The sequence below is a fragment of the Streptomyces sp. NBC_01476 genome (assembly GCF_036227265.1).
In the GTDB taxonomy this organism is placed as follows: Bacteria; Actinomycetota; Actinomycetes; order Streptomycetales; family Streptomycetaceae; genus Actinacidiphila.
This window is the reverse complement of the sequence record NZ_CP109446.1, coordinates 827,703-940,367: the sequence shown is the minus strand read 5'-3', so window position 1 is coordinate 940,367 and position 112,665 is coordinate 827,703. Positions and strand designations below refer to the sequence as shown.

105 protein-coding genes and 2 pseudogenes (1 of these 107 cut by a window edge) are annotated in these 112,665 nt (G+C 72.9%); 54 read left to right on the top strand and 53 right to left on the bottom strand.

All coding sequences use genetic code 11. From position 1 onward, the window contains the following. From OG552_RS04135 to OG552_RS04125, 3 genes are all read right to left on the bottom strand, one after another. Positions 1–225: the beginning of a carbohydrate ABC transporter permease gene (locus OG552_RS04135; RefSeq protein ID WP_329129676.1), read on the bottom strand. Its footprint begins 747 nt before the window's first position; 225 of the gene's 972 nt are visible here — the first part of the coding sequence; the start codon lies at positions 223–225; its stop codon lies beyond the left edge, outside the window. Between the two features lie 4 nt (positions 226–229). After that, positions 230–1,594 carry an ABC transporter substrate-binding protein gene (locus tag OG552_RS04130; protein ID WP_329129675.1) on the bottom strand — a complete coding sequence of 455 codons (1,365 nt, stop codon included), beginning with the start codon at positions 1,592–1,594 and terminating at the stop codon, positions 230–232. Between the two features lie 136 nt (positions 1,595–1,730). Beyond that, positions 1,731–2,492 (bottom strand): DeoR/GlpR family DNA-binding transcription regulator, encoded by a 762-nt coding sequence (locus tag OG552_RS04125; RefSeq protein ID WP_329140528.1) that lies wholly within the window; start codon positions 2,490–2,492, stop codon positions 1,731–1,733. 409 nt (positions 2,493–2,901) lie between these two features. On the opposite strand from OG552_RS04125, the gene OG552_RS04120 reads away from it, so the two are divergent. After that, complete coding sequence (locus OG552_RS04120; RefSeq protein WP_329129674.1) at positions 2,902–3,777, top strand: NAD-dependent epimerase/dehydratase family protein; 876 nt, start codon at positions 2,902–2,904, stop codon at positions 3,775–3,777. Positions 3,778–3,809: 32 nt separating this feature from the next. On the opposite strand, the gene OG552_RS04115 is transcribed toward OG552_RS04120, so the two are convergent. Further along, positions 3,810–4,679: a LysR family transcriptional regulator gene (locus OG552_RS04115; protein ID WP_329129672.1), complete on the bottom strand. Its 870-nt coding sequence runs from the start codon at positions 4,677–4,679 to the stop codon at positions 3,810–3,812. A 32-nt stretch (positions 4,680–4,711) separates the two neighbouring features. Further along, a complete protein-coding gene (locus OG552_RS04110) occupies positions 4,712–4,990 on the bottom strand; it encodes a hypothetical protein (protein ID WP_329129671.1) in 279 nt (92 codons plus the stop codon). 145 nt (positions 4,991–5,135) lie between these two features. Here OG552_RS04110 and OG552_RS04105 point away from each other — a divergent pair, with 145 nt between their 5' ends. Continuing rightward, positions 5,136–5,492, top strand: coding sequence for a VOC family protein (locus tag OG552_RS04105; RefSeq protein ID WP_329129670.1), 357 nt, complete (start codon positions 5,136–5,138; stop codon positions 5,490–5,492). A 42-nt stretch (positions 5,493–5,534) separates the two neighbouring features. Here the strand turns inward: OG552_RS04105 and OG552_RS04100 are convergent, their stop codons facing one another. Next, positions 5,535–5,948, bottom strand: coding sequence for a DUF2795 domain-containing protein (locus tag OG552_RS04100; RefSeq protein WP_329129669.1), 414 nt, complete (start codon positions 5,946–5,948; stop codon positions 5,535–5,537). A 163-nt stretch (positions 5,949–6,111) separates the two neighbouring features. On the opposite strand from OG552_RS04100, the gene OG552_RS04095 reads away from it, so the two are divergent. The 3 genes from OG552_RS04095 to OG552_RS04085 all read left to right on the top strand — a co-directional run bounded on the left by OG552_RS04095 (position 6,112) and on the right by OG552_RS04085 (position 8,863). Beyond that, a complete protein-coding gene (locus tag OG552_RS04095; RefSeq protein ID WP_329129667.1) occupies positions 6,112–6,816 on the top strand; it encodes an HAD family hydrolase in 705 nt (234 codons plus the stop codon). 28 nt (positions 6,817–6,844) lie between these two features. Further along, positions 6,845–8,467, top strand: a complete 1,623-nt coding sequence (locus tag OG552_RS04090; RefSeq protein ID WP_329129666.1) for a CYTH and CHAD domain-containing protein — start codon at positions 6,845–6,847, stop codon at positions 8,465–8,467. Positions 8,468–8,545: 78 nt separating this feature from the next. Further along, positions 8,546–8,863, top strand: coding sequence for a hypothetical protein (locus OG552_RS04085; protein WP_329129664.1), 318 nt, complete (start codon positions 8,546–8,548; stop codon positions 8,861–8,863). 72 nt (positions 8,864–8,935) lie between these two features. Here OG552_RS04085 and OG552_RS04080 read toward each other — a convergent pair whose 3' ends face one another. The 3 genes from OG552_RS04080 to rfbB form a co-directional block, all read right to left on the bottom strand. Continuing rightward, on the bottom strand, positions 8,936–9,694 hold the full coding sequence (locus OG552_RS04080) for a G1 family glutamic endopeptidase (protein WP_329129662.1): 759 nt from the start codon (positions 9,692–9,694) through the stop codon (positions 8,936–8,938). A gap of 240 nt (positions 9,695–9,934) precedes the next feature. Beyond that, the gene (gene rfbD / locus OG552_RS04075; RefSeq protein ID WP_329129661.1) at positions 9,935–10,813 is read right to left on the bottom strand and encodes a dTDP-4-dehydrorhamnose reductase; all 879 of its coding nucleotides are present in this window, start codon (positions 10,811–10,813) and stop codon (positions 9,935–9,937) included. After that, on the bottom strand, positions 10,810–11,799 hold the full coding sequence (gene rfbB / locus OG552_RS04070; RefSeq protein WP_329129660.1) for a dTDP-glucose 4,6-dehydratase: 990 nt from the start codon (positions 11,797–11,799) through the stop codon (positions 10,810–10,812). The genes rfbD and rfbB overlap by 4 nt, the downstream gene beginning before the upstream one ends. Positions 11,800–11,910: 111 nt before the next feature. Between rfbB and rfbA the strand changes: the two genes are divergently transcribed. Beyond that, positions 11,911–12,825 carry a glucose-1-phosphate thymidylyltransferase RfbA gene (gene rfbA, locus OG552_RS04065; RefSeq protein ID WP_329129659.1) on the top strand — a complete coding sequence of 305 codons (915 nt, stop codon included), beginning with the start codon at positions 11,911–11,913 and terminating at the stop codon, positions 12,823–12,825. Here rfbA and rfbC read toward each other — a convergent pair. After that, entirely contained in the window at positions 12,791–13,408 is a 618-nt protein-coding gene (rfbC, locus tag OG552_RS04060) for a dTDP-4-dehydrorhamnose 3,5-epimerase (RefSeq protein WP_329129658.1), read from the bottom strand. The two genes, rfbA and rfbC, sit on opposite strands and share 35 nt — an antisense overlap. Before the next feature lie 250 nt (positions 13,409–13,658). Here rfbC and OG552_RS04055 point away from each other — a divergent pair, with 250 nt between their 5' ends. From OG552_RS04055 to OG552_RS04010, 10 genes are all read left to right on the top strand, one after another. Continuing rightward, positions 13,659–14,273, top strand: coding sequence for an acyltransferase (locus tag OG552_RS04055; protein WP_329129657.1), 615 nt, complete (start codon positions 13,659–13,661; stop codon positions 14,271–14,273). 452 nt (positions 14,274–14,725) lie between these two features. Continuing rightward, positions 14,726–15,934 carry a hypothetical protein gene (locus OG552_RS04050; protein ID WP_329129656.1) on the top strand — a complete coding sequence of 403 codons (1,209 nt, stop codon included), beginning with the start codon at positions 14,726–14,728 and terminating at the stop codon, positions 15,932–15,934. Continuing rightward, positions 15,931–16,698 (top strand): WecB/TagA/CpsF family glycosyltransferase, encoded by a 768-nt coding sequence (locus OG552_RS04045; protein ID WP_329129654.1) that lies wholly within the window; start codon positions 15,931–15,933, stop codon positions 16,696–16,698. The genes OG552_RS04050 and OG552_RS04045 overlap by 4 nt, the downstream gene beginning before the upstream one ends. Further along, entirely contained in the window at positions 16,698–17,954 is a 1,257-nt protein-coding gene (locus OG552_RS04040) for a nucleotide sugar dehydrogenase (protein WP_329129652.1), read from the top strand. The genes OG552_RS04045 and OG552_RS04040 overlap by 1 nt, the downstream gene beginning before the upstream one ends. Positions 17,955–17,958: 4 nt before the next feature. Further along, positions 17,959–19,122 carry a non-hydrolyzing UDP-N-acetylglucosamine 2-epimerase gene (gene wecB, locus OG552_RS04035; RefSeq protein WP_329129650.1) on the top strand — a complete coding sequence of 388 codons (1,164 nt, stop codon included), beginning with the start codon at positions 17,959–17,961 and terminating at the stop codon, positions 19,120–19,122. 92 nt (positions 19,123–19,214) lie between these two features. Then, on the top strand, positions 19,215–20,111 hold the full coding sequence (locus tag OG552_RS04030; RefSeq protein WP_329129649.1) for a chain length determinant protein: 897 nt from the start codon (positions 19,215–19,217) through the stop codon (positions 20,109–20,111). 45 nt (positions 20,112–20,156) lie between these two features. Further along, positions 20,157–21,821 (top strand): oligosaccharide flippase family protein, encoded by a 1,665-nt coding sequence (locus OG552_RS04025; RefSeq protein WP_329129647.1) that lies wholly within the window; start codon positions 20,157–20,159, stop codon positions 21,819–21,821. Positions 21,822–21,826: 5 nt separating this feature from the next. Then, complete coding sequence (locus OG552_RS04020) at positions 21,827–23,017, top strand: hypothetical protein (RefSeq protein ID WP_329129646.1); 1,191 nt, start codon at positions 21,827–21,829, stop codon at positions 23,015–23,017. Next, positions 23,014–23,835, top strand: a complete 822-nt coding sequence (locus OG552_RS04015) for a glycosyltransferase family 2 protein (protein WP_329129644.1) — start codon at positions 23,014–23,016, stop codon at positions 23,833–23,835. The genes OG552_RS04020 and OG552_RS04015 overlap by 4 nt, the downstream gene beginning before the upstream one ends. 108 nt (positions 23,836–23,943) lie before the next feature. After that, positions 23,944–24,636: a class I SAM-dependent methyltransferase gene (locus OG552_RS04010; protein ID WP_329129643.1), complete on the top strand. Its 693-nt coding sequence runs from the start codon at positions 23,944–23,946 to the stop codon at positions 24,634–24,636. Here the strand turns inward: OG552_RS04010 and OG552_RS04005 are convergent. Beyond that, positions 24,569–25,549, bottom strand: a complete 981-nt coding sequence (locus tag OG552_RS04005) for a glycosyltransferase family 2 protein (protein ID WP_329129642.1) — start codon at positions 25,547–25,549, stop codon at positions 24,569–24,571. The genes OG552_RS04010 and OG552_RS04005 overlap by 68 nt on opposite strands. Continuing rightward, a complete protein-coding gene (locus tag OG552_RS04000) occupies positions 25,549–27,576 on the bottom strand; it encodes an O-antigen ligase family protein (RefSeq protein ID WP_329129640.1) in 2,028 nt (675 codons plus the stop codon). Before OG552_RS04000 ends, OG552_RS04005 begins: the two co-directional genes overlap by 1 nt. 107 nt (positions 27,577–27,683) lie before the next feature. Here OG552_RS04000 and OG552_RS03995 point away from each other — a divergent pair, with 107 nt between their 5' ends. Then, positions 27,684–28,358, top strand: a complete 675-nt coding sequence (locus OG552_RS03995; protein ID WP_329129638.1) for a hypothetical protein — start codon at positions 27,684–27,686, stop codon at positions 28,356–28,358. 53 nt (positions 28,359–28,411) lie between these two features. Here the strand turns inward: OG552_RS03995 and OG552_RS03990 are convergent, their stop codons facing one another. The 7 genes from OG552_RS03990 to OG552_RS03960 all read right to left on the bottom strand — a co-directional run bounded on the left by OG552_RS03990 (position 28,412) and on the right by OG552_RS03960 (position 38,432). Beyond that, the gene (locus OG552_RS03990; protein ID WP_329129636.1) at positions 28,412–29,458 is read right to left on the bottom strand and encodes a glycosyltransferase family 2 protein; all 1,047 of its coding nucleotides are present in this window, start codon (positions 29,456–29,458) and stop codon (positions 28,412–28,414) included. Positions 29,459–29,482: 24 nt separating this feature from the next. Then, positions 29,483–32,833, bottom strand: a complete 3,351-nt coding sequence (locus OG552_RS03985) for a DUF4082 domain-containing protein (protein WP_329129634.1) — start codon at positions 32,831–32,833, stop codon at positions 29,483–29,485. A 105-nt stretch (positions 32,834–32,938) separates the two neighbouring features. After that, a complete protein-coding gene (locus OG552_RS03980; RefSeq protein ID WP_329129632.1) occupies positions 32,939–34,054 on the bottom strand; it encodes a DegT/DnrJ/EryC1/StrS family aminotransferase in 1,116 nt (371 codons plus the stop codon). Further along, positions 34,051–34,806, bottom strand: coding sequence for an acetyltransferase (locus tag OG552_RS03975; RefSeq protein WP_329129631.1), 756 nt, complete (start codon positions 34,804–34,806; stop codon positions 34,051–34,053). Before OG552_RS03975 ends, OG552_RS03980 begins: the two co-directional genes overlap by 4 nt. Further along, the gene (locus tag OG552_RS03970) at positions 34,803–35,951 is read right to left on the bottom strand and encodes a DegT/DnrJ/EryC1/StrS family aminotransferase (RefSeq protein ID WP_329129629.1); all 1,149 of its coding nucleotides are present in this window, start codon (positions 35,949–35,951) and stop codon (positions 34,803–34,805) included. The genes OG552_RS03975 and OG552_RS03970 overlap by 4 nt, the downstream gene beginning before the upstream one ends. Then, positions 35,948–37,063, bottom strand: coding sequence for an NAD-dependent epimerase/dehydratase family protein (locus tag OG552_RS03965; protein WP_329129628.1), 1,116 nt, complete (start codon positions 37,061–37,063; stop codon positions 35,948–35,950). Before OG552_RS03965 ends, OG552_RS03970 begins: the two co-directional genes overlap by 4 nt. Before the next feature lie 238 nt (positions 37,064–37,301). After that, on the bottom strand, positions 37,302–38,432 hold the full coding sequence (locus tag OG552_RS03960; protein WP_329129626.1) for a Gfo/Idh/MocA family protein: 1,131 nt from the start codon (positions 38,430–38,432) through the stop codon (positions 37,302–37,304). 389 nt (positions 38,433–38,821) lie between these two features. Here OG552_RS03960 and OG552_RS03955 point away from each other — a divergent pair, with 389 nt between their 5' ends. The 5 genes from OG552_RS03955 (at position 38,822) to OG552_RS03935 (ending at position 45,293) form a co-directional block, all read left to right on the top strand. After that, positions 38,822–39,745, top strand: a complete 924-nt coding sequence (locus OG552_RS03955) for a glycosyltransferase (RefSeq protein ID WP_329129625.1) — start codon at positions 38,822–38,824, stop codon at positions 39,743–39,745. 35 nt (positions 39,746–39,780) lie between these two features. Then, positions 39,781–41,058, top strand: a complete 1,278-nt coding sequence (locus tag OG552_RS03950) for an MFS transporter (RefSeq protein ID WP_329129623.1) — start codon at positions 39,781–39,783, stop codon at positions 41,056–41,058. A gap of 145 nt (positions 41,059–41,203) precedes the next feature. Then, positions 41,204–42,226 carry a TolB-like translocation protein gene (locus tag OG552_RS03945; protein WP_329129621.1) on the top strand — a complete coding sequence of 341 codons (1,023 nt, stop codon included), beginning with the start codon at positions 41,204–41,206 and terminating at the stop codon, positions 42,224–42,226. A 266-nt stretch (positions 42,227–42,492) separates the two neighbouring features. Further along, on the top strand, positions 42,493–44,178 hold the full coding sequence (locus tag OG552_RS03940) for a YVTN family beta-propeller repeat protein (RefSeq protein WP_329129619.1): 1,686 nt from the start codon (positions 42,493–42,495) through the stop codon (positions 44,176–44,178). 179 nt (positions 44,179–44,357) lie between these two features. Continuing rightward, positions 44,358–45,293 carry an NADP-dependent oxidoreductase gene (locus OG552_RS03935; protein ID WP_329129618.1) on the top strand — a complete coding sequence of 312 codons (936 nt, stop codon included), beginning with the start codon at positions 44,358–44,360 and terminating at the stop codon, positions 45,291–45,293. A 4-nt stretch (positions 45,294–45,297) separates the two neighbouring features. On the opposite strand, the gene OG552_RS03930 is transcribed toward OG552_RS03935, so the two are convergent. Next, positions 45,298–46,851: an MFS transporter gene (locus OG552_RS03930; RefSeq protein ID WP_329129615.1), complete on the bottom strand. Its 1,554-nt coding sequence runs from the start codon at positions 46,849–46,851 to the stop codon at positions 45,298–45,300. Between the two features lie 148 nt (positions 46,852–46,999). Here OG552_RS03930 and OG552_RS03925 point away from each other — a divergent pair, with 148 nt between their 5' ends. The 3 genes from OG552_RS03925 to OG552_RS03915 all read left to right on the top strand — a co-directional run bounded on the left by OG552_RS03925 (position 47,000) and on the right by OG552_RS03915 (position 48,852). Then, a complete protein-coding gene (locus OG552_RS03925; RefSeq protein ID WP_329129613.1) occupies positions 47,000–47,494 on the top strand; it encodes a peptidylprolyl isomerase in 495 nt (164 codons plus the stop codon). 112 nt (positions 47,495–47,606) lie between these two features. Continuing rightward, a complete protein-coding gene (locus tag OG552_RS03920; protein ID WP_329129612.1) occupies positions 47,607–48,425 on the top strand; it encodes a hypothetical protein in 819 nt (272 codons plus the stop codon). Between the two features lie 133 nt (positions 48,426–48,558). Beyond that, a complete protein-coding gene (locus OG552_RS03915) occupies positions 48,559–48,852 on the top strand; it encodes a hypothetical protein (protein ID WP_329129611.1) in 294 nt (97 codons plus the stop codon). 34 nt (positions 48,853–48,886) lie between these two features. Here OG552_RS03915 and OG552_RS03910 read toward each other — a convergent pair whose 3' ends face one another. The 4 genes from OG552_RS03910 to OG552_RS03895 form a co-directional block, all read right to left on the bottom strand. After that, a complete protein-coding gene (locus OG552_RS03910) occupies positions 48,887–50,098 on the bottom strand; it encodes an alanine--tRNA ligase-related protein (protein WP_329129609.1) in 1,212 nt (403 codons plus the stop codon). Positions 50,099–50,350: 252 nt separating this feature from the next. Continuing rightward, positions 50,351–51,394, bottom strand: a complete 1,044-nt coding sequence (locus OG552_RS03905) for an alcohol dehydrogenase catalytic domain-containing protein (RefSeq protein ID WP_329140527.1) — start codon at positions 51,392–51,394, stop codon at positions 50,351–50,353. Positions 51,395–51,492: 98 nt separating this feature from the next. After that, positions 51,493–51,792, bottom strand: a complete 300-nt coding sequence (locus tag OG552_RS03900) for a DUF427 domain-containing protein (RefSeq protein ID WP_329129608.1) — start codon at positions 51,790–51,792, stop codon at positions 51,493–51,495. Positions 51,793–51,929: 137 nt separating this feature from the next. Continuing rightward, positions 51,930–52,523 carry a helix-turn-helix domain-containing protein gene (locus OG552_RS03895; protein ID WP_329129606.1) on the bottom strand — a complete coding sequence of 198 codons (594 nt, stop codon included), beginning with the start codon at positions 52,521–52,523 and terminating at the stop codon, positions 51,930–51,932. A 98-nt stretch (positions 52,524–52,621) separates the two neighbouring features. Between OG552_RS03895 and OG552_RS03890 the strand changes: the two genes are divergently transcribed. Beyond that, the gene (locus OG552_RS03890; RefSeq protein ID WP_329129605.1) at positions 52,622–53,254 is read left to right on the top strand and encodes a class I SAM-dependent methyltransferase; all 633 of its coding nucleotides are present in this window, start codon (positions 52,622–52,624) and stop codon (positions 53,252–53,254) included. A gap of 22 nt (positions 53,255–53,276) precedes the next feature. Here OG552_RS03890 and OG552_RS03885 read toward each other — a convergent pair whose 3' ends face one another. Beyond that, positions 53,277–54,572 (bottom strand): enolase C-terminal domain-like protein, encoded by a 1,296-nt coding sequence (locus OG552_RS03885; protein ID WP_329129604.1) that lies wholly within the window; start codon positions 54,570–54,572, stop codon positions 53,277–53,279. A gap of 141 nt (positions 54,573–54,713) precedes the next feature. Here OG552_RS03885 and OG552_RS03880 point away from each other — a divergent pair, with 141 nt between their 5' ends. The 4 genes from OG552_RS03880 (at position 54,714) to OG552_RS03865 (ending at position 62,204) form a co-directional block, all read left to right on the top strand. After that, the gene (locus OG552_RS03880; RefSeq protein ID WP_329129602.1) at positions 54,714–55,580 is read left to right on the top strand and encodes an NAD-dependent epimerase/dehydratase family protein; all 867 of its coding nucleotides are present in this window, start codon (positions 54,714–54,716) and stop codon (positions 55,578–55,580) included. Between the two features lie 366 nt (positions 55,581–55,946). Then, on the top strand, positions 55,947–58,487 hold the full coding sequence (locus OG552_RS03875; RefSeq protein WP_329129601.1) for a carboxylate--amine ligase/circularly permuted type 2 ATP-grasp protein: 2,541 nt from the start codon (positions 55,947–55,949) through the stop codon (positions 58,485–58,487). A gap of 22 nt (positions 58,488–58,509) precedes the next feature. Then, the gene (locus OG552_RS03870; protein ID WP_329129599.1) at positions 58,510–60,294 is read left to right on the top strand and encodes an N-acetylglutaminylglutamine amidotransferase; all 1,785 of its coding nucleotides are present in this window, start codon (positions 58,510–58,512) and stop codon (positions 60,292–60,294) included. Then, the gene (locus OG552_RS03865) at positions 60,291–62,204 is read left to right on the top strand and encodes a S9 family peptidase (protein WP_329129597.1); all 1,914 of its coding nucleotides are present in this window, start codon (positions 60,291–60,293) and stop codon (positions 62,202–62,204) included. The genes OG552_RS03870 and OG552_RS03865 overlap by 4 nt, the downstream gene beginning before the upstream one ends. Positions 62,205–62,208: 4 nt before the next feature. Here OG552_RS03865 and OG552_RS03860 read toward each other — a convergent pair whose 3' ends face one another. Next, positions 62,209–63,060, bottom strand: a complete 852-nt coding sequence (locus OG552_RS03860) for a response regulator (RefSeq protein WP_329129596.1) — start codon at positions 63,058–63,060, stop codon at positions 62,209–62,211. A gap of 133 nt (positions 63,061–63,193) precedes the next feature. Here OG552_RS03860 and OG552_RS03855 point away from each other — a divergent pair, with 133 nt between their 5' ends. Beyond that, a complete protein-coding gene (locus tag OG552_RS03855; protein ID WP_329129594.1) occupies positions 63,194–64,825 on the top strand; it encodes a sensor histidine kinase in 1,632 nt (543 codons plus the stop codon). Beyond that, positions 64,822–66,021: a PP2C family protein-serine/threonine phosphatase gene (locus tag OG552_RS03850; protein ID WP_329129592.1), complete on the top strand. Its 1,200-nt coding sequence runs from the start codon at positions 64,822–64,824 to the stop codon at positions 66,019–66,021. The genes OG552_RS03855 and OG552_RS03850 overlap by 4 nt, the downstream gene beginning before the upstream one ends. A gap of 264 nt (positions 66,022–66,285) precedes the next feature. Here OG552_RS03850 and OG552_RS03845 read toward each other — a convergent pair whose 3' ends face one another. After that, positions 66,286–66,651 carry a hypothetical protein gene (locus tag OG552_RS03845; RefSeq protein ID WP_329129591.1) on the bottom strand — a complete coding sequence of 122 codons (366 nt, stop codon included), beginning with the start codon at positions 66,649–66,651 and terminating at the stop codon, positions 66,286–66,288. Positions 66,652–66,772: 121 nt separating this feature from the next. Between OG552_RS03845 and OG552_RS03840 the strand changes: the two genes are divergently transcribed. From OG552_RS03840 to OG552_RS03830, 3 genes are read left to right on the top strand one after another with little or no spacing between them, the layout of a single operon-like run. Continuing rightward, positions 66,773–67,156: a hypothetical protein gene (locus OG552_RS03840; protein ID WP_329129589.1), complete on the top strand. Its 384-nt coding sequence runs from the start codon at positions 66,773–66,775 to the stop codon at positions 67,154–67,156. Continuing rightward, the gene (locus tag OG552_RS03835; protein ID WP_329129588.1) at positions 67,153–68,004 is read left to right on the top strand and encodes a hypothetical protein; all 852 of its coding nucleotides are present in this window, start codon (positions 67,153–67,155) and stop codon (positions 68,002–68,004) included. The genes OG552_RS03840 and OG552_RS03835 overlap by 4 nt, the downstream gene beginning before the upstream one ends. A gap of 39 nt (positions 68,005–68,043) precedes the next feature. Beyond that, complete coding sequence (locus OG552_RS03830) at positions 68,044–68,424, top strand: roadblock/LC7 domain-containing protein (protein ID WP_329129586.1); 381 nt, start codon at positions 68,044–68,046, stop codon at positions 68,422–68,424. A gap of 167 nt (positions 68,425–68,591) precedes the next feature. Here OG552_RS03830 and msrA read toward each other — a convergent pair whose 3' ends face one another. From msrA to OG552_RS03815, 3 genes are all read right to left on the bottom strand, one after another. Then, positions 68,592–69,107, bottom strand: a complete 516-nt coding sequence (gene msrA, locus OG552_RS03825) for a peptide-methionine (S)-S-oxide reductase MsrA (RefSeq protein ID WP_329129584.1) — start codon at positions 69,105–69,107, stop codon at positions 68,592–68,594. A gap of 96 nt (positions 69,108–69,203) precedes the next feature. Further along, positions 69,204–69,518, bottom strand: coding sequence for a hypothetical protein (locus tag OG552_RS03820; protein ID WP_329129582.1), 315 nt, complete (start codon positions 69,516–69,518; stop codon positions 69,204–69,206). A 65-nt stretch (positions 69,519–69,583) separates the two neighbouring features. Beyond that, entirely contained in the window at positions 69,584–69,877 is a 294-nt protein-coding gene (locus OG552_RS03815; protein ID WP_329129581.1) for a hypothetical protein, read from the bottom strand. A gap of 271 nt (positions 69,878–70,148) precedes the next feature. Here OG552_RS03815 and OG552_RS03810 point away from each other — a divergent pair, with 271 nt between their 5' ends. Both OG552_RS03810 and glpK read left to right on the top strand, forming a co-directional pair. Continuing rightward, a complete protein-coding gene (locus OG552_RS03810; RefSeq protein WP_329129580.1) occupies positions 70,149–71,000 on the top strand; it encodes an MIP/aquaporin family protein in 852 nt (283 codons plus the stop codon). Positions 71,001–71,034: 34 nt separating this feature from the next. After that, on the top strand, positions 71,035–72,552 hold the full coding sequence (gene glpK, locus OG552_RS03805) for a glycerol kinase GlpK (RefSeq protein WP_329129578.1): 1,518 nt from the start codon (positions 71,035–71,037) through the stop codon (positions 72,550–72,552). Between the two features lie 39 nt (positions 72,553–72,591). On the opposite strand, the gene OG552_RS03800 is transcribed toward glpK, so the two are convergent. After that, on the bottom strand, positions 72,592–73,716 hold the full coding sequence (locus tag OG552_RS03800; protein WP_329129576.1) for a DNA alkylation repair protein: 1,125 nt from the start codon (positions 73,714–73,716) through the stop codon (positions 72,592–72,594). A 302-nt stretch (positions 73,717–74,018) separates the two neighbouring features. On the opposite strand from OG552_RS03800, the gene OG552_RS03795 reads away from it, so the two are divergent. The 6 genes from OG552_RS03795 (at position 74,019) to OG552_RS03770 (ending at position 80,970) form a co-directional block, all read left to right on the top strand. Continuing rightward, positions 74,019–74,291 carry a phosphopantetheine-binding protein gene (locus OG552_RS03795; protein WP_329129574.1) on the top strand — a complete coding sequence of 91 codons (273 nt, stop codon included), beginning with the start codon at positions 74,019–74,021 and terminating at the stop codon, positions 74,289–74,291. Then, positions 74,288–76,312, top strand: coding sequence for an acyl-CoA dehydrogenase family protein (locus OG552_RS03790; protein WP_329129573.1), 2,025 nt, complete (start codon positions 74,288–74,290; stop codon positions 76,310–76,312). The genes OG552_RS03795 and OG552_RS03790 overlap by 4 nt, the downstream gene beginning before the upstream one ends. Beyond that, positions 76,309–78,039, top strand: a complete 1,731-nt coding sequence (locus tag OG552_RS03785; protein WP_329129571.1) for an AMP-binding protein — start codon at positions 76,309–76,311, stop codon at positions 78,037–78,039. Before OG552_RS03790 ends, OG552_RS03785 begins: the two co-directional genes overlap by 4 nt. A 19-nt stretch (positions 78,040–78,058) precedes the next feature. Further along, positions 78,059–78,892 (top strand): hypothetical protein, encoded by an 834-nt coding sequence (locus OG552_RS03780; RefSeq protein ID WP_329129570.1) that lies wholly within the window; start codon positions 78,059–78,061, stop codon positions 78,890–78,892. Continuing rightward, complete coding sequence (locus OG552_RS03775) at positions 78,886–79,152, top strand: MoaD/ThiS family protein (RefSeq protein ID WP_329129569.1); 267 nt, start codon at positions 78,886–78,888, stop codon at positions 79,150–79,152. The genes OG552_RS03780 and OG552_RS03775 overlap by 7 nt, the downstream gene beginning before the upstream one ends. Positions 79,153–79,431: 279 nt before the next feature. Further along, positions 79,432–80,970, top strand: a complete 1,539-nt coding sequence (locus tag OG552_RS03770; protein WP_329129566.1) for a tetratricopeptide repeat protein — start codon at positions 79,432–79,434, stop codon at positions 80,968–80,970. A 70-nt stretch (positions 80,971–81,040) separates the two neighbouring features. Here OG552_RS03770 and OG552_RS03765 read toward each other — a convergent pair. Next, positions 81,041–81,202, bottom strand: a pseudogene (locus tag OG552_RS03765) (FAD-dependent monooxygenase); the annotation flags it as partial. A 149-nt stretch (positions 81,203–81,351) separates the two neighbouring features. Continuing rightward, complete coding sequence (locus tag OG552_RS03760) at positions 81,352–83,661, bottom strand: FUSC family protein (protein WP_329129565.1); 2,310 nt, start codon at positions 83,659–83,661, stop codon at positions 81,352–81,354. Positions 83,662–83,829: 168 nt separating this feature from the next. Between OG552_RS03760 and OG552_RS03755 the strand changes: the two genes are divergently transcribed. The 3 genes and pseudogenes from OG552_RS03755 (at position 83,830) to OG552_RS03750 (ending at position 85,886) form a co-directional block, all read left to right on the top strand. Next, on the top strand, positions 83,830–84,531 hold the full coding sequence (locus OG552_RS03755; protein ID WP_329129563.1) for a class I SAM-dependent methyltransferase: 702 nt from the start codon (positions 83,830–83,832) through the stop codon (positions 84,529–84,531). A 200-nt stretch (positions 84,532–84,731) separates the two neighbouring features. Beyond that, a pseudogene (locus OG552_RS36385) lies at positions 84,732–84,953 on the top strand (SCO2400 family protein); the annotation flags it as partial. 33 nt (positions 84,954–84,986) lie between these two features. Continuing rightward, positions 84,987–85,886 (top strand): hypothetical protein, encoded by a 900-nt coding sequence (locus OG552_RS03750; RefSeq protein WP_329129561.1) that lies wholly within the window; start codon positions 84,987–84,989, stop codon positions 85,884–85,886. A 6-nt stretch (positions 85,887–85,892) separates the two neighbouring features. On the opposite strand, the gene OG552_RS03745 is transcribed toward OG552_RS03750, so the two are convergent. The 12 genes from OG552_RS03745 to OG552_RS03690 form a co-directional block, all read right to left on the bottom strand. Next, a complete protein-coding gene (locus OG552_RS03745; protein ID WP_329129558.1) occupies positions 85,893–86,576 on the bottom strand; it encodes a hypothetical protein in 684 nt (227 codons plus the stop codon). A 94-nt stretch (positions 86,577–86,670) separates the two neighbouring features. Further along, positions 86,671–86,874, bottom strand: a complete 204-nt coding sequence (locus OG552_RS03740; protein WP_093737895.1) for a cold-shock protein — start codon at positions 86,872–86,874, stop codon at positions 86,671–86,673. A 126-nt stretch (positions 86,875–87,000) separates the two neighbouring features. Next, positions 87,001–89,274, bottom strand: coding sequence for an FUSC family protein (locus OG552_RS03735; RefSeq protein ID WP_329129556.1), 2,274 nt, complete (start codon positions 89,272–89,274; stop codon positions 87,001–87,003). A gap of 127 nt (positions 89,275–89,401) precedes the next feature. Beyond that, positions 89,402–89,704 (bottom strand): DUF6510 family protein, encoded by a 303-nt coding sequence (locus OG552_RS03730; protein ID WP_329129554.1) that lies wholly within the window; start codon positions 89,702–89,704, stop codon positions 89,402–89,404. Position 89,705: 1 nt separating this feature from the next. Then, a complete protein-coding gene (locus OG552_RS03725) occupies positions 89,706–90,461 on the bottom strand; it encodes a ferredoxin reductase (RefSeq protein WP_329129552.1) in 756 nt (251 codons plus the stop codon). After that, the gene (locus tag OG552_RS03720; protein WP_329129550.1) at positions 90,431–91,030 is read right to left on the bottom strand and encodes a sulfite oxidase-like oxidoreductase; all 600 of its coding nucleotides are present in this window, start codon (positions 91,028–91,030) and stop codon (positions 90,431–90,433) included. Before OG552_RS03720 ends, OG552_RS03725 begins: the two co-directional genes overlap by 31 nt. Positions 91,031–91,203: 173 nt before the next feature. Continuing rightward, positions 91,204–92,088: an SDR family NAD(P)-dependent oxidoreductase gene (locus OG552_RS03715; protein WP_329129548.1), complete on the bottom strand. Its 885-nt coding sequence runs from the start codon at positions 92,086–92,088 to the stop codon at positions 91,204–91,206. Between the two features lie 141 nt (positions 92,089–92,229). Next, a complete protein-coding gene (locus OG552_RS03710) occupies positions 92,230–92,811 on the bottom strand; it encodes a TetR/AcrR family transcriptional regulator (RefSeq protein ID WP_329129547.1) in 582 nt (193 codons plus the stop codon). Between the two features lie 149 nt (positions 92,812–92,960). After that, complete coding sequence (locus OG552_RS03705; RefSeq protein ID WP_329129546.1) at positions 92,961–94,628, bottom strand: RecQ family ATP-dependent DNA helicase; 1,668 nt, start codon at positions 94,626–94,628, stop codon at positions 92,961–92,963. Between the two features lie 521 nt (positions 94,629–95,149). Then, a complete protein-coding gene (locus tag OG552_RS03700) occupies positions 95,150–95,692 on the bottom strand; it encodes a PRC-barrel domain-containing protein (protein ID WP_329129544.1) in 543 nt (180 codons plus the stop codon). 65 nt (positions 95,693–95,757) lie between these two features. Further along, positions 95,758–96,414, bottom strand: coding sequence for a hypothetical protein (locus OG552_RS03695; RefSeq protein WP_329129543.1), 657 nt, complete (start codon positions 96,412–96,414; stop codon positions 95,758–95,760). A gap of 232 nt (positions 96,415–96,646) precedes the next feature. Continuing rightward, positions 96,647–97,516, bottom strand: a complete 870-nt coding sequence (locus tag OG552_RS03690; protein WP_329129542.1) for an LLM class F420-dependent oxidoreductase — start codon at positions 97,514–97,516, stop codon at positions 96,647–96,649. A 363-nt stretch (positions 97,517–97,879) separates the two neighbouring features. On the opposite strand from OG552_RS03690, the gene OG552_RS03685 reads away from it, so the two are divergent. Both OG552_RS03685 and OG552_RS03680 read left to right on the top strand, forming a co-directional pair. Next, positions 97,880–98,779, top strand: coding sequence for an LAETG motif-containing sortase-dependent surface protein (locus tag OG552_RS03685; RefSeq protein WP_329129540.1), 900 nt, complete (start codon positions 97,880–97,882; stop codon positions 98,777–98,779). A gap of 247 nt (positions 98,780–99,026) precedes the next feature. Beyond that, positions 99,027–99,494, top strand: a complete 468-nt coding sequence (locus tag OG552_RS03680; protein ID WP_329129538.1) for a hypothetical protein — start codon at positions 99,027–99,029, stop codon at positions 99,492–99,494. Positions 99,495–99,639: 145 nt separating this feature from the next. Here the strand turns inward: OG552_RS03680 and OG552_RS03675 are convergent, their stop codons facing one another. After that, positions 99,640–100,137 (bottom strand): GNAT family N-acetyltransferase, encoded by a 498-nt coding sequence (locus OG552_RS03675; RefSeq protein ID WP_329129537.1) that lies wholly within the window; start codon positions 100,135–100,137, stop codon positions 99,640–99,642. A gap of 283 nt (positions 100,138–100,420) precedes the next feature. Between OG552_RS03675 and OG552_RS03670 the strand changes: the two genes are divergently transcribed. Next, positions 100,421–101,272, top strand: coding sequence for a phosphatase PAP2 family protein (locus OG552_RS03670; RefSeq protein WP_329129535.1), 852 nt, complete (start codon positions 100,421–100,423; stop codon positions 101,270–101,272). 27 nt (positions 101,273–101,299) lie between these two features. Here the strand turns inward: OG552_RS03670 and OG552_RS03665 are convergent, their stop codons facing one another. Continuing rightward, positions 101,300–102,037 (bottom strand): SDR family oxidoreductase, encoded by a 738-nt coding sequence (locus tag OG552_RS03665; RefSeq protein WP_329129533.1) that lies wholly within the window; start codon positions 102,035–102,037, stop codon positions 101,300–101,302. A 136-nt stretch (positions 102,038–102,173) separates the two neighbouring features. On the opposite strand from OG552_RS03665, the gene OG552_RS03660 reads away from it, so the two are divergent. Beyond that, positions 102,174–103,016 carry a helix-turn-helix domain-containing protein gene (locus OG552_RS03660; RefSeq protein WP_329129531.1) on the top strand — a complete coding sequence of 281 codons (843 nt, stop codon included), beginning with the start codon at positions 102,174–102,176 and terminating at the stop codon, positions 103,014–103,016. 37 nt (positions 103,017–103,053) lie between these two features. On the opposite strand, the gene OG552_RS03655 is transcribed toward OG552_RS03660, so the two are convergent. Next, positions 103,054–103,944: a helix-turn-helix domain-containing protein gene (locus OG552_RS03655; RefSeq protein ID WP_329129529.1), complete on the bottom strand. Its 891-nt coding sequence runs from the start codon at positions 103,942–103,944 to the stop codon at positions 103,054–103,056. A 156-nt stretch (positions 103,945–104,100) separates the two neighbouring features. Between OG552_RS03655 and OG552_RS03650 the strand changes: the two genes are divergently transcribed. Then, positions 104,101–105,357, top strand: a complete 1,257-nt coding sequence (locus OG552_RS03650) for a lactonase family protein (protein WP_329129527.1) — start codon at positions 104,101–104,103, stop codon at positions 105,355–105,357. A gap of 243 nt (positions 105,358–105,600) precedes the next feature. Here the strand turns inward: OG552_RS03650 and OG552_RS03645 are convergent, their stop codons facing one another. After that, positions 105,601–106,065: an ATP-binding protein gene (locus OG552_RS03645; RefSeq protein WP_329129525.1), complete on the bottom strand. Its 465-nt coding sequence runs from the start codon at positions 106,063–106,065 to the stop codon at positions 105,601–105,603. A gap of 271 nt (positions 106,066–106,336) precedes the next feature. Here OG552_RS03645 and OG552_RS03640 point away from each other — a divergent pair, with 271 nt between their 5' ends. From OG552_RS03640 to OG552_RS03630, 3 genes are all read left to right on the top strand, one after another. Further along, entirely contained in the window at positions 106,337–106,651 is a 315-nt protein-coding gene (locus OG552_RS03640) for a hypothetical protein (RefSeq protein WP_329129524.1), read from the top strand. A 94-nt stretch (positions 106,652–106,745) separates the two neighbouring features. Then, a complete protein-coding gene (locus tag OG552_RS03635; RefSeq protein WP_329140525.1) occupies positions 106,746–107,549 on the top strand; it encodes an alpha/beta fold hydrolase in 804 nt (267 codons plus the stop codon). After that, a complete protein-coding gene (locus OG552_RS03630) occupies positions 107,546–108,904 on the top strand; it encodes a PP2C family protein-serine/threonine phosphatase (protein WP_329129522.1) in 1,359 nt (452 codons plus the stop codon). The genes OG552_RS03635 and OG552_RS03630 overlap by 4 nt, the downstream gene beginning before the upstream one ends. Here the strand turns inward: OG552_RS03630 and OG552_RS03625 are convergent. From OG552_RS03625 to OG552_RS03610, 4 genes are all read right to left on the bottom strand, one after another. Then, a complete protein-coding gene (locus OG552_RS03625; protein ID WP_329129520.1) occupies positions 108,864–109,367 on the bottom strand; it encodes a metallophosphoesterase family protein in 504 nt (167 codons plus the stop codon). The genes OG552_RS03630 and OG552_RS03625 overlap by 41 nt on opposite strands. 7 nt (positions 109,368–109,374) lie before the next feature. Beyond that, entirely contained in the window at positions 109,375–110,091 is a 717-nt protein-coding gene (locus OG552_RS03620; RefSeq protein WP_329129519.1) for a hypothetical protein, read from the bottom strand. 104 nt (positions 110,092–110,195) lie between these two features. Next, on the bottom strand, positions 110,196–112,070 hold the full coding sequence (locus OG552_RS03615; protein WP_329129517.1) for a glycoside hydrolase family 15 protein: 1,875 nt from the start codon (positions 112,068–112,070) through the stop codon (positions 110,196–110,198). Between the two features lie 146 nt (positions 112,071–112,216). Then, positions 112,217–112,561 (bottom strand): cupin domain-containing protein, encoded by a 345-nt coding sequence (locus tag OG552_RS03610; protein ID WP_329129515.1) that lies wholly within the window; start codon positions 112,559–112,561, stop codon positions 112,217–112,219. Positions 112,562–112,665 lie beyond the last annotated feature (104 nt).

The following is a 112,665-nucleotide window of genomic DNA, read 5'->3' as shown; positions in this document are numbered from 1 at the left end:
GAAGCCGCGGTCGCCGGGGTCGAGCGCGTTCCAGCGCATGAACGAGATCACCAGGGTCCCGACGAACGGCAGCTGGGTGACCACGATCATGAAGAGCAGCGCCGGCAGCAGCGGGGCGCGCCGGGCCCAGGCGCCGCGCGGCCGGGCGGCCGGCGGGGAGGAGGCCGCCCGCCCGACCGCAGATCGCGGGGCCCGCAGGCGCCGGGTGACCGAAGGGGTGCTCACACCGTCACTTCCCCGCGTACTTGTCGGCCACCTTCTCGGCGAGCGACTGGCTCGACTTCAGGGCGCTGTCGACACTGGTCCGCCCGGCGATGGCCGCGTTGATCTGCTGGGAGACCTGGGTGCCCAGATCGGTGAACTCCGGTATGCCGACGAACTGGATGCCCGGCGCCGGCCGCGGCTGCACGCCGGGGTCGGCCGGGTCGGCGGCGTCCAGCGCGGTCAAGGTCGGCTTGGCGAAGGCCGAGGAGGCCGCCACATAGCTGGGGTTGGAGTACGTCGAGGTGCGCTTGCCGGCCGGCACCCGGGACCAGCCGAGCTGCTTGCCGACCAGGTTCTCGTATCCCTTGCCGGACGCCCAGGAGATGAACTTCCAGGCGTCGTCCTGGTGTTTGCTCGCCTTCTGCAGGCCCCAGGCCCAGGTGTACAGCCAGCCCGAACTCTTGGTCTGCTCGACCGGTGCGGGCACGTATCCGATCTTCCCGGCGACCGGGGACTCCTTGGCCTCCAGCGAGCCGGCCGCCGACGTGGCGTCGTACCACATGGCGACCTTGCCCTGCTCCAAGTCGTTCAGGCACTCGGTGAAGCCGGACTGCGGGGCGCCGGCCTCGCCGTGCGCGCGGACCAGGTCGACGTAGAACTTGGTGGCCTTGGTGAACGCCGGGCTGGTCAGCTGGGCCTGCCAGTCCTTGTCGAACCAGGTGCCGCCCATGGTGTTCACCACGGTGGTCAGCGGTGCGATCATCTCGCCCCAGCCGGGCTGGCCGCGCAGGCAGATGCCCTTCATGCCGGACTGGGCGCCGTCGGCCTTCGCCGCGAGATCGGCGACCTGGGTCCAGGTCGGATTGGCGGGCATCGTCAGGTTCTTCGCGGCGAACACGTCCTTGCGGTACATCAGGAACGAGGACTCGCCGTAGAAGGGCTCCGCGTAGATCTGGCCGTTGTAGGTGAGCGATTCGCGCATCGCGGGCAGGATGTCGTTCTGGTCGAAGGAGGTGTCGGCGGTGGCCTTCGCGGTCAGCGGCGACAGCCAGCCGTTCTTGGCGTAGATCGGCGCCTCGTAGTTGCTGATGGTCGCCACGTCGTACTGTCCGGCCTGGCTGGAGAAGTCCTGGGTGATCTTGTCGCGGACGTCGTCCTCGGGGAGCACGGTGAAGTTCACCTTGATCCCGGTGGACTTGGTGAAGTTGGCAGCGGTGAGCTTCTGCAAGTCCTCCATCTGCGGGTTGTTGACCATCAGCACGTTGATCGCGTGCGATCCGCCGCCGCCGGAGCCGCCGGCTCCCGAGCAGCCCGCGGCGAGCAGGGTGCCGCACAGGGCCAGGGCGAGCGGGGGCAGTACGCGGCGGGAGGTTCTCGTGATATGCGTCATGATGTGTCCCTTTCATGACCAGGGGTGAGGGTGAGGGGGTTCCGGGCACGGCTCAGCCCGGACCGGCGTGGCCGCCGGGGGAGTTCGGATACGGGGAGCGGGGGGTGGGGGGCGGTGCGGGCGCGGAGCCCGCGGGTCAGACCCTGAAGACGCGAGGGCCGAGCAGTGCGTAGCGGTGCGCCTCGGCGCTGGACAGACCGGTGTCGGTGACGATCGCCTCGAAGTCGGCGACATCGGCGAAGCGGCAGAAGCTGCTCGCGCCGAACTTGCTGTGGTGGCCCATGAACACCCTCCGGCGGGAGACCTCCACCGCCTTGGCCTTGACGTCGGCGACGACCGGATCGGGTGTGGTCAGGCCCAGTTCGCGGGAGATGCCGTTCGAGCCCATGAACGCCAGGTCGATCACGAAGCCGGACAGCATCGCGCAGGCCCAGGAGCCGACGGTGGCCAGGGTCCGGGCCCGGACCCGGCCGCCGAGCAGCAGCACGGTGGTGTTCGGGGAGTCCGCGACGGCCGCCGCCGTGGTCAGCGAGGCGGTCACCACGGTCAGCGGCCGGTCGCCCGGCAGCAGTGCGGCGAGGATCTGCGGGGTGTAGCCCTCGTCGACGAACACGGTCTCCGCCTCGCCGAGCAGCTTGACCGCCTCGGCGGCGATCCGGCGCTTGTCGGGCACGTGCAGGGTGACCCGCTGGGCCAGGTCCGTCTCGAAACCGGCGCCTTCGACCGGATAGGCGCCGCCGTAGGTGCGGCGCACCAGGCCCCGGCGCTCCAGCACCCCGAGGTCGCGCCGGATGGTTTCCGGCGCCACCGCGAGATCGGTCGCCATGGTGGAGACGTCGACCTGTCCCTGGTGGCGGGCGAGCGCGAGGATACGGTGCTGGCGTTCCTGGGCCCGCATGACCGCCACCTCGCTTCCTCGCTCGTCCGCGCGGACCGGGCACGGCCTGCCCGGTATCGCCCGCAGAAGAGTTATACCGCCGTGCCTGTGCCCGTCCAGGGTCCGTAACGGGTGACAAAGAGCCCGGTTCGGCCCGGGTCGCCGTGGCGTTCGCGCAGCTCAACCGGGTCGCCGGTGCGGGCGCGTGACACCCGTCACCCAGTGGGGCGCTGAGCCTGCCCGGTTCGGGCCCTGCCCGTTACCGGGCACCTGCACCTATCCGGGCGGTCGGGCGGGGCTGATGCCCGACGGGTATCACAGGCGGCGGAACAGGTCTTGGACGTGGCGCCCGGATCGGCCGAGGCTGGAGGAGCCGCCGCCCGCGAGAGCGGCGGCCGATCCTGCGAACGACTGGCGAAAGGGCTCTGTCATGCGTGTCTTCCTCACCGGCGGCTCCGGTTACATCGGGCGCTCCGTCGTACCGGCCCTGCTGCGCCACGGTCACGACGTCACCGCGCTGGCCCGCAGCGCGGCGTCGGCCGCCGCGGTCACCGCGCTCGGCGCCACCCCCGTGGCCGGCGACCTGACCGACACCGCCGCTCTGCGCAGCGCCGCCGCCGCGGCGGACGGCGTGCTCCACCTCGGGTCGCACGCCGGCGCCGACACCGCGGCCGTCGACCTGGCCGCGGCCCGGGCGATGCAGGAGGGGCTGGGCGACCGGGGCACGTACGTCCACACCGGCGGGGCATGGGTGTACGGCGACACCGACGGCGTGGTGGACGAGAGCGCGGAGCAGCGGCCACCGCGGATCACCGCCTGGCGGGCGGCGAACGAACGGCAGGTCCTCGCGGCCGCCGACCGGGGCGGCCGTCCGGTGCTGGTGATGCCGGGCGTGGTCTACGGCAACGGCGGCAGCCTGACCCGGTTCTTCTTCACCGACCCGGGCCGCAAGAACGGCGCGGTCCCGCAGATCGGCGACGGCGCCAACCACTGGGCGCTGGTCCATGTGGACGATGTCGCCGAGCTGTACGTACGGGCCCTGGACGCCGCCCCGGGCACGTCCTACCTGGGGGTGAGCGACCAGAACGTGGCGCAGGCCGACATCGTCCAGGCCCTGTCCCGGGCGGCGGGCCACCCGGGCAGCGTCGAGCGGATCACCCTGGAGCAGGCGTTGGAGCGGATGGGGCCGATCGCCGAGGCGTTCGCCCTTGACCAGCAGATCACCGGCGCGCGCGCCCGCCGCGAACTCGGCTGGACTCCGCGGCACCTCGACGCGCTGGACGACCTGGCGGGCGAGAGCGTCTGAGCGGGCTCACCCGCGAGAGCGCCTGAGCCGGCTCACCGCCCGTCCTCGAAGTGGGTTCGCGCCAGCGCGGCGAACTCGGTGATCAGCGGTGTCTCGTGGGCCGCGTCCCACGCCAGGCAGACCTGGTTCGGCGGGATGTCGTCAATCGGCACATGGCACACATCGGGGCGGGTGTAGTACGCGGCGGCCGACAGCGGGAGCACGATCACCCCGTGCAGCGCCGCCACGTACTCCAGCTTCTCCTCGACGGTACGGAACCGGGGCTCGGGGGCGGAGCCGGTGGCGCTGCGCTGCGGCAGGTCACGCCACTCCGGGACCGCGTCCGGGGCCTGCAGCAGCGGGTCGCCGGCCAGGTCCGCGATGCCGAGCGCGGCCTTGCCGGCCAGGCGGTGGCTGCGGGGGAGCACCGCGACCCGGGGTTCGGTGAAGAGCGGCAGCAGCCGCAGCCCCTGGTGGTCCACCGGCAGCCGGACGAAACTGACGTCGGCCCGGCCGTCCAGCACCACCTGGGCCTGGTCGCCCCAGCTCGTCCGCACCACCTGCACGTCAAGGCCCGGGTGCCGGGCCAGCAGGGTCTGTACGGGGCCGGTGGGCGTGATGCCCGGCATGAAGGCGACGCCGAAGACGGGTGCGGTCGCGGCCGCCTGCCGGACCCGGCGGCTCAGGGCCGCGGCGGCGGAGAGCAGCCCGGGCGCGTCCTGGAGCAGCTGGGTGCCGGCCGGGGTGAGCGCGGTGGCCCGCCGGTCCCGGTCGAAGAGCCGGACGCCCAGCTCGTCCTCCAGCGCGCGGATCTGCCGGGAGAGCACGGGCTGGGCGATGTGCAGCCGGGCCGCCGCCCGGCCGAAGTGCAGCTCTTCGGCGACCGCGACGAAGTAGCGCAGCTTCCTCAGGTCCACGTCCATGCCGGTGCCTGTCTCCTCAGCGGCCTGCGGTGTCAGACGCCGGCCGGGGCGCGGATCTCCTCGACGGCCTCGACGCCCTCGACGGCCTTGACCAGCGGGGTCAGTCCGGGGTCGCGGGCGGCCTGGTCGAGCGCCTCGCGCAGCGCGGCGCTGCTGGTGGGCCTGGCGGCGGCCGGCGCGTACTCCCGTACGCTCAGCTCGTGGCCGGACTGCAGCGCGCGTTCCATATGTGCCTCGATCCGGCCGTGCGGCACCGACAGGGCGGACCAGCGGTCGGCCGGGGCGGTCAGCGCCGGGTCCCTAGCGGTCATGGGTCCCTCCAGGAGCGGGTGCGGTCGGGTCGACCCGTTCAACCGTAGCGGTTCACACCTGACCAGCGCGTACAAGCAACAGCGCGCGGGCCGGCCGGCCGCGTCCCGGCCCCGGGCCGTGACCGGCGCCGCTAGCCTGGCGGTCATGGCCTTCGTATGGGAGCAACTCGTGGTGGACGCGGCGGACCCGGCGGCCCTGGGGAGCTGGTGGGCGCACGCGCTGGACTGGGTAGTGGTCAACGCGGACCCCGACGAGTACGAGATCCGCGCGACCCCCGACACCCTGCCCGGTCTCGTCTTCGTGCCCGTCCCCGACCACAAGACCGTCAAGAACCGCCTCCACCTCGACTTCCGCCCCGACGACCAGGACGCCGAAGTCACCCGCTTCCTCACCCTCGGCGCCCACCACACCGACATCGGCCAGCGCGACACCGACCCCTGGATCGTCCTGTCCGACCCCGAGGGCAACGAATTCTGCATCCTCGCCCCCCACACGACCTGAGCCCCGGCCTGCCGGCGGCCGGGGCCCGTGGCGCGGGGTGGGTCAGTCGCGGTGGTCTTCTACGCCGAAGCCGAGGGCTCGTACGACGGCCTGGACGTTCGGGTAGGGCTCGTCGGAGGGGAGTTCCGCTACCCGGGCGACCAGTTCGTCCGGTGCCTGGTGGCGGTGGAGGGCGCCGAGCAGTGCGGACCGCTTGGCCGGGTAGATGCTGCGCTCCAGGTGCCTGGCCAGCTCGCTGCGGACCGTGACGCCCTCCGGGGTCATCCCGGCGGGCGCCGGGGCGCCCGGGCCGGTGGAACCGCCGAACTGCGCGAGCGGCTGGTCCTCTCCCGACGGCTGCGGCTCGTACGCCTCTTCGACGCCGACCGCACGGTTCGCCTTGAGCTCGCCCTGCATTTCCTTCTTGAGCTCGTCGTCCCGGGCGAAGCCGGTCTTGTTGGTTCCCTGGTCCGTCATGGGCTTGGGTCCTCCCTTGTCGTCCGTTCCCGGCGACTACCCGCCCGTTTCGTCCCGAAACGAAGACGCGCCGGACGACACGCCCGGACCGGCCGCCGCCGCGTAGCGGACCGCGGACCGGGTACCCGCCGGGAACAGTGGGAAGAACGGCCTGGAGGTGGCGGTGGCGGACGACGGAACGCAGCGGGCGGCGGCACTCTTCGATGTGGACGGCACCTTGATGGACACTGTCTACCTGCACACCGTGGCCTGGTGGGAGGCGCTGCGGCAGGCCGGCCGGCAGGTCCCGATGAGTGTGACGCACCGCTCCATCGGGATGGGCAGCGACCATCTGCTCGACCGGCTGCTCGGTGAGGACCGCGACAAGGACGGCGACAGCCGGCTCACCGCGTCGCACGACGCGCTCTACGCCCAGTACTGGACCCGGCTCGCCCCGCTGGAGGGCGCCGCCGACCTGCTGCGGGCCTGCGCGGACCGCGGCTGGCAGGTGGTGCTGGCCAGCTCGGCGTCCTCGGCGGAGCTGCGGGTGATGCGGGACGCGCTCGGCGCGGACGAGGTGATCACCGCGGTGACCACCGCGGACGACGTGGCGTCCAGCAAACCGGCGCCCGATCTCGTCCACCAGGCGCTGGAGCGGGCCGGGGTACCGGCCGGCCGGGCGGTGTTCGTCGGCGACGCGGTGTGGGACGCGCTGGCCGCGCGCCGCGCCGGGGTGCGCTGCGTCGGGCTGCTCTCCGGCGGGATGTCCCGGGCGGAACTGACCGAGGGCGGCGCCGAGGAGGTCTGGGAGGGCCCGGCGCAGTTGCTCGCCCGGCTCGACGAGAGTTTGCTGGCCGCTCCCGGCCGCCTGGCCGGGGCCGCCGAATGACACCCCGTGGTCCGGGCACGCGAGGTGTATGACCACCACCCACAACGAGCGGGAAACGAAGTTCGAAGGACCCGGCGTCTTCGACCCCGAGGCCCTGCGGCGGCTGCCGGCCGTCTCGCAGGTGCACGAGGAGGACCCCGAGGAACTGGACGCCCTCTACTACGACACCGCCGATCTGCGGCTGCTCGCCCACGGCATCACCCTGCGCCGCCGCACCGGCGGCCACGACGAGGGCTGGCACGTGAAACTGCCCGCCGACACCGGCGACAGCCAGGAGAGCGGCGGCCCCGCCGGCCGGCGCGAGATCCACGCGCCGCTGCAGGCCGGCCGGGCCGGTGACGTGCCCGGTGAGCTGAACCGGCACCTGAAGGCGTACGCCCGCGGTGCGGACCTGGTGCCGGTGGTGCACCTGCGCACCCACCGCCGGCGGCACCTGCTGCTGGACGCCCAGGGCCGCTGCCTGGCCGAGGTCGCCCAGGACCGGGTGGCCGCGCAGGTCCTCGGCACCGAGCGGCTGCACCCCGGCGAATCGGCCGCCGAAGCCGCCGCCGAGCACCCCGCGACGCCCGGCTCCAGCACCAGGCTCACCCACTGGTCGGAGATCGAGGTGGAGCAGGAGGAGGGCGACGCCAAGCTGATGCGGGCCGCCGCCAAGCTGCTCAGGGACGGCGGCTGGCACCCCTCACCCAGCGCCCACAAGCTCGACCACGCCCTCGCGGGCGGCCTGCCCGAGCAGTTCGGCAACCCCGAGCCGGGCCGCCGGCCCGCGGCCGGCTCGGCCGGTGAGGCGGTGATGAACCGGCTCGCCGGGCAGTTGGAGCTGCTGCTGAGCCACGACGCGGCGGTACGCGCCGACGAGCCGGACGCGGTGCACCAGATGCGGTCCACCAGCCGCCGGCTGCGCGGCCTGCTGCGGAGCAACCGCCGCATCCTGGACCGCGAGCGCACCGACCCGGTCGCCGAAGAACTGCGCTGGCTCACCCGCGTGCTCGGCGACACCCGTGACCACGAGGTGCTCGCCGCACGGCTGCACGACCAGGCCCGCGCCCTCACCGCCCCCGCCGACAAGGCGCTGGTGCGGCGGATCGCCGCCCAGGAGGCGCGGCGGCACGCGGAGGCACACCGTGCGGCCGTGGCCGAACTGGACTCACCGCGCTACCACGCCCTGCTCGACGCCCTGGAGAAGCTGCGGGCCGTACCGCCACTGCGCCACCGCCGGGCCGCCGTGCCCGCCGCCGAGCACCTGAGCCGGGCCGCCGCACACGACCAGCGCCGGCTCGCCGCGCGGATGGCCGCCGTCCGGAAGGCGCCCCACGGGACGGAGCGCGACCAGGCGCTGCACAACGCCCGCAAGGCCGCCCGCCGCGCCCGCCACACCGCCGAGACCGCGCTCCCTTACGGCGGTAGGCGCGCGGCCCGCTTCCGCAAGCGCACCAAAGCGCTCCAGCAGATCCTGGGCGACCACCAGGACGCCGTGATGGCCCGCGCCGCGCTGCCCGGGCTGTCCGCCGAGGCCCGCGCGGAGGGCGCCGACACCTTCGGGTACGGCCGGCTCCACGCCCGTCAGGAGACCCTGGCCCACGCCGCCCGCACCCGGCTGCCCGCCGCCTGGCGCCGCGCCGCCGCCGGCAAGCTGACCCGCTTCACGTAACGGACCCTGCGGGAGGGCCCTGCGGCCGTCCGGTCGAAAGTACGGGTTCGACCGCGCCGAGTGGGCAGGTGTTGTCGTATGACCACTTACGTCGTCACGGTTCCCGGAACGTTCCTCGAGGCTCCGCCCGAGGGTGCGCGGGAGGAGTTGGTACGTGCGCTGCGGCCGGTGGATCCGCAGGGCACCGAGTTCGGGGAGGCGGAGGAGCTGGACATCCTGACGGTTTACGAGGGGACACCCGCGTTCAGTCTGCGGCTGGAGGTGGCCGCCGACACCAAGAAGGCCGCCGAAGTGACGGCCAGGGAGCTGTCGGCGGCGGCGCTGCGGACCGCCGGCATCCCCGAGACGTCCACCTCGCTGGGCGAACCCGTGATCACCGGCATCGCCTCGGACTGACCCCGGGCCGCCATGACGAGGTGCCGGCCGCCCCGGAAGGGCGGCCGGCACCTCGTGCCTGCGGCGTACCGCTCAGCTGTGGTTCCAGGTGACGGTGAAGTTCCCGCCGCCGGACAGTGCGGAGGTCGTCGCCTTGGTGGTGCTGCCCGACGCCATGTTGATCTTGTCCGGGCCGAAGTTACCGATCGGCTGGCCGTTCGCGGACGCGTTGGAGAAGGACGCGGTGCTGAAGTGGGCCAGCGGCAGCACACCGGTGCTGCTGGACGGCGCCTCGGCGATGATCTCGGCGGACGCGTTGGACAGACCGCTCTGCGTCTTGGTGGTCGTCTTGGTCCAGCCCTTGGTGGTGTCCGAGAGGGTGAGCGTGTAGGTGTGGCCGCTCACGCTGACCGTCGAGGTGAAGTGGTCGCCAGCGCTCACCGCGTTGCTGTAGTTCACCGGGTAGGCCGGGTACATCTCGTACCACGAGTAGTACTGGGCGCGGCCGCCGGAGCAGTCCGCCTCGCTGCCGGTCTGCTCCACGGAGCTGCTGCCGTCACCGTCGAGCCCGATCCAGAACGACGAGTACGCGGTGCCGCTGCCGCAGCTCACCGACGGCTGCACCCAGCTGGCCGAGACGCTGGTGAAGGTGGTGCCGGTGGCCGCGTAACCGGCCCAGTTGGAGCTGGTGCTGTGGGTGACGCGTCCGTCCGGGCTGATGATCCGGTGGCCGGCGAGCGGTGTCAGCCGGAGCTGGCCGGCCGTGCCGGCGGCGCCGGGTACGGCCGCCAGGGATGAGAGAACTGCCGCCGCCACGGCGGACATTGCGGTGACGCGGATGGTTGCCGACATGCTGCTCCTTCTCGCGTGACTGGCGAGGACTGGTGGGGTTTCCGGGGCGCCAGTGCATGACAGTGTGCAGTCAATTCGGTACGCGACGATCCCTGTGCATGCCAACGATCGGCAAAGCTGTGCCCAAGTCACCCGCCGCGCAGGGCGAATTGGCCGCCGGTGCACCCAATGCCGGGAAACCGGGCCGCAACCTCCGCGGCCCGGTGGTGCGACCTCAGTGCCCGGTGCGGGCGGGGCCGTTCAGGAGACGCGGGCGGCCCGCAGCGCCGGCAGCGCCACCGCCAGGTCCTCACGCCACCGCGGCAGCGGCCCCAGCCCCGCCTTCGCCCAGCCCTCGTGGCCGAGCACGCTGTACGCCGGGCGCCGGGCCGGCCGCGGGAAACGGCCGGAGGTGGTCGGCCGGACCCGCTCCGGGTCGAGCCCGGACAGTTCGAAGACCGCCCGGGCCAGCCCGAACCAGGTCACGTGCCCGCTCGCCGTGCCGTGGTAGATCCCCGGGGCGGCCCGCCCGCTCAGGGCCGCGTCCCCGAGCGCGGCCAGCCGGAGTGCCAGGGTGCGGCTCCATGTGGGCTGCCCCACCTGGTCGTTCACCACCTCCAGCGTCTCCCGCCGCTCGGCGAGCCCCAGCACGGTGGTGACGAAGTTCCGGCCGTGCTCGCCGTAGAGCCACGCGGTGCGCACCACGAAGCCGCGCTCCGGGAGCAGTTCGCGCACCGCCAGTTCGCCTGCCAGCTTGCCGCGGCCGTACGCGCCGAGCGGCCCGGTGGGTGAGTCCTCGCGGTACGGGCGGTCCGCGTCGCCGGCGAAGACGTAGTCGGTGGAGAGCTGGAGCAGCGGTACGCCGTGCCGGGCGCACGCCCCGGCCAGCCGCCGTACGCCCTCGCCGTTGACCCGGGTGGCCGCCGCCTCGTCGCTCTCGGCGCCGTCCACATCCGTCCAGGCCGCGGTGTTGACCACGATGTCGTGCCCGGCGACCGCGGCGTCCACCGCCGGTCCGTCGGTGATGTCGAGACCGGCCCGGGTCAGGGCCGTCACCGTCGCTCCGGGGACCGCGTCCAGCACCGCGGTGAGGTCACGGCCGAGCATCCCGCCCGCCCCGGTCACCAGCCAGCGTGTCATTCCGGCAGCTCCGCCTTCTGCTGGAGCGGCTCCCACCAGGCGCGGTTCTCCCGGTACCAGGCCACCGTGTCGGCCAGTCCCTCGTCGAATGCGGTCAGCGGCCGGTAGCCGAGTTCGGTGGCGATCTTCTCGATGCTCAGCGAGTACCGCAGGTCGTGGCCCTTGCGGTCGGGGACGTACTCCACGCTGTCCCAGCCGGCGCCGCAGGCCCGCAGCAGGTGCCCGGTCAGCTCCCGGTTGGAGATCTCGGTGCCGCCACCGATGTGGTAGACCTCGCCGGCCCGGCCGCCGTGCAGCACCAGGTCGATGCCGCGGCAGTGGTCGGAGACATGCAGCCAGTCCCGGACATTGCCGCCGTCGCCGTAGAGCGGCACCTTGCGCCCGTCCAGCAGACGGGTGATGAAGAGCGGGATCATCTTCTCCGGGAAGTGGTAGCGCCCGTAGTTGTTGGAGCAGCGGGTGACCGTGACGTCCATCCCGTGGGTGCGGTGGTAGGCGAGCACCATCAGGTCGGAGGCCGCCTTCGAGGCGGAATACGGCGAGTTGGGCGCCAGCGGCGACTCCTCGGTCCAGCTGCCCTCGGCGATCGAGCCGTACACCTCGTCGGTCGACACATGCGCGAACCGGCCCACCCGGTGCCGCAGCGCCGCGTCCAGCAGCACCTGCGTACCGAGCACATTGGTGGTCACGAAGGGCGAGGCGTCCACGATGGAGCGGTCCACGTGCGACTCGGCGGCGAAGTGCACCACCGCGTCCTGGCCGGCCATCACCGCGTCCACCACCTCCCGGTCACGGATGTCGCCGTGCACGAAGGTGTAACCGTCCAGCCGGGCCACCTCGGCGAGGTTCGCCTCGTTGCCCGAGTAGGCCAGATTGTCCAGCACCGTGATCCGGGCGCCCGGTCCTGACGGCAGCTCACCGCGCAGCGCCGCCCGGACGAACTGTGACCCGATGAAGCCGGCGCCGCCGGTGACGAGTGTCCGCATGAGACCGTCATGCTAGGACACCGAAACGGCCAGGACGGGGCCGTTCAGGGAACTTCAGGGAACTTCGCGGTCCAACGATGGGAAACCGGGCCGGTGGCTATCATCACCGGCATGCGTGGGATTGTGCTCGCGGGCGGCACCGGGTCTCGACTGTGGCCGATCACCAAGGCCGTGTCCAAGCAGCTGATGCCGGTCTTCGACAAACCGATGGTGTACTACCCGCTGACGACCCTTGTCATGGCGGGTGTCCAGGACATCCTGATCATCACCACCCCGGACGACCGGCCGCAGTTCGAGCGGCTGCTCGGTGACGGCTCGCAGTGGGGACTCCGCTTCACCTTCGCCGCACAGGAGCGCCCGGGGGGCATCGCCGAGGCGTTCGTCATCGGCGAGCGCTTCATCGGCGACCAGCCGGTCGCCCTCATCCTCGGCGACAACATCTTCCACGGCGCCGGCCTCGGACCGCAGTTGCGCGGCTACCGGGACCCGGACGGCGGGGTGATCTTCGCGCACGCGGTCGCCAACCCGGCCGACTACGGCGTGGTCGAGTTCGACGCGCACGGCACCGCGCTGTCCATCGAGGAGAAGCCGGCCAGGCCCCGCTCCCGGTACGCGGTGCCCGGCCTGTACTTCTACGACAGCGAAGTGATCGCCATAGCCCGCAAGCTGACCCCCAGTGCCCGCGGCGAGCTGGAGATATCCCACGTCAACCAGGAGTACCTGGAACGCGGCCGGCTCACCGTCTCGGTCCTCGACCGCGGCACCGTATGGCTGGACACCGGCACCTTCCAGTCCCTGGTGCAGGCGTCGGAGTACGTCCGGGTGGTCGAGGAGCGGCAGGGCTTCAAGATCGGCTGCGTCGAGGAGGCCGCCTGGCTGGCCGGCTTCATCGACGACCGGCAACTGCTGGCGCTGGCCGAGCCGCTGCGCAAGAGCGGCTACGGCGAGTACCTGGTGGAGATCCTCGCCCAGCGCGCCGCCGACACCGGTTTCAACCACCGGACCGGGCAGTGGAGTCCGGCCTGAGCCCGGCGTAGAACGCCAGGCAGCCGGCGTACGAGGGCAGCAGTCCGCGCTCCCGCGCCTGCGCGAGCGTAGGCGCGTCGGCGTCCTTGGCGGACAGCACTGGTTCGATGCCGGCCGGCCAGGTGATGCCGAGCGCCGGGTCCAGCGGATGCACACCGTGCTCGCGGGCCGGGGCGTAGCCCTCGGAGCACAGATAGACCACCGTCGCGTTGTCGGTCAGCGCCATGAAGGCGTGGCCGAGCCCCTCGGAGAGGAAGACCGAGGCGTGGTCGGTGTCGTCCAGCCGGACCGCTTCCCAGCGCCCGAAGTCCGGCGACCCGACCCGTAGGTCGACCACCACGTCCAGCACCGCGCCACGCACGCACTTGACGTACTTCGCCTGGCCCGGAGGTACGTCGGCGAAGTGGACACCGCGCAGCGTTCCGCGTACCGACACCGAACAGTTCGCCTGGGCAGGCCGCAGTTCCCGGCCGGTCGCGGTGGCGAAATCCGCTGCCTGGAACCACTCGTGGAAGCCACCGCGGGCATCCCCGAAGATCTTCGGTTCGTGCACCCAGGCCCCGGGGATGCCGAGCTGCCTCATGCGTCGTCACGTCCTCGCGTCATCGGTGTCGCCTCTGCGGGGCGCCGCGGCGTGCGCGGACCCCGGCCGGCCCCCTGCGGCGGCGTCCCATTGTGACCACGGCCGGCGCCCGGAACCGAACAGTCCGGCCGGAAGACCGCGCACCGGGCCGCCGGGCGCCTATGCTCGCCCCACGGACACCGCGATCTGAGGGTGTCCGCTGGGGAAAGGCTCTTGGGGAAGAGCCGGCAGGGGGAAGGTCGGGCCATTGGTGGTCGGGACAGACAGCACCGTGCGGACCCGGCCGACCGCGCAGGTCGACGAGACCGCGCAGGTCGGCGAGGGCAGCACCATCTGGGAACTGGCGCAGATCCGGGAGCGGGCAGTGCTCGGCACCGGCTGCATCGTGGGCCGCGGCGCCTACGTGGGCCCGGGAGTGCGGATCGGCGACAACGTCAAACTCCAGAACTACGCGCTGGTGTACGAGCCCGCGGAGCTCGCCGACGGTGTCTTCGTCGGTCCGGCCGCGGTACTCACCAACGACCACTTCCCGCGCTCGGTCGACCCGTCGGGGAAGCTCAAGCGCGGCGAGGACTGGGAGGCCGTCGCGGTACGCGTCGCCGAAGGGGCCTCGCTGGGCGCCCGTTCGGTCTGCGTGGCCCCGGTCGCGGTGGGCCGCTGGGCTCTGGTCGCGGCGGGCGCCGTGGTCACCCGGGACGTACCGGACTTCGCGCTGGTCGCGGGGGTCCCGGCCCGCCGGATCGGCTGGGTCGGCCGGGCCGGCGTACGGCTGGTCGAGCGGGCCGGCGAACCGGGGCTGTGGGAGTGTCCGGAAACCGGCGTCCTGCACGACGAGAAGGACGGCGTGCTCACCGAACGGTGCTGAACCCGCCGCGCCGGAACGGTATGTGAACGGATGGCGGCAGGTTTCCGCAAAACGTCAATCACCGCACATCCACCGGCATATCGTGTTCCACGTTGCAGGCCGGCGCGACCGGGGGACCGGCATGGTTCGCGCTCAGCGGGGGGTTGGAGCGATCGGTGACGGCAGCGGCGGCCGGGGCCCGCGAGGGGGTTCCCGAGACCGGCGGGGTCCGCGCCTGCGTCCGGCCGTCATGCCGTAGTGCCGGAATCCCGGGGCGGTGAGGGACCACCGCGGGGCCGGTCGACAAAGCGACCAGGGGGGCTGGTGTGCCAGACCGAAACGGTCCTGGCGGGTGCCGCGCACACCGCCGGGCCGGTGGTCCGTGCCGCGCACGGACGCTCCTTCTCCGGTGTACGCGTGCGAGTTGAGTACACCCGCGGGCAGGGCATGCCCATGATCATTGTGAGGGGACGATGACCACGACACGTTTGCTCGCCCTGAACGGCGAGGACCCACCGCTGCACGCACTGGCCGGGCGGCTGCTCGCACTCGCGGAGGCCGGACTGCCCGCGATGTACCTGCCCGACCAGGACACCTTCGTCTTCACCCGGGCCGCCAGGCCCGCACCCGGTGGCGGCTGGACGCTCGACAGCCGCGGCCACAGCACCCGCTATGCGGCCATCACGGTGCTGGGCGCCCGGCTGCTGCCCGAGGACCGGCAGCGCGCGGTGTTCGGCGGCCACAGCGCCGAGGAGTTCACCGGCCTGCTGATCCGGCGGCTGCCGCAGGTGACCAACCTCGGCGACGCCGCCCTGATCGCCTGGGCCGCTGCCGAGACCGGCCACCCCGGGCTCGACCACGCCCTCGGCCGGATGGCCGCGCTGGACGCCGACGGCGGCCCCCGGTACACCGTGGAAGCCGCCTGGGTGCTCTCCGCGCTCGCCGCCGCCCGGAACACCGTCGACGTCGAGCAGCCGCTCGCCGCCGCCCGCGACCGCCTGCTGGCGGCCAGGACCGGCGGCAGTCCGCTCTTCCCGCACGCCACCGCGCCCGGCCTGGTGCCCTGGTACCGCGCCCACGTCAGCTGCTTCGCCGACCAGACCTACCCGCTCCAGGCCCTGGCCCGTGCCCACGCCGGCGCCGACGACCCGCGGGCGCTGGCCGCCGCCGACGCCTGCGCCGCCCGCATCTGCCGGCTCCAGGGCGACGCGGGCCAGTGGTGGTGGCACTACGACGCCCGCACCGGCGGCGTCGTCGAGGGCTACCCCGTCTACAGCGTCCACCAGCACGCGATGGCGCCCACCGCGCTCTTCGACCTCGCCGACGCCGGCGGCACCGACTTCCGGTCCGCGATCCGGCGGGGCCTGAGCTGGATGGCCGGACCCGCCGAACTCGCCGCCGAGGCCGACCCCGAGCCCATCGTCCGGGACGAACTCGCCGTCACCTGGCGCAAGGTCTACCGCGGCGACCCCAAGAAGGCGGTCCGCGCCGCCCGCGGCCTGACCACCCGGGCGGTGCGCACCTCGCGGATCGCCCCGCTCGACCGGATCTTCCGGCCCACCGCGATCGACCGCGAGTGCCGGCCGTACGAGTTCGGCTGGCTGCTCCACGCCTGGCTGGCACCGGACCGGGCCGGGAAACAGGCCGGACGTCCGCAGCAGTTCGCGGGGGAGCAGGGATGACCCGGCGGACCCTCTTCGGCGTCGAACTCGACGCGCTGACCATGGACCAGACCGTCCAGCACTGCCTGGCCGCCGTCCACGAGGACCGCCGGCTGGAGATCGGCGTGGTCAACGCCGCCAAGCTGGTCAACATGCGGCGCGACCCGCGGCTGGCCGCGGCCGTCGCCGGCTGCGACATCGTGGTGGCCGACGGCCAGGCGGTGGTCTGGGCGAGCCGGGTGCTGCGCGCCCCGCTGCCCGAACGGGTCACCGGCATCGACCTGTTCACGCGGCTGCTGGCCGAGGCCGGCCCTCTGGACCTCGGGGTCTACTTCCTCGGCGCCCGCAAGGACGTCCTCGACCGGATGATCGGCGAGGTCCGCGAGCGCTTTCCCCGCTTGCGTATCGCCGGCTACCGCGACGGCTACTTCGAGGACGCAGAACAGGAGGCGATCGCCGACGCCATCGCGGCCAGCGGCGCGCAACTGCTCTTCCTCGGCATGACCTCGCCCAAGAAGGAGATCTTCACCGCCGCCTACGGCAAGCGCACCGGCGTCCACGTCGTGCACGGCGTCGGCGGCTCCTTCGACATCCTCGCCGGCGTCACCAAGCGGGCCCCCGGGGCCTGGCAGCGGCTCGGCGTCGAGTGGCTCTACCGCCTGCTCCAGGAACCGCGCCGCCTCGCCCGGCGCTACCTCACCACCAACGCGGCCTTCGTGCTGATGACGGCCCGGGAACTCATTCGCCGCACGCCCGCGGCCGGTTCTGCGAACAGGAGTCTTTGATGCGCGTCGTCGTCGTCGGACAGGGATACGTAGGACTGCCGCTCGCCATCCGCGCCGCGGAGGTCGGGCACGAGGTCATCGGCTACGACGTGGACGCCGGCCGGGTCAAGAGCCTGACCGCCGGGGTGTCCTTCGTGGAGGACGTCGCCTCCGAGCGGATCACCGCCGCCCTGGACAAGGGCACGTACCGGGCCAGTGACGCGGCCCGGGACTGCGGCGGCTTCGACATCGCCGTGGTGACCGTACCGACGCCGCTCACCGACGGCATACCGGACCTGCGGTACATCGAGGAGTCGGCCCGCACCCTGGCCCGCTACCTGCGGCCCGGCGCCACCGTGATCCTGGAGTCGACCACCTACCCCGGCACCACCCAGGAACTGTTCGCACCGCTGCTGGAGGACGGCTCCGGCCTCACCGCGGGCACCGACTTCCACCTCGGCTACAGCCCCGAGCGGATCGACCCGGGCAACCCGGTGTGGGGTTTCAAGGAGACCCCGAAGGTCGTCTCCGGCGTGGACGCGGCCTCGCTGAAGGCCGTCCAGACCTTTTACGACGGCCTGGTCGACACCACCGTGCCGGTCGGCTCGCCCAAGGAGGCGGAGCTGGCCAAGCTGCTGGAGAATACCTTCCGGCACGTCAACATCGCGCTGGTCAACGAGATCGCGATGTTCGCCCGGCACCTGGACATCGACGTCTGGCAGGCCATCGACGCCGCCTCCAGCAAGCCGTTCGGCTTCATGAAGTTCACCCCGGGACCCGGTGTCGGCGGCCACTGCCTGCCGATCGACCCCTCGTACCTGTCCTGGCGGGTACAGCGCGAACTCGGCCAGAGCTTCCGCTTCGTGGAGCTGGCCAACGACATCAACGGCCACATGCCCGACTACGTGACCCGCCGGATCATGGACGCCTTCAACCGGCGCCGCCGCTCGGTCAACGGCTCCCGGGTGCTGCTGCTGGGCCTGGCCTACAAGAAGAACACCGGCGACGCCCGCGAATCGCCGTCGCTGCGCATCTCCCAGCTGCTGCTGGACATGGGCGCCAAGGTCAGAGCCGCCGACCCGCACGTGGTGGAGACCGCCGCGGTCGACCCGCGGCTGGTCCGGGTGGAGCTGACCAAGAAGGAACTCGCCAACGCCGACGTGGTGGTGCTGCTCACCGACCACGACGCCTTCGACTACGACCTGGTGACGGAGCACGCCTCCCTCGTCCTCGACTGCCGCCGGCGGCTGTCCGGACCGGCGATCGAGGTGCTGTGAACCGATGGATCCCACCGACCGCACCCGACCAGAGGACCCTGCGAACTCCGTGATGAAGATCGTCTGCGTGGCCGGGGCCCGCCCCAACTACATGAAGATCAAACCGGTGATGGACGCCCTGGAGGGCCGCGGCGCCGACGTCGTCCTGGTGCACACCGGACAGCACTACGACGACGCCATGAACGACGTCTTCTTCCGCGACCTCGGCATCCGCCCGCCCGACCGCTTCCTCGGCGTCGGCTCCGGCAGCCACGCCGAGCAGACCGGACGGGTGATGACCGCCTTCGAGCCGCTGCTCGACGAGGTCGCCCCGGACGCCGTGGTGGTCGTCGGCGACATCAACTCCACGCTGGCCTGCGCCCTGGTGACCGCCAAGGCCGGCCCGCTGCTGGCCCATGTCGAAGCCGGCCTGCGCAGCCGCGACTGGACCATGCCCGAGGAGATCAACCGGGTCGCCACCGACCGGGTCAGCGACTATCTGCTCGCCTCCTCCCCGGACGCGGCCGGCAACCTGCGGGCCGAGGGCTACCGCGACGACCAGATCCACCTGGTGGGCAACGTCATGATCGACACGCTGCTCAGCAACCTCGAACGGGCCCGCCGCTCCGACGTCCTGGCCCGCCACGGACTGCGCCCCAAGCAGTACGGCCTGGTCACCCTCCACCGGCCGGCCAACGTCGACGACCCCGCGGTCCTCGGCGGCCTGCTCAAGGCGCTCGGCGAGATCGCCGCCGACTGCCCGCTGCTGCTCCCGGTGCATCCGCGGGCGGCCGGCCGGCTCGCCGAACTCGGCGTACCCGACGGCATCCACCTGGTGCCGCCGGCCGGCTATCTGGACTTCATCGCCCTGCAGGACGCCGCGCGGGTGGTGCTCACCGACTCCGGGGGAGTGCAGGAGGAGACCACCGCGCTCGGCGTGCCCTGTGTGACCCTGCGGGACAACACCGAACGCCCCATCACTGTCGAGCAGGGCACCAACGTCCTGGCCGGCCGGGACCCGGACCGGATCGTGGACACCACCGCCCGGGTGCTCGCCGCCCCGCCGGCCCCCCGCCGGCCCGCCCTGTGGGACGGCCGGGCGGCCGAGCGGATCGCCGATGTGCTGCTGGCGGGAGGCACCGCGGCCGGCCGCCCCAGACCCACCGACCAGCCGGTGCGGACGGGATGAGCCGCCGGGCTTCCAGCGGCCGAAACGGCTCTCGTCCGGCAATCGCACACCATATGCTGATCACGCAACACGGGGCTGTGAGGGGGATGTCCATGGATCTCGCAGAGATCTACCGGGTCATGCGCAGACGTTGGTACGTCCTGCTGCCCGGGCTAGTGCTCACCGCGGCACTGACGATCGGCGCGTACGTCAAAGTGCCGGTCACCTATCAGTCGCAGAGCACGGTGGTGCTCCTGAACTCCCAGAAGGCCACGGTCGCCTTCAACGGCAATCCGTTCCTGAGCACCCAGCTCTCGCTCAACGGCATGGCCGACAGCCTGGCCCGCAACCTCAACTCCGACGCCGCGCTGGCCCACTTGAAGTCGCAGGGCGCGCACAGCACCACCGTCGCCAAGATCGCGGACAACGCGCTCGGCCCGCTGATGTGGCTCACCGCCACCGGCAACGACAAGCGGGATGTGCTGGCCTCCGACCGGCTGCTGACCTCCTATGCCGCCGAGCGGCTGGAGGAGTTCCAGACCGATCAGTCGGTGCCGGACGACGCGATGATCCGGATGGCCACCATCGTGCCGCCGCAGAACCCGGTCGCGCAGACCAAGACGCGCTACGAATACCTGGTCGCGGCCGGGTTGCTGGGCATCGTGGTCAGCATGGTCGCCACCTTCTACGCGGAGGCCCGCAGCCGCACCGGCGCGCGCTCCCGGCCACCGGAGGGACGGCACGCCGCCGACCCGGCGGACGAGGCCGGGGGCGGCGCGAGCACGCCGGGCAGCGGACCGGACAGTGCTTCCGTCGACGGCACCGCCGCTGCGGCCGGCACCGGGAAACCGCCGGCCGCCCGCCACACCCCCCGGTGGTCGATGTCCGGGGCCCGGGACACCGACCTCCCCTCGGACCCGTCCCCTTCCGGCCCGGCCGGCCGCGTCACGGCGGACACCCTGCCGGCCGGCACCGAAGCGACCGACACCGAAGCGCACCGGTTCGTCTGACCGTGCACCACGCTTCCCACGAGCCGCTCGGCAAGGAGCCGTCTCATGCACAGGGCGCGCGCCACAGACACCACGGCGGGCGGGACCGCCGACCGGCCCGGCACCGCACCGCGCCCGGTGCGCCGGGTCCCCTCCTGGGCTGTCCAGGGTGGTCCGGACGACGACGAGCCGTTCGCCGCCGCACCGGTGATCTCCGACAGTTCGCCGCCACCGGTCCGTGACCCCGCGAGCCCCGCCACCGCACCCGCCGCCGTACCCGCCGCACCGCCGGCCGTACCGTCACTCGGCCGCAAGGTCCGCTCCGCCGCCCGCTGGAGCCTGATCAACACCGTCGTCATGCGGCTGGGCAACTTCGTCACCGGCATCCTGCTGGCCCGGTTCGCGCTCGGCCCCTCCGCCTGGGGCGTCTACGGCATCGCCCAGACCGTGCTGCTGGTCCTGCTGGCCGCCAACGAACTCGGCGTCGGCCTTGCCATCATCCGCTGGGACGGCGACGCCCGGCGCTTCTCGCCCACCGTGCTGACGCTCAGCGCGGCCTCCAGCACCGCGCTGTACGCCGTGCTGTACGCGGCGGCCCCCGCGGTGGCGAGCGCCGTCGGCTCGCCGGACGCCGCCGGTGTCCTGCGGGTGATGTGCCTGTGCGTGATCCTCGACGGCATCGCCCAGGTGCCGGCCGGCTTCCTCACCCGTGAGTTCGCCCAGGGCCGCCGGATGGTCATCGACGCGGTCAACTTCGTCATCAGCACCGGGATCACCCTGCTGCTGGCCTTCGACGGCATGGGCGCGATGAGCTTCGCCTGGGGCTCGGTGGCCGGCAACGTCGCCGCGCTGATCGGCTTCTGCCTCGCGGCGCCCGGCACGCTGAGGTTCGGCTGGGACCCCCGGCAGGCCAGAGCGCTGCTGCGGTTCGGAGTGCCGCTGGCCGGCGCCAGCCTGCTGGCGCTGTGCGTGGTCAACCTGGACACCCTGGTGGTCGGCTCCACCCTCGGCAGCGTCTCCCTGGGCTTCTACGTCCTGGCGTTCAACATCTCCGGCTGGCCGGTCCGGATCATCTCCGAGGCCGCCCGCCGGGTCTCCTTCGCCGGTTTCTCCCGGCTGGCCGACTCCCCGCAGGCGCTCGCCCGGGGGTTCAGCCGGGCCCTGGGGGTCCTGGTCACCGGGACCGTCCCGCTGTGCGTCCTGCTCGGCGGGCTCGCCACCCCGGTGGTACAGCTCATCTACGGCAGCAGATGGGTGCCCGCGGCCAGGGCACTGCCCTGGCTGATGGCCCTGGGCCTGATCCGGATCGGCTGCGAACTCGCCTACGACTGCCTGGTCGCGGTCGGCCGGCGCCGGTCACTGGTCGGGGTGCAGGCGCTGTGGCTGCTCGCACTCCTGCCCGTCCTCGTCCTCGCCGCCCGTACCCATGGCATCGTCGGGGTCTCCCAGGGCCATGTCCTGGTGGCCGGCGGCATCGTTGTACCGGTGTTCCTGCTCGCGCTGAGCCGGGCCGGCATCAGCGTCCGCTGGATCGCCAGAGCCTGCGCCTGGCCCTTCCTCGGCGGCGCCGTCATGGCCGTCACCATCCTCGGCCTCGAGTGGCAGTTCGGCGACAGCCGGCCGGCCCTCGTGGCCACCGGCTCGGCCGCCCTGGCGCTGTACGCGCTGTGCGTGCTGCCGAGCCGCCACTTCCTGCGCGGTACCGCGCTCACCGACCACACCACGAGGTAACCGCCATGCCCGCAGCACCGGACCGGACCAAGAGCCGCGGTCCCACCGAGCACAGACCCCGCCTCGGCAGGGGGAGACTGATCGCGCTGATCGCGGTCGGCGCGGTACTCGCCACCGTGCTCTCGGTGGCCCTGGCCACCCGCTCGGGCGAGCACGACGCCACCGGCGGGCGCTGCCCGCTCGAAGCGCTGACCTGTGCCCCCGGCCAGTCCGAATCGGTCGTCTCCGCCTCGCCGCCGGCCGGTCCCGCCACCGACGCGGGCGGCGGCGCGCAGACCTCGGGCCTCGCCCGCCCGACCCCCAGCCCCCGCGGCACCCCCAAGGCCCGGGAGACGGCCGCCAAGGACAGCACCGACGGGAAAGCCAGCGGCGGGCCCTGCACCACCTTCGCGGCCTGCGGCTTTCCCGCCGCGGACACCACCGGTCCGCGGCTGTCGATGAAGCCGCACACGACCGGCGCGATGTCGGTGAGGACCGACGGCATGGTCATCAGCCGCTGGGACATCACCGGTTCCCTCGACATCTACGCCAACAACGTCACCGTCATCGACAGCAGGATCACCTCCGACAACTGGTGGGGCATCAATCTGCGCTCCGGCTACAGCGGTCTGCGCGTCCTGCACACCACCATCACCGCGGTGCCCGGCAAAGGGCCCGACAACGGCGGAGTGGACTACGCGGTGTCGAACATGGGGACCAGCAGGATCGAGGTCGGCTGGTGCGACGTGTCGGTCTTCGGCGACGCCCTGTCCATGGGCCAGGGCGATCTGCACGACAACTACGTGCACGACGTCACCCCGTTCACGAACCTCGGCGGCGAATGGCAGCACACCAACGCCGTGATCAGCAACGGCGGCGGCACCGGCGGTCTGACCATCCGGCACAACACCCTGCTCAACCCGACCCCGGTCGACCGCGGCGCCTCCGGCAGCGTGGGCCTCTTCTCGGACACCGGCCCGGTCGTCAATGTCACCGTGCAGGACAACTGGCTGGCCGGCGGCGCCTACGCGCTCTACGCCGGCGGTGCCGGCGCCAACGGCATCAAGGTCACCGGCAACATCTTCTCCACCCAGTACCACCCGGGCTCCGGCGGCTACGGCCCGGTCGCCGCCTGGAACGCGGGTGGCGCGGGCAACGTCTGGAGCGACAACCACATGTCGGACGGAAGACCGGTCGAGCCGGGGGAGACCTCATGACCGCGCACGGCATACGGACGACCAGCCGGCTGCGCCCGGTCGTCCGCGCACCCTGGACGGTGCTCAAGCGGGCGTTCGGCTGGATCGTGCTCTTCGAACTCCGCAACAAGGTGCTGCTCGCGCCCTCCGGGGTGCGGCTGCGCCGGCTGGCCAACGCCGAGATCGCCCGCCTGGCCGCCACCCTCCCGGACCTCCCCGAACCGCTGGTCGTCACGGCGATCCCCACCTACCGCCGCCCCGAGCAACTGCTGGTCGCCGTACGGTCCGCGCTCGCGCAGACCTTCCAGGACCAGCTGATCGTCGTGGTCGACGACGGCGCGGGGATCCTGCCGGAACTCCCCGCCGACCCGCGGCTGATCGCCGTCTCCATGGGCAGGAACTCCGGTGACTGCGGGGTCGTGCGCAATGTGGCGATGCGGCTGACCCGGTCGAAGTACGTGGCGTTCCTGGACGACGACAACGTCTGGGCGCCCGACCATCTGGCCACGGCGCTGGAGGTGCTCGAAGCGCCCGGTGGCCCCGACGCCGTCTACACCGCGGTGCGCCGGGTGCTGCCCGACGGCACCGAGCACGACGTGCTGTCGGTGCCGTGGGACCGCCGCCGCAACGCCGACGAGGCGTTCGTCGACATCAACGCCTTCGTCGCCCGGCGCACCCCCTCCCTCCGGTTCAGCTGGCTCTACCGGGCCAAGGGCGTGATGCCGCGCGAGGACTGGGAGTTCGTCCGCCGCTACTCCCGGGGCCGGCGGATCCAGCACATCCCGCACGTCACCGTCCAGTACCTCGTGAACCCGACGAGCTTCTACACGCAGTGGTAGGTCCGGCAGCCGCCGCCCCTTCTGCCCATGTCCGCCCACGTCCGTCAACGTCCGCCCACATCCGCTCACGCCCGAAGCCGGGCGCTCTCACCTCAGGTGGTTGACCCGATGCCAGACGCCCGCGCTCTCCGCAACCGTTTCGTCGATGCCCCGGGCTCGCTCGGGGAACGCCTCCGGGTGGCCCGCTGGGAACGCTTCCGCCGGCTCTACCCGGACATCGGGGACATGACGGTGGTGGACCTCGGCGGTACGGCCGACATGTGGCTGCGGGCGCCGCTGCGGGCCCGGCACGTCCATCTGATCAACCTCGAACCGCACCCCGCCGGCCTGCCCGACTGGATCACCGCGGAGAACGCCGACGTCACCGATCCCGCGGTCGCCGCCGGGCTCGGCAGCTACGACCTGGTCTTCTCCAACTCCACCATCGAGCACGTCGGCGGCCACAGCCAGCGCCGCAAGTTCGTCGCGGCCGTCGAGCAACTGGCGCCGCTGCACTGGATCCAGACGCCCTACCGCTACTTCCCGGTCGAGCCGCACTTCGTCGCGCCCGGCTTCCAGTTCCTGCCGCTGGCCGCCCGCGCCCGGCTGGTGCGCCGCTGGCCGCTCACCCACAGCCGGCCCGGCAGCCCGCAGGAAGGCATGGACGCGGTGATCAACATCGAACTGCTCACCCGCGCCGAGATGCGCTACCTCTTCCCGAACTCCCTGCTGCTCAGCGAGCGGCTGGTGGGCGTCACGAAGTCGCTGATCGCGGTGCGGTCGGAGCAGGGCCCGGAGGCCGGCGCAGCCGCGAAGGACTGAGCAGCGCCCCGGCCGCCGCCCGGCTCGGCGCCTTGCCGATCACCGCGCGCGAGGTCTCCCGCACCAGCACCGCCGCCCAGAACGCCGCCGCCGCGACCGCTCCGTGCCGGCGGCGGTGCAGATGCACCCGGTTGAGCACCAGCAGCGTCCACAGCCAGGGGGAGACCCGCGACTGGCCGCCCTCGTGCACCGCCGACGCGGACGGCTCCAGCCGGGTGGCGAAGCCGCGGTCCCTGGCCCGCAGGCAGAACTCCGTCTCCTCCGAGTACAGGAAGTAGAACTCGTCCCACGGCCCGCAGGCGGCCATGACCTCGGCAGACAGCGCCATCAGGGCCCCGGTCGCCCAGTCCGCCCGGGTGCGGGAGGTGTACGCGGCCGGGTCGGTGACCAGTTCGCCGAGTGCCGGGAAGCGGCCCGCCCGGCGGTTGCCGATCAGCGCCTCGCCGAAGGCCCGCACGACGGTCGGCTCACGGCGCAGTGTGCGCGACACCGTGGTGCCGTCCGCCTCGTAGAGCACGGGGACGCTGATGCCGACCTTCGTCCCGTCCGGCAGTTCCTCGCCGAGCGCCCCCAGCAGGGCCTCGGCGCAGCCCGGCCGCATCCGGGTGTCGGGGTTGCAGACCAGCGCGGCCCGGACGCCGGCCGGCCAGGAGGCGGTCGTCTCAAGGGCGGCGTTGATGCCGGCGGCGTAGCCGGCGTTCCGGCCGGTCTGCACCACGGTGGCGTCCGGGGCGAGTCGCCGCAGCACGGCCACCGTGTCGTCCGCCGAGTCGTTGTCGGCGACGACCAGCCGGTACTCCACGCCCGCCATGCCCTGCGGCAGGGCGGCCAGGAAGCCCGGCAGCAGGGCCGCGCTGTTCCAGGTGACGACGAGCACGGCGACCGGCCCTGCGGCCGGGGACGGGAGGGTCATCAGGACTCCACGAGTTGGGGTTGGAGGGCCGCCGCGGCGGTGGCACCGGGACCGTCCTTGCCACCGCTGCCCCCGGCGCCGGCGGCTGCGTCACGCCGGATGAAGCCGAGGTAGCTGCCGCCGGCGCCGAGGGTCACGAAGAACATCCCCGCGAACATCGGGAACATCAGCGCGTCGAAGGTGGCGCTGATGACGAGGGCGACCATCGCCGAGGCGAAGAACGCCTGCCCCAGCTCCCGGTCCGACTCGCTGCGGGCGAGCCGGCGGATCGCCCCGCCGTGATGGATGCCGGACAGGAACAGGGCCAGCAGGGCGATCAGCCCGAGCGCGCCCATCTCGGCCAGCGTCAGCATGTACTGGTTGTCGGTGAAGAAGTACAGGTCCGGCGTGAACGTCCCGAACCCCCGCCCGAACAGCGGGTGTTCGCGCACGTAGGGCACGATCGCCGAGTACTTGACGGTACGCGCCTGGGTGCTGCTGTCGGAGTTCGACAGGAAGGTGGAGAAGAGCGTGGTGATCGTGCCGATCAGACCGGGAACGAGCACCTTCAGCACGCCGACCGAGGCGATCAGCACGCCGATCGCCGCCCAGCGCCGCTGCGGCTTCCACCGCGGCAGCATCACCAGGATCACGATCGCCGCGCCGATGATGGAGGTCCTCGACACGGTCAGCGGCAGCGCGCCGCCCATCAGGACCACCGGCCCCCAGCGGCGCAGCGCGCCGGCGTGCCGGCGGACCGGGTCGAACGCCTGCTGCACGGCGAAGGGCACCAGGATCGCCAGCATCCCGGCGAACTCCAGCGACTGCGCGGTGGTCGAGCGCGGCCGGACGAAGGAGCCCCGGTCCAGCGTCCGGACGCCGGCCACGCTCGACTGCAGACCGGGGATGTGCAGGGAGTCCGCGATGTTCGTCGCGGTGAAGAAGTCGTAGTAGCCGATCGCGGCGACCACACTGCCCATGATCACCAGCCGCCGCATCAAGGTGTCCAGCCGCTCCCGCTCGTGGATACCGGCCGAGGTGAGGACCACCAGCGACACCCACACCAGCAGTCCGATCAGCCCCCGGTCGGCGGCCAGCACCTCCTCGTGCGAACTGCCGCGGGACCCGTCGGCGATGTACGCCATCAGCACGGCCGCGGCGAGTACGCACATCACCACCCGCGGCCCCCTGGTGCCCGGCGCGGGCGTGACCCGGCCGGTGAGCCAGCACGCCACGTACCAGAGCAGGCCGAGCAGCGCGAAGACGTTCGCGGGGGTGCCGACCCCGCCGAGCGCCGGCAGGTCGAGGTTCGAGGGGATGAAGAAGGCCAGCGCCAGATAGCCGGTGAGGAGGGTGGTGGAGTCCAGCGGGCGGCGCAGCAGGCCCCGGCGGAACCGCCGGCGGCCCTTGGGCACGATCGGGCCGAGCCCCCGGCGCCGGCGCCTGGCCAGCGCGTAGCTCTCGACCGCGAAGGAGCCGAAGAAGCCGCCCGACATGCCGGCGATGACGACCGCCGCCACGACCTGGTAGCGGCTCTTGAGCTGCGAGACCGGGGTCTGCGGGGTGACGATCGGCGTGGCGTTCACGTAGTACTGCGGCGCGATCTTGGCGGTGGCCTGCAGCGCCTCCAGCTGCTCGGCCGCGAACTTCGTCAGCGTCTCGGTCTCGCGGAGCACCTTGACCTGGTCGGTGCCGGTGACGGCCAGCGACATCAGCGGACCCGAGGCGTTCGGCGCGAAGCCGACCGTGTACGTGTCGGTGACACCGCGGCTGTGCAGGTCGCGCGCCGCGTCGCTGGACTGCAGGGTCCTGATCAGCACATCGGCGGTGACGACCAGCGAACCCCCGGCGTTGGCGATGGGGTTGCCGTACAGGGGTGCCGGTCTGGCCGCCGCCGCCGAGTCCAGCAGCGACACCGAACTCTGCGACTCGTACGAGACCGGGACCGCGGTGTACAGGTACACGCCCGTCAGCAGGCCGAGCAGCGCGGCCGGCAGCATCACGTACCAGCGGCGGCGGAGCACATCGAGGATCTCGCCCAGGTTCACGCGGTCCTCCCGCGACCGGATGTCCGTATGTGTCGTACCGAGGTGGCAGATGTGGTGGCAGCGCGGCTTCCGTGCTGCCAGTATCGGTGCTGACGGGAGGAGGCCCCGTGTCCCCGGAGGAAGTGGTCCGCGCTCTGCTGCGCCGCTGGTACGTCCTGCTGCTCGCCGTGGTGCTGACCGCGGCGGGTGCCTACCACGAACTGCATCCCGCCCCGGTGTACCGCAGTTCCGCGGTGATCGTGCTCAAGCCGCCGGTGACCGGCAACCAGCCGAACCAGTACGCGAATCTGCAGCCGCCGGTGGCGTTCGTCTCGCACGCGGTGGTCCAGCAGCTCCAGTCGCCGGCCGGCAAGGCCGAACTGAGGGCGGCCGGTGTGCGTGGCACCTACCAGCTGCTGCCCCGCAACAGCGGCACCAGCGTGACCCCCGCCTATCTGATCCCCTCCCTGCAGGTGCAGGCGGACCAGTCCGGCCCGGCCCTGGCCAACGCCATGGTGCAGCGGATCGTCGGCGTCTACACCGACCACGTGAACCTCCTTCAGGACGCGCAGCACGTGGCGCCGGCGTCGCGGATGAGCGCCTCGCTGCTGGTGCCGCCCAACTCGGTGTGGGTAACGGGCGTCAAGAGCCGGGCGCTGGCCGGGGTGGCGCTGGCCGGGCTCTTCGGGGGCACCCTCTGCGCCCTGTGGACCGACCGGTACCTCGGGCGCAGGGCCGCCCGCCGGACGGGCCGTCGGCCCGCCGCGGTGAACCCCGTCCACCCGGTGCCCGCCGCCCGCTGACCCGCGGGGCCGGGTCCCGGTCCGGGACCCGGCAGGTGTGCCGGCGGTCGGCATCAGATCCCCCGGCGCTTCCAGGACTGCCACCACAGCCACTCCCGGCCGCGCTCGGCCACCGCCGAGAGCACCAGCGGCTGCAGATACGGCATCGCCTTCGCACCGACCCGTTGCCGCAGCCGCAGCCACCGGTACTCCGGCAGCGCGGCCACCGTCGGCAGGCACTCCCGCGCGAAGGCCACCAGCTCGTCCACGGGCACCACATCGGTGCGCCCGCGGTCGTACGCCCGGCAGGCCCGGCGCAGCGCGAACCGGGCCAGCCGGGTGTGCACCACCTCGGAGAGCCGGTGCGCGTCGGTCAGTTGCCCGGCGCACTTGGCCAGCACCGACTCGTAGGCGGCCCTGCGCTGCCGCAGGTCGTCCAGCTGTCCGCCGAAGTCGGTGGTGGACATGTTGTTTCCGTGCACCCGGTAGTACGCCTGGTCGGCGCCGCGTATGTAGCCGACGTCGGCGTGCGCCGCCAGCCGCATCCACATCTCGATGTCGCCGGCGTGCGGCAGGCCGGGGTCGTAGCCCCCGACCTTCCGCTGGAGGGAGGTGCGGACCACGACCTCCGGGGAGGTGATGCACCCGGTGCCTTCGCGGAAGCGCCGGTCCAGCCACCACCTGCCGGGGTAGACGGTCTGGCCGGTGCCCGAGGTCCGGGCCTTCGGCAGCGGGCCGCCGTGCTGGAAGCGCAGCGGCCTGCCGTATGCGAACCCCGCCTCGGGGTGGGCGTCCAGCAGGGCCGCGGCCCTGACCAGGGCGCCCGGCACCAGCCGGTCGTCGGCGGAGAGCAGCGCCACGTAGTCACCGTCGGCCCACTCCAGCAGGCCCTCGTTGTACGTGGCGATGTGCCCCTTGTTCCGCTCATGGACGCGGACTTCGATCCTCGGGTCGGAGGCCGCCAGCTTGCGGGCGGCCTCCGCCGAGTCATCGGGTGACGCGTCGTCGATGATCAGCACCCGGACGTCGAGATCCTCCTGTTCGTCCAGCACACTGCTGACGCAGTCGGCCAGGAAGTGGCCGTACTTGTAGCAGGGGATCACGACGCTGACACTGCTCATCGACCGGTTGCCAATCTCGGAGGGCTACTGGATCTCGGTGGTGGTGCCGTCCGCCGGTGGCGGCGGCAGGGTGGTGCTGAAGATCGGCGCCACCCAGTAGTTGGCGGACCCGTAACTGCCGTCAGGGAACGCCGTGTCGGAGCCGTAGTGGAACAGGCCGTTCGGACTGGCCGCGGTGTCGGCGGTGGCCGTCAGCGGATAGGACTGGTGCGCCCCGGCGAAGTAGCCGCCGTCCACCGCGTAATGGCCGTTCGGCGCGTGGTAGGAGACCACGTACGAGGTGCCCGCGGTGATCGCCACCGGATGCGCGAAGCTGAGCAGCTGCCAGCCGGAGTCGGTCTCACTGGAGAACGTCCCGGTGGCCAGCTGCGCACCGCCGGCGGACCAGAGACTGCCGGTGTGGGTGCCGGTGTTGCCGGCGCCCTTGTAGAAGGTGACGCCGGTGACGTAGCCGCTGACCGCCGACTTGAACCGGGCGCCCAGCTCGACGGAGTTGCTGTCGCTCATGTCGGTGGTGGCCGGTGTGGTCGTCGGATTCCACAAGGTGCACGGGCAGGTGACCGCCGGTGGGGTGGCGCTGGTGGTGAACGACCAGGTGGTGGGCGCCGCCATGTGGTTGCCCCACAGGTCGTCCACCTGGACCGAGGCCGTGTAGGTGGTGTTCAGCGCCAGCTCGGTGGAGGGCGTGAAGGTGAGGTTGTTCGCCGAGCTGAAGGTCTTCGCGCCCGGCACGCTGTCGCCGTCGGAGTCCTTCAGGCTGAACACCAGGGTGTCGGTGTCGATCGGCTCACTGAAGTTCACCGTCACCGGGGCGGTGATCGACACATTGACCGAGTTGGACGTCGGCGTGGTGGTGGTCACCGCGGGCGGCACCGTACTGGCCGTGGCGGTGTCCAGCACCGCGTCCACCCAGTAGTTGCTGCCGCTCGACTCCGAGGTGGGGAAGCCGCCGGACGAACCGTAGTGGTAGACGCCGTTGGCGCCGTCCGTACCGGATTTCAGCGCGGTCAGCGGGGCCAGGCCGGCCGCGCTGTCGGTGAAGTAGTCCGCGTCGTAGGAGTAACCGCCGCCCGGTGCGAAGTACGAGGCGATGTAGGTGGTGTTGGCCTTCACCGGGACCGGGCTGGAGAAGTTCATCTGCTGCCAGCCGGAGGCCGTCTCGTTGGTGAAGGTGCCGGTGGCCAGCCGGGTGCCGGAGGCGGTCCACAGGCTGCCGGTGTGCGTGCCGGTGTTGAACGGTGCCTTGTAGAACCGGATGCCGGTGACCGAACCCAGGACGGTGGTGCGGATCTTCACCCCCAGCTCGACCGCGCCGCCGTCACCGCTGTTGAGCACGGTCGGCACCGCGGTGCCGGGGAAGACGGTGCAGGGGCACTGCTGCGGGCCGACGGTGAGGGGTACGGTCGCCACCGCGCCGATGTTGACGCTGTCGTCGACCGCCCGCACCTTGATCTGCGGCGTACCGGTGGTGGTCGGCGTCCAGGAGTAACTCCACGACGTCAGCCCCGTGGTGGCGTTCCAGGTGGTGCCGCCGTCGGTGGAGACCTCCACCCGGGCGACCACACCGCTGGCGTCGGCGGCGGTTCCGGTGATGGTGACCGGCTTCAGGGCGGGCACGGTGCTGCCCAGCGCCGGGCTGGTCACGGTGACCACCGGACCGGTGTGGTCGGCGGACGCGGTCGCGGCGACCAGATCGCTCTGCAGCGTCTTGGGCTGGATGCCCATGTCCGCGAAGAGGTTCACCGTAGCCTGCTGCATCCGCTTGTCCACCGTCACCACGGCGTCGTCCGGGTTGCCGGTCGGCACGTTGGTCAGGCCCCACGACCACTGCACGGTTCCGGCGCCGAAGACCAGCGCGCCGGAGACCTGGTCGCGGAACTCCACAAGATTGTGGGTCGCCAGGCCGTTGCCGTAGGTGTTGCCGTAGTCGAGCCGGTACTTGCCGTCGGCGATGTCGACGGTGGTCGACGACAGGTCGATCTGCCCGGCCGGCCGGGTGCTGTTGCTGAGATCGCTGTCCCACTCGTAGCCGAGGGTGCCGGTGGGGAAGGTCGCGGTCTGCGTCGGTGTCAGGCTCGCGACCGTGGTGTTCCGCCACAGCCGCAGTTTCGCGTACGCGCCCGGCACGGTGATCGCGTCACTGCGGTAGCCGTTGACCGTGAAGAGCGAGCCGGTCAGGATGTTCTGCGGCTGGAACGGTTCGCCCTTCGCGGAGCTCCCCGGGTCAAGGAACGCGCCCGTCCACACGCTGGGGTCCGGGTCCGGGATGCCGTCGGGAGCGGCCAGTTCGAGCTTGGTCTCCTTGTAGCAGATCAGCGTCCGGTTCGCGGTGCCGGTGCCGTCGATACTCGGCTCGAACCGGGTCTTCCAGGAGACCTCGTTGCCGCTGAAGTAGGTCTGGGCGACGCCCGCGTGCCGGGCGTTGAGCGCGTTGGTGAACTGTGCCTGCGTCCAGTACTCGTCGTGCCCGGACGACATGAACATCTTGTGGTTGGTCAGCAGGGTGTCGCCGTGCGCCGACATGTCGACGCCGGAGATGTAGCTGACGTCGTAGCCGTTGCGCTCCAGCCAGTAGAGCATCTCGAACTCGGAGCCGTAGACGCCGTTGTCGCCGCCGATGTCCAGCGGGCGGTTGTAACTCACCGCGTACCCACGGCCGTCGGGCGCCGGCCCGTCACCGTCGTAGAGGTTCCGGCCGCCCCATTTGTTGTACGCCTGCCAGGTCTCGTCGTCGGTCTGCACCACGATGTCGGAGTGGCTGGCGTCGTTGCGCACCACGAACGGGTACGGCATCAGGCCGTTGCCGTCGGTCTGGTCGAAGTTGGCGATGTAGAGACCGGAGACGGCGTCGGCGGGGATCGTCCAGTTGGCCGTCACCGGCCAGCTCCCGCAGTCGATCAGACCGCTGGTGGTGTTGGTGGCGCAGTTGAGCGGCTTGCCGTCGGGTTCGCCGTCGACCACCGTGTTGTCCGGGGGACTGCCCGGGGTGCCGTCCCGGGTGAAGTTGGCCGGGTAGGTCGCCGACGCCTGCGCCGCGGTGGACATCTGCCGGGCACCGTCACCGCCGTAGTAGCCGAGGCGGTAGACCTCCACGTGGTAGGAGACGGGCGACTGCACCTTGAACTGCACGGTGTCGCCGGCCTGGTAGCTGACCTGGTTGGTGAACCCCTGCACATTGCCGTAGGCGTTGGGGGCGAACCAGTCCTCCATCGGCGTGCCCGCCTTGGAGTTCTCGCAGGTGATCGGGTTGGATCCGGTCCCGCAGGGATCGGCGGCCGACGCCCCGGAACTCAGCCCCAGCGGGAGGATCGCCGCGATCACCGCCGCGACCAGGGCGCAGAGAAGGCCCCGGATGAGTCTGCTCTTTCTGTACATCTGTACCTCTGTGCTTCTCAAGTGCGAGGGTCCAGCCAGGTGAGGCCGGAGGAGCGGAGCGGTGGCCGAGCACCCGGGGCCGCGGCGGGCAGCCGCGGCCGGGTGTCAGCGCAGGGCGGCGGCGAGCGTGTCCACGACTCGCTGCTGCTGGTCGGCGGTGATCTGCGGATAGAGCGGCAGCGACAGGATGCGGTCGGCTGCCTCCTCGGCGTGCGGGAAGTCCCCCCGGCGGTGGCCGAGGTGGGCGAAGGCCGGCGTCAGGTGGACCGGCGCCGGGTAGTGCACACCCGCGCCGATGCCTTCGGCGTTGAGCCTGCTCACCACGGCGTCGCGGTCGGCGCCGGTGACCCGCACGACGTACAGGTGCCACACATGCTCGTTGCCGGCCACGGTGACCGGCCGGACCACCCGGCCGGCCGCCACCAGGCCGGCCAGAGCCGCGTCGTAGCGCTCGGCGGCGGCCCGGCGGGCCCGGTTGCCGTCGGCGAGCCGGGCCAGCTTCGCCCGCAGCACCACGGCCTGCAGGCCGTCCAGCCGGCTGTTGAAACCGGCCACGTCATGGCGGTACTTGGCGACGCCGCCGTGGTTGGCCAGCGACCGCACCAGGCCGGCCAGCTCCTCGTCGTCGGTGAGCACCGCGCCCGCGTCGCCGTACGCCCCGAGGTTCTTGCCCGGGTAGAAACTGGTGGCCGCGATGCCGCCACTGCCCGGGGTGCGCCCCTCGCGGGTCGCGCCCTGGCACTGCGCGGCGTCCTCCACCACCCGCACCCGCGCGGGCAGCGCGGCGGCGAGCTTCGCCACCTCGGCGCACTGCCCGTACAGGTGCACCGGCACCACCGCGCGGGTCTTCGGCCCGACCGCGGCCAGCGCCGCCTCCGGGTCCAGCAGGTACGAGTCCGGTGCGCAGTCCACCGGCACCGGGCGGGCACCGGCGCGGGCCACCGCGCCGGCCGTGGCGATGAAGGTGTTCGCCGGGATGACCACCTCGTCGCCGGCCTGGACGCCGCTCGCCCGCAGCGCCAGCTCCAGCGCGTCGGTGCCGTTGGCGACGCCCACGCAGTGCGCGACGCCGGCGAACCGGGCGTACTCCTCCTCGAAGGCGCGGACCTCGTCGCCGCCGATGAAGGCGGTACGGGCCAGCACCCGCTCGAATCCGGCCCGCACCTCGTCGGCCACCTCGGCGTGCGCCGCCTTCAGATCGACCAGCGGTATCTGGTTCATATGACGGGAGTCCCCCTCCGAATGGCCGGCTGCCGGCCGGTACCGGTCACTGCGTCCTGGCCGGCCGCGTCCGTGGCGCCGCCCGCCAGCTCGTCCAGCGCGGGCCGGTCCGCCGCGCGCAGGCGGCGGGCCGGGGTGCCGGCCCAGACCTCGCCCGGCGGCACGTCGGCGAGCACCGCGCTGCCCATGCCGACCAGCGACCAGGCGCCGACCATGGTGTATTCGCGGACCAGCGCGCCCGCCCCGATGTACGCGCCGCGTTCCAGCCGGGCGCCGCCGCCCAGCCGGACCCCCGAGGCGATGGTGGCGAAGTCCCCGACCACGTCGTCATGGGTCAGTACGGCCTGCGGCATCACCGCCACATGCGCGCCGACCTGTACCGCGGCGGTCAGTACGCACTGTGCGAGCAGCACCGCGCCCGGTCCGACGGCCGAGGAGGCGGAGACCACCGCGCTGGGATGGACCACGGTGGCGTACCGCTCCGGCGGCAGCGCGAGCCGCCGCACCAGCCGGGCCCGTACCGCGTAGTCCCGGGGGCTGCCCGCACACACCACGAACCGGGTCCGCTCGGGGAACCCGGGCACCGCGTCGCATCCGCCGAGCACCGGTACGCCGTCCACCTCGGTGCCGTGCAGCGCGGGGTTGTCGTCGAGATGGCCCATCAGCCGCCACTGCCCGGCGAGGTCCCCCACCGCCTGCGCGACCTCCCGGGCGAACCCTCCCGCCCCGACGATCACCAGGGGCGTACTCATGGCGCCGCCTGTTCGCGCAGCACGGCGACCACGCGGTCCTGCTGCTCCTCGGTCATCGTGTGGAAGACCGGCAGGATCAGCGAGTCGCGGCTGATGCGCTCGGTGACGGGGAGCGGGATGTGCGGGTGGCCGGCGTAGGCCGGTTCCAGGTGGGCGGCCATGATGCCGCGGCGGGCGGAGACACCGGCCGCGGAGAGTGCCGCCAGCACCTCGTCCCGGCCGACCGGGAAGTCCTCGGCGAGCAGCACCCAGTAGGACTGGAAGTTGCTCCGCCCGTGTGCCGGGTCGCGGACCGGCCGCAGGCCGGGGACGTCCCGCAGCAACGCGTCGTAGCGGGCGGCCAGCGCCCGGCGCCGGGCGACCATCTCGTCCAGCTTGCCCAGCTGCACCAGGCCGACCGCGGCCTGGATGTCGGTCATCCGGTAGTTGAAGCCGACTTCCAGGTAGCTCTCCAGCACCGGGGTGGTGGCGGCGTGCCGCTGCGCCGCCGACGCGTTCATCCCGTGCTCGCGCAGCCGCCGCAGCCGCTGCGCCCACTGCGCGTCGTCGGTGGTGATCATGCCGCCCTCGCCGGTGGTGACCACCTTGCGCGGGTGGAAGGACCAGGCGGCCAGGAGCGCGCCCCGGCCGACCGAGGAGCCGCCGACGGTGGAGCCGATCGCGCAGGCCGCGTCCTCCACCAGCGCCAGGCCCCACCCGGCGCAGCGGTCCCGCAGGCTGTGCACATCGGCGGGCACCCCGCCCTGATGGACGGCGATCACCGCCCTGGTCCGCTCGGTACGCACCGCGTCCACCGTCGCCGCGGTCACATTCCCCGTGGTCAGGTCCACCTCGGCGAACACCGGCTCGGCGCCCACGTAACGGACCGCGTTGGCGGTGGCGATGAACGACAGCGAGGGGACGATCACCTCGTCCCCCGGGCCCAGGTCGAGCGCCACCAGTGCCAGATGGAGCGCCGTGGTGCAGGAGCTGACCGCGATCCCGTGCCCGGCGCCCACCCGCTCGGCGAACGCGGCCTCGAACGCGGCGACCCGCGGGCCCTGGGCGACCCACCCGGACAGCACCGCGTCGGCCGCCGCCTGGGCCTCCTCCGCGCCGAGCCAGGGGATCATCACGGGGATACGGGCCAGCGCGGGGGCGCTCATCGGGCCGCTCCGGCGGCGGCCGGGTCCGCCACCGCGCTGTCTGTGCCGTCCGGGCCGGCCGCGGTGACCGGGCCGGCCGCGGTGACCGGGCCGGCCGTGGTGTCCGGGCCGGCCGAACTGTCAGGCCCCTTCGTGCCCGCGGCGGCGTCGGCCGCCCGCTCGGCCCGCCACCAGTCCACCAGGTCCCGCAGCCCCGACCGGAGATCGATCCGCGCGGTGAAGCCGAGCCGCTCGGCGGCCTGTGAGGTGTCGGCGAGCCGCCTGGTCACCCCGTTGACCGCGCGGGCCGGGCCGTGCTCCGGCTCCAGGTCCGCACCCATCGCCTCCAGCAGCCCTGCCGCCAGTTCGCTGAGGCTGGTCTCGGTGCCGCTGGCCACGTTGAACACCTCGTCGGTCAGCTCGGACTCGGCGGCCAGCACATTGGCCCGCGCGATGTCCCGCACGTGCACGAAGTCCATCGTCTGCGCGCCGTCGCCGAGGATCAGCGGCGGCTGCCCGGCCTCGATCCGCTCCATCCAGCGGATCAGCACCTCGGTGTAGAGACCGTGGATGTCCATCCGCGGCCCGTACACGTTGAAGTACCGCAAGGCCACGTAGTCCAGGCCGTACATGGCGTGGAAGCTGCGCAGCATGCCCTCGTTGAACGCCTTCGCCGCGCCGTAGAACGTGTCGTTGTTGTACGGGTGGTGGCGCTCGTCGGTGGGGAAGGACTCGGCCAGGCCGTAGACCGAGGCGGACGACGAGGCGACCACCTTCGCCACGCCGGCCGCGGCGGCGGCCTCCAGCACGTTGAAGGTGCCGTCGACCATCACCTCGTTGGCCAGCCGGGGCTCCTCGGCACACTGGGTGATCCGGATCGCGGCCAGATGGAACACCAGGTCGGCGCCCTCGGTGACCTTGCGGACGGCGGCCGCGTCGCGGATGTCGCCCTCGACCACCTCGACGACGCCGCTGCCCGCCGACCGGGCGAGGTTGGCCATCCGGCCGCGGACGAAGTTGTCGAGCACCACGACGTGCCGGGCGCCGCCGTCGACCAGCTGGTCCACCAGATGGGAGCCGATCGTGCCGGCTCCTCCGGTGACCAGGATCTTCTTGTCTCGTACCGTGCTCAACCCGCGTCCCCCCACTGATTCGGTCATGTCGGTCCGCTCGCTCGCGTCCGCGGCGCCGGGCCGCGGCTGTCTTCTGGATGGTTGGAGATCGTCCGAGCCGGCTCGGGCGGTGCTGGTCGGCGCCGGGCGGTGCTGGTTGGCGCTGGTTGGCGCTGGTCGGTGCCGGTCGCTGCTGCCCGGGGCTGCGGTGCGCCGCTTCGTGCTGCTCCGGGCCGCGGCCGGCCGCGCCGGTCCGGCCTCAGTGACCGGCGCGCAGACCGACCACCGCGCCGCGAAACTCCAGGCTCCGTGACGCCGCTTCGAGGATGTCCAGCACCCGCAGGCCGGCCCGGCCGTCGGTGAGCGGCGCCCGGCCTTCGGTGATCGCCCCGGCGAACTCGTCGACCATGCTGCGCAGCGCTTCCTTCTCCTTCAGCGCCGGCGCGACCATGTCACCGGAGCGGTAGGAGATCAGCATCTCCCGCCGCTCGCTGGCCCCGATCTCCTGCGGCGCCGCCAGGTCCACCCCGCGGTCGAAGACCGCCAGGCGCTGCGCCGGATTGAGGTCGTCCCAGACCAGGGTGCGCTTCGAGCCGCCGACCATGGTGGTGCGGACCTTCGTCGGGGAGAGCCAGTTCACGTGCACATGGGCGATCGCCCCGGTGTTGAGCTGCAGCGTCAGATACGCCACGCAGGCCCGGCCGGCCCCTATCGGGTCGGCGCCGTGCGCCGCGACCGCGACCGGCTCCACGTTCTCCGGCAGGATGAAGTCCAGGATCGACAGATCGTGGGGCGCCAGGTCCCACAGCACGTCGATGTCCTTCTGCACCAGGCCCAGGTTGATCCGCACCGAGTCCACGAAGTGGATCTCGCCCAGCTCGCCGGAGCGGACCAGCTCCCTGATGCCCGCCACCGCGGGGGTGTAGCAGTAGGTGTGATCGCACATCAGGGTCAGCCCGCGGTCCGCCGCTTCGGCGACCAGCCGGGCACCGTCGGCGTACGTGGCCGCCAGCGGCTTCTCCACCAGCACGTGTTTGCCGGCCCTGACCGCGGCCAGCGCCACGTCGAGATGGGTGCCTGCCGGGGTGGCGACCGCCACCGCGTGCACCGTCGGGTCGGCCAGCACGGCCGCGTAGTCGGAGGTGGCCTGGACCGTGGAGTAACCGCCCAGCACCCGCCGGGCCCGGTCCACGTCGAGGTCGCAGAGCCAGCGCAGCCGGAAGTCCGGGCTGGACTGGAAGTTGCGGACCAGATTGGGGCCCCAGTAGCCCGCCCCGACCACGGCGACCCCGAGGGCCTCGCCGTCCCCGCCCGAGGGCTGCCCGGTCTTCGTCGCCAGGTTGCTGTCCGTCACGGTGTGCGTCTCCCCTTCGTACACGTCGGCTGGCATACCCGCCCTGTCCGCACAGCGCGGAAGGCGGCGGCAGCAGCCGTATGGTGCACAGGAGTGACCCGGTCCACGGTCATGCGTCTTTCCCCCCACCCCGGTGTGCTGCATCGCCCCGCAGGCACATCCGGCGTCCCCACGCCTGTGCCGGTACGGAGTGAATGGCTCGTGGAACTGAACTCACCCGGCCGCATCCCCTGCGTCCGGGCTCACGCGTACTGCGGTGCCCGCTTGCTCTCGCATTCCCCAGTGATCGCGGCCGTTCCGGCGGGGCTGCACGCTCCGCGCAAACCGGCTGCGCGACGCCCAATCTAGACCACGGGCACCGGCACTGGGGGAGACTTGGACGAAACACACGGCGACGGCACCGTTTCCGGCTGCATACTCACCCCGTGACGAGCATCGTGATACCGGCCCACAACGAGGAGCGGGTCATCGGCCGGCTGCTGGACGCCCTGCTGACCGGGGACCCGGGTGCGTCCGGCGCTCGCGGTGAAGTCCGCGGCGGGGCACGGCCGGACATCGTGGTGGTCTGCAACGGCTGCACCGACGGCACCGCGCGGGTGGCCGCGAGCCGCCCCGGCGTCCGGGTGGTCGACATCCCGACACCGTCCAAGCACGCGGCGCTGCGTGCCGGCGACGAACACGCCGTGGGCTTCCCCCGGTTGTACGTGGACGCCGACGTCGTCCTGCGCGCCGCCGATGTGACCGCGCTGACCGAGGCGCTCGCGGGCGCGCCGGAACTCCGGGCGGTGGCGCCGGAACGCGAGCTGCCGCTGGCCGGCTGCGGACGGCGGGTGCGGGCGTACTACCGGGTGTGGACCCGGCTGCCCGCGGTGCGCGAGGGGCTCTTCGGGCGCGGGGTGATCGCGGTGACCGAGGAGGGCCACGGCCGGCTCGCCGCCCTGCCCCCGCTGATGGCCGACGACCTCGCCGCGTCCCTGGCCTTCGGCCCCGGGGAGCGGCAGGTGGTCGGCGCGGCCCGGGTAGTGGTCCACCCGCCGCGCACCTGGGCGGACTTGATGAGGCGACGGGTCAGAGCGACGGTGTCCACCGCGCAACTGGAATCCCAGCAGGCTCAGTTGGCGGCAAGAGAACCACAGGTGAACGGCGTCTCGCAGGGGAAAGCGGAATCGCCGTCGGCGCGGACGAGCACGGCGGACCTGCGTACGCTGCTGCGGGGGGAGCCGAAGCTGCTGCCGTCGGTCGTGGTCTTCCTGGCCGCGGCGCTCCTCGCTCGCCGCAGAGCAGCCAAAGCCATCCGCGACCAGGATTTCGGGACCTGGCTGCGGGACGAGAGCAGCCGCGAGGGCTGAACTCGGCAGGGGGAAACAGCAAGGGGGGAACGACCATGTATCTTGCCGATCGCGCCGCCCCCGCGCGCGCGAACACCGGCCAGGACGGGCAGCGCCGTCCGGCCCGGCGGGTCTCACAGGTGGTACTGGCGCTCGGCGCCGTCAGCCTGATCACCGACATCTCCTCGGAGATGGTCACCGCCGTACTGCCGCTCTATCTGGTGGTGAGCCTGGGACTGAGTCCCCTGGGCTTCGGCACCCTGGACGGCGTCTACAACGGGGTCAGCGCACTGGTGCAGCTGACCGGCGGGCACCTCGCCGACCGGGTGCGCAACCACAAGCTCATCGCCGGGCTCGGCTACGGGCTCTCGGCGGTGTGCAAGCCGCTGCTGATCCTCGTGCAGAGCCTCGGCCCGCTCGGCGTGGTGCTCGCGCTGGAACGGACCGGCAAGGGCCTGCGCACCTCACCGCGGGACGCGCTGATCTCGCTCTCCACCCCGCCGGAGTCCCGCGGCCGGGCCTTCGGCGTGCACCGCGCGATGGACACCACCGGCGCGGTGCTCGGACCGGTCACCGCCTTCCTGATCCTGCGCGCGGCGGCAGACGGCTACCACGCGGTCTTCGGCGTCAGCGCCTGCGTCGCGGTGCTGGGCGTACTGGTGCTGGTGCTCTTCGTGCCGGGGAAGCGGCAGTTGACGGCCGAGGGCATGGCCGGTGTGACCGACGGGCCGGGCCGCGGACCGGTCGATCTGCGCCAGGCCGCCTCGCTGCTGCGGCTGCCCCGGCTGCGGGCGCTGACCGGCTGCGCGGTACTGCTCGGCCTGACCACGGTCAGCGACGCCTTCGTCTATCTGCTGCTCCAGCACCGCGCGCACATCGGCGAGGAGTGGTTCCCGCTGATGCCGCTCGGCACCTCGGCGGTCTTCCTGCTGCTGGCGGTCCCGGCCGGTGTGCTCGCCGACCGGATCGGCCGGCGCGTCGTCTTCCTGGCCGGACACGCCGGACTGCTCGCCGCGTACGCGCTCCTGCTGTGGGCGCCCTCGGTGGGCGCGCTGCCGTACCTGGTGCTGGCGCTGCACGGCACCTTCTACGCCGCCACCGACGGGGTGCTGCCGGCCGCGGTCTCCGATGTCGTACCCGACGAACTGCGCGGCAGCGGACTGGCGTTGGTGGGCACCGGCCAGGCGCTCGCCCGGTTCTGCTGCTCGCTCGCCTTCGGCGCCGCGTGGACCTTGTGGGGCGACACCCGGGCGCTGTTCGGCTCGGCGGTCGGCCTGCTGCTCTGCGCGGTGGTGGCCGGCCTGGTGCTGCGGCCGGCCGGCGGCCGGCGATGAGCGCGCGATGAGCCGACCGCCCCGACCGCCCCGACCGCCCCAACCGCCCCAACCGCCGCCCGCCGCCGGACAGTCGAGCGGCCCCGCGACGGGCGCCACGCCCGCCGAGCCCCTTCCGTACGACGCGACACGCCCGAGGAACTCCATGACGCCCAAGCGCCGCCTGCTCATCCTGGTACTCGCGGTGGTGCTGCTGGCCGGTCTCGGCACCGGCTTCGTGCTGCACGCCGCCTCGCAGGCCGACGAGAAGAACAAGCCGCGAGCCGGCGGCCCCGCCGTCGCGGCCGGAAAGGTCACGCTCACCGCGCAGAAGCAGCTGGCCTTCATCAACTCCGCGCCCGGCCCGCACCGCGGCGAGGTGGCCACCGTCCAGGCGGGGCAGCCGGGCGGCCCGCGGACCACCGCCGGCCTTGCCTGCGCCCGGTTCTACGCGGCCCGGGGCACCGGCGTCTGTCTGCAGTCCGGGCTCGGCGTGGTCGCGCAGACCAACCGCGCGGTGATCCTCGACAGCGCGCTGCGCACCGTGCACACCTTCCCGCTGGCCGGCACGCCCAGCCGGGCCCGGGTCTCGCCCAGCGGCCGTCTCGCCGCCTGGACGGTGTTCGTCGGCGGTGAGTCGTACGGCGCCGCGTTCTTCTCCACTCGCACCTCGATCGTGGACACCCGCACCTGGAAGCTGCTGCCCAACATGGAGGACTTCGCCATCACGCTGAACGGCCGGAAGTACCGCAATGTGGACGACAACTTCTGGGGCGTCACCTTCGCGGCCGACGACGACACCTTCTACGCCACGCTCGGTACCGGCGGGAAGACGTATCTGATGAAGGGGTCCGTCTCCCGCCGTAGCGTCGCCTCCGTCGGGGTGCAGAACCTGGAGTGTCCGTCCCTCTCCCCGGACGGGACCCGGATCGCCTTCAAGAAGCGCATCCTGTCCGGTGCCTCGCTCTGGCACGAGTACGTACTCGACCTGCGCACCCTGAAGCAGACGCCGCTCGCCGAACACCGCAGCGTGGACGATCAGGCGGCCTGGCTCGACAACGACACGGTCGCGTACGCGCTTCCCAAGGAGGGCGACACCAAGAGCACCGACCTGTGGAGTGTCCCCGCCGACGGCTCCGGCAGCGCGCATCTGGTGATCCCCGACGCCTCCTCCCCGGCGCCGCTGTAGGGCCGCGGCTCCGCGGGGCACGGCAGCCCCCGCTACGGGCTGCGGTAATTCATACAATCCGACCGGTATGGCGGCGTTCGCCGTCCTTCGTCAGGGATGACCCCCTTGCGGCCCCCGCCCCGGCCCAACACCCTGACTGCTGCCTGATCCACAACCACTCCGGCGACGAGGCGGCCCGACCGCCCGCCGCCGGAGCAGCGCCGCGGTGGCTTCCAGGGCCCCTTCCGGTGCCCGCCCGCCGCGGGGCACCACGAGGGGGGAACACCTTGACGTATCCGACGACCCGCGGCCGGCGCCGTACCGCGCGGACCCGGCCGGCCGCGCTGGCCGCCGCCGTGCTGGCCGCCGCCGGCCTGGTCACCCTGGCCGCGCCCGCCGCCCAGGCGGCGGCCGGCCGGACCCTGGTCTACATCGCCAACGGCAGCGACAACACCGTCACCGTGCTCGACCGCGCCACCGGCACGGTGACCGCCACCGTTCCGGTCGGCGCCAACCCGCAGGGCGCCGCGGCCGCCCCCGACGGCAGCCGGGTCTACGTACCCGACAGCGGCTCCAACGCGGTGTCGGTGATCGACACCGCGAGCAATACGGTGACCGCCACCGTCCCCGTCGCCGCCAGCCCGATCGCCGCCGCGGTCTCGCCGGACGGCAGCCGGGTCTACGTCGCCGGCCTCGGCGCCAACAGCGTCAGCGTCATCGACACCGCCACCGACACGGTGGTCGCCGGCCTGGCCGTCGGCTCGGGACCCGACTCGCTGGCGGTCTCCCCTGACGGCGGCACGCTCTACGTCGCCAACAGCGGCGGCGGCGTGTCCGTGGTGGACACCGCCACCACCACCGTCACCGGCACCATCGCGGTCGGCTCGTTCCCGATCGCGGTGGCCCTCTCACCCGACGGCGACCGCGCCTATGTCGCCAACCTCGGCAGCAGCAGCGTCAGCGCGATCGACACCGCCGCCGGCACCGTGGTCTCGACGGTCGCCACCGACGCCGCGCCCTACGCGCTCGCGGTCTCCCCGGACGGCGCCCGCGTCTACCTCGCCGACGGCGCGGCCGGCGCGGTGTCCGTCTACGCCACCGCCACCGAGGCCGTCACCGCCACCGTCCCGGTCGGCAGCAGCCCGCAAGGGGTGGCCGTCACCCCCGACGGCTCCGCGGTCTACGCCACCAACCTCGGCTCCGACACCGTGACGGCCATCGACAGCGCCACGGACACCGTCTCCGGTGACGTCGCGGTGGGCCGCAACCCGACCGGCCTCGCCATCGCCTTCCTCCCGGCCCCCGCGGCGCCCGCGCCCGTCGTGACCGCGCTCACCCCCGCCACCGGACCGGTCACCGGAGGCACCACGGTCACCATCGCCGGCAGCCACCTCGCCGGCGCCACCGCGGTGTCCTTCGGCGACCACCCGGCGACCGACGTCAGCTGCTCCGACGGCAGTTGCACCGCCACCGCGCCTCCCGGTGCGGCCGGCGCGGTCGACGTCACGGTCACCACCCCGTCCGGCACCAGCGGCACCGGGGCCGCCGACCGCTTCACGTACACGCCCGTGGTCACCCCGCCGCAGACCGCCGACCTGGCGGTGGCGCTGACGGCCAGTCCGGTGCCCGGGCTGCTCGGGGCGCACATCGACTACACCGTGACCATCGTGAACCACGGCCCCGCCCCGGCCGCCGCCGCGACCGTCACCGTCGATCTCCCGACCCCGGTCAGGGCCACCTCGGGCGACTGCACCGCCACCGCCGGCAAGGTCACCTGCGGCATGGGACCGCTGGCGGACGGCGCCAGGACCACCCGTCACTTCACCCTCCCGGTCGGCCTGTTGAGCCTCAACCTCCCCTACGCCGTCACCGCCGCCCGCACCGCGAGCACCCCGGCGGACCCCGGCCCGGGCAACGACCGGGCGACCCGCACCTGCACGGTCCTCACCTCGCTGCTCATCAGCTGCTCCTGACCGGCGGCCTGACCGGCAGCCGGCCCCCCACCCGGCCCCACTGAGCCGCCGGTCCCGCAGGCCGCCGCCCGATCGGTCCTGACGTGCAACCGGTGGCGGCCCTCGCGGCGGGTTCGCCACCGGTCCCGGTCCCGGACCGTGTTTGATGCCCTGACAGGCCCGGCCCACCGGAGGTAGCGATGGACACCATGCACGCGGTACGCGGTCACCAGCGCGGCGGCCCCGAGCAGCTGACCTATGAGGAGGCGCCGGTGCCGGTGCCCGGCGAGGGGGAGGTGCTGGTCCGGGTGCGTTCGGCGGCGATCACACCGGGCGAGCTGGACTGGGACGCCACCTGGACCGACGCCCTGGACGGCAGTGGCACGCCGCGGCTGCCGATCGTGCCGTCCAAGGAGTTCTCCGGCATGGTGGCCGGTGCCGGTGCGGGCGGTCTGTCCCCGGGCGACGAGGTCTACGGACTGATCCCGTTCACCTCCGACGGCGCCGCGGCCGAGTACGTCGCCGTGCCCGCCGCGGTCCTGGCTCCCCGGCCGCCGCTGCTCGACCACGACCAGGCCGCCGCCCTCCCGCTGGCCGGCCTCACCGCGCTGCAGGGCCTGACGGTCCACGGCGGCCTGCGGTCCGGGCAGCGGGTCCTGGTGCACGGCGGAGCCGGCGGCGTCGGCGCCTTCGCGGTGCAGGTCGCCGCGGCCCTCGGCGCCCGGGTGACCGCCACCGCGGCCGGCCTGGACACCGACTTCGTGACCCGGCTCGGCGCGGAACGCGTCATCGACTACGACTCCGGCCGGTTCGAGGAGCAACTCGACGGCATCGACCTGGTCTTCGACACCGTCGGCGGTGACACCCTGACCCGCTCCTGGAAGGTGCTGAAACCCGGCGGCGTCCTGGTGAGCATCGTCAGCCCGCCCGAGCCCACCGGCCCCAACGGCGCCCGGGGGGTCTTCTTCGTGGTCGAGCCGGACCGGGCGGGCCTGGCGGAGCTGAACAGGCTGGTGGCCGAGGGCCGGCTGCTCCCGCCGGTGGCCAGGGTCTTCCCGCTGACCCAGGCCGCCGAGGCGTACACCCAGCTCGCCCTGCCGCACCGCAGGGGAAAGGTCGTGCTGAGGGTCTCCTGACGGCTCACAGCTGCGGATCGGTCCCGGCCGGCGCGCCCTGGGTCTCCTCCTCAACCTGCAGCCCGCGCCGCAGACCGAACTGGGCCACGACCGCGGCGACCGCCATGATCCCGGCCATCACGGAGAAGACCGTCCGGGTGGCGTCCGCGAAGTCCAGCCGGATGAAGTGCGGGATGCCGCTCGCACCGGACGAGGTCTGGTGCGACTGGGCGATGTCGTGGGCCTGGGAGGACGCCTTTCCCGCCGGGACGCCCCGGGAGATCAGCGAGGACTCGGCCTCGGACTGGAAGCGGGCCACCGAGATGGTGCCCAGGACGGCTAGCCCCAGGCTGGCGGCGTAGTTGCGGACCGTCTGGGTGATGCCGGTGGCCTCGCCGTACGACAGCCGCGACGCCCGGTTCACCGCGTCGGTACTGGCCGGGGTGAGCATCATGCCCAGACCGGCGCCGGAGAGCACGATGTACCAGAACTGGCCGCCGAAATCGAGGTCGGTGACCTGCCCGGCGAGCAGGTAGAAGCCCACCGCGCCCAGCACGCAGCCGAGCACCACCGGGCGCTTGGCGCCGCCGCGGTCCAGCATCCGGCCGCCGATCTGCGAGGCGATCACGAAGCCGATGAAGAAGTCCAGCAGGTACAGGCCGGCGCCGGAGGCGGACTTGTCCAGGCCGATCTGCGCGTACTCGCTGGCGAAGAAGAAGAACGGGACGAAGACCAGCATGGTGATGCCGAGCACCAGGTTCTCCACCAGGAACGCCCGGTCGCGGAAGATCCGGACCTGGATCAGCGGCGAGGCGGTCCGGGTCTCCACCCGGTGGAAGACGAGCAGCAGGACGACACCGGCGGCGATGCAGATCGCGATGGCCGGGTTCGACCAGTGCCAGATCTGCGCCTGCTGGAAGCCGAAGACGCTCAGCGCCACTCCGGCGACGATCAGCGCGAGCCCCCGGTAGTCCATCGGCGCCGGGCGGTGCTCGGTGACCGGCCTGGAGGCCGCGATCAGGATCAGCGCGATCACCGCCACCGGGATGTTCACCCAGAAGATCGCCCGCCAGGTCCACTCGGTGAGGTAACCGCCGAGGATCGGGCCGACCGCGGTCAGCCCGCCGGCCACTCCGAAGAAGAGCGCCAGCGCCTTGCCGCGCTCCCGCAGCGCGAACGTCTGCACCACGATGCCCAGCGCGGCCGGGAACATGATGGCGCCGCCCACGCCCTGCACGGCCCGGAAGACCACGATCCAGGTCTGCGCCACACCGCCCTTCGGGGTGAGCCCGCACAGCAGGGACGCCGCCGCGAAGATCAGCACCCCGGCCACCACGACCTTGCGGTGCCCGACGGTGTCGGCGAGCCGGCCCCCGTACGCGAAGAAGGCGGCCAGCGTCAGCAGATACGCGTTGACCGCCCACTGCACGCCGGTACTGGAAAGGCTCAGCTCGTCCTGGATCTGCGGGACGGCGATGGACACGATGGTCTGGTCGATGAACGTCATGGCGACCGCGAAGATCATCGCCGCCAGCACCAGATTCCGCGATCGTCCGCCGCCCTGCGCCGTAGCCGCCATGCGCTCTCCTTACCCCGCGGGCGCACGCCTCAGCCCGCTGCTTCCGCTTCCACGATCACGTACCTGACGTGCTCCCGCCAGCGAGAAGCGGCCGGTCGGGGTGGGGCGGTGGTCGGTTCCGCGCCAGGGGGATGTCAGGATGGAGCCCATGGACAACGTGTATTTCGACATCTCCATCGACGGTGCGCCCGCTGGGCGGATCGTCTTCCGCCTGTTCGACGACGTGGTGCCCAAGACCGCCCAGAACTTCCGTGAGCTGGCCACCGGCCAGCACGGCTTCGGTTACGCCGGCTCCGCCTTCCACCGGGTCATCCCCGACTTCATGCTCCAGGGCGGCGACTTCACCAGCGGCGACGGCCGCGGCGGCAAGAGCATCTACGGCGAGAAGTTCGCCGACGAGAACTTCCAGCTCAAGCACGACCGCCCGTTCCTGCTGTCGATGGCGAACGCCGGGCCGAACACCAACGGTTCGCAGTTCTTCATCACCACCGTGGTCACCTCCTGGCTGGACGGCAAGCACGTGGTCTTCGGCGAGGTCGTCGAGGGCTCGGACCTGGTCAAGGCGATCGAGGCCAAGGGCACCCGCAGCGGCAACCCGCAGTCCAAGGTCGTCATCACCGAGTCGGGCACGGTCGCGGCCTGACCCCACTCCCGGGCCGATCACCCGGAATGCCCCCGGCCGCCTTCCGCGCCGGGGGCTTCGCCGTGCCCGGTGAGCGGGTTCGCCGCCGTGGACCCGGGGCAGACGCCACCGCATGAACACCGCCGAGCCCACAGGGCGTTCGCCAAGGCATCCGGTCCGGCCGTCCGTGCTCGTCGCGGTGCTGCTGGTCGCGTCGGCCGTGATCGTGACCCTGGTCCTGACCGGCAACGGCAGCCACCACGGCGGCGACGGACCCGGTCACGGCAGCCTCGGCCGGGCCGCCCCGGGAGAGCCCGCGGGCGACGCCGACAGCTCCACCGACTTCCACGCCGGGGACGCCGGCCTGGTCGTCCTCGACGGCGTCTCCGGCCGGATCCAGGTCTCCGCCGACCCCGGCGCCCGTACGGTGCGGGGCAGCTTCCACCGCGCCGACGGCGCGCCCGCCCGGGTCCGTACCGCCATCGCCCCGGCCGGCGCGGACGGATCCGGAACGCTCACCGTCTCCTGCCAGGACGCCGGCGGCGCCGGCACGCCCTGCGCCGGGGAGTTGACCCTCACGGTGCCGGAACACACCGGACTGCGGCTTCGGCAGACCTCGGGGGAGACCGTACTGAGCGGCCTCGGCGGCGCACTGACGGTCACAGCCGCCTCCGACCGTTTCACCGCGCAGGACCTGCACCCCTCCAGGGCCGAGCTGACGCTCACCTCCGGCAGCGCCGATCTGGGCTTCGCCGACCCGCCGGACACCCTCGCGGTACGGGCCACCTCCGCGGCTATGACGCTGCGGCTGCCGGCGGCCGGCGGCGGATACGCCGTCACCACCGCCGCGACCTCGGCCGATGTCCAGGTCCAGGTGCCGCGCCGGGCCGATTCGCCGCACCGGGTCTCGCTCCAGGTGCTCTCCGGCTCGCTCGCCGTACTGCCCTCCTGACCGGCTCGCGCGGGCCTCGGCCGCGGGCTCCGGAGCGGAGCCGGCACCGGAGCCCGGCGGCTCCGTGCGGCCGTCCGACGGCACTGCGCCGAATACCGCACACGACGGCACCGCGCGACGTAGGCTCGACTACGTGAGTATTGGTGTTGGTGAGGGTCAGGAGTGCGGGCGCTGCGCGGAGTTGGAAGCACGGTTCAGAGATCCCGCGACGCCCAACCCGGGTGCCTTCCTCTACGGCTGGGCCACGCATCACCTCGATGACCACGGTGCTGACCCCAAGCCCCGAGCGGGCTGCGAGCAGTGCGCGAAGTACGCGGGGTCGTCCGGCGCCGTTCACACCAAGGTCTGGCAGCGCTGGGCCCTGACGCACTACATGTCCTGCGCCCTCGCCCCGGGCTGGAGCCCGTCCCCGAACGGCTCCGCGTAGCCGCTGCGGTACCGGGGACGGGCCCGCCGCCCCCTCACTTCCCGGCCACGGACTCCTGCCGCAGCATGTCGATCAGCTCGCGCGGGAGTCCGTGCGTGTCGTGCAGACAGCCGTAGTCCTCCTCGCTCAGCGGACCGGAGAAACGCGGGCGGGAGAGCACCTGCCGCCCGCGCCGCAGCATCCCGGCGAACCGGTGCTGCTCGGACAGCAGCACCTCACGTACCTCTTCCACCGGACACTGCTGCCCGAAGTGGCCGAGCGTCCCCTCGATCAGCTCCACCGGCAGGTCGGCCAGGGTGTGGTCCGGATCGTGCCGCCACAGCGTGGTCAGCACCCGCCGCAGCAGCCGGCGCAGGACGTAGCCGTGGGCGTTGGCGGCCGGCCGGACCCCGTCGGCGATCATCACCACGGCCGAGCGCAGATGGTCGGTGACGATCCGCCACTCGGCGCCGTCGAGCTGCCAGAGCAGGGCCTGCCGCCAGGGGTCGAAGAGGTCGATGCCGAAGACCGAGGGCCGGCCCTGCAGGACCATCACCAGCCGTTCCAGACCCATCCCGGTGTCGACACCGGGCCGGGCGAGCGGCTGCAGACTTTGGTCGTCGAGCCGGCGGTACCGCATCATCACGTGGTTCCACACCTCCACCCAGCGGTCGTCGCCGGTCGGCGTGCCCTGCGGCGGGGTGTCACCGGTCCAGACGAAGATCTCCGAGTCGGGGCCGCACGGCCCGGTGGGGCCGTTGGACCACCAGTTGTCCTGGCCGGTCAGCTCCACCGGCACCCCCAGGTCGCGCCAGGTTTGGAGCGACCGCGTGTCGGGCCCGAGCTGGTCGTCCCCGCCGAACACGGTGGCGTGCAGCCGCTCCGGGCCGATGCCGAAGCCGTCCACCAGCAGTTCGTACCCCCAGCGCAGGCTCTGCTCGGTGCCGTAGTCGCCCAGCGACCAGGAACCCAGCATCTGGAAGACGGTCAGATGGGTGGGGTCGCCGACCTCGTCCAGGTCGGTGGTGCGCAGAACGCGCTGGCTGTTGACCAGGCGGCGGCCGAGCGGATGGGGGCGGCCCTCCAGATACGGCGTCAGCGGGTGCATCCCCGAGGTGGTGAAGAGCACCGGGTCGCCGGGTGGCCGGACAAGGGGGACGGAGGGTACGAACCGGTGGCCGCGGTCGTGGAAGAAGCCGGTGAAGGTCTCCACGATCTGCCCGGTGGTGAGCGGTGGCTTCCGCGGGGGTGTCGGTCGAGTGTCCACGACGGTGAACCTTTCGGATCAAGGCACCGGAAAGGCCGCGGGCGGACACCGCCGTCACAACAGGGAAGGACAGGGAAGAAGGTGTCCGGCGAACCGTTTCCGGTCGCCGGATTCTGCTTCGGGAGAAGGTCAGGCGGCGGCAACCGGCGAGCTGGTCGCTCGCGCGGTCGCGGGGGTGTGACAGGTGACCTTCATGGCATCAACGGTAACAGCGGGGCGGGGGCGGCGCCGCTGAATAACCCGGGGCGCGGCTCAGGGCCGCCCGGGTTCGATCACGGTGATGCCGGCCGGGGAACCCCCGCTCAGCGCGGCCAGCGCGGCCGGTGCGGCGTCCAGGCCGATCACGGCGCCGACCAGCAGGTCCGGGCGGAGCGTGCCCGCGGCGACCTGCCGCATCAGCTCGGGATAGGCGTGTGCTGCCATGCCGTGGCTGCCGAGCAGTTCCAGCTCCAGGGCCACCACCCGGTCCATCGGCACCGCGACGCCGCCCGGGGGCAGCAGCCCGACCTGGACGTGGCGGCCCCGGGAGCGCAGCCCGGCCACCGACGCGGCGCAGGTCGCGGGCGACCCCAGCGCGTCCAGCGACAGGTGCGCGCCGCCGCCGGTCGCGGCGCGGACCGCGCCCGCGGTGTCGCCGTCCACCGCGGCCGGGTCCACGCACACCGCGGCACCGAAACGGCCGGCCAGTTCCCGCGCGCCCGGTGCGGTGTCGACCGCCACCACCCGCGCCCCGGCGGCCACCGCGACCATCACCGCGGAGAGCCCGGCACCGCCGCAGCCGTGCACGGCCACCCACTCGCCCGGCCGCACCCGTCCCTGGGCGACGACCGCGCGGAACGCGGTGGCGAACCGGCAGCCGAGAGCGGCGGCGGACGCGTACGGCATCTCCTCCGGCACGGACACCAGGTTGGTGTCGGCGTGGTGCAGGGCCACGTACTGGGCGAAGGACCCCCAGTGGGTGAAGCCGGGCTGCTGCTGGCGCTCGCACACCTGCTGGTCGCCGCGCGCGCAGGCGGGGCAGCTGCCGCAGGCGCAGACGAACGGCGCGGTGACCCGGGCGCCGACCCGCCAGCCGGTGACCGCCGCGTCGACCGCGACCACCTCGCCGGCCAGTTCGTGGCCGGGCACATGCGGCAGGGTGATGCCGTCGTCGTGGCCCATCCAGCCGTGCCAGTCGCTGCGGCACAGCCCGGTCGCCTCCACCCGTACGACCACCCCGCCGGGCGGCGGAGCGGGATCGGCCACCTGCCGTACCTCCGCCGGCCGCCCGAACTCCTCGACCACCACAGCCCGCACGTCCGCCACCACCTGATCCTCGCCCGGTACGCCACCCTAAGCGGGGCACCGGGCGGCGCCGGCCGCGGCCCCGGCGCCGCGGCCGGCGCCCACGCGGGTCACCCGACCGTGACGACCTTGTCGAAGGCCACGAAGCCGCTGAAGTCCCGTCCGACCCGCCCGATCGCGGACGCCGGCGGCTCCGGGTACGCCCAGGCCGCGTCCGGGTGGGACCCCTCGGCCGTCTGCACGTTGTAGTACTGGGCCCGCCCCTTCCACGGGCAGGTGTACGGGGTGTCGCTGGTGCTGAGCGCCGACGCGGTCACCGCGTCCGGCGGGAAGTACCAGTTGCCCTCGATCGTGATCACATCGCCGTCCGGCGCGTCCGCGAGAACCGTTCCGTCGAGTACCGCCTGCATGACTCTTCCTTCCACCGCTCCGACCACTCGCCTGACGTCTACCCGGCCGCCGTCGTCGTACCGCCGGGGGCGCGCCCGCCGTAGCCCGTCCGGCCGATCCGCGGCCGGTCTGCCGCCCACCGGGTCCTGCCGAGGGGTCACGCCCCGGCCGGGCGGGCCCTGACGTGCATGCGCTCGCCCTGGGTCCCGAAGAGGCTGAGGAACTCCACCGCCTGCGGACCGGGGTTGGCGAAGCCGTGCGGGGTGCGGGTGTCGAACTCCACGACCTCGCCCGCGGTGAGCACCAGATCGTGCTCACCGAGCGCCAGCCGGAGCCGGCCGGACAGGACGTAGAGCCACTCGTAGCCCTCGTGGGTGGCCTGTTCCGGGCGCGCGCCGGGGTCCTTGGCGGGCGGCATGATCTGTTTGTACGCGCGCATGCCGCCCAGGTGCCGGGTGAGCGGAATGAAGGTCTGGCCGTGCCGGGTGAACGGGCGCGGGTGGATCCGCGGATCGCCGGTCGGGGGCGCGCCGACGAGTTCGTCGAGCTGCACCCGGTACGCCCTGGCCAGCGGCAGCATCAGCTCCAGGGTGGGCTTGCGCAGGCCGGACTCCAGCCGGGACAGGGTGCTCAGCGAGATCCCGGTGGTCTCGCTGAGATCGGCGAGGGTGATGCCCCGCGCCTGCCGCAGGGAGCGCAGCCGCGGACCCACGGCCGCCAGCACGCCGGAGAAGTCCTCGTCATCGGTCACCCGCAGTATTTGCCGACATGGCAACAGGACTTGTCAAGCGTTCCCGGGCCGTCCGAAGCTGGCGCCGCAACCACCGGCACCACCGAAGGAGACCCCTGATGGCCCCGACCGTCGGCGACCAGCAGTTCTGGGACGAGCGCTACCGCGAGAGCGAGCGGATCTGGAGCGGGCGGCCGAACGCCGCACTGGTCCGCGAGGTGACCGGCCTGCCGCCGGGCCGGGCGCTCGACCTCGGCTGCGGCGAGGGCGGGGACGCGGTCTGGCTCGCCGCCCGCGGCTGGCAGGTGACCGCGACGGACATCTCCCCGGTCGCCCTCGGCCGCGCCGCCGCCCACGCCGGGCAGGAGGGCGTCGCGGACCGGATCGACTTCCAGCAGCACATCCTCGGCGAGAGCTTCCCGGCCGGAACCTTCGACCTGGTCACCGCGAGCTACCTGCACTCGCTCGGCGACATGCCCCGCGAGGAGATCCTGCGCACCGCGGCCGCCGCTGTCGCCCCGGGCGGCACCCTGCTGATCATCGGCCACGCCGGCTTTCCCGACTGGCAGCAGGCCGGCCACCACCCGGACGTACGGCTGCAGAACGCCCGCGAGGTGCTCGCCGTACTCGAACTGCCCGACGGCGGCTGGGAGATACAGCGCTGCGAGGACCACGACACGCGGATGGTCCGCCCGGACGGCGTGCCGGACACCCGCCCCGACTGCACGGTGAAGGTCCGCCGGGCGGTCTGAGGCCGGTCCGGCACGCCGGCGGTCAGGGCGCGTCGAGACCGCCGTCGGGCCGGCGGACCCCCGTCGCCCACCGCTCGTGCAGGAACTTGGTCGGCGGATACTTCGCCGCCGCCTTCTCGTCCAGGTCCACGCCCCAGCCGGGGGACTGCGAAGGTGTCAGGTGTCCCTCGCGCACCACCGGCGTGCCCGGGAAGACCTCGCTGGTCGCGTCGTTGTACGTGTGCGACTCCTGGTAGCCGAAGGCAGGCGTCGAGATGTCCACCGCCAGGTTCGCCGCCACGCCGACCGGTGAGATGTCGCCGGGGGAGTGGAACGCGGTGCGGACACCGACCAGTTCGGCGAGCGCCACCAGCTTGCGGGTCGGGGTGAGACCGCCGACCGCCGAGGTGTGCAGCCGCAGCAGGTCGATGCCGCCGTCCCGGATCAGCCGTACCGCATCGGTGACCGAGCCGATCTGCTCGCCGACCGCGATCGGCACCGGGGAGGCGGAGCGCACCTCCGGCAGCCGGTCGTAGTGCTCCGGCGGGATCACGTCCTCCAGGAAGGAGAGCCGGTACGGCTCCAGGGCCCGCGCCAGCACGATCGCCTGCTTGGGCGTCAGCCGGCTGTGCACGTCGTGCATCAGGCTGACCTCCTCACCCAGCCGCTCGCGGGCCGCCTCGAACAGGCGCGGGACGGCGCGCAGATACTGGTTGACGTCCCAGCCGTCCGGGTGCGGCGAGCGCGGGTAGCCGCCGCGGGTGCCCGGAGCGCCGTACGTACCGAGCCCCGGGCCGCCGACCTGGAGCCGGATGTGCCGGTAGCCCTGCGCCAGCAGGGTCTCCGCCTCCTCCAGCGTCTCGTCCACGCTGCCGCCTGCCGCGTGCGAGTACACCTCGACGGCGGACCGGCTGCGGCCGCCCAGCAGTTCGTACACCGGCATCCCGGCGCGCTTGCCCGCGATGTCCCACAGCGCCTGGTCCACCCCGGACAGCGCGTTGTTGAGCACCGGGCCGCCGCGCCAGTACGACGAGTAGTGCACGGACCGGGTGATGTCCTCGATGTCCGCGGGGTGCCGCCCGACCACCAGCGGGCCCACATGCTCGTCGACCGCGGCCACCACCGCGGCGTACCGCTGGGTGAAGGTGGCACAGCCCAGCCCGTACAGACCCGGCTCCGAGGTGTCGACGCGGACCACCACCAGCGGCATGCCCTCCGGCGCGGTGACGATCGCGCGCACCGCGGTGACCCGCAGGCCGTCCCGGGCCGGCCAGGGGGGCATCGCCTGCGGCAGGGAACCGGACGCGTCGAGCAGCCGGTCGGGGTCGGTTCCGGTCATCGCACAACTCCGCTTCGCTCAGGGGCCGTCAGGCCGATCACACCGAGTCGATGCTAGGGGCATGTTAAATTTCCGGCACCCATGCCGGAGCGCGCGAGGGGTTCAGCGCGGCCGGCCGCACGCGCGCCGAGAGGGAGTCCCGTGAAGGTTCTGGTCACCGGCGCGGGCGGCGCGCTCGGCCGCGAAGTGGTCGCCCACCTGCGCGGCGAGGGCCGGAGCGTACGGGCCCTCGACCGGATTCCGGTCGATCCGGCCGCCGCCGACGAGGTGGTCACCGGTGAACTCCTCGACCCCGGACTCCTCGACGCGGCCATGGAGTCGGTGGACGCGGTCGTACACACCGCCGCCCTTCCGTCGCCCGACGCCGGCCCGCACGACGAGGTGTTCGGCAACAACGTGGGGGCGACGTACCGCGTACTGAACCGTGCGGGGCGGCACGGCGTCGGCCGGGTGGTCAGTATCTCCAGCCTCTCCGCGCTGGGCATCGCCTTCTCCGAGCGCGGCGCCGCGCCGGTCAGCGTGCCGATCACCGAGGAGCACCCCTTCGTCGGCGACGACGTGTACGGCCTGTCGAAGTACCTCGGCGAGATCATCGCGGACGCCGCGACCCGCCGCTGGGACACCACGATCGTCAGCCTCAGATTCCCCTTCCTCGGCGTCGGCGGCCGGCTGCGCGACCACATCTCCCGCGTCCACCAGGACCCCGGCTACGACCGCGGCTCGCTGTGGGGCTGGCTCGACACCCGCGACGCGGCCCGCGCGATCGGCGCCGCACTGACCGCTCCCCTGCGCGGCCACACCGTCATCAATGTCGCCGCCCCCGACACCACCGCACTGGAGCCGACCGCGGAACTCGTCCGCCGCTACTACCCGCAGACCCGTTTCGACCAGCCGCTGGACGGCTTCGCGGTGCCCTTCGCCACCCGCCGCAGCCGCGAACTGCTCGGCTTCACCCCGCGGTACACCTGGCGGGACAGCCGACAGGACGGCCGGTCGGAGAGCCGGTAGGACGGCGGGTCGGAGAGCCGGTAGGACGGCCGGCGGACACAGACCGGCACTGAGCGAAACCACCGCGTTCCCCCCGCTTTCGTCCACCCGGAAAGCCCACGCGGCCTGATCCGGGGCCGGACGCTCTTGTGCCGCCGGGCCGTCGGACCGACACTTTCCGGCAAGCGGCAGCGCATCGGCGCCCGCGTCCCCGGGCACTCCGGTAGTCCACCGCAATGAAGCGGCGACCACAGGCGGTTGGTCACCGCTCGGTACCGGGTGCGGTCAACGACCCCCGTGCACATCCAGGCCGGCGGGGCAGACGCCATTCCAACGTCCCGGCGCCGGCGACCCCTGCGTGAGGATCTGACGTCGAAAGGAGACGCCGTGGCCGTCGCGGTCGGAGTCGAAGAGGAATTCCATGTGGTCGACCTGAAGTCGGGCACGCTCGTACCCAGGGCCCGGTCGGTGCTCGACCGGCTGCCCGAGCGCGGCTTCACCACCGAACTGCAGCAGTCGATCGTCGAGGCCAACAGCAGGCCGCACCGCTCGCTGCACGAACTGCTCAAGGACATCAAGGCGTCCCGCAAGGCGCTGGCCGCCGCAGCCGGACCGCTGGGCCTCGGCGTGGTCGCCGCCGGCACCGCCCCGATGGCCCGGCTCGGCACCATCGACACCACCGCCGACCCCCGCTACCGGCGGATGACCGAGAACTACCGGGTGGTCGCCGAGGAGCAGCTGATCTGCGGCCTCCAGGTGCATGTGGACGTACCCGACCGGGACACCGGCATCATGGCGATGAGCCTGCTCGCGCCCTGGCTGCCCGCACTGCTCGCGCTCTCCGCCAGCTCGCCGTTCTGGCTCGGCTCCGACTCCGGCTACGCCAGCTGGCGCACCCTGCTCTGGCAACGCTGGCCCACCACCGGACCCGCCGGGCACTTCCGTTCCGCCGAGCACTACGACGAGGTGATCGCCGGCCTGGTCAGATCCGGCGTCATCAGCGACGCGGGGATGGTCTATTACGACGTCCGCCCCTCCGCCCACCTGCAGACCCTCGAACTGCGCATCTGCGACGCCTGTCCGCGCGCCGAGACCGCGGTGATGATCGCCGGGCTCTTCCGGGCGCTGGTGCTTGACGCCTGCGAGGCGGTGGCGGACGGCAGACGCGGCGACGACGAGCGGCTCGAATGGCTGCGCGCCGCGACCTGGCGGGCGGCCCGCTCCGGCCTGGAGGGCGACCTGGTGCACCCGGCGGACGGGCGGCCCCGCCCGGCGCCCCGGGTGATCCGCTCGATGGTCACCCGGCTGCGGCCGGCGCTGGAACGCATCGGCGACTGGACCGATGTGGTGGCGCTCACCGAGGAGGCGCTCGGCCTGGGCAGCGCCGCGCACCGGGTGCGCCGGGTCGCCGAGACCGACGGCCTGCCGGCGGCGGTCGCCCTGCTCGTCGCCCAGACCCGCGGCGACCGCGGGACCGACCACCCTCCGCACCACGGCGGCCTGCTGCGCGGCTACCGCGCCGACCACGACGAGATGGTGGACCTGGCCGGCGAGGTCCGCCCCCTGTACCGGGCGGTGCTCACCGAACTGGACCGGGCCGGCGTGGAGGGCCTGCAGCACGCGGTGCGCGCCCGGCAGAAACAGCAGCTGGCCCAGGACGTGGTCTTCCGGGTCGAAGGAGAGGACACCCCCCGGCTCTTCCCCTTCGACGTGGTGCCCCGGCTGGTCCCGGCCGACCAGTGGACGATGCTGGAGCGCGGCCTGAGTCAGCGGGTCCGCGCCCTGGAGGCGTTCCTGCACGACGCGTACGGCGAGCAGAGCGCCCGCCGCGACGGCGTGGTCCCGGCCCGCTTCCTGCCCGAGCCGCAGGCCGCCGCGGAAGGGGCGCTGCTGACCCGGCCGGGGCTGGTCAGGATCGCGGTGGCCGGTATCGACCTGGTGCAGGACGCGGTGCACGGCTGGCTGGTGCTGGAGGACAACCTCCGGGTGCCGTCCGGTCTCGCCTACGCGCTGGCCGCCCGGCGGCTCAGCCCGATCGAGCCATGGCCGCAGGTCGCGGGCGTCGAGGACGCCGTCGCCACCCTGGCCCGTACGCTGCGCGCCGCCGCGCCCGGCGCCGACCCCCGGGTGACGGTGCTCAGCGACGGCCCCGGCAACTCCGCCTGGTACGAACACCGCACCCTGGCGGCCGAGATGGGCGTCGCCCTGCACACCGCGGACCAGCTGGTCGTACGCGACGGGCGGGTGTACGCGGCCGGGGCGCCGGACGACCGTCCCTTCGACGTGGTCTACCGCCGGATGGACGAGGACGACCTGGCCAAGGCGGCCGGCGCCGACGGCAGACCGCTGTGGCCCGGGCTCACCGCGGCGGCCCGGGCCGGAAACGTGACCTTCGCCAACGCCTGGGGCAACGGCGTGGCCGACGACAAGGCGCTGTACGCACTGGTGCCCCGGCTGATCCGCTACTACCTCGGTGAGGAACCCCTGATCGGCCAGGTCCCGACCCTGCTGCCGGGCGACCCCGGCGTCCTGGACGAGGTGCTCGACCGGCTGGCGGAACTCGTCGTCAAACCGGTCGACGGCCAGGGCGGGGTCGGCGTGGTCATCGGTCCGCACGCCTCTCCCGAGGAACTCGCCCGGCTGCGGGCCGAGTTGCTGGTCTCCCCGCAGAACTGGGTGGCGCAGGACGTGGTCCAGCTGACCAGTCACCCGACCTTCGACGGCGAACGCCTGGAACCGCGGGTGGTGGACCTGCGGGTGTTCGTCTGCGCCGAGCGGGAAGGCGATGGTTTCGGCGCCGTCGGCCTCACCCCCACGGTGCTGCCCACGGCGATGACCCGCGTCGCGGCCGGCGGCAGCCTCATCGTCAACTCCTCGCGGGGCGGCGGCGCGAAGGACACCTGGATACTGCGCGGCGGTTCACGGTGAACCGCCCCCACCGGAGGTGCACATGTGCGGCCTGACCGGCGAGATCAGATTCGACGGCACCCGCCCGGACCTGGCCGCCGTGGAGCGGATGACCGACCGGCTCGCGGCCCGCGGGCCGGACGGGCGCGGCCTGTGGTCGCAGGGACCCATCGCCTTCGGCCACCGGCGGCTGAAGATCATCGACCTGTCGGAGCGCGGTGCCCAGCCGATGACCGACCCCGGCAGCGGCCTCACCGTCGTCTTCAACGGCTGCCTCTACAACCACCGCGAACTGCGTGCCGAGCTGGAGCGGTCGGGCCACCGCTTCCACTCCACCTCCGACACCGAGGTGCTGCTGCGCGCCTACCGGCACTGGGGCGTGGACTGTGTCGAGCACTTCGCCGGCATGTTCGCCTTCGCCGTCGCCGAGCACCGCACCGGCCGGGTGGTCCTCGGCCGCGACCGGCTCGGCATCAAACCCCTCTACACCGCCCGCCGGCCCGGCCGGCTGCGCTTCGCCTCCTCGCTGCCCGCGCTGCTCGCGGCCGGCGACGTCGACACCGCGCTCGATCCGGTCGCCCTCCACCACTACCTCAGCTTCCACTCGGTGGTGCCCGCGCCCCGGACCATCCTGGCGGGGGTGCGGAAGCTGCCGCCGGCCACCGTCCGCGTCGTCGAACCCGACGGCAGCGAGCACGACCACTGCTACTGGGACCCGGCCTTCACCCGCCGGGACGCGGACGCCGGCATGGACGCCGGCGACTGGCGCGACGCGGTGCTCGATGCACTGCGCACCGCGGTACGCCGCCGGACCGTCGCGGACGTCCCGGTGGGCGTACTGCTCTCCGGCGGCCTCGACTCCAGCCTCATCGTGGCGCTGCTCGCCGAGGCCGGCGCGCACGGCCTTGCCACCTTCAGCATCGGCTTCGACAGCGAAGGCGGCGAGGCGGGCGACGAGTTCCACTGGTCCGACCTGGTGGCCCGCCGCTACGCCACCGACCACCACCGGATCGTGGTGCCCTCGGCGCAGCTCCCGGAGGCGCTCGACGACGCGGTGGCGGCGATGAGCGAACCGATGGTCAGCCATGACGTGGTCGCCTTCCACCTGCTGAGCCGGGAGGTCGCCCGCCACGTCAAGGTGGTCCAGAGCGGACAGGGCGCCGACGAGGTCTTCGCCGGCTACGACTGGTACCCGCCGATGGCCGGCCTGCCGCGCGAGGAGGCGGCCGCGATGTACGCCAAGGTCTTCGTGGACCGCCCGCACAGCGAACTGGAGCGGATGCTGGCGCCCGGGGTACGGACCGCGCGGGACGTCTCGGGCGAGTTCCTCGCCGAACACCTCGGCCGGCCCGGCGCCGACACCGCGCTCGACGCGGTACTCCGGCTGGACAGCGAGATCATGCTGGTCGACGACCCCGTCAAGCGGGTCGACAACATGACCATGGGATGGGGGCTGGAAGCACGGGTGCCGTTCCTCGACCACGAACTGGTGGAACTCGCCGCCGCCTGCCCGCCGGAACTGAAACTCGCCGAGGGCGGGAAGGGCGTCCTCAAGGCGGCCGGCCGTACCCTGCTGCCGGTGGAGATCACCGACCGGCCGAAGGGCTACTTCCCCGTCCCGGCGATCCGTCACATGGCCGGACCCGTCCTGGAGCGGGTCCAGGAGGCACTGGCGGCGCCGGCCGCCCGGTCCCGGGGGATCTTCCGCGACGACTACCTCCGCGAGCTGCTGGCGGCGCCCGAGAAGCACCGCACCACGCTGGGCGCCAACGCCCTGTGGCAGGCAGCCCTGCTGGAGATCTGGCTGCAGACCCACGGAGTCGCATGAGCACCACGTCCACCTCGCACCCCGCCACGACCGCGCCGCCGCACGGCCCCGACGGCCTGCCCGACCACGCCTGCCGGGAAGCCGCCGCCGACCCCACCGGGCCCGCGACCGTCTTCGTCTGCGACCGTCACGGCACCCCCCAGCTCTGGCTCGCCGCACCGCAGGACCCCGAGCCGCGGCTGCTCGACCCCGCCCCCGACCCGGTGGTCACGGCCGGCTGGTCACCCGACGGGCGGTGGATCGCCTACACCGCGGCCCCCGGCGGCGGCGAGCACACCGTGGTGCGGGTGATCCGGCCGGACGGCACCGGCCGCCACGACATCGCGGGCGCCGGCACCCTGGCCGCCGCCCACTTCGGCTGCTGGACCCCGGACGGCAGCGCGCTCGCGGTCACCGAGGCGGTCGCCGCCGAGGCGTTCCCCCCGCCGGCCACCCCGGCCGACCTCGGCGGGGTGCCGGCCGGCGCCGAGACCGTACCCGCCGCCCGGCAGGGGGTGCTGGTCGCCTCGCTGGTGGACCCCGACGGGCTGCGGCCGGCCCGCCGGGTGGCCGTGGAGGCGGGCTCGGCCACGCTGCGGGTGTGCGACATCAGCGCCGACGGGCGGTGGATGCTGCTGCGGCGGGGACCGCGCGGCTACCGGGAGGCGGTCGTGGTGGACCTGCGGGACGGGCGCGAGACCTGCCTGCTGCCCGCCGCCGACGGGGACCCCTGGATCGGCAGATTCTCGCCGGACTCCCGGACGCTGTGGCTGCGCAGCGACGAGGACCGGGAGTACGCCGCCCTGCTCGCGGTCAGGCTGCGGGCGGACGGCAGCCACGGCGAACTCCGCTCGGTCACCGCCCGGGACGGCGCCGACCTGGAACTCCTCGCCGTGGACCGCTCGGCGTCGCGCGCCGTGCTGGCCTGGAACGACCGCGGCCGTACGGTCCTGCAGACCGCCGCACTCGGCGCCGGCGGAACGCTCGGCCCGCTCCGCTCCGTACCCCTGCCGCACGAGGTGGTGACCCGCGCCGACCCCGACGCGGCCGGGGGATGGCTGCTGTCGGTCTCCGGCTCGGTACGGCAGCCCGGGGTGTGGACCGTGCCCGCCGGCGGCGCGCCGGCCCGTACCGCGTGGACGTCACCCGCGCCGCGCGGCCCCGTACCGCCGGTGCTGCTGGAACTCCAGGCGCGCGACGGCACCCCGCTGGCCGGCTGGTTCCACCGGGCGCCCGGCCGGTCCGGGCCGGGGCCCTGCGTGGTGCATCTGCACGGCGGGCCGGAGAGCCAGGAACGCCCGGTGCTCGAACCGCTCTACCAGGCGCTGCTCGCCCGTGGCCTGCAGGTCTTCGCCCCCGATGTGCGCGGCTCTTCGGGCCACGGCCGGACCTTCCTGGGCGCCGACCGGGGCGCGGCCCGCCTCGCCGCGGTGGACGACGTCGCCGACTGCGCGGCGCACCTGGTGGACGCGGGGCTGGCCGACCCGGGCCGGCTGACCGTGATGGGCCGCTCCTACGGCGGCTACCTCGTGATGTCCGCGCTGGTCCGGCACCCCGACCTCTTCCGGGCCGGGGTCGCCGTCTGCGGCATGTCGGACTTCGCCACCTTCTTCGCCGGCACCGAGCCGTGGATCGCCGAGTCGGCGGCCGTCAAGTACGGCCACCCCGTGCACGACCACGACCTGCTCGCGCTGCTGTCGCCGATGACCCACATCGACGCGCTGCGCACCCCGGTACTGGCGGTGCACGGGGCACTGGACACCAATGTGCCGCCCGGGGAGTCCGAGCAGTTCGTCCGGGCGGCCCGGCAGCGCGGGGTGCCGGCCGAGCTGCTGCTCTTCCCCGACGAGGGCCACGACCTGGCCCGGCGGGCCAGCCGGGAGCACCTGTACCGCGCGGCCGGCGACTGGCTGACCCGCTGGGCCGGGTGAGCGGTCAGTCCTGGAGCGGGACCGTCGCCGTCTCGAAGAAGAAGTCGTCGATGCCGCGGACCGCCTCCAGGAAGTCGTCGAGGTTGACCGGCTTGGTGACGTACGCATTGGCGTGCTGGCTGTAGGCCGCCGAGATGTCGTCGGGGGTGGAGGAGGTGGTGAGCACCACCACCGGGATCATGCACAGCTCCGGATCCTCCTTGAGCACCGCCAGCAGCTCGCGGCCGTTCATCCGCGGCATGTTGAGGTCCAGCACGATCAGGTCGGGCCGTTCGTTGGCCGGCGAGCGCAGGTGCTCCAGGGCGTCGATGCCGTCGTTGGCCCGCCGGATCGAGCGGGTGGCCACACCGCGGTCGGTGAGGGCCTCCTCGACCAGCAGGGCGTCGGCGGGGTCGTCCTCGACGAGCAGCACGCTGAAAGTGCGGGTGGGGAGCAGAGCGTTCACGGGGGCACTCCTGCGGATCTGGGCGGGGACGGGGCGGGACGGCGGCCGGGCGGTGAAGACCAGCCCCGGCCAGCGCCGGCGGGCGCCCTGGCGGGTGATGCCCCAGGCGCGTCCGAGGTCGGGGTAGCCGGCTCCCTGGCGGGCGGCGGCCGACGCCTCGTACGCCGCGCGGCTGTCCACCGCCCGGAGGATGTACGAAAGCACCCGCAGCCGGGTCAGCGGATCGTGGGCGCCGGGCTCCGGTGCCCGGTCCGCACCGTCCGCCCCGGTGACGCCGCCGGCGCCGTTCCCGAAGGGCCCGGTGCGGAACACCTCGGAGGCGAGCCTGCGGGTGAGGTCCTCGACAGCCTGCTCGGCCAGGGCGGTCAGCGCGCCATGGTCGAGTTGCGGTATGGACTGCTCACGTGGCACGCGCTCAGCTTACGAGTCCGCGCACACGGGTGACAACCAACGTTGTCCCGCTGGGTAACATGGCGCGGCCGGGGTCTGTCCAACGGCGTCACGACCTGCCGCCACGCGGTGGGCGCGCATTGAGGAGTCGGAAGTGGCGGGAGCGATAGCGACGGACGGGGCCGGGAAGCCGCCCGGCCGTCCGGTGGGCTGGACCACCCGCAGGTGGCTGGCGGTGGGCGCGTGCGTTTCGCTCGTCATCCTGGCCGCCCTGGCCGTCACCGGCGCCTGGGTGTTCGCCCGGTCCACCCAGATCTCCAACCGGCTGGTCGACGAGAGCACTCCGGCCCTGGTCTCCGCGGTGCAGCTGGAGAAGTCCCTCACCGACCAGGAGACCGGCGTCCGCGGCTACGGCCTCACCGGGCAGCCGTCGTTCCTCGACCCGTACGCCTCGGGTCTGACCCTGCAGCGGACCAGTACCGGGCAGCTGCGCGCACTGCTGGTGCACGACAAGGACGCGCTGGCGGACCTGCGGCAGCTGCTGGACCGGGCGGAGACCTGGCAGCAGCGGTTCGCCCGGCCCGTGGCGGCGGCCCCCGGCGGCGCCCCGATCGCGCTGGCCACGGCCCGTGCGGACGAGGGCAAGCAGGAGTTCGACGCGGTGCGGGCCGCCTCCACGCATCTCCAGCAGAGCCTGCAGAGCGCCCGCGTCCAGGCCAGGTCCGACCTGCAGGGGGCCCGGGAGCTGCGCAACTGGATCTTCTCGCTGATCGCCCTGGTGATCGCCGCCCTCACCGGCCTGATCTTCATGGGCCTGAACCGGGGCGTGACGCTTCCGCTCGGCCGGCTCTCCCGTGATGTGCGGGAGGTGGCCGAAGGCCACTTCGACCACCAGGTGGCGACCGCGGGACCGGCGGACCTGCGCAGCCTGGCGCAGGACGTGGAGTCGATGCGCGAACGGCTCGTCGCCGAACTGGCCTTCAGCGACGCCACCCGCGCCCGGCTGGACGAGCAGGCCACCGACCTGCGCCGGTCCAACGCCGAACTGGAGCAGTTCGCCTACGTCGCCTCGCACGACCTGCAGGAACCGCTGCGGAAGGTGGCGAGCTTCTGCCAGCTCCTCCAGCGCCGCTACGCCGACCAGCTGGACGACCGCGCGGGGCAGTACATCGAGTACGCGGTCGACGGCGCCAACCGGATGCAGACCCTCATCAACGACCTGCTGGCCTTCTCCCGGGTCGGCCGGCTGCACTCCGATACCTCCACCGTCGACCTCGAACAGCTCTTCGCCCGTACCGTCGACGCGCTGAGCCTGACCATGGAGGAGACCGGCGCCGAGGTCACCCATGACCCGCTGCCGGTGGTCACCGGCGACTCCACCCAGCTCGGCATGCTGCTGCAGAATCTGATCTCCAACGCGATCAAGTTCCGCGCCCCTGACCGTCCGCCCCGGGTCCACCTGTCCGCGCAGCGGGACGGCGACCTGTGGGCGTTCGCGGTCACCGACAACGGCATCGGGATCGCGCCGGAGTTCGCCGAGAAGGTGTTCGTGATCTTTCAGCGGCTGCACACCCGGGACGCGTACCCGGGCAACGGCATCGGGCTGGCCCTGTGCAAGAAGATCGTGGAGTTCCACGGCGGCAGCATCGGCATCGACCTGGAGCACAGCCCCGGCACCCGCTTCACCTTCACCCTGGCGGCTCCCGCCGGTACGCCGGCCGGCGACAGCCAGGAGAGCGGGGAGAGCGGGGAGGCCGAGGGCGCGGCAGAGGTCGTGGCCCGGTGACCTCCCACGACACCGCGGCCGACACCCCGGCGCTCACCGCGGTGAGCTACCGGATCCTGCTGATCGAGGACGACCCAGGTGACGCGCTGCTCGTCGAGGAGTACCTCTCCGACACCTCGCTCAGCGTCGATCTGGAGTGGGCCCAGACGCTCGCCGACGGCATGACCTGCGTCGGGCGGCGCGCCCCCGACTGCGTCCTGCTCGACCTGCATCTGCCCGACGCCGCCGGCACCGGCGCCGTCACCCGGCTGCAGAACGCCTGCCCGGCGGCCGCGATCATCGTCCTGACCGGACTGGCCGAGGGCCGGGCCGGCATCGAGGCGGTCGCCGCCGGCGCCCAGGACTACCTGGTCAAGGGCACGGTCAGCGGCGAGCTGCTGGACCGGGCGGTGCGGTACGCGGTGCACCGCAAGCACGCCGAGCGCACCGCGGCCGAACTGCGGGTCAACCAGCACCGCGCCCAGGAGAACAGCCGGCTCGAACGCAGCCTGCTGCCGGTGCCGATGCTCAGCGGCACCGCGGTCACCCCCACTTCCTGCTACCTCCCGGGCCGCGAAGGCGCCCTGCTGGCAGGGGACTTCCTCGATGTGGTGGAGACCCCCGACGGCATCGTGCACGCGGTCATCGGCGACGTCAGCGGCCACGGCCCCGACGAGGCGGGTGTCGGGGTGTGCCTGCGGATCGCCTGGCGGACGCTGATCCTCGGCGGACACCGCGGCACCGGCCTGCTCTCCTTGATGGAGCAGATACTGGTCGCCGAACGCACCTACTCGGCGATGTTCGCCACCGTCGCGACGCTCTCGCTCGACCCGGCCGGCAACCGGTTGGACGTCACCCTCGCGGGGCACGAGACACCTCTGCTCGTCGAGGGCGCCGTCGCCCGCCCGCTGCCGGCCCCCGCCGGGATCGCGCTCGGCCTGATGCCAGGCGCCGCCGAGTGGCACACCGCCCGGCTGGAGCTGCCGCCGGCCGCGACGCTGCTGCTCTACACCGACGGCCTCACCGAGGGCCACACCGGCCCGGGCCGGGAGCGGCTCGGCACCGAGGGCCTGATCTCCATCATCGGGAAGGCACCCGACCCGACCGGCCAGGCACTCATCGACCACCTGACCACGGTGACCCGCGAACTGGACGCCGGCCGCCACCTGGACGACGTGGCGATCCTGCTGCTCACCCGGAACGGCGCGCACGCCTGAAGGACGGCCCGCCCGTCGAATGCGGGCGGCGCCCGGAATTCCCCGGTCGCGAATTCGGACGCCGCCGTTATTCCGGCCGGTGATGAATGTGTTGCTGCGTGTCACAGGGGAATGGTGCGCTCGCGAACGGTGTGACGTACGAGAATAGTGTTTCTCCGGTCGGCCGGTGCTTCTCCTGTTATCGGATGCGGGCCCGGTGGCGTTTCCGGGTTTTGTCATATTCCCGTGACACGTGGTGGCGCATCGGGCCGGGCGCCGCCGGGGTCAGACCTCCAGGACGCCCTCGATGCGCTTGAGGGCGTGCCGGGCCAGCGCCAGGTTGGAGCGGCTGCGGTCCAGCGCCAGATACAGGAAGAGCGAACCCCGGCTGCTGCTCAGCGGCCGGATGAGGTGGTACTGCGTGCCCAGGGTGATGAGGATGTCCTCGATGGTGTCGTCGATCGCCAGCATCGCCAGGGTGCGGGCCTTGGCCCGCACCACCTCGGTGTTGCCGGCCGCCGCGATCTCCAGGTCCAGTTCCGTCCCGCCGCCCAGGGTGCCGAGCGTCATGCCGCTCTCGTAGTCGACGAGTGCCACCCCGAGCGTGCCGTCGACGGCCATCGCCTCTTTGAGTGCGGACTCAATGTTCACGGTGATTTCCCTAGCTGTGGACTGGACCACTCCGGGCGGAACCGGAGGGATACCTGGTGGATGCAGAAAACGTCATCTTCGATCTCTGTTGTGCAACTTGCGAATTAACGTACTCTGCCTGATGTCAGAAAGTGAAGGGGTGTCCGTGCACGCGCTGGAGTCGGTTCTGGACCACGTCCTTTCCACACCGGGGGTGCTGGGCGCGGCCGTTGTGGACGCGGTGACGGGTCTGACCTATGCGGAAGCGGGGGAGTGCGGTCCGGCCGGACCGGGGACGGACATCTCCGAGCTGGCGGCCCTGATCGGCGACGGACTGCACGACGCCGGTGCCTGGGGGGAGTTGGAGAACGTGGTCGTCACCAGCCGGCGGGTGCACCACATCGTGGAGGTCGTGCCCCGGCACGGCGACCCGGTGCTGCTGTCCGTGGTGCTCGACCGTGAGGGCACCAACCTCGCGCTGGCGGTCCGTCAGCTCTCCGAGCACGTGAGGATGTTGCTGGCATGAGCGATGCCCCGCGCAGGCGACCGCCGCGCAACATCCCCGCACTGCTGGCCGAGTTGCGGCAGGAACGTTTCTCTGGCGCGGTCGTGGTGGTGGGCGGCCCCGGCGGGGCGCTCCATCTCCACGGCGGCCTGATCGTCGCGGTCGAGACACCCGCCGCCCCGACCGCCGAGTCGGTCCTGCTGAAGTCCGGCCGGATCACCGAGGCCGACTGGGCCGGTGCCCGGGCGGCCACGCCGCCCGGCGGTCCGCTCCGGGCGGCGCTGATCGGCGGCGGCCTGGTCGGCGCCGCGGAACTGGACATGGTCTGCACCGCGGCCCTCTTCGACGGGGCGTTCGCGATGGCGCTGAACCCCGCGACCGGCTGGCGGGTGGATCCGGCCGTCCCGGCCCCGGAGCTGGCCGCTTCGCCCGGCGAGGAACCGGCCAGGATCGCCGCCGAGACCGCGCGCCGCCTGGCCGTCCTGCGCCGGCACTGGACACCGCTGGGCGAGTTCGTCCGGGCACCGGTCCGGCCGGCGCCCTCCGCACGCGACGGCGTCCGCCCGCTCGACGCCCGCCGCAGCCGGCTGCTGCTCGGTGTCGACGGCCGCCGTACCCCCCGTGACATCGCCTTCGCGACGGGCCGCGGAGTCTTCCCTGTCCTGCTCGACCTGGCCCGGCTGGAGGCGAAACGGTTCATCGGACGTGAGCCGCAGGAGGCGCGTGCGGCGCCCCTGGTTGCGGTGCGGGCCCCCACCGGCCCGGCGGCCTCCCCGCCGGGCGGCGGCCAGGAAACGGCGGGGCCCCTGCCGCGCCGCACCCCCCGGCGCCGGCCGGACACCGGCCCGGCCTCCCCGCAGCGCGACTGAGCGGGCGATATCAGCAGCAACCCTCAAGGAGAGCGCACCATGACCACCCCGGCACCGTACGAAGCACTCGTTTCCGTTCTGAAGGCGCTGCGCGAGCGGGTCATGGGGATCAACGAGGCCGTGATCGCCACCGCCGACGGACTACTGGTGGCGGCGGACACCGCCACCGCGCAGCCGGAGTCGGTCTCCGCCCTCGCCGCCGCGAGCCTCGGGCTCGGCCGGCGCACCGCCGCCGAGGTCGGTCTCGGCGGTCTGCGGGACGTGGTCGCGCGGTGCGCCGGCGGCTACGTGGTGGTGCTCGCCATCGGCGACCACGCGCTGCTGGCGATCCTCGCCGACGAGGGCCTGGACCTGGCCGGCCTCAACCGGGAGTCCCCGGCGACCGTGGAACACCTCGCCACACTGCTCACCGCCGCCTGACCCCTGCCTCTGGCCCGGCCCCGCGGAGGCCCCGGGAACGCGAACGCCGGCCGCCGCCGCGGGTCGCCCGCACCTTTGCGGGTGCGGGCGGCTGTGCGCGGCGGCGGCCGGCGTGGTGTGCCGGTGTGTCCCGGGCCTCGGTCCCCGGTCCCCGGTCTTCCGGAGCCTCAGCCCTGCTGCTGCCGGACCGGGAGCTTCCAGCCCGGGCGGGGGAAGTGGCAGGTGTAGCCGTCGGGGTAACGCTCCAGGTAGTCCTGGTGCTCCGGCTCGGCCTCCCAGAACGGGCCCAGCGGCTCCACCTCGGTGACGACCTTGCCCGGCCACAGGCCGGAGGCGTCCACATCCGCGATGGTGTCCTCGGCGATCCGCTTCTGCTCGTCGTCCACGTAGTAGATCGCCGAGCGGTAGCTGGCACCGATGTCGTTGCCCTGGCGGTTCTTCGTGCTCGGGTCGTGAATCTGGAAGAAGAACTCCAGCAGGGCGCGGTAGTCCGTCTTCTCCGGGTCGAAGATGATCTCGATCGACTCCGCGTGGGTGCCATGGCGGCGGTAGGTCGCGTTCGGCACGTCACCGCCCGTGTAGCCGACCCGGGTCTCGATCACTCCTGGCTGCCGGCGGATCAGGTCCTGCATGCCCCAGAAGCACCCGCCCGCAAGCACGGCCTTCTGCGTCTGCGCGGCCATCTCGGTCCTCCAGTCCTCGTGGGTCTACTCGCCTTTACGGAACGGGACGGGGACGGCAGGTATTCCTGGCCGCGCACCCCGCGCGACCGGGGATGATCACTGTGCGTCAAAGGGTGCCAGACCCCGTCCCGTGACCGGGATGATCCCGGTCCCCACGGTGACCGCGCCCGGTACGAAGGTGCCTTCCCGGCCGTCGGGCAGCCGCAGAGTGCATGGGCCCATTCCGACCGCGAAGAGGTTCACATTGGTGGCGGCCTCCAGATGGCCCGACCACGTCTTGAGCACGGTCGCCCCGCTCGGGTCGTTCCTTATGAAGAGCTCGGCCTCCACCGGAATGGCATGTCCGCTGGTCAGCACGGTTGCGGGGCCGATGTACGCCTCCGCCGGCAGGTTGTCCTCCATGTCGTCCATGTCACGCGCCTGCCCAGGATGCGGCCGGAGATCACCTGACTCGGAGCAGGCGACCTCCGGCAGCCTCACTTCCCGCCGCGCGAGACGGCCCGTGCCAGGGTGCCGGCCGCCTTCGACTTCTCCGCCTTGGTGGCCTTCTTGTCGCCCAGCACCTTCGCCGCGGCGGTCAGTGCCTTCTTGCCGGGCTTCTTCTCCGCCTTGCCCGGGGTCTGGGACAGGGCGCTGGCCGCGGCGCTCTTCGCGTCCTTGGACGCCTTGGAGCTCGTCACGGTCCGGCCGGCCGCCGAGGCGGGCTTGGCCTTGGTGACCTTGGTGTTCGCCTTGGTCTGGGTTTTCCCGCCGGTCTTGGCTTTGGTCATGATGCGTGTCTCCGATCTTCCCGGCCCGTCGGTTGGGTGTTAGACCAGGTATGGCAGGCGTCTACCCGAACTCCCGTACCGGGAACGGGAAATGACGGATACAGCGCCGTGTCCGGATCCGCCGGGCACCTGCGTGGGCCATGTGGCCCGGGTACTTCGGGCGGCCCAACCCCAGGTGCCGAGTCCGTCGGCGCGTGCTCCAGTGTGAAGGGAAATCCGGGGGTAACACGAGCCACAGCCGGCTCCGTACGACCGGCGGAAAGTAGGCATCATGGCGGCACGAGCGCGCGGATCAGGACTGATCGGCGAGCTGTCGGCGGAATTCGCCGGCACGATGATCCTTATTCTGTTCGGCACCGGTGTGGTGGCCCAGGTGGTCGCCGGCGGTGGCCTGACCACCCCTCCGGGAGGGCTGGGCAACCACGACAGCATCTCCTGGGCGTGGGGACTGGGCGTCACGCTCGGTGTCTACCTCGCCGCCCGACTGAGCGGTGCGCATCTGAACCCGGCGGTGACCATCACCCTGGCGGCCTTCAGGGGCTTCCCCTGGCAGAAGGTCGCCCCGTACGCCGTGGCGCAGACCCTCGGCGCCTTCGCGGCCGCCCTGCTGGTGCGGTGGAACTACACCGAGGTGCTGGCCAAATTCGACCCCGGCCACACCATCAAGACGCAGACGGTCTTCTCCACCCTGCCGGGCAACGGCTCGACCACCGCGGGGGTGCACGAATGGGGCGCCTTCCGTGACCAGGTCATCGGCACCGCCATCCTGCTGATCCTGATCCTCGCGATCACCGACGTGCTGAGCACCCCGCCGGGTGCCAACCTGGGCCCGTTCATCATCGGCCTGGTCGTCGTCGCCATCGGTATGGCCTGGGGCACCGACGCCGGATACGCCATCAACCCGGCCCGTGACTTCGGCCCCCGACTGGCCAGCTACATCACCGGCTACGACACGGCCTGGCGAGATCAATGGGGCAACCTCTACTTCTGGGTGCCGATCGCCGGCCCGATCGTGGGCGGTCTGATCGGCGGGGTGTTCTACAAGCTCTTCGTCGGACACTTCCTGCCGACCGCCGAACCCGAGCCGCCCGGCCGCGCGCCCACCTCCCAGCCCGCCGCCTGACCCCGAACGCCAACCCATCGAGAGGCAGTACACCATGGCGGACTTCGTCGGCGCGGTGGACCAGGGAACCACCAGCAGCCGCTTCATGATCTTCGACCACGACGGCAACGAAGTGGCGAAGCACCAACTGGAGCACACCCAGTACCTGCCGCGCCCCGGCTGGGTCGAGCACGACCCGATCGAGATCTGGGAGCGCACCAACGTCGCGATCCAGAACGCCGTGAAGTCGGCGGGCATCGCGCCCACCGATCTGGCGGCGATCGGCATCACCAACCAGCGTGAGACGACCGTCGTGTGGGACCCGCGCAACGGCCGGCCGTACTGCAACGCGATCGTCTGGCAGGACACCCGTACCGACTCCATCGCCAAGGCGCTGGAGCGGGACGGCCACGGTGACCTGATCAGGTCTCGGGCCGGTCTGCCGCCGGCCACGTACTTCTCCGGCGGCAAGATCAAGTGGATCCTGGAGAACGTCGACGGGGTCCGCGAGGCGGCCGAGCAGGGCAACGCGGTCTTCGGCACCACCGACTCCTGGGTGCTGTGGAACCTCACCGGCGGCCCCAACGGCGGCATCCACGCCACCGACGTCACCAACGCCAGCCGCACCATGCTGATGGACCTGGAGACGCTCGACTGGGACGAGGAACTGCTGGGCATCTTCGGCATCCCGCGGGCGATGCTGCCGAAGATCAACCCCTCCTCCGACCGTGAGGCGTACGGCACCACCCGCACCTCCCGGCCGCTGAACGCCGCGATCCCCATCACCGGCGTCCTCGGTGACCAGCAGGCGGCCACCGTCGGCCAGGTCTGCTTCGCCCCCGGCGAGGCCAAGAACACCTACGGCACCGGTAACTTCCTGCTGCTCAACACCGGTACCGAGGCGGTGCACTCCGAGCACGGCCTGATCACCACGGTCGCCTACAAGTTCGGCGACCAGCCGGCCGTCTACGCGCTGGAGGGCTCGATCGCCGTCACCGGTTCCGCGGTGCAGTGGCTGCGCGACCAGATGCACATCATCTCCAACGCCGCGGAGAGCGAGCGGCTGGCCAAGACGGTCGAGAGCAGCGACGGCATCTACTTCGTGCCGGCCTTCTCCGGACTGTTCGCGCCGTACTGGCGCTCCGACGCCCGTGGCGCGATCGTCGGCCTGGCCCGCTTCCACACCAACGGCCACCTGGCCAGGGCCACGCTGGAATCCATGTGCTACCAGAGCCGCGACGTGGTCGAGGCGATGGAGCAGGACTCCGGGGTGCACCTGGACGTGCTCAAGGTCGACGGCGGTGTCACCGCCAACGACCTGTGCATGCAGACCCAGGCCGACGTGCTCGGTGTGCCGGTCAGCCGGCCGGTCGTCGCCGAGACCACCGCGCTCGGCGCCGCCTACGCGGCGGGTCTGGCCACCGGCTTCTGGCGGGACACCGACGAGCTGCGCGAGCACTGGCACGAGTCGCGCCGCTGGGAGCCGAACTGGACCGACAAGCAGCGCGCGGACGGCGTCGCGGGCTGGAAGAAGGCGGTGCAGCGGACGCTCGACTGGGTGGACGTCGAGTAGGGGCGCGAACCCCCTCATGGACCGGGCGGCCGGCTGATGTCAGCCGGCCGCCCGGTCCGTGGTGTGCAGGACGAAGCCGGCCCGGCCGAAGCGGTGGCCGTTGACCTGGAGCTCCAGCGCGTGCGGCCCCGGGTGGTAGACCCGGGTGGTGATCGGGCGGAAGGAGTGCCGCCGCACCAGTTCGACGCTCTCGCCCGGCGCCAGGGTCCGCTTGGCCAGCTTGAAGACCTTGGGCGCGAGGCTGCCGTTGGCCTTCTGGTAGTGGATGACGTAGTCCACCGCGAGCACCACCGGCTCCGCCGAGGTGTTGCGGATCGCCGCGGTGAAGACCAGCTCGTCGCCCACCGTGATCTCCCGGGCGGCCGGCTCCGGCCCGGTCACCGCCAGCGCGTCCCGCTCGCCGCGGAAGCCGACCAGGCCGAGCGCCGCCGGGTCGCCCTTCTTCACCAGGGTGCGCATGGCGTGCCGCACCAGCCCCCGGGTGGCGCCGTCCGGGTCCTTGAGCCAGCGTTCCGCGGTGGCGACGGCCAGCTCGGGGGCGAGCCGGGAGAGGTCGTTGAGGTGGTTGGCGACCGAGCGGCGTACGGCCTCGTCCGCGTCCTTGTGGAGCAGGTCCAGGATCGGCACGGTCCGTCCCGGCTCGCGGTTGAGACCGGGCACCTGCTTGGCCCAGGGCAGCTTGGGGCGGGTGCCCTCGGTGGCCAGCCGCCGCACCGCCGGGTCCGGGTCGCCGGTCCACTCCCGTACGATCCCCAGCGTCCGGCCGAGGTCCGCGTTCAGGAAGGTCCGCAGCGCGAACTCGCCGGTCAGCCGTGGGGTGAGTGCCGCCAGCAGAGCGAGGCCGTCGGCGAAGTCCGCGGGCTGCTCCGAGGCGGTCGCGGCGGTGGCGACCGCTTCCGTCACCGGCCAGATCATCCACCCGGTCAGCTCCGGCTCGCCGAGCGCGGACCGTACGACGGCGGCCAGCGGGCGGTACCCGCCGGGCAGGTCCGCGAGGATCGCGGCGGCCACCGTGCGGGCCCGCTCGCCCAGCGCCAGCGGCCCCAGCCGGCGGCTGCTCGCGGTAACCGTCCGCCAGTCGCTTTCCTGCGGCGCCACCGCCCGGAGGATCTCCCCGAGCCGGCGGATGGACGCCGCACTGATCAGTTCTTCTGCGGTCGGCACGGTTCCTCCACGACGGCTCCCCGCGCGGTTCCCACTCTCCGCCACGGAGCCCCAGTATCGCCCGGTGCGCGCCGGGCGCCGCGGCCGGGCCCGCCGCCCAGGACGGCCGCGGCCGGGCCGCCACCGGATTCGCGCCGCCGGCACATGCCGGAAGCACAATCCCCGGCCCGGTTCACGGGACGTTTCCGGCCTCCCGCAGTTGACCATGGACACGCTGTGCGCGTTCAACTACAAAAGAAGACGCGGCAGGTCACCTACGGTGAAGAGTTCCCCAAGGTTCCCGCCGCTGGGAGTGTGATGCTGTGGAAGCCCTGTCCGTCGGCGCACTCGAAGAACTGATGCAGGAATGCCTGCCCCACACCCGGCGTCTTCCGGCCCGCGGTGAGGATCTGCTCGACTCCTCCTTCCGTGAACTCGGCTTCGACTCGCTCGCGATGGTGCAGTTCGCCGAAGCCCTGCAAGAGAAGCTGAACGTCCCGATCAGCAACCCGGAGCTGGACCGCATCGCGACCCCGAGGGACGTTCTCGATTACGTTCAGGCACATCCGGTACAGGCCGGGGAACCGGAACGGTGACGGGCGCCGGGGAGACACCGGACACCGCCCGTGCCGCGACCGCGGCAGAACTCACCGCCCTGCTCACCGACGGCCGGCAGTCCTTGCACGCCGGCCTCGCCGCCCACTTCGCCAACGCCGCGTACGACGACGCCGGCCCGGACGGGACGCACGCGGCGCCCACGACACCGGCCGGGGTCACCGCCCGTGCGTACGCCCGGCTGGCGCGGCTCAACGAGACCGTCCGGCCGGCTCGTGAACTCCTCGCCGACGTCCACCGGTTGACGGCCCTGCACGAATGGGCGGCGATCACCGACAGCACCCTCTTCGCGGTGATGACCTCCCACTACAACCTGGTCCTCGGCGGGCTGCTCAGGCTGGTCGGCGAACGCCCCGACCTCGCCCCGCTGGTGGCGGAACTGGAGGACCTGCGCGTGGCTGGCGTCTTCCTGGCCAGTGAACTCGCCTACGGCAACAACCTCGTGGCGCTGGAGACCGAGGCCCGCTTCGACCCGGCGGCCCGGGAGTTCGTGCTGAACACCCCGCGCCCGGCGGCGAGCAAGTTCATGCCGAACACCACCCTCAACGGTGTCCCCAAGCTCGGCGTCGTGCTGGCCAGGACCTTCGTCGGGGACCGGGAGTGCGGCATCCTGCCCTTCCTGGTGCGGCTGTCCGACGGAGTGCGCCCGGCGCCGGGCGTACGGATCGTGCCGCTGCCGCCCAAGCCGGTCCTCGCCCTGGACAACGCGGTCACCTCCTTCGACCGGGTGCGCCTCGGGCTCGACGCCCTGCTCGCCACCGACGAGCGCGCCCAACTGGCCGCGGACGGCACGCTCGACGGCCTGCTGCGCAACAAGATCGCCCGTTTCCTCGGCTCGATCGAGAACATCGAGGGCAGCAAGATCTGCCTGACCGCGGGTTCACTGGCGATGTCCCGGGCCGGGCTGGCCATCGCGGTGCGGTTCGCCGGGCAGCGCCGGACCTTCGCACCCGGCCGCGGCCAGGTCACCCTCGCCGACTACCGCACCCACTTCACGGCACTGACCGACTGCCTGGCCGCCACGTACGCGATGACCTTCCTGCTCAACGACACCAAGAACGCGGTGGCGGCGGTGCGTTCGGCCGGCCGCCCGATGGACGAGGCCACCATCCGGCAGGTCGCCCTCACCAAGGCGCTGACCACCTGGAACACACAGCGGGTGCTCGGGGTGTGCCGCGAACGCTGCGGCGCCCAGGGGCTGTTCTCGACCAACCGGATCATGGACTACCTGGTCGTCAACCACGGTGTGACCACCGCCGAGGGCGACAACGAGGTCATCATGATCAAGGCCGGCCGGCAACTCCTGGACGAACCCGACGCGGTCCTGGCCGGGCAGGCGGACAGCGGTGCGCAGGCGGGTACGGGCTTTGACGGCAGCGGGGAAGCCGGCACCGGCACCGAGGCGGGTACTGAGACCGGTCTTGAGACAGGCACCGACCCCGGCACCGAGGACGGCACCGACCCCGGCGCCGCAGCCGCCGGCCACGAGCCGCCCGCCGGGTCCGGCCGCTGGTGGCTGTGGCTGCTCGGCCGGCGGGCGGTCGGCCTGCGCCAGGACATCGTGGAAGGGCTGCGCGCCGGGGAGAAGGCCCGCGGTTCGGTCTTCGGCACCTGGAACGAGCAGGTGGAGCAGGTCCGGCTGCTCGCCGAGACCTGCGGGCGCCGCTCGGCCGCGGCGGCGCTCTTCGCCGCCGCCGACCGGGCCGCAGGCCCCGCCACCCGCGCCCTGCTGGCGGACCTCGCCGAGGTGTACACGCTGAGCTGCGTCGAGGAGACCGCCGGCTGGTATGTCGGCCACGGTCTGCTCGGCCCGAAGGAGACCGCCGCCCTGGAAGCACGACGGCACCAGCTGCACGGCGACCTCGCCGTCCAACTGCCCCTGCTCACCGAGGCGTTCGCGATACCCGACGCGGTACTGCGCAGTCCGCTCGCCTCGGACGACTACCTGTTGGCGTACGAGGAGTGGATCAGCACCGCGAGCCCCGCCGGGAGCGGCCGATGAGCACCGGGCCCGGGACACCACCCGATTCCGCACCCGATTCCCCGGCCGGTTCCCTGACCGGTTCCCCGGCCGGTACGGTTCCCGGCACCCTGCCCGCCGCTCTCGACGAGGCCGCCCGGCAGCACGGCGGGAGACAACTGGTCTTCCCCGAGGCCGGGGAGCGCTGTACGGTCGCCGAACTCGCCCACCGTTCCGCGCTCTTCGCCGATGTGCTGCACACCCACCAGGTGGGCGGCGACGAAGTGGTGGGCCTGCTGGCGGAGCCGGGCACGGCGTTCTTCACCGCGTTCTTCGGCGTGCTCCGGCACGGCGCCGCCGCCACCGCGATGCCCGCGCTCTCCGGCCTCGGCAGCCCGCAGACCCAGGCGGAGCGGCTCGCCCCCTTGGTGGACACCACCAGAATGCGCCATCTGATCGTGGCGCCGGAACTCGCCCCCTGCGCCGAACTCCTGCGACGCCTGCGGCCGGCGCTGCGGTTGATCCCGATGGACGCCCAGGGCGCCGTGGTCCGTACCGGCGACCCCGACCCGTACGCGCTGGCCATCGTGCAGTTCACCTCGGGCAGCACCAGCGCGCCCCGCGGGGTCACCTTGACCCACACCGCGGCCGTGCACGGGGTCGAAGCGCTCGCCCGCGCCTGCCGGGTCACCCGCGAGGACACCTGGGTCAACTGGCTCCCGCACTACCACGACTTCGGGCTGGTCACCGATCTCGTCCAGCTCTTCCACGGCGGCGACCTGCACATCGTCAGCCCGCTCACCCTGATCCGCCGGCCCCGCGCCTTCCTCGAGTACGTGGCGGCCTGCGGCGGCACCTGCCTGGCCGGCCCCAACTTCGCTTACGAACGGATGGCCTCGGCCGCCGACCCCGCCTGGATCTCCACCCTCGACCTCTCCCGGCTCCGGCTCTGCCTCAACGGCGCGGAACCGGTCGTCCCCGGGACACTGGAGCGCTTCGCCCGGGCCGTCGAGGCGGCCGGCGCCCCGCCGAACGTGCTCTGCCCCGGATACGGCCTCGCCGAAGCCACCCTGGTCGCCGCCCTCTGCGAACCCGGCACCCCACCGCGGATCGAGTACCTGCACCGCGAACTGCTCGCGGCCGGCCGCATCGAACGTGTCCCGGCGGGCGACCGCAACGCCAAGGCGGTGGTGTCCGCCGGCCGGCCGGTGGACAGCGTACGGACCCGGATCACCGACGCCGCCGGCAAGCCCTGCCCGGAAGGAGCCCTGGGCGAGATCCAGTTGCGCGGCCGCTCCCTGACCACCGCCTACCTGCACGAGGAGGAGATCACCGCGGCCTCTTTCGACGGGCCGTGGCTGCGCACCGGCGACCTGGGATTCCTGCTCGACGGGCACCTCTTCATCGCCGGCCGCTCCAAGGAGATGATCATCGTCCGGGGCGTCAACTACTTCCCCGAGGACGCCGAAGCGGTCGCCCGCGCCGTCCCCGGGGTGCACCGCGAGCGGTGTGTCGCCTTCGCGATGAACCCCACCGACCCCGACGAACACCTGATGCTCGTCGCCGAGTCGGAGGCGGCCGACCCGGCCGAACACGCCCGGCTGGCACGGGAGATCGCCGGCCGGATCTCCGAACACCTGGGCCTGGCGGCCGTCGAGGTGCGGATCGTGCCGCCCCGCTGGCTGCCGAAGACCACCAGCGGCAAGTGGCGCCGCGGCGCCGCCCGCAGCCGGCTGCTCACCGAGCGGCCGCCGGCCCGGGAGCGGTGAACCGGCCGTGGTCCGTACCGTGTCCGAACGGGTCAGGAGCAACCCCACCCAGTTCGGCGAAGTGGAGATCCACCCCCGCACCCTGCTCTCCCTCGCCGTCGACGGCTGGTCCTGCTGGCTGGAGGAACACCTGCGGCCGGTGGCGGAGCTGATGAGCCGTTACGGCGTCGGCTTCCCGCTGGCCACCGCCGAACTCCGCTTCCCGCGGCCGTTCACCTTCCTCACCGCCACCTCCTTCCACCGCGAGACGGACGTCGTCTTCCGCCGCCCCCGCAACGTCACCGTCAGCTGCGACACCGTCTTCCGCGACGCCGCAGGGGACTTCGCCGAGGTGCGGCTGACCGCCACCGTCTCCCGCTTCACCCCCGGCACCCTGTGCGGCGCCACCCTCGGCAGTCTCCCGGACGAACTCCTCGCCCGGCTCGGCCCCGACGAGCAGGGCGCGCGGCGCCGGCACTCCACCCTCGCCGACCGCGTCACCCACCTCGAAGCCACCGCCAAACGTCTCACCCCCGACCACCACCGCGCCGTCACCGCCCACCGGCACCTGTGCGAGCCGGGCGACCAGTGGACCTTCGTCCCCCTCCCCGACCTGCTCGCCGAGGGCCGCGAAGCACTGCTGCTCGCCGAGGAGACCACCGCCGCGCACCTGTTCGCGACCCTGGCACTGCGCCACCGCGAGCTGGCCTTCGACCTCCACCAGCCGCTCGGCCTGCTGGAGACCGCCCGGCTGACCACCACCGCCTACCAGGACGACACCGGGCCCGCCTTCGTCCACCGCATCACCTCTGCCCGCGGCGAGCCGCACGCCCTCGCCCTGGAGACCTTCACCCCGGGAGGACCACCATGGTGATCGTCTGCGCCGGCTCGCTGCTGCGCTATGTCGACTACCGGCGCCGGCTCCAGTACCCGGCCGCCACCGTCCGCGAAGCCCTCACCGCACTCACCGAACAGCACCCCGTACTGGCGCCGCTGCTGCTCACCCCGGAGGGCGAGCTCCGCGCCTCGCACCGACTGATCCTGCGCGACGCGCTGCTCGGGCCGGCCGAGCTCGACACCCCGGTGGGCCCCGACGACCGCCTCGAAATCCTCACCTCGATCTCCGGCGGCTGAACACGCCGCGCACCCGCGGCCGTTGGCCGGGCGCCTCCGGTGCGGGACACGGGAACCACCGGACCGTCCGCGCACGTCCAACCCCCTATCGGTGAGCTGTGCGGCCCTGCCGGTAAGCTCCCCGGACACAGTGAGCGTGCGCCTGTCAAAGGTGCCGTGGTCAAGGGCATGACGGGGGGAGTCACGGTGGCTTGGGACCAGTACGGGGGAAGCGGCGGAACCGGCGGTACGGGGGGCTTCCCACCGCCCCCACCGCCCCCGCCGGCCTACCCGCCGAACATGCCGGCCTACCCGCCGCCGGCCCCGCCCGGACCGCCGGACGCGCTGCGCGCGGTCGCCGTCGGCCTGCTCAACCTCAGCGGGCTGGGCCTGGGTTACGCGCTGATGCGGCGCTGGTTCGCGATGGTCGTCTGCTGGCTGGTGACCGGCATCCTGCTCGTCACAGCCCTGCCCGCCACCCCGGACGGCATCTCCCACGGACCCGTCATCGCCTATCTGGTCTTCCTGGTCCTCGCCGCCCTGCACGGCGCCGCCCGGGGTCTGCGCACCCCGCTGGTCTGGCCGCCACAGTCACCGATCGCCGCGCTGCTCGGCCTGGTGCTGCTCGCCGTCCCGGTCGGCGGGTCCGTCCTCTACGGCAACGCCCGCGACGAGGCCACCCAGAAGATGCTGCTCGAACGGCTCGCCACCGCCGACCAGTTGGTGCGGACCGCCAAGGCCGCCTCCTTCTCGGCCGGCGAGAGCGACTACCGCAAGGCGCTGGCGACGTACAAGGAACTGCACGACGACCACCCGGACTCCCGGGCCGGCCGGAGCGTTCCCAGCCGGCTGACCACGTACTACACGACGGTGGCCGCGCCGTACGACCAGAAGAAGTACTGCGACGCGATAGCGCCGCTGACGTACCTGCGCACCGTGCCCGCGACCTTCGGCAAGGACGGCCTCGGCCAACTGGCCTCATGGCCCGACGACCGGCTGGCGACCTCGCTGTACGAGTGCGGGGCGAGCGGCCTCGACCAGGCGGAGTCCGCCACCCCCGGCAGGGACGACGAGGACGCCTTCGCCGACCTGCTGACCACCTTCCCGAAGTCCCCGCAGGCCGCGAAGGTCGAACCGGCCGTCAAGGCCACCATCGACAAGGCCGCCAAGGGCCTCACGGGCAGCGATCCCTGCACCGCCACCGACCGGCTCCGCGACCTCGGGCTGCGCGCCACCAGCCTCGGTGACAAGGGCGGCAAGGACGCCGGTTTCGGTGACGCGCTGGGTGCGGACTCGCGCAAGGCGGCGGGCTATGTGCAGTCCGGTACGTACTCCTGCGGTGTCCACCAGTACAGAACCGGCGACTTCGAGGAAGCCGTCGACACCCTGAACGGCTTCGTCAAGGCGTATCCGCACAACCGGAACCGGACGCTGGCCGGCAAGATCACCATCGCCGCCGAGATAGCCCAGGAGGAACCGGACGCCGGAAAGCGGATGCCGACCACCTCGACCGCCGGCGGCATCAGCATGACGGTCAGCAACGACAGCCCCGACGCGGTGGAGGTCCTCTACACCGGCCCGGTCACCGGCCGCTTCACCCTCAAGGGCTGCGGCTCCTGCCACCGTTACGCCACGCAGGCCGAAGCCTCGGGCGCCGCCTGCAAGTCGGGCAAGAGCTACCCGAAGAAGACCATCAGCCTGCCGCCCGGCACCACGTACTTCCTCCACAAGCCCGCCGACGACTCCGACGACACCCCGGGCACGGACACGGTGAAGCTCCGCAACGGCTACATCTACACCGAGTGCGCCTACACCGTGCAGAGCCTGCTCGGCTACTAGCCGTCCGGCGGGATCACCGGCTGAGCCGTGGTCGTGCGGCTGCGGGTCACGATGCCTGTGCGGCGCCGTTCGTCCCGACGGACGTGACGCCCACGTACTGCGGGGTGGCGTCGGCCAGCAGCGGACGGATCCGCGACCACGCCCCGTCCGCCCCGACCAGCACGCCGGCGGTGACGGTGGCGCCGTCGCTGAAGCGCAACTCGTGGCGTCCGTCGCCAAGAGCCCGCACGCGAGCAGTTCCTCGCCGGTATCGATCTCATCCTGGCCGGCATCGAGACCGTGAACGGTGCGGGCAAGGACAGTTCTGACGGGTAGCGGCCCAGGTCTCACCGGGGCCGCGCCCACTCCTCACCGGCCGGAGCTTTCCGCCGGGGGTGGTGCTCAGCCGCCGGCCGCGGCGCGCGCGAAGCGGCTCAGGAGGCGGGGCCGGCGGGCGAGGCGCTGCGACGCGGCAGCGGCCCTGGCCGGCGCCACGATCGCGCTCTGGAAGCGCCGGGCGACATCGAGATGGTCGGCGGTCCAGATCAGCTTGATCGCGGTCCCGGTGCCCCGGCCGTCACCACCGGTGAGATCACGGCGGACCGCGTCCGTCAGGCGGTCCTCGGCGGCCGGGTCGCGCGGCATCAGATCCGGCACCTCACCGCCGGTGGAGAGGGCCCTGGCCGCCTGCCGGTACCAGTCGCCGAGCCGCACTCCGCCGCGCAGGATCTCCGCCCGGGCCGCGGCCCGTTCGCCCGCCGCCGAACCGTCGTCGTGCGACCACAGCCCGAGGATCGCGTCCGCGGTCAGCCGGAGCACCGCGACCCCGGTGAGCAGGACGGTGACGTCCGCCAGCGGCAGCCGCTTGGTGCCGTGCTCGGCCAGGAACTCCCGGAACGCGTCGTCCAGCCGCCGGGCCGCCGCTGCCGCCTCCCGCCGCTCCTCGCCGGGCTCGGCGGCGGTCGGCACCACGCTGTCGCACCGGGTCACCGCGTAGGTGACCGCCGACAGCAGATACCGGCCGCTCTCCGCGAACGCGTCACCCATCGCCCGGCCCAGCGCCGCCCCCGCGCCCCGGGGCCAGAACAGCACCCCGACGCCGAAGCTCACCGCGCAGCCGATCGCCACGTCCTCGATCCGCACCAGCCCGATCGACCAGCCCGCCGGATCGATGATGTTGAAGAGGATGAGCAGCGTGGCGGTGAAACCCGCCTGCCCGGCCGCGAACGAGATCGCCGCGGGCGCCAGCCCGGTGAAGGCGATGGCGAGCGGCAACAGCAGCCAGAACACCGTGGTGTTCGAGCCGACGACGTAGATCAGCCCGCCGCCGACGATGATGCCGCCGACCGTGCCCAGCAGTGCGCGCAGCGCGTTCTGCCCGATCAGCAGCGCGTTGGAGCGCAGCACCGCCATGGTGCCGAAGACCACCCAGAACGAGTGCTGCACACCGGTGAGTTCGGCGACCAGTACGGCGAGTCCCAGCGCGATGCCGCCGCGGACGCTGTTGTGCAGCCACACCGAGTGCGGGTCCACATGCGCCCCCGCCCGCTCCCGCACCGACGACACGACGGTGGGCACCCCTTCCGGCCGCGGACCCAGCAGGCGCTGCCACCAGACCCGGTCCCTGGCGGTCACCGTCAGCTCGATGTTCCGCACGATGGCGGCCACCGCGAAGCTCAACTCCTGTGCGCGGAAGCTCGGTTCGAGTGAGCCGATGAACCCCTCGACATCGGTGTCGGCGGCGGCCCCCCGGGGCAGCGCGGAGGTCACCGCCTGTTCCATGGCGGCCCGGGCGTCGCGCAGCCGCCGGAGGCCGAGCCGGAGGCCGTCCGGGTCGGCGACCGCCGACTCCAGCCGGTCGGCACCGCGTTCGAGCAGATCGGCCGCGGCGAGCTTCACCTCGCACACCTCGGCGTCCGACACCACGGCCGGCCCGTCCTGCGGGGTCTGGCGCAGGATCTCCGCCAGCCACACCACCTCGTCGACCAGCCGGACCAGGGTCCGGGCCGCCGCGGTCAGCCCGGTGGGGCGGTAAGGCGTACCGAAGAACGAGGTACGCAAGGCCGCCACGGCCGCGTCCGACTCCGCGATCAGCTCGTCCCGGGCCGCGCGGCGCCCCGGCGCGACATCGGTCCGTATGCAGTCCACCTCGGCCCGCAGCCGGCGGGCGAGCAGCGCGCAGGATCTCGCGGTCGCCGCCCGCAGTGGCTCACGCACCGGCAGCGGCCACAGCAGGCCGACCGCGATCAGGGACGCGGCGCCCGCCAGGAACCAGCCGCCGAGCCGCTCGGGGATGCTGCCGGCCGGCGCCGGCACGGCGACCGCGATGATGAAACCGACCAGCAGCGAAGTGGCCGACCCGGCCAGCACCGAGCTCACCACCCCGGAGAACAGGACCGCGAAGCCGACCACGCACATCGCCGGCGTCGCCGCCCACACCTCCTGTGAGGCGAGCGTCCCCAGGCAGATCAGCACCGCCCCGGTGAGAATCAGCGAGAACTGCGCGGCCAGCCGTTCCCGCATCGTGCCGCCGAAATCCACGAAGAGGAGCAGCGCGATCGAGCCGACCGAGGTGAAGATCGCCATCGCCGGATTACCGATCACCTTCTCGGAGACCGCGAAGAGCCCGGGGGCGAGGATGCCGGCCCGGCCTGCCCGGCGCAGAGCCGCGAACCCCGGGTCGCGCGTGCGCAGCGTCTGGAGGAGCTTCACGGGGATTCCCTTGCTGCTCGGGGCGGTCGGGGCAGCAGAGTAGCGCGGGAGATCCGCACCGCAGGGCAGCCACCCGGCGCCGCTCCGGACCGGTCACCGGAGCGCGCCCGGCGGCCGGACCGGAACCACGGGCGGGAACCCCGGATTCCGACGGCCCGTTGCACGGACATGACTCCCAAGACGCGGGCAGGGTACGCAGGGACGGGTCCGGGGCCGATCACGCCGGACGGCTGCGCGGTGGAGCTCTACACCCGGCTGTCCATCGGCGCGGAACCCGGCATCATCGCGGGCGCCGTGCCGGCCGGCGCGAGCATCCTCGAACTGGGCGCCGGTGCCGGCCGGATGACACATCCGCTGCTGGACCTCGGGTTCACCGTGACCGCGGTGGACGAGTCGGCTGAGATGCTCGCCCACGTCCGCGGGGCCCGCACCGTGTGCGGTCCGATCGAAGACCTCGGCCTGGACGAGAAGTTCGACGTTGTCATGCTGGCCTCCTTCCTCGTCCACGCCGCCCGGACCGGCCTGCGCGACGCGCTGCTGGCCGCATGCCGCCGGCATGTCGCCGACGACGGCTGCGTCCTCATCCAGCGCGAGGGGGAGGACTACCACGCCGACGTCCCGCGTGAAATCGTCCATCCGGCCGGCTATACGGTCCGCATCCTCTCCGTCGAGCCGGTCGGCGACGGCGTCAACTCCGTCCACTCCGAGTATGTCTTCCCCGACGCCGTCTGGACCCAGACCTTCCTGGCCCGCCCCCTGACCAAGGACGCCTTCGAGTCCGCGCTCGCCGCCGCGGATTTGCGGGTGGACCGCTATCTCACCGAGGACCGCGTCTGGGTGCGGGCCGTGCCGCTCGGCTCGGCGTCCTGAGGGGCGGCGGTCCGGTTACGGTCAACTGCCGCCGCGGAAGCGGCGGTTGACTCGTGGTGGCGATCTTTTCAAGAGCATCACACGGCGTGCGCAACCCCTTCAGAAGCGGCTGTTAGCGTTGCGCGCTGCCCGGTCGCGGGCGAACGTGAGCACGGCACCGGCGTCTTCCGGTGGCGGCAGCCGGCACAGAAAGACCGCGAATGGACCACTGCTCCACCTGCCGTCGTCCCCTCGACGGCGCCCTCGTCTGTCCTGGATGCGGCGCGTACGCCCCCGACATAGACCCGCGGGGAGCCGTCGCGAGGGCCCGGGCGGCACGGCAGGCGGACCCGGCGGCCGAGCGCGCCACGGCCGGGCCGACCGGGGAGGAGGCCGGAGGGGCCGAGCGCGCCGCGGACCGGCCCCGGCGGCAGGACGGTGGCGAGGCGCGGCCCAGGCCGGCAGCCGGGGAGAGCGTGACCCCCGAGGCGGAAGCCACTCCGGGCCCGGCCACCGCGGGCCTCGCGGCCCCGGACGATCCCATGGACTCCGAGGACTCCGCGGATTCCGTGAACCCGGAGCGCCCAGCGGATGCTGCGGACCCGCAGGGCACCGCGGGCTCCACGGACCCGGAGAAGACCGCGGACTCCGAGCGTCCTGTGGGCCCTGCGGACCCGGAGCACCCCATGGGCTCCACGGACTCGGAGCGCCCGGCAGATGCTGCGGACCCGCAGGGCACCGCCGGCTCCACGGATTCCGAGCGCCCCGCGGATTCCGCGGACCCGGAGAGCACCGCGGACCCGGAGCGTCCCGTGGGCTCTGCGGACCCGCAGCGCCCAGCGGGCTCAGAGGGCCCCGAGGACCCGACGCACCCGCGGGACCCTGACGCCCCAGCCCTGCGTGACGGCCGCGCGGGCCGGCGGCTGCAGGCCGGCCGCTGGCGGGTGAACCGCCGCCGTGCCGCGGTCGCCGCCGCTGTCGCCTTCCTCGGCGGCGGCCTCACCCTCGCCGCCGTCGCCGCCGCCTCGAAGGGCCCCGCCCCGGTCTCCGCCCCGGACCGGACGGCTTCGCCGTCGCCCGGCGCGACCACCGCGGCTCCGGCCCCGTCGGGCGGGGACATCGACGTGGTGACCTCGTCGCGCGATGCCACGACGCCCGACCCGACCAGGCCCGGCGCCGGCGCCGGTGCGTCCCCGTCCCCGGCGGCCACGACGCCCGCTGTGACCACCGGGGGCCGCCGTCCGGTCACCTCGGCTGCCACCGGCGCGAGCGCGACCGGTTCCCCCGCCCCGACGGCGAGCACCCGGCCGCCCACCTCTCCGGCCTCCGCGACGCCGACCCGGCAGGTGTGCGTGCTCCACCTCTGCCTGCCCTGACCCGCGTCAGCCCCGCGGGTAGCCGATCTCGGTGATGTCCTCGGCCAGTTCGGCCAGGGCGACATGAGGGTTGACCGCGGCGACCACCTCGTCGGTCAGGGGGCCGAGGGCGAGGATGTGCCGGATCGCCGCCAGATCCACCGGCACCTCGTAGTAGTCCTCGGCGAACTGCTGGAACGCCTCCGCCGAGCGGTCCGTGAGCAGTTGGAAGAGGTACCCCGAGCCGTCCGGGTCGCCGCTGCTGACCTCGGGGAAGTCGATCGTCCCGGCGCGCCAGGCGTCGTCCTTGGCCTCGCGCCACAGGCACGCGGTGACCACCGGCATGCCGTCCTCGTCGGTGAAGGCCGGCTCCTCGACGTAACCGCGGAAGACCTCGGGCACCTCGTCGAGCACCCCGGGCCACGGACCGTCCTCGGCATAAGGGCTCATCGCCGACTCGTGGTCGAAACCGCGGATGTAGGCACCCGCCGAGGAGAAGACGATGGAGTACTCGGCACCCGAGCCGTTGCGCATCGAGGCCATCTCCTCCGACTCCGACCAGCGTGCGGCGAAGGAGTGGTAGCGGCTCTCCCAGTCGGGGCTGAGGATCGCCTCCAGCATCGCCAGCGAGCGGCAGTGGTCGCGGAGTTCGGCGATCTCGGGCAGCTGCCGAGTTATGTCATGTACGGTCACGCTCTTATCCAAGCGCATACCGCGGGTGAGCCGAAAAACGTGGTGCTCACCGAACGGGTGGCGGGCCGGCCGGGCGTGGCCGGCGGCCCGCCACCGAAGCGTTGGGCAGCGGTCAGTGCGCCCGGACGATGTTCTCCGCCTGGGGTCCCTTCTGGCCCTGGGCCACGTCGAAGGTCACGGCCTCGCCCTCCAGGAGTTCCCGGTAGCCCGAACCCGATATCTGGGAGTAGTGCGCGAAAACGTCGGGGCCACCTTCCTGTGCGATGAACCCGTAACCCTTCTCGGAGTTGAACCACTTCACCGTGCCACTGGCCACTGTCTGTCCTTCTGGTCCGCTGTCAGGGACCGCTGTTCTGCGGCCCCGGGGCCGCCCCCGACGGGACTCCCCACGGCTACGTACCCCACCGCGACGCCGGTCATGCAAGCGCCGGGCCGGCGCGGTTCAGACCCGGTGGGAGGTCAGCTTGCGGTCCTCGCCCTCGACCGGCGCACCGAGCGGGCGGGCCAGGCCCACCACGCCTTCGTCCAGCCGCTGGAGGTGCCGCAGCACCCGGAAGGTGACCGTGCCGGAGCGCACCGCCGCCGACCCGGTGCCCTCCAGCATCGACGCGATGCTGGGGCCCGCCCGCAGGCCCTCCTGCGGTGTCTCGTCGTGGACCCGGGCGAGCAGCACGTCGATGTTGTGCGCGATCCGCCGGCCCACCGCCGCCAGCCGCGGATCGGCGGCGACGCTCTTGCTGTACGGCACCAGTTCGGCGGTCGCGGCCAGCGCACGGGCGTGATAGGCGCACGTCTCCAGCAGGGCCACCAGATACCGCACGGTCCGCCGCCGTACCCGCAGCGGTGTGATCGCGTACGTCAGCGGGCTGGTGGAGCGGCGCAGGTCGTCCACCGCGGTGTCCAGCTCCCGGGCCATGTCCAGCAGATCGGCCGCCGGCCCGCCGCTGAGCTGCTCCACCGCCGCGGTCACCACGTCCCGCAGCCGGGTCAGCGCGGTGCTCAACTGCTCGTCGGTGTGCTGATCGGTGTGCACCGGCAGGATGAACAGCGCGGCGATGACACCGCAGGCCGCACCGAGCGCGGTCTCCTCGATGCGCAGCAGGAGCACCGACAGGCTGTAGGTGTGCAGCAGGGTGTAGAGCAGCCCGAGCATCGCGGTGACGAAGAACGACATCAGCGCGTACGACAGCGGCGCGGTGAAGAACATCGCGAAGATCAGCAGCAGGACCAGGGCGAACGCGGTCCAGGTGTGCCGGCCGACCAGGCCGGCGAGCAGCACACCGGCGACCACGCCGAACATGGTGCCGATCAGCCGCCGGTAGCCCTTGACCAGGATCTCGCCGCTGGAGGAGGTGTTGAGGAACACCACCCAGCAGGTCAGCACCGCCCAGTACCAGCGCTGGGAGGAGAGGAACTCGCCGCCCACGATGGCGAGCGCGGACCCCGCCGCGACCTGCGCCGCGGTGCGGGTGGTCCGGCGGTCGAGGCCGGTCTTGTCCGCCTTCGGCTCGGTGGCGAGCGCCACGTCCTCGGCCTCGAACTCCTCGCGTGAACGGGCCGTTTCGGCTGTCTCGTCGGTCTCGTCCACCGGCCCGTCGAGTGCCAGGCGCAGCCCGAGCACCGCGCGGGCGGCCTCGCCGATGCCCCGGAACGCCTCCTGGACGGCCGGCGGGGCCGGCGGCAGGTTCTCCTCGTCGCGGTAGGAGAGCAGCCGGTTGCGCAGCTGGGCGATGCCGGTGCCGCGGTCGTCGGAGCCCAGCCGGGTCACCAGCAGGTGGAGGGCGCGCAGTTCGGTGCGGAGCAGGCGCAGCGCGTCCTGGGTCTCATCGCTGGGGCGGGCCGGCGCGGGCAGCGGGGCCTGCGGCAGGTGCAGGGTGAGGGTGTCGGCGCGCTCGGCGCTGCGGGCGCTCAGCAGCAGCACCCCGAGCCGCTCGGTGGCGATCTCGGCGTCGGCCACCCGCCGCTGGAGCAGTGACGCGGTCGCCTCGTCCCGGGTGCCGTCGTCGAGCCTGGCCTGGATCATCAGCGCGGTCTCGTGCAGCCGCGCGGTGTCCTTGCGCAGGTCCGCGACCACCCCCTCCAGTTGGTCCGCGGTCGCCTCCACCACGTCCAGCTGGGTGGCGATCAGCTCCGCGACGCGCGCCCGGAACGCCTGGCGCAGCCGTAGCAGGGTGCGCTCCGGGGTCTCCGGGACCAGCGCGAAGCGGACCACCGTGCTGCAGACGAAGGCGATGACGATTGTGAGGTAGAGCCTGGGCAGCACGGAGGACGTGGCGTGCACGAAGAGCGACAGGAAGTAGACCTGGAAGCTGATCAGTCCCAGCGCGCTGCCGCGGTCGCCGAACCGCCGGATGTAGGCGGCGCCGAAGATCAGCAGGATGAAGAAGATGTCACCGGCGATGACATGCGGGTTGAGCAGCGCGCCCAGACTCACCGACACCAGTGCGGCGGGCAGGCAGAGCGCCAGCGTCATCGCCTGGTCGCGTACCCGCTTGTCGCGGATGGCGAAGGTGGACACCATCGACGCCATCGCGCCGGCCACCATCTGGGTAACGCTGCTGCCCATCAACTCCAGCACCAGGAGCGTCAGACCGATCGAGCCGACGGTGCGCAGCCCTGCCATGAGCCGCAGCAGTCCCGGGTCGGACGCCGCATAGCGGTCCCAGATGCGGGTGCGTGCCCTCCGTGTCCTCGGTGTCCTCGGTGCTTTTGTCATCGTGCTGTCGCGTTCCCCTGCCAAGATCGGAGCACGCCAAGCATCGCATGGTCCCGCCGGTGACCGGAGGGGGCCGCGCAGGTGACCGCGGCGGGGGAGGGCTCTTCAACGGTCCCGCCGCCGGGCGCTAGTCGGTGTCGAGGGGGACTGCCAGGGCGACCGTGCCGCGCATGTCCAGCCAGGCGTTGCCGGGCGCGCGCACGATGCGCAGCACCACCTCGCCGCAGTGCGGGCAGCGGGCGACCAGGGACGGCGCGTGGCCGTACACCCGCAGTGCCGCGACCGGTCCTGTGCTGCCGCAGTGCGCGCAGCGGGACACCGCGGCGGTCAGGTCGACCGCGAAGATCTCGGAGAGCGGCCCGGCCAGGACGTTCCCGTCCTGGTAGGCGTCCTGAACGGCCTTTCCCGCTGTCGCGCCGGTGGGGTCCATGTCATCCTCCGCTGGGGCCGAAGCGTTCGGTACGGATACGGGCCGGGTGGTGGCCGAGCGCCACCAGCATCCCGGCCGCGGCCTCCACGAAACCGGTGGGCCCGCACACGTAACAGGTCGGCTGGAAGTCGGCCGGCCACCCCCACCGCGCCAGGTCCTCAGGCGCCAGCCGTCCCGGGGGCCGGGTCCAGCCGTCGGGCACCGCACGGGTGTAGACGTACGTGGTGTCGAGGCCGGCCGAGCCCCGGTCCAGTTCGGGCCCGTAGAGCCGGTCGGCGGGTTCGCGGACCGAGTACAGCAGCCGGAACGGCACCCGGCTGCCGATCATGCCGCGCACCCGGACCATCGACATCAGCGGCACCACCCCGGAACCGCCCGCGACCAGCAGCACCGGCTCCATCTGGTCGGGACGCCAGACGAACCAGCCGCCGACCGGCCCGCGGATCTCCACCGCGTCCCCGACCGCCAGCTCGTCCGCGAGGTACGGCGAGACCTCACCGTCCGGGACCCGCTGCACCGTCAGCTCGACACGGTCCGCGTCCGGCGCGGAGGCGATCGAGTAACTGCGCTGGGTGCTGTAGCCGTCCTCCGCGGTGAGCCGTACATCGACATGCTGCCCCGGCAGGTGGCCCGCCCAGCCGGGCACGTCAAAGACGAGGGTCTGCGCCGTCGGCGACTCCTCCCGCCGCTCGACCAGTGCCGCCGCCTGCCAGCGCAGCCGCGCCGTCAGTCGCCCTGATACCGCTGCTCGCGCCATGGGTCTCCGTAGTCGTGATAGCCGGCACTCTCCCAGAACCCCGGCTCGTCCTGGAGCAGCAACTGGATGCCGCGCACCCACTTCGCCGACTTCCACAGATACAGGTGCGGGACCAGCAGCCGGGCCGGGCCGCCGTGCTCGGCCCCCAGATCCTCGCCGTCGTAGCGGTGCGCGATCCATGCCTTGCCGTCGAGCAGGTCCTCCAGCGGCAGGTTGGTGGTGTACCCGCCGTAGGAGTGGACCAGCGCGAACTCGGCCTCGGTCTCGACGTCTTCCAGGAGCACATCGAGTGAGACGCCCTCCCACCGTGTGCCGAACTTCGACCACTTGGTGACGCAGTGCAGGTCGACGGTCGGCCGCTCGGTCGGCAGCGCCATCAGCCGGGCCCAGTCCCACCGGTGCTGCGTCCCGTCCTCGGTGGTGACCGTGAACTCCCAGTCGTCGTGCGTCACTCTGGGTGTGGGGCCCGCCGACAGCACCGGGAAGTCGAAGGTCTCGTACTGCCCGGGCGGCAGCTTGTGACCCGATTCGGGCCTCCTGCCGTGGAACCCGCGCGAAATGATGGGCATGACGCGCCGCCCTTCCCTCGCCGTGTCTGGATCTCGCCGTCCACCGGCGCTGTTCTCCAGCATGCCCGCAGGCCGGGCCCGGGTCCACCGGACGAGATTCCCGCAGAAGCCGCATCGCGGCCGAACCGGTGCGACCGGCGCCGTGCCTCCTTCGGTGCGGCCCGGCCGGTCCGTCAGCGGGCCTGTGCCAGCAGGTCCTCCAGCGAGGTCCGTCCGAGGTCGACGTCGCTGGCGAAGTCGGCGGCCCGGCCGACCGGCGCCCACGCGACGGCCTCGTCCTGCCGGGTGCGGCCCGCGGCGAGCGACAGGTCCACCGCGTCGGAGCCCAGCAGCAGCCGGCGCGGCGGATCGGCCAGGCCGGCGACCTTGACCAGGATCCGGGCGGCGCGTGCCGGGTCGCCGGGCTGCTTGCCGTCGCTCTGTGCCCGGTAGGTGTGCATCCAGCCCACGGTGGCGGCGTAGTCCTCGCTGGTCTCGGCGATGGCCATCGACGAGCCGGCCCAGTCGGTGCGGAAGCCGCCAGGCTCCACGATGACGACCTTGATGCCCAGCGGCTCGGTCTCGGCCGCCAGCACCTCGGAGAAGCCCTCCAGGCCGAACTTCGCGGTCTGGTACGGCCCCAGGCCCGGGGTGGCGCCGACCCGGCCACCCACCGAGGAGAACTGCAGGAAGAGGCCGGAGCGCTGCTTGCGGAAGACCGGCAGCGCGGCCTTGCTGACATTGATGACGCCGAAGAGATTGGTCTCGATCTGGGCCCGGAACTCTGCCGGTGAAGTGTCCTCGATCGCCCCGCTGTTGGCGTAGCCGGCGTTGTTGGCCACCACGTCAAGGCCGCCGAACTCGGCCACGGCGGTACGCACCGCCGCCTCGGCCGCTTCCGCGTCGGTGACGTCGAGCGCCACCGTGCGCACCTGGTCGCCGTAGCGCTCGGCGAACTCCGACAGCTGCTCGGGGCGGCGGGCGGTCGCCAGCAGGCGGTCGCCGTTCTCCAGTACGGCGCGGCTCAGCTCGCGGCCCAGGCCGCGCGAGGCGCCGGTGATCAGCCAGGTCCTGGCCATGACGGTGTCCTTCCGTTCGTGTGTTCCCGCTCCGGTCGAGGGCGCCGGGCCCGGCGACCGGAGGAGACCCTCCGCCGAACCGGAGGGGTGTCTCCACTGTACCGGAGGGATGCCTCCGGTGGGTGGAGGCGGGGCGGCGCGTCAGGGCCGGCCGAGGGCGGGCGGGTACCGCAGGCCGTCGAGGGCCACGCCCGCGACCGCGTCGATCTGGGGCCCGCCGCCGGGGAAGTCCAGCAGCGCGATACCGGTCAGCAGTCGCAGTACGTCGTCGATCCCGACGTCCGAGCGGACCGCCCCCGCCCGCTGGGCCCGGTCCAGCAGGGGGCCGCCCGCGGCGTAGATGGCCTTGCGGCACTCCAGCACCACCGGCGATTCGCGGGCCATCTCCTCGGTGAAGGCCCGCTTGTTGCCGATGAAGGTCACGAAGTCGCGCAGCCACCGCTCCAGGGACTCCCACGGGCCGAGGTCCCGCACCTGCTCGGCCGAGTCGCACAGCACCTCGACCTCGTGCACGTAGACCGCGTCGAAGAGCACCTGCCGGGTCGGGAAGTTCCGGTAGAGCGTGCCGATGCCGACCCCGGCCCGCCGGGCGATCTCCTCCAGCGGGGCCTTCGCGCCGAGCTCGGCGAACGCCTCGCGGGCCGCCGCCAGCAGTGCGTCGAAATTGCGGCGCGCGTCGGCGCGCAGCGGCCGGTCCGGCGGAACGGGAAGCGAGTACGTCACGGCGGTCAATCCTCCGGTCCTGCCGGTGTGCGTTCACCCCGGCGGCCGGGGGTGGCCTGCGCCAAGCCGGAGTGGTGCCTCCACTTTACCGGGGAGCCGGGGCCCGGCCCGCCCCCCGACGAGCCCTCGACACCGGCTGTCGGTGGGGGTCAGCCGGTCGGCGTGAGGAGGTCGTTCTCCGTCACCACCGCCAGGGATAGGGTGCGGTAGCCCACGGAGAAGAGCACCGTGAGCTTGCCGTCGTCCTCGCTCATCACCTCGCCCTCGCCCCACTGGCTGTGCCGGACCCGCACACCGGGCCGGAACGGGCTCGTCACGGGGGTGGCCGCCGCCGCAGGGGCTTCCGCGCCGGAGGGGGACGCCGCGCAGGTGTCGCAGGCCCCGCACGGCGCCGCCGTCTCCTCCCCGAAGTAGCCGATCAGGAACCGGCGACGGCACCCCGTGGTCTCGGCGTAGCCGCGCATCATGTCGACCCGGGACTGTTCGAGCAGCCGGTGGGTGCCCGCGATCCGCACCGCCTCCTCGACGGCCTCCTCGACCGCCACCTCGACCGCTCCCGCTTCCTCCCGCCCCGGCCCCGCCCACACGCTGCCGTCCGGCCCGGTGCGTACCGCCCCCGTCTGCTCCAGCAGGTTCAGCGCGGCGGACAGCCGGGTCGCGGACAGCTCGCACGCCGTGCGCAGTTCCGCGGCCGGCACCGGCGCCGACCGTTCCCGTACCTCCCGTGCCACCGTCGAGAGCGTGTCCGCGTCGGGTGCGCCCGCGGCGAAGAACCGCTGCATGCCCAGATCCTGCGAACGGTAGGCCAGCACCGCCCGGGCCGGGGCGCCGTCGCGCCCCGCGCGCCCGATCTCCTGGTAGTACGCGTCCAGCGAGCCCGGCACCGAGGCGTGCAGCACGAACCGTACGTCCGCCTTGTCGATGCCCATCCCGAACGCCGAGGTCGCCACCACCACATCGAGCTCGCCCGCCAGGAAACGGTCGTGCACATCACCGCGTTCCGCCGCCCGCAGCCCGGCGTGATACGGCGCGGCGGCCAGCTTCAGCTCTGCCAGCTCCTCGGCGTACGCCTCCGCGTCCCGCCGGGTCGCCGCGTAGACGATGCCCGGCTTCGGTTCGGCCACGGCCCGCTCCACGACGAACCGCCGCTTCTCCGCGTCCTCCTGGAAACCGGCCACTTCCAGCCGGATGTTCGGCCGGTCGAAACCGGCCACGATTTCCCGGGTGTCCCGCATCCCCAGCCGTTCGGCGATGTCCTTGCGCACCGGGGCCGCCGCGTTCGCGGTCAGCGCCAGCACCGGCGGCCGGCCCAGCCGCTCCACGGCATGCCGCAACCGCAGGTACTCCGGCCGGAAGTCGTGCCCCCAGGACGACACACAGTGCGCCTCGTCCACCACGAACAAGCCGGGCCTGAGGACGGCCAGTTGGTCCACCACGTCGTCCTTCGCCAGCTGTTCGGGAGCCAGGAAGACGAAGTCGATCTCGCCGGCGCTGATCCGCTCCCAGGCCAGATCCTTGTCCGCCTGCCGCTGCACCGAGTTGACCACCGTGGCCCGGCCGCCGCCGCGCTCCACCAGCCCCCGCACCTGGTCCCGCTGGAGTGCGATCAGCGGCGACACCACCACCGTGGGGCCCTTCAGCAGCACCCCGGGCACCTGGTAGATCGCCGACTTGCCGGCACCCGTCGGCATCACCGCGATCACGTCGTGCCCCTTCAACACCGCCTTCATCGCCGTCAGTTGCGCCGGCCGCAGCCGTTGCCACCCGAACACCCGCCGAGCGGTGCGGCGCAGCCGGTGTGACGTGAATACGAACATGGGTCTCCTCAAAGGGCGGCGATCCGTCGGGCTGCGGATACCCGTCCTGGCGGCGGGTACCGCCCCGTGAACCCCCGTTGTCGTACGGGTCCGGGCCCCGCGGGCGGCGTCCGCACCGGACGGTTGCCGGTCACGGGGGAGAGTGCGGGTCTTTTCGTCGCGGGGGGTGATCCAGGCCGATCCGCCCGACGGCTGCCGCGTTTCGCCGCGACCGGCAGTCTCGTGCTGATCCCGGGCGCCGTCCGGACGGTGGACGCGCGGGACATCACGTGCCGTTGCCGGTTTTCTTCGACCCGCCGCCGCGCCGGGAGCCGGCGAAGGGCCGGGACCCGGTGTTCGTGACCCACGAGGACGACCGGCGGCAGAGCGAGTGGGTGTCCCGCCCCGTTCCCCGGCCGGGCGGAGGCCGGACCTCCTGGTGATGGCAGATCCACCGGCGGCACGCGCGGGCACTCGCCGTACGGCCGGCCCGGTGTGCTGTCCGGGCACCCCGGCCCCGCCTGAGCCCGGCCGCGGTGGTGTCAGCCCTTCTCGCCGGGTCCGTCGGGCGCCACCGTCGCTCCGCCGGCCTCGGGAGCGTACAGCCGCAGCCGCGGCAGGTCGCCGGGCTCCCCGGAGACCAGCTGCGGGGCCGGTCCTGGCGAGAGCTCGGCCACGCCGGAGACCTCGCCCGCCGCACCGGTGAGCGGCAGCGGCGGGCGGGTGTCGCCGACCCCCGGCGCGGCGGACTCCTCGGTGGCCGGCAGGGTCAGCCCGTAGTACGCGTAGAGCTCCTGCTCCTGGTCGAGGGCGAGATGCTGGTCGGCGTTGATCCGGGGCGCCGCGGACACGGTGTCCCGGGCGTAGGCGACGCGCAGGCCGCCGTCCGCCGCGGCGAAGGCGTCCTGGAGCGGGACGAACGTGTGCTCGGTGCCCTCCGGGTCGCTGTGCAGGGTGATCCATTCCGGCAGGCGGCTGCGGTAGTCCAGATACACCTCGGCCACCACGCCGATCGGCTTGCCGTCACGGTCGTAGGCGGTCCGGTGCTTGAGGGCTTCCGGGTCCTGCAGGAGGTCTTCGGCCATGGGACGGCTCCTTAGTGGAAGGTGCAGGTCCGGCGCCTACCCTCGTCAGCCGGTGGCACTCCCGATCAGCCGGCCAGGAGTCCGAACCGGGCCGCCAGCTCCCGCGCCAGCTCCTGCGGAGACCGCGTACCGTCCACCGTGCGGATCGCCGCCGGGTCGGCCTGGGCCCGTACCTCCGCGTCCCACAGCGCGTCGCGGTCGAGCCGCCGCTCCAGCACCTCGGCGGGATCCAGGCCGCCCCAGTTGGCCCGGGCCCTGGCCGGGTCCGCGTAACGGGCCGAGAGCACGCGGCGCCGGAAGGCCGGGGTGGGCAGGAGGTGCACGGCCTGCTCGGGCCGGGCCAGCAGCGGGGCGAGGTCACGGGGGAGGATGCCGAAATAGTCGACGACGACCGGCTGCTCCGGCGGGTACGAGAGCAGGTCGGCCACCAGGAAACCGGCAGTCTCGCCGTGCAGCCCCGGCATCGCCTCGAACACCTCCCGGGCCGAGCGCCCGGCCCACATCTCACCGGGCCGCAGCCGGGCCAGCGCGGCCAGCCGGGGATGTGCGTCGGGGTCGGCGCGGACCGCCCAGCCGTGGTCCGCCCGGTCACCGTCGAGCACGGTCACGCCGTAGCGCGCCGCGAGCAGCCCGGCCACCGTCGATTTGCCCGCCCCCGTGCCGCCGGCGATCCAGCGCACCCGCGCCAGCCGCTCGGCGAGGGCCCCCTGTGTGGAAAACACCCCGTGCACCTCGCTCGCGATCCCGCACCGGGCCGGCCGCGGCCGGACCCGAGTCCTCCCGGCCCGGCGGTGCCTGAGCGCACCCCATCGGCCGTGTGGGGGACACCGTAGCCCCGCGCGGATGGGAACGCCCGTACGACACGGCCGCTCCTCGGCCGGCGCGCAGCCCACCCGGGCGCAAAAGCCGCTTCCCCGGGCCGAGTTGACCCGGCCCGGGGAAACAGCGCCCGGGTCAGAGCGGAAGCGCCGCGGCCAGCTCCCGCCACTGCGCGCGCGGCAGCGAACCGTCCGCGCTCAGCGCCTGCACCGCCACATGGTCGGCGCCCGCCGCGTGGAAGGCGTCCACCCGGGCCCGGATCGCGTCCAGATCACCGAGTACGTACAGCGCGTCCACCAGGCGGTCGCTGCCGCCGTCGGCCAGATCGGCCTCCTCGAAGCCCCGCCGCAGCCAGTTGTTGGTGTAGTTGGGCATCTTCAGGTACGGGGCGAGCGCACCGCGTGCGGTCGCCCGGGCCCGGCCGAGATCGGTGTCCAGCACCGCGCCCAGCTCCGGTGCCAGCAGCGCGTCCGGGCCCAACTCCGCCCGGGCCTGGGCGACATGCTCGACGGTGACCAGATACGGGTGCGCGCCCAGGGCGCGTGTCGCGGACAGCTTCAGCATCTTCGGCCCGAGTGCGGCCAGCACCCGCCGGCCGGCCGGCACCGGGACCGGCGCCGCGTCCAGCTCGTCCAGATACGACACCATCTTCGAGTAGGGGCGGGTGTATCCGGGCGTCATGGCCTCGTGGCTGGTGCCGAGCCCGAGCACGAACCGGTCGGCGGCGGGGGCGTCCACCTTCGCCAGTCCGGCGGCCACCGAGGCGGCGTCCTGCCGCCAGATGCTCAGGATCCCGGTCGCCACCGTTATCCGGCTGGTGGCGTCGAGGACCGGCAACACCTGGTCGAGCAGCGGCGAACCGCCCAGCCAGACCGTGCCGTACCCCAGCTCTTCCAGCTCGGCGACGGCCTCCCGGTTCTCCTCCGGTGCGGGTGCGTCCGCCCTGCTCAGCGCGCCGGACCAGATACCGACCCGGCCGAAGCGGCTGTATGTCTGATCAGTCATGTACGACGCAACCGGCCTGGTGCGAGGGTCTATTCCGCGCATGGGGCCGGATGGGTGCAAGTCGGTGCTGAATCGCTCGGACGGCTCCTTTGGGCGATCAGTCGTACAAACTTTGGCAATTGGACCAGGGTTAGCTGTACAGATGTACCGGACACCCGGCATACTCAGCGCCCTGGCCATCTGGCCGTAGATCTTCCATTTCGGCGGCGAGGCTCTCGCAGGCCAGGGGTCCGGGTCTCGCATATCGCGTGCGTCTTCACCCGCTCTGCCTGCTCCCGGCTGCTCCGCCCAGGGATCAGGGAGCAACTCTCAGTGCACGGTTCAATAACCAGACGCGCCATAGCCGTTGCCGGCACCGCTGCCATGACGGTGGCTCTTTCGGTGGCCGGCGTGGGTGCCGCGCAGGCGCACAACGGCGGTTCGTCCGACAAGTGCGGCCAGGTCTCGGTGAAGTTCTCCCTCGACGGGGGCAAGCACTGGACCACCAACGGGCGCATCGACGGTGGCAAGCCGCCGACCACGATCACCGTGAAGTTCACCGGCAACTCCAAGCAGGGCTGCGAGTACCCCGTCTCGCTGGCGTCCTACAGCGCCGAGGGCCCGGACTGGGCGCACTCCGGCACCCAGGCCTTCCTCGGCTGGGACACCGCGACGCTGTCCAGCAAGAACAAGCAGGCCACGCTCGACATCAGTGATGTCGCCCCGACCTGCTTCGGTCAGGTCGACCTGTACGGCAACGGCACGAAGTACGACGGCACCGAGGGGAAGCTGCCGCACTACCCGGACTCGGCCACGCCGACCCAGCTGATCACCGCGTGGAACGGCGGCCAGAAGTGCGACACGCCGCCGACCACCCCGCCGGCGTCGCCGACCGACTCCGCCACCCCGACCCCGAGCGACTCCACGTCGGCCACCCCGACCCCGAGTGACTCGACGTCGGCCACGCCGACGCCGTCGGACTCCACGTCCGCCTCGCCCAGCACGTCGCCCAGCGACAGCGGCTCCCCGTCGCCGAGCGTGTCGGACACCGCTTCCCCGTCTCCCTCGGCGACCACCCCGGCGGCCGGCGGCGGCAGCGTCACCCCGCCGACCGGTACCCCGGTCGTCTCGCCGGTCTCCAGCACCCCGACCGGCAACCTCGCCGAGACCGGTGGCAACGGCTCGCAGACCGTGGCCTTCGCCGGCGGCGGCGCGGCACTCCTGGTGATCGGCGGCGGCGCCGTCTACTTCACCCGGCGTCGCAACCGCACGGCGGGCAACTGACGTCACCACGCTCCGGCGTGAACAGGGACGCCCCCCGGACCCACGGTCCGGGGGGCGTCCCTGTCCGCTGTGCGGGCAGGGACGCGCCGCGGCGGCGCCGCGGATCCCGCTGCCAGGGCCGACCGAGTGCTTGGCCCCGCCGTACCGTTATCGCCGCCGGCCGGCGGGCATCAGCAGTCATGTCCGGATCATGGATGCCGGGGCGGCCGGGTGCGGCGGTCGCGGCGACAAGGAGAGCGGGGAAGCCGTGAAGGCACTGGCGGGCGCGGCGATCATCGGAGTGGTCTCGGGGCTGCGCAGCCAACTCGGGGTGGCCGCGGTCGCGCTGACCACCGGCCCGCGGACGACGTCCCGCCCCGCCGCACTGCTGGCCGGCCGGAAGGCCACCGCGGCGACGGTGACCGGAGCACTCGGCGAACTCGCCGCGGACAAGCTCCCGACCACACCCAGCAGGCTGAGCCCGGCCGGCCTCGTGCCGCGGATCGCACTGGGCGCCTTCGCCGCGGCGGCGCTGACCCGGCGGAGCCGTTCCGGGCTGCCGCTGCCCGCGGCCCTGGCCACCGGCGCGGCTGCCGCCTTCGCCGGCTCCCACGCGGGCGCCTGCTGGCGGCGGGCGACGGCCGGCCGCGGCCTGCCGGACTGGCCGGCCGCCCTCGCCGAGGACGCCACCGCGGTGGCCCTCGCCTGGGCCGCCTGCTCCCTGCTGCCGGCCTGACGGCGTGGCCTGCCCCGGCGCCCTCCGCGGGCCCGTCCCCGGCGTCTGCTTCCGCCAGTGCCCCGTCCCCGGCCTCCGCCCCCGCCTGCGCCCCGGCCCCCGCCTCTGCTCCCGCTCCCGCCCCCGCCCCTTCCGGGACCGGACCTCAGTCCGCGTCCGGCAGCGCCAGCCACTCCTGCCAGGACAGGTCGCGTCCCACGTACCGGGGCCGCCGGAACGGCCACTGCTCGGCGATCCAGCGCGGCACGAAGGCGTCCAGGGCCGCCTGCAGGCCGGTGCCGGCCAGTTCGTCCACCAGCCACCAGGAGATCTCGGCGTCGGCGCCGGCCTTCTCCGGCGGATCGATGTACACGCAGCCGGCCAGCGCCGTACCGGCCGCGTCGAAGAGCGCGTAGTTGAAGGACTCGTGCGCTTCCGTCTCGCGGGCGTGGCGTTCGAGGTCGGCCAGGTCCTGCTCGTACGTCATGGTGGCCGGCGGCCATCCCCACGCCTCGCCGTAAATGGCCCACAGCCGTTCGCGCGAGCCCATCACCGCGGGGTAGTCGAGATCCGTGTCGGAGCCGGCGATCGGGCGCAGGTGGTGGGCCCCGCCGGGCAGCGGTACGCGCAGCGGGTGGACGAAGTCCTCGGGCAGCCAGGGCATGACGGGACGCTAACGGCACACCGCCGGGCACCGCACCCGGATAACCGTTTCCGCACCCGGTCCGGAACCGGCCGGGAGCGATGCCGCGGGGGCCTCGGGGCAGGCGTAGTCGCGGCAGATGAACGTGAACGGGGCACTGACGGGAAGCTTGGGTGACCGATGTATTGTCTTGCGGGTCGTCGGGGCGCCTTCCGCTGGAGCGTCACACCTCGCGCGCGACGCCTGCCGGCGTCGGCGCCGCAGGAGCCGAGAGCCATCAGAAGTGCCAGGAGGGGGAGCGCTTGTGACCGCGACGCGCCCGGTCGAGACCGCCCAGGAGACCTCCGCGCGACGGGAAGGCCGGCCGAGGTTCGGCCCCCTGCTGCCGGACCGGCTGCGGCGGACCGGCCGGCCACATCTGCTGGTGGAGCTGGCCTTCACGGTCGGACTGTATCTGGCCTACAGCCGGACCCGGCGTTACGTGCCCTCGCACCGGACGGCGGCGCTGCACCGGGCCCGGGAGATCCTGTCCGCCGAACGGTGGCTGCACGTCGACATCGAGCTGACCTTGAACCACGCCGTCGACAAGGTGTCGTGGCTGGTGGTCGGCATGAACTACTACTACGCCACGCTGCACTTCATAGTGACGCCGCTGACCTTGATCTGGCTCTACGCCTTCCGCCCCGAGCGCTACCGGGCCGGCCGCACCGCCCTGTTCAGCGCGACCCTGCTGGCCCTGTTCGGTTTCGCCTTCTTCGCGCTGGCGCCCCCGCGCTTCCTGCCCGACGAGGGGTTCATCGACACCGTGGTCACCCACCACACCTGGGGCTCATGGGGGTCGGGACACGTCTCCACGGTGTCGAACCTGTACGCGGCGATGCCGTCGGTGCACATCGTCTGGGCCGCCTGGAGCGGCCTGACCATCGCCTTCCTGGCCAAGCACACCTGGGTGCGGATACTCGGCGCCCTCTACCCGCTGGCCACCCTCACAGTGATCCTCTCCACCGGCAACCACTTCATCGCCGACGCGGCGGGCGGCGCCCTCACCCTGACCCTCGGCTTCCTGATCCAGCGGCTGCTCAGCGGCAAGCCGGCGTACCGCACCCGGACCGTGGGCGTCACGGCGGACGGCTGGCTCAGCCGGCCGGTCGTCTGACCGGCCGGCCCGGGGCCCCCGGGCCGCTCAGCCCTGCGCGGTGGGCCGGACGACGATCTCATTCACGTCGACCTCCGCCGGCTGGCTGACGGCGTAGTCGATCGCGGCGCCGATCGCCGCCGCCGGGATCGCGATGGCCATCTGGCCGCGCACCGCGTCCCGCACGTCACCGTCGCTGATACCGTCGGTCAGTTCGCTGCTGGTCAGACCCGGGCTCACCACGGTGACCCGCAGCTCGCGGCTCTCCTGCCGGAGCCCTTCTGACAGCGGGCGGACCGCGAACTTGGTGGCGCTGTAGACGGCCGCCGTCGGGTCGACCCGCAGCCCCGAGACGGAGGCGATGTTCACCACGTGCCCCGAACCCTGGGCGTGCATCAGCGGGAGCACCGCCGCGATGCCGTGCAGCACCCCGCGGAGATTGACGTCGATCATGCGGTTCCACTCGTCGACCTTCAGAGCGTCCAGCGGCGACAGCGGCATGACGCCCGCGTTGTTCACCAGCACGTCGACCCGTCCGTAGCGGGCCTGTGCCGCCCGGACGAAGGCGTGCACGCTCTCCGGGCGGGTCACGTCCAGTTCGTGGGGGAGGGCGTCCGCGCCCCCGGCCGTGAGTTCCTTGGCGAGCGCGGTGATCCGGTCGGCCCGGCGGGCGCCGAGGACCACCCGGTGGCCCGACCCGGCCAGCCGCCGGGCGGTGGCTTCGCCGATGCCGCTGCTCGCGCCGGTGATGAGGACGACCTTGCCGGTGGTGGGGGTGACGGTCATGGCGGAGCCTTTCGGAGATGCGGTGCGGTGGACTCCTGCGAGCATGCGCCGCCGTACCCGGCGGGGGCAGGGCGAGGCTTCCTGGGTGCGGCACACCCAGGACCGCCGGGCCCGCGATGCGACGTACGATGCCAAGATGAGCGGCAATGACCTGGGGGACTTCCTGCGGGCCAGGCGCTCCCGGCTGGACCCCGCCGAGATGGGCTTCCCCGGGACCGGCGCCCGGCGCGTCGCCGGGCTGCGGCGCGAGGAGGTCGCGGTGCTCGCCGGGGTGAGCGTGGACTACTACGCCCGCCTGGAGCAGGGCCGCGAGCGCCACCCCTCAGGGCCGGTGCTCGACGCCATCGCGGGGGCCCTGCGGCTGGACAACGACGGACGCGGGCACGCCTACCGGCTGGCCGGGCTGGCGCCGAAACCGGCCGCGGCGCAGGAGGAGGCGGTGTCGCCTGCCCTGCTGCGGCTGATGGACGGCTTCCCGATGGCGGTCGCGTACGTGATCAACCGCCGGCTCGAAGTCCTCGCCTCGAACGCGCTGGCCGACGCGCTGCTCTCCCCCCTCGCCGACCCCCGCGACATGGTCCGTGCGCTCTTCCGCGACCCCGCCGCCCGGCGGCTGTTCGCCCAGTGGCCGTCGGTCGCCCGTGACACCGTCGCCGCCCTGCGGCTGGCCGCGGGGCACGACCGGCGCGACCCCGGGGTCGCCGCGCTGGTGAAGGAGCTGCTCGGGGCGAGCGAGGACTTCGCGGCGCTCTGGGAGGACCACGGGGTCAGCCGTCTCGGCAGCCGGATCAAGGTCTTCGACCACCCCGATGTGGGCCGGATCACCCTCACCTACCAGGCGTTCGACGTGCAGGAGGCGCCCGGGCAGTCCCTGCTGGTCGGCAGCGCGGAACCAGGCAGCGCCGACGCCGATTCGCTCGCCCTGCTCGGCTCCCTGCACGCGGTGGGGCGGGACGGGCACCGGACGGACCGCGACTGACCTCCCGCGCCGGCTGTGCCAACCTCCGGCGCCGGCGTCAGCCCGCGGGCAGGTTCGGACGGTCGGGCGCGGCGGCCTCGCTCGTCCAGCTGGCCAGCAGCCGCAGCGCCTCCCCGGCCGCTGAACCGGCCTCGGCGGTGTAGATGCCCAGCACCTGGTCCGGCTCCCCGGTGACGGCCAGCGCCTCGTAGTCGAGGACGAGTTCGCCGACGAGCGGATGGTGGAAGTGTTTGGAGCCGTAGGTACGGCGGTGCACGTCGTGGTCGGCCCACCAGCGGCGGAAGTCCTGGTCGCGCAGCGAGAGCTCGCCGATCAGCCCGGCCAGCCGGGGGTCGTTCGGGTGCTGTCCGGCGGACAGGTGGAGGGAGGCGACGCAGGCGCGGGCGACGTCCTCCCAGTCCGCGTACAGCGCGCGGGCGCCCGGGTCGAAGAAGATGAAGCGGGCCATGTTCCGCTCGTGGTGCGGCAGCGCGTCGAAGTCGGTGTAGAGGGCGCGGGCCAGCCGGTTGGTGGCGAGCACGTCGGTGTGGCGCCCGACGACCAGCGCCGGCACCTCGGTCAGGGTCTCCAGCACCCGGTACAGGCCCGGCCGGACCCGCTGCGGCGGCAGCGGCCGTGACCGGGGCCGGGCCGGCCGCGCCACCGCGAAGAGATGGCCGTGCTCGTCGTCGTTGAGCCGCAGCGCCCGGGCGATCGCGTCCAGCACGGTCTCGGAGACGTTGACATTGCGGCCGCGCTCCAGCCGTACGTAGTAGTCGACGCTCACCCCGGCCAACTGGGCGACCTCCTCACGGCGCAGCCCCGGTACCCGCCGGGGGCCCGGGGTGGGGGCAAGCCCGGCCTCCTCGGGGGTGATACGGGCCCGCCGGGTGCGCAGGAACTCCCGCAGCTCGCCCTTTTCGCCCGGCACGGGCTGGTGGTCGGTCATGCTTCCACGCTACGACGGGGGCCGGGCCGGGGGTCGCCGCAGAGGGGTACTGCCGGACCCCGTCACCCTCCGGCGGGCGGACGCCGCCTTGCCACCGTGCCTGGTCCGGTCCAGGTTGGAGGGGGACAGCGGCGGTCCGCGGAATCTGGAGGCGGTATGGGCAGCGGCGACGGTATCGACGGCATACGGGCACCCCTCGGCGGCGGGGGCGCGGCCCGGCCGCCGCGCACCCTGAGCCGGCGCGGACTGCTCGCCGTGGCCGGCACCGGAACGCTCGCCGCCCTGCTGACCGGTGCCTCCTGCGAGGCGAGGACCCCGCCGCCGGCGGACCGCCCGGCCGCCCCTGAGCCCCGGGACACAGCCGGCCCCGCCCGCCTGCTCTACCTGGGGACCTACACCACCGACGGGGGCGGCAACGGCGTCGGGCTGGCCTCCTACGACTCGCGGACGGGGGCGCTCACCGCGGCCGGCACCCGCGACGGTGTCGCCAATCCGTCGTTCCTCGCCCGGTCCGCCGACGGCAGCCGTCTGTACGCGGTGGACGAGCAGGCGAAGGGCGCGGTGACCGCCATGTCGGTGGGCGCCGACGGCGGACTTGAGGTGCTGGGCGCGCAGAGCACCGGCGGCTCCGGGCCCTGTCACCTGTCGGTGCACTCCGGCGGCAGGCACCTGCTGAGCGCCAACTACGACTCGGGCAGCATCGCCGTCCACCCGCTCGCGGCCGACGGCGGTGTGCTGCCCCGTACCGATCTCGTGCAGCACACCGGTTCCGGCCCCGACCCCGACCGGCAGGACGGCCCGCACGCCCACATGGTGCTGAGCGACCCGGCGGGGGCGTACGTCCTGGCCGTGGACCTCGGCACCGACACGGTGTACACGTACCGCCTCGACCCGGCCGCGGGGAAGCTGGCCGCCGTGTCGCAGGCACCGGTCGAGCCGGGCTCGGGGCCGCGGCATCTCGCCTTCCACCCGTCGGCCCGCTTCGCGTATCTCGCCAACGAGTTGGGCGACTCCGTGATCGTCTGCGGCTACGGCCCCGGCACCGGCGCGCTCACCCCGGGGGACCCGCAGCCCACCGTGCCGGCCGGCGAGCGGACCGAGGACCGCAACTACCCCGCCGAGGTGGTGGTCTCGGCCGACGGCCACTTCGTCTACGTCTCCAACCGCGGCCACGACAGCGTCGCCCGCTTCGCCGTCGAGGACGGCGGTGCCACCCTGCGCCTGCTGGACGCGGTCCCGGCCGGCGGCGCGTACCCGCGGCACATCAGCCTCGACCCGTCCGGCGGGCTGCTCTTCGCCGCGAACCAGAACTCCGGCACGGTGACCGTCTTCCACGTCGACCAGGCGTCAGGCGCCCTGACCCCCGCGGGCACGCCGTTCCCGACCCCGATGCCGGTGTGCGTCCTCCCCTGAGCACCGGCCGGACGTACGGGGCCTTGCCCCGGGGGGCCCGCTTCGGCCGTACCCCCGGGCACGCGCCCGGACGGCGGTCTCCGCTTCCGCGACCAGACCCGGGACCCCGCGCACTGCCCTGACGGGCGTCAGGCGCGGGTGCTCGTCCCGGCGGCGGACGGTGGCGGGCGGTGGGTGTGACGTGCGGAGGTGGTGGGCGGTTCCCGGATCGGGGACCGCCCACCACCTCCGCGCGGTCGCGGGTCAGTGCAGCGGCAGCGTGACCGTGATCGTCTTGCCCACCGGCCCGGCGTCGGAGGGCCCCTCCCCGGGGGTCCTCCCGTACGGCTCCACGACCACCCGGCGGGCGAGCCGCTGGATGATCGGCCAGCCGAATCCGCCGGGCCGGTAGTCGTGGGGGAGCCGCGCGCTGGTCACCGGCGCGACCGCGACATGGTCGCTGATCGCCAGCACCAGCATGCCGTCGGCCACCCGGGCCTGGAATCCGGTGATACCGCCGCCGTGCATGATCGCGTTGGTCGCGAGTTCCGAGGCGACCAGCAGTGCGTCCTCCGCCGGCCGCGGGTCGCAGTCCTCGCCGCTCTCCCGCAGTGCGACCCGGACCCGCTGCCGCACGTCCGCCGCACCGACCGGAAGCCGGTCGGAGCCGGGCGGCTCCGACCGTACGTCGGCGGGCGATCCTCCGCCCACATGGCGGTGTGCGCTCATCGCTTCCCCCATGACTGGATAGCTTGGTACAGCTCGGTCTTCAGGGACGGTGCGCTGAGACTGGTCGGGCCTGGCAGTTCACCGTGCCGGTGCAGCCTGCGGCGTGGCGGCCCCGGCCTTTTCACTGGCCGGCCGGGCCGCCGCGCCGGTCGGTTGTTCCGGCCTACCCGGGCGCCTTGCCGCCGGACGGCACCCGAAACGAAAGCGGGCCGGGCAAGCACCGGACGGCCCCCACCGGTTTCCGGCCATGACCGCCGGGCAACCGGCCTCCATGAACCCCGAGACGCCCGTACACACCGCGAACCCCGAGCACGCCGCGAACCCCCGGAATCCCGGGAGCGCCGACCCGGACGAAGTGGAGACCCGCGGGGACGAGCACCATGTGCTGCTCAGCGCGGACACCAATGGGGACGGCAAGCCCGATGTGTGGATGACCGACACCACCGGCGACGGCAGAGCCGACCTCTACCAGTTCGACACCGACGGCGACGGCGAGATCGACGTCACCATCGCCGACCGCGACGCGACGGCCGACCCCGAACGGGTCACCGTCGAAGGAGACGGCGGCCACCCGCTGACCCCCTGATCCCTCGCGTGTCCCCCGGCTGAGCCGGCTGAGCGGTGCCGGTCCGCCCGCGCCGGGGAGCGGACCCCGAGCGCGGAGTGGGACCATGGACAAAGTGGACATACGCGGCAGGAACAATGTGGTCCGCACCGACCCGAAGGACGGGCCGGTGCTGATGCTGGCGCACGGGTTCGGCTGCGACCAGAACATGTGGCGCCTGGTCGTACCGGCCCTCGCCGAGCACTTCGAGGTCGTCCTCTTCGACTACGTGGGCGCGGGCCGCTCCCGTACCGCGCACTGGCACGCCGACCGCTACTCCAGCCTCGACGGTTACGCGAAGGACGTGCTGGAGATCTGCGACGAGCTGGACCTGCGCGATGTCGTCTTCGTCGGCCACTCGGTCAGCGCGATGGTCGGTGTGCTGGCCACCGCCGCGGCGCCGGAGCGGTTCTCCGCCCTGGTCATGGTCACCCCTTCGCCCCGCTACATCGACGAGGAGGGCTACCGCGGCGGCTTCAGCGCCGGCGACATCGACGAACTGCTGGACTCCCTGGAGTCGAACTACCTGGGCTGGTCCGCCGCGATGGCGCCGGTGATCATGGGCAATCCGGACCGCCCGGAGCTGGCGGCGGAGTTCGAGGACAGCTTCTGCACGGTGGACCCGGAGATCGCCCGGGTCTTCGCCCGCACCACGTTCCTGTCCGACAACCGCGGCGATCTCCCGGGCGTGGCCCTGCCCACGCTGGTGCTGGAGTGCGCCCAGGACGTGATCGCCCCCCGCGAGGTCGGCGCGTACGTGCACGCGGCGATTCCCGGCAGCCGTCTGGTCACCCTCGAAGCCACCGGGCACTGCCCGCAGCTCAGCGCCCCGCGGGCCACCGCGGAGGCGATCACCGACTTCGTCCGCGGCGTACGGTGACCTCCCGCGACGGCCGCCCGCCGCCGGCCGGTCAGGACCTCCCGGCGGGCCGGCGGCTCGCCGACCTCCCGGAGGACAGTGCCGAGGAGCTGTACGAGCACGCCCCGTGCGGCTATCTGACCACCCTGATGGACGGCACCATCGTCAAGATCAACACCACTCTGCTGGGCTGGCTCGGCCGCACCCGCGGGGAGGTCCTGGACCGGCTCCGCTTCGCCGATCTGCTCACGGTGGGCGGCAAGCTCTACCACGAGACGCACTACGCCCCGCTGCTCGGGATGAAAGGCCAGGTCAACGGCATCGCCCTGGAGCTGGCGGCAGCCGACGGCAGCCGGCTGCCGATCCTCGTCACGTCCGTGGTGAAGAGAGGCGAGGACGGCGAGCCGCTGCTGATCCGCACCACCGTCTTCGACGCCCGCGAGCGCCGGGCCTACGAGCGGGAGCTGCTGCGTGGCCGCCGGGCCGCCGAGGAGGCCGGCCGCATCGCCGAGGAGGCGCTGCACACCGCCGAGGAGGTCGGCCGCGTCGCGGAACAGGCCCGGCGCGCGGCGGAGACCGACCGGGTACGGCTCCGGGAGGCGCTCGCGGTCCTGCAGCGCAGCCTGCTGCCGGACGCGCTGCCGACCATCGAGGGCCTGAAGTCGGCCGCTTACTACCACACCGCCGCGCCCGACCGGCTCGGCGGCGACTTCTACGACCTGTTCGCGCTGGACGCGCGGCGCTGGGCGTTCTTCCTCGGCGACGTCTGCGGCAAGGGCCCGGAAGCCGCGGCCGTCACCTCACTGGCCCGCTACACCCTGCGCACGACGGTCCTGCACGACCCCGACCCGGCGGCGGCGCTCGCCACCTTGAACGGAGCGCTCTTCGAGCGGTACACCGGCGCCGAGCCGCAGTACTGCAGCGCCGTCTTCGCGGTGCTCGAACGGGCCGGACCGGCTTTCACCGTCCACCTGGCCAGCGGCGGTCACCCGCCACCCCTGCTGCTGCGGGGCGACGGCACCGCCGACTACCTGCCGGCCATCGGCGGCCTGCTCGTCGGCATCCTGCCCGAGCCGCACTTCGCGTCGCTGCGCATCGTCCTCAACCCCGGCGACACCCTGCTGCTCTACACCGACGGCCTCACCGAGGCGCGCATCGGCCCCGACCGCCGCCTCTACGGTGAGGACGCGCTGCTCGACTTCGGCCGTGCGATGCCGCCGGGGGCCGGCCCGCACACGCTCATCGCCGCCCTGCGCGACCTGGTGACCGGTTTCGGCACGGGCCTCGCCGACGACACCGCCCTGCTGGCCGTCGGCGTACCGCCCGCCCGGGGAGTCAGGCGCGCGGCGGGAGGTCGTGGAGCCGTACCGCGGTGAGCCGGCCGCCGGCCACCCGCGCGGTCATGTAGGTGCGGTGCGGCATACGGCGGCGGTCGGTCGGCGAGCCCGGGTTGAGCAGGCGCAGGCCGGTGGCGGCCGTGCTGTCCCACGGGATGTGACTGTGCCCGAAGACCAGCACGTCCGTATCGGGGAACCGCTCGGCGCACCGCGCCTCGCGCCCCTGGGCCGGCCCGGTCTCGTGCACGACCGCGAACCGCAGCCCGCCGAGTTCGGCCCGCGCCACCTCGGGCAGCCGGGCCCGCAGGCCGGGCCCGTCGTTGTTGCCGTGGACACCGATCAGCAGCCGCGCCCGCGCCTGCAGCAGGTCCAGGGTGGCCTCGTCCACCCAGTCGCCCGCGTGGATGACCGCGTCGGCCCGTGCCAGCCCGGCCAGCAGCTCCGCGGGCAGCTCCCGCGCCCGCTTCGGCAGGTGCGTGTCGCTGGTCAGCAGCAGCCGCATGGAACTCCTAGTGCAGAACGCTGACCGCCCGGGCGACGACCAGCAGGGACGTCGTCAGCGCCGACACGCTCTCCACGCTCATCAGCAGCTTCGCCCGGGTCGACAGCGGCATCGTGTCGGTCGGGCTGAAGGCGGTCGAGTTGGTGACGGACACATACAGATAGTCCATCAGCGTAGGCACCCAGTCGGACTTGACGCTCGCACCGTCCGCGACCTCCTCCACCGCGTCGTGGTTCTCGTCCTGCGAGAAGCGGAAGTCGGCCAGTGGCAGATCGGCCCGGGCCGCCTGGGTCCGGCTCACCGGACCGCCGCGGTCCAGTTCCCAGAAGGCGAGCCCGAAGACGATCACATTCGTCAGCCACACCTGGAGGGCGGCCACCAGCAGTGACCCGCCGTCCTCCACACCGGGCGACACCAGATCGCGGATCAGCAGGCCGAGCGCCACCAGATTGCTCGCGGCGACGACGAACACCAGCGTCAGGGAGAGCACCCTGGTGGTGCGGGTCTGCCGGGTGAGCCGGCGGGGGTTGAAGGCCACCAGCGGGACCAGCAGCAGGAGTTCCAGGGCCGGCAGTACGAAGCGGGGCGCGATCAGCAGCCGCTGCGGCAGCGCCACGTACAGCGCGACCGCGACGAGGACCGCGAGCACCCCCGGCAGCCGCGCCTCCCCCCGGCGCTCGTGGCGGGGATGCCTGGTCGGCGCATCGGCGCGGGTACGCGTCATCGGTCACAGCTCCCGTCGGCGCGATCTTCGGTGGCGCCACGGCTTGGCCTTCCCGCTGATCGCGGCCGCATGCCGGCGCGAGCGCGGCCGGCCGGGACGGCAGGTTACGGCATGGCCCGGTCCAGATTGGTCGCCGCGCTGATCAGCGCCAGGTGGGTGAACGCCTGCGGGAAGTTGCCCAGGTGCTCGCCGGTCATCCCGATCTGCTCGGCGTACAGGCCCAGGTGGTTGGCGTAGGTGAAGGTCTTCTCCAGTGCCAGCCGGGCCCGCGCGATCTGGCCGGTGCGGGTCAGGGCCTCCACCCACCAGAAGGAGCAGATGGAGAAGGTCCCCTCGGGGCTGTTGAGGCCGTCCGGCGACATGGTGGGGTCGTAGCGGTAGACGAGGCTGTCCATCACCAGCTGGCCGGCGATCGCGTCCATGGTGGTGCGGAACCGCGGGTCGTCGGGGGAGAGGAACTTCACCATCGGCAGCAGCAGCAGCGCGGCGTCCAGCACCACCCGCGGCGGCTCGCCCCTCCCGTCGCTCAGCCGCTGTACGAAGGTGCCCGCCTCGGGGTTCCAGCCGCGGTCGATGATCTGGTGGTAGATCCGGTCCCGGGCGGTGGCCCACCGGGTGAGGTCGCCCGGCAGCCCGCGCTGCCGGGCCATCCTGATCATCCGCTCGACGGCCACCCAGCACATCAGCCGGGAGTAGGTGTTGTGCTGCTGACCGGCCCGGGTCTCCCAGATCCCCTCGTCGGGGCTGTCCCAGTGCTCCAGCAGCCAGTTCATGATGACGCACAGGTCCGACCAGCTGTCGTGCGAGATCCCGACGCTGTACTTGTTGAAGAGGTAGATGGAGTCGATGAGTTCGCCGTAGATGTCCAGCTGCAGCTGGCCGGCCGCGTCGTTGCCGATCCGTACCGGCCGTGAACCGCGGTAGCCCTCCAGGTGGTCGAGCGTCTGCTCGGGCACATGTGCGTGGCCGTCGATCGAGTACAGCACCCGCAGCGGTCCGTTCTCGCCGTCGCCGACGTTCCGCAGACAGGCGGTCAGCCACTGGGTGAACGCCTTCGCCTCGTCGGTGAACCCCAGCCGCAGCAGTGCGTACAGCGAGAACGCCGCATCGCGGATCCAGACGTACCGGTAGTCCCAGTTCCGCTCGCCGCCCACGTGCTCGGGCAGTCCCAGCGTCGGCGCGGCCACGATCGCGCCGGTGGGCTCGTGGGTGAGCAGCTTCAGGGTCAGGGCGGAGCGCTGCACCATCTCCCGCCACCGCCCGCGGTAGGTGCACTGCCGCAGCCAGGTGTGCCAGAAGGCGGCGGTGGCGCTGAAGAGCGCGTCCACCGCGTCGGCGTCCACCCCGCTCGCCTCGGCGGTCTCCTGGTCGACGGCCCCGGGGTCGGCCGGGTCGGCGGTGTGCAGTACGAAGAGCAGGGACTGCCCTTCCTCGATGAGGAACCGCCCGCACGCGTTGTCGCCCTCGACCCGCAGCCCTACGTCGCTGTGCACGGTGACGCTGAGGGCGTCCCCGCGGAACCGCACCCCGGAGGGCAGCGGCACGGTCTCGTGCCGGGCCCGGCCGTAGTCCAGGCGGGGCGCGATCTCCACGTCAAGCCGCATCCGGCCGCGGACCCCGACCACCCGCCGCACCAGCCGCTGCCGGTGGTTGTCGTCATGGGCGCGGACCACCGGCATGAAGTCCTGGATCTCCACGATGCCGTCCTCGGTGAGCATGCGGGTGATCAGGATGTTGGTGTCGGGGAAGTAGAACTGCTGCCGGGTCGCCTGCCGGCACACCGGGCTGATGGTCCAGTGCCCGCCCTTGCGCGCGTCGAGCAGCGAGCCGAAGACGCTGGGTGAGTCGAAGCGGGGCGCGCAGAACCAGTCGATCCGCCCGTCGGTGCCCACCAGGGCGACCGTCCGCAGATCGCCGATCAGCCCGTGTTCCGCCACGGGCAGGTAGTCCTCGCCGACCAGGTGCTCGGTTGCGCTCATGGTGAGGTCCCGTCTGCCGTGGTCCCCCGCTCCCTCCATGGTCACGCCACCGCGGCCGGAACGCGCATCGAGGGCGGGCGGGCGCCGCGGGGACCGGGCTCTGCGGCCCCGGCACCGTGGGGGCCGGTGCCGCGGGGCCGGGCTCTTCAGGTCGCCGGGTGGCGGAGCTCGAACATCACACAGCCCGTCGTGGTCCGGTACGGGCCGTGCGGCATGCCCGGGGGCCGGGAGGCGTAGTGACCGGGGCCGAAGGTGACGCCCAGCGTCAGGTCCTCCAGCTCGCCCGCCAGCAGGTACACCTCCTCGAAGAAGGCATGCCGGATCACCCCGGCCGCGCTGGTGTCCAGGCCCGGCGCCCACTTCGCCAGCCGGGTCAGCTCCACCGCCGGGTCGGGCCCGGACGACAGCACCCGCTCACTCACCCCCGGCGACCCGGCGGCGTCACGCCACGGCACCTGCTCCGTATCGAAGAACTCGTGCTCTTCCCGCACGGCCACCCCGCCTCTCCGGCCCCCCGCGGTGAGGGACGCCGCCCCCAGCCAAGCCGAGGGCCGGGCGGCGATCAAGAGGCGCTTCGAACACCCGGCCGCTTCTT

What these genes read in the sequence shown, in the direction of transcription:
- OG552_RS04130 (WP_329129675.1), bottom strand. Translation starts at nt 1,594, where the DNA reads ATGACGCATATCACGAGAACCTCCCGCCGCGTACTGCCCCCGCTCGCC.
- OG552_RS04125 (WP_329140528.1), bottom strand. Translation starts at nt 2,492, where the DNA reads ATGCGGGCCCAGGAACGCCAGCACCGTATCCTCGCGCTCGCCCGCCAC.
- OG552_RS04120 (WP_329129674.1), top strand. Translation starts at nt 2,902, where the DNA reads ATGCGTGTCTTCCTCACCGGCGGCTCCGGTTACATCGGGCGCTCCGTC.
- OG552_RS04115 (WP_329129672.1), bottom strand. Translation starts at nt 4,679, where the DNA reads ATGGACGTGGACCTGAGGAAGCTGCGCTACTTCGTCGCGGTCGCCGAA.
- OG552_RS04110 (WP_329129671.1), bottom strand. Translation starts at nt 4,990, where the DNA reads ATGACCGCTAGGGACCCGGCGCTGACCGCCCCGGCCGACCGCTGGTCC.
- OG552_RS04105 (WP_329129670.1), top strand. Translation starts at nt 5,136, where the DNA reads ATGGCCTTCGTATGGGAGCAACTCGTGGTGGACGCGGCGGACCCGGCG.
- OG552_RS04100 (WP_329129669.1), bottom strand. Translation starts at nt 5,948, where the DNA reads ATGACGGACCAGGGAACCAACAAGACCGGCTTCGCCCGGGACGACGAG.
- OG552_RS04090 (WP_329129666.1), top strand. Translation starts at nt 6,845, where the DNA reads ATGACCACCACCCACAACGAGCGGGAAACGAAGTTCGAAGGACCCGGC.
- OG552_RS04085 (WP_329129664.1), top strand. Translation starts at nt 8,546, where the DNA reads ATGACCACTTACGTCGTCACGGTTCCCGGAACGTTCCTCGAGGCTCCG.
- OG552_RS04080 (WP_329129662.1), bottom strand. Translation starts at nt 9,694, where the DNA reads ATGTCGGCAACCATCCGCGTCACCGCAATGTCCGCCGTGGCGGCGGCA.
- rfbD (WP_329129661.1), bottom strand. Translation starts at nt 10,813, where the DNA reads ATGACACGCTGGCTGGTGACCGGGGCGGGCGGGATGCTCGGCCGTGAC.
- rfbB (WP_329129660.1), bottom strand. Translation starts at nt 11,799, where the DNA reads ATGCGGACACTCGTCACCGGCGGCGCCGGCTTCATCGGGTCACAGTTC.
- rfbA (WP_329129659.1), top strand. Translation starts at nt 11,911, where the DNA reads ATGCGTGGGATTGTGCTCGCGGGCGGCACCGGGTCTCGACTGTGGCCG.
- rfbC (WP_329129658.1), bottom strand. Translation starts at nt 13,408, where the DNA reads ATGAGGCAGCTCGGCATCCCCGGGGCCTGGGTGCACGAACCGAAGATC.
- OG552_RS04050 (WP_329129656.1), top strand. Translation starts at nt 14,726, where the DNA reads ATGACCACGACACGTTTGCTCGCCCTGAACGGCGAGGACCCACCGCTG.
- OG552_RS04045 (WP_329129654.1), top strand. Translation starts at nt 15,931, where the DNA reads ATGACCCGGCGGACCCTCTTCGGCGTCGAACTCGACGCGCTGACCATG.
- OG552_RS04040 (WP_329129652.1), top strand. Translation starts at nt 16,698, where the DNA reads ATGCGCGTCGTCGTCGTCGGACAGGGATACGTAGGACTGCCGCTCGCC.
- wecB (WP_329129650.1), top strand. Translation starts at nt 17,959, where the DNA reads ATGGATCCCACCGACCGCACCCGACCAGAGGACCCTGCGAACTCCGTG.
- OG552_RS04030 (WP_329129649.1), top strand. Translation starts at nt 19,215, where the DNA reads ATGGATCTCGCAGAGATCTACCGGGTCATGCGCAGACGTTGGTACGTC.
- OG552_RS04025 (WP_329129647.1), top strand. Translation starts at nt 20,157, where the DNA reads ATGCACAGGGCGCGCGCCACAGACACCACGGCGGGCGGGACCGCCGAC.
- OG552_RS04020 (WP_329129646.1), top strand. Translation starts at nt 21,827, where the DNA reads ATGCCCGCAGCACCGGACCGGACCAAGAGCCGCGGTCCCACCGAGCAC.
- OG552_RS04015 (WP_329129644.1), top strand. Translation starts at nt 23,014, where the DNA reads ATGACCGCGCACGGCATACGGACGACCAGCCGGCTGCGCCCGGTCGTC.
- OG552_RS04010 (WP_329129643.1), top strand. Translation starts at nt 23,944, where the DNA reads ATGCCAGACGCCCGCGCTCTCCGCAACCGTTTCGTCGATGCCCCGGGC.
- OG552_RS04005 (WP_329129642.1), bottom strand. Translation starts at nt 25,549, where the DNA reads ATGACCCTCCCGTCCCCGGCCGCAGGGCCGGTCGCCGTGCTCGTCGTC.
- OG552_RS03990 (WP_329129636.1), bottom strand. Translation starts at nt 29,458, where the DNA reads ATGAGCAGTGTCAGCGTCGTGATCCCCTGCTACAAGTACGGCCACTTC.
- OG552_RS03985 (WP_329129634.1), bottom strand. Translation starts at nt 32,833, where the DNA reads ATGTACAGAAAGAGCAGACTCATCCGGGGCCTTCTCTGCGCCCTGGTC.
- OG552_RS03980 (WP_329129632.1), bottom strand. Translation starts at nt 34,054, where the DNA reads ATGAACCAGATACCGCTGGTCGATCTGAAGGCGGCGCACGCCGAGGTG.
- OG552_RS03975 (WP_329129631.1), bottom strand. Translation starts at nt 34,806, where the DNA reads ATGAGTACGCCCCTGGTGATCGTCGGGGCGGGAGGGTTCGCCCGGGAG.
- OG552_RS03970 (WP_329129629.1), bottom strand. Translation starts at nt 35,951, where the DNA reads ATGAGCGCCCCCGCGCTGGCCCGTATCCCCGTGATGATCCCCTGGCTC.
- OG552_RS03960 (WP_329129626.1), bottom strand. Translation starts at nt 38,432, where the DNA reads ATGCCAGCCGACGTGTACGAAGGGGAGACGCACACCGTGACGGACAGC.
- OG552_RS03950 (WP_329129623.1), top strand. Translation starts at nt 39,781, where the DNA reads ATGTATCTTGCCGATCGCGCCGCCCCCGCGCGCGCGAACACCGGCCAG.
- OG552_RS03945 (WP_329129621.1), top strand. Translation starts at nt 41,204, where the DNA reads ATGACGCCCAAGCGCCGCCTGCTCATCCTGGTACTCGCGGTGGTGCTG.
- OG552_RS03935 (WP_329129618.1), top strand. Translation starts at nt 44,358, where the DNA reads ATGGACACCATGCACGCGGTACGCGGTCACCAGCGCGGCGGCCCCGAG.
- OG552_RS03930 (WP_329129615.1), bottom strand. Translation starts at nt 46,851, where the DNA reads ATGGCGGCTACGGCGCAGGGCGGCGGACGATCGCGGAATCTGGTGCTG.
- OG552_RS03925 (WP_329129613.1), top strand. Translation starts at nt 47,000, where the DNA reads ATGGACAACGTGTATTTCGACATCTCCATCGACGGTGCGCCCGCTGGG.
- OG552_RS03920 (WP_329129612.1), top strand. Translation starts at nt 47,607, where the DNA reads ATGAACACCGCCGAGCCCACAGGGCGTTCGCCAAGGCATCCGGTCCGG.
- OG552_RS03900 (WP_329129608.1), bottom strand. Translation starts at nt 51,792, where the DNA reads ATGCAGGCGGTACTCGACGGAACGGTTCTCGCGGACGCGCCGGACGGC.
- OG552_RS03890 (WP_329129605.1), top strand. Translation starts at nt 52,622, where the DNA reads ATGGCCCCGACCGTCGGCGACCAGCAGTTCTGGGACGAGCGCTACCGC.
- OG552_RS03885 (WP_329129604.1), bottom strand. Translation starts at nt 54,572, where the DNA reads ATGACCGGAACCGACCCCGACCGGCTGCTCGACGCGTCCGGTTCCCTG.
- OG552_RS03870 (WP_329129599.1), top strand. Translation starts at nt 58,510, where the DNA reads ATGTGCGGCCTGACCGGCGAGATCAGATTCGACGGCACCCGCCCGGAC.
- OG552_RS03865 (WP_329129597.1), top strand. Translation starts at nt 60,291, where the DNA reads ATGAGCACCACGTCCACCTCGCACCCCGCCACGACCGCGCCGCCGCAC.
- OG552_RS03840 (WP_329129589.1), top strand. Translation starts at nt 66,773, where the DNA reads ATGTCAGAAAGTGAAGGGGTGTCCGTGCACGCGCTGGAGTCGGTTCTG.
- OG552_RS03835 (WP_329129588.1), top strand. Translation starts at nt 67,153, where the DNA reads ATGAGCGATGCCCCGCGCAGGCGACCGCCGCGCAACATCCCCGCACTG.
- OG552_RS03830 (WP_329129586.1), top strand. Translation starts at nt 68,044, where the DNA reads ATGACCACCCCGGCACCGTACGAAGCACTCGTTTCCGTTCTGAAGGCG.
- msrA (WP_329129584.1), bottom strand. Translation starts at nt 69,107, where the DNA reads ATGGCCGCGCAGACGCAGAAGGCCGTGCTTGCGGGCGGGTGCTTCTGG.
- OG552_RS03820 (WP_329129582.1), bottom strand. Translation starts at nt 69,518, where the DNA reads ATGGACGACATGGAGGACAACCTGCCGGCGGAGGCGTACATCGGCCCC.
- OG552_RS03815 (WP_329129581.1), bottom strand. Translation starts at nt 69,877, where the DNA reads ATGACCAAAGCCAAGACCGGCGGGAAAACCCAGACCAAGGCGAACACC.
- OG552_RS03810 (WP_329129580.1), top strand. Translation starts at nt 70,149, where the DNA reads ATGGCGGCACGAGCGCGCGGATCAGGACTGATCGGCGAGCTGTCGGCG.
- glpK (WP_329129578.1), top strand. Translation starts at nt 71,035, where the DNA reads ATGGCGGACTTCGTCGGCGCGGTGGACCAGGGAACCACCAGCAGCCGC.
- OG552_RS03785 (WP_329129571.1), top strand. Translation starts at nt 76,309, where the DNA reads ATGAGCACCGGGCCCGGGACACCACCCGATTCCGCACCCGATTCCCCG.
- OG552_RS03775 (WP_329129569.1), top strand. Translation starts at nt 78,886, where the DNA reads ATGGTGATCGTCTGCGCCGGCTCGCTGCTGCGCTATGTCGACTACCGG.
- OG552_RS03770 (WP_329129566.1), top strand. Translation starts at nt 79,432, where the DNA reads ATGCCGGCCTACCCGCCGCCGGCCCCGCCCGGACCGCCGGACGCGCTG.
- OG552_RS03755 (WP_329129563.1), top strand. Translation starts at nt 83,830, where the DNA reads ATGACTCCCAAGACGCGGGCAGGGTACGCAGGGACGGGTCCGGGGCCG.
- OG552_RS03745 (WP_329129558.1), bottom strand. Translation starts at nt 86,576, where the DNA reads ATGCGCTTGGATAAGAGCGTGACCGTACATGACATAACTCGGCAGCTG.
- OG552_RS03735 (WP_329129556.1), bottom strand. Translation starts at nt 89,274, where the DNA reads ATGACAAAAGCACCGAGGACACCGAGGACACGGAGGGCACGCACCCGC.
- OG552_RS03730 (WP_329129554.1), bottom strand. Translation starts at nt 89,704, where the DNA reads ATGGACCCCACCGGCGCGACAGCGGGAAAGGCCGTTCAGGACGCCTAC.
- OG552_RS03725 (WP_329129552.1), bottom strand. Translation starts at nt 90,461, where the DNA reads ATGGCGCGAGCAGCGGTATCAGGGCGACTGACGGCGCGGCTGCGCTGG.
- OG552_RS03720 (WP_329129550.1), bottom strand. Translation starts at nt 91,030, where the DNA reads ATGCCCATCATTTCGCGCGGGTTCCACGGCAGGAGGCCCGAATCGGGT.
- OG552_RS03715 (WP_329129548.1), bottom strand. Translation starts at nt 92,088, where the DNA reads ATGGCCAGGACCTGGCTGATCACCGGCGCCTCGCGCGGCCTGGGCCGC.
- OG552_RS03705 (WP_329129546.1), bottom strand. Translation starts at nt 94,628, where the DNA reads ATGTTCGTATTCACGTCACACCGGCTGCGCCGCACCGCTCGGCGGGTG.
- OG552_RS03700 (WP_329129544.1), bottom strand. Translation starts at nt 95,692, where the DNA reads ATGGCCGAAGACCTCCTGCAGGACCCGGAAGCCCTCAAGCACCGGACC.
- OG552_RS03690 (WP_329129542.1), bottom strand. Translation starts at nt 97,516, where the DNA reads ATGACTGATCAGACATACAGCCGCTTCGGCCGGGTCGGTATCTGGTCC.
- OG552_RS03685 (WP_329129540.1), top strand. Translation starts at nt 97,880, where the DNA reads ATGACGGTGGCTCTTTCGGTGGCCGGCGTGGGTGCCGCGCAGGCGCAC.
- OG552_RS03675 (WP_329129537.1), bottom strand. Translation starts at nt 100,137, where the DNA reads ATGCCCTGGCTGCCCGAGGACTTCGTCCACCCGCTGCGCGTACCGCTG.
- OG552_RS03665 (WP_329129533.1), bottom strand. Translation starts at nt 102,037, where the DNA reads ATGACCGTCACCCCCACCACCGGCAAGGTCGTCCTCATCACCGGCGCG.
- OG552_RS03660 (WP_329129531.1), top strand. Translation starts at nt 102,174, where the DNA reads ATGAGCGGCAATGACCTGGGGGACTTCCTGCGGGCCAGGCGCTCCCGG.
- OG552_RS03655 (WP_329129529.1), bottom strand. Translation starts at nt 103,944, where the DNA reads ATGACCGACCACCAGCCCGTGCCGGGCGAAAAGGGCGAGCTGCGGGAG.
- OG552_RS03650 (WP_329129527.1), top strand. Translation starts at nt 104,101, where the DNA reads ATGGGCAGCGGCGACGGTATCGACGGCATACGGGCACCCCTCGGCGGC.
- OG552_RS03645 (WP_329129525.1), bottom strand. Translation starts at nt 106,065, where the DNA reads ATGAGCGCACACCGCCATGTGGGCGGAGGATCGCCCGCCGACGTACGG.
- OG552_RS03640 (WP_329129524.1), top strand. Translation starts at nt 106,337, where the DNA reads ATGAACCCCGAGACGCCCGTACACACCGCGAACCCCGAGCACGCCGCG.
- OG552_RS03625 (WP_329129520.1), bottom strand. Translation starts at nt 109,367, where the DNA reads ATGCGGCTGCTGCTGACCAGCGACACGCACCTGCCGAAGCGGGCGCGG.
- OG552_RS03620 (WP_329129519.1), bottom strand. Translation starts at nt 110,091, where the DNA reads ATGACGCGTACCCGCGCCGATGCGCCGACCAGGCATCCCCGCCACGAG.
- OG552_RS03615 (WP_329129517.1), bottom strand. Translation starts at nt 112,070, where the DNA reads ATGAGCGCAACCGAGCACCTGGTCGGCGAGGACTACCTGCCCGTGGCG.